This window comes from Haloechinothrix salitolerans (assembly GCF_042662605.1).
In the GTDB taxonomy this organism is placed as follows: domain Bacteria; phylum Actinomycetota; class Actinomycetes; order Mycobacteriales; family Pseudonocardiaceae; genus Haloechinothrix_A; species Haloechinothrix_A salitolerans.
In genome coordinates this window covers 6,152,407-6,267,276 of the sequence record NZ_JBHSXX010000001.1, presented here as the reverse complement: position 1 = coordinate 6,267,276, position 114,870 = coordinate 6,152,407, and the positions used below count along the sequence as shown (strand labels likewise).

Sequence of the window (114,870 nt, the reverse complement as noted above, 5' to 3'; positions counted from 1 at the left end):
TCGACTACGGCTTCTTCGAGGCTCGCACCACGTTCGGCCGGATCGGCGTCAAGGTGTGGATCTACAAGGGTGACCTCGTCGGCGGCCTGAAGGCCAAGGCGGAGCGTGACGCGGCGGCCGCCGCTGAGCGCGCGCCGCGCCGGGAGCGTCCGTCGCGTCCGCGCCGGGGAGGTGCTGGCGGTGCCCAGGCCGTGAGCGCCCAGGCGGCCAGCCAGTCCGGCGGCCAGGGTGGCGGAAAGCCAGCTGCCGAGGAGAAGCAGGCCGCGTCGAGCGTGACGCCCGAGGCGGCGGCGCCTGAGGCCGAACAGAAGACGGAGGGCTGAGAGATGCTCAACCCGCGCAAGGTCAAGCACCGCAAGCAGCACGCGCCGAAGCGTTCTGGCCGTGCCAAGGGCGGCACCAAGGTCACCTTCGGTGAGTACGGCATCCAGGCGCTTGAGCACAGCTACGTGACCAACCGGCAGATCGAGTCCGCTCGTATCGCCATGACAAGGCACATCAAGCGTGGCGGGAAGATTTGGATCAACATCTTCCCTGACCGTCCGCTGACCAAGAAGCCTGCCGAGACCCGCATGGGTTCCGGTAAGGGTTCGCCGGAGTGGTGGGTCGCCAACGTGAAGCCGGGCCGCGTCATGTTCGAGATGAGCTTCCCGAACGATGCGGTCGCCAAGGAGGCATTGCGGCGTGCGATTCACAAGCTGCCGATGAAGTGCCGCATCGTCACAAGGGAAGGGAGTGAGTTCTGATGGCAGTTGCCGCATCGGAGCTGCGTGAGCTCACCTCCGAGGAGCTCGTGCTGCGCCTGAAGGAGTCCAAGGAGGAGCTGTTCAACCTCCGGTTCCAGATGGCCACCGGGCAGCTGGACAACAACCGGAGGCTGCGGACGGTCCGGCAGGACATCGCGCGTATTTACACGGTTATGCGGGAGCGGGAGATCGGTCTTTCCGTTGCCCCTGAAGACGTTGAGACCGGAGAGGAAGCCACCGCATGAGCGAACAAACTGCGGAGACGACCGAGGAACTGCGTAAGCAGCCGGTACAGAAGGTGGATTCCGGTCGGAACTACCGGAAGGTACGCGAGGGCTACGTCGTCTCGGACAAGATGGACAAGACGATCACCGTCGCGCTTGAGGACCGGAAGAAGCACGCGCTGTACGGCAAGGTCATGCGCAGCACCAAGCGAGTGAAGGCGCACGACGAGGAGAACACCGCGGGCGTCGGTGACAGGGTGATCCTGATGGAGACCCGTCCGCTTTCGGCGACGAAGCGCTGGCGGCTCGTACGAATCGTGGAGAAGGCGAAATGATCCAGCAGGAGTCGCGGCTGCGCGTCGCCGACAACACGGGCGCGAAGGAGATCCTGACGATTCGCGTTCTGGGTGGCTCCGGCAGGCGTTACGCGGGCATCGGCGACGTCATCGTCGCTACCGTGAAAGACGCCATCCCTGGCGCCAACGTGAAGCGGGGCGATGTGGTCAAGGCCGTCATCGTCCGCACGTCCAAGCAGAAGCGGCGTAAGGACGGGTCTTACATCCGGTTCGACGAGAACGCCGCCGTGCTGATCAAGAACGACAACGAGCCGCGCGGGACCCGTATCTTCGGGCCCGTCGGGCGTGAGCTGCGTGACCGGAAGTTCATGAAGATCATCTCGCTCGCGCCGGAGGTGTTGTGAGCATGAAGGTGAAGAAGGGCGACACGGTCCTCGTGATCTCGGGCAAGGACAAGGGTGCGAAGGGCAAGGTCATCCAGGCCTACCCGAAGCGCGACCGCGTTCTGGTCGAGGGCGTGAACCGGATCAAGAAGCACACCCGGATCAGCCAGACACAGCGAGGCGCGCAGTCCGGCGGGATCGTCACGCAGGAGGCGTCGATTCACGTGTCCAACGTGATGGTCGTCGACTCTGACGGCAATCCCACCCGGATCGGCTACCGCTTCGACGAGGACGGCAAGAAGGTCCGCGTGGCGCGCAGCAACGGTAAGGACATCTGAGCATGACTACCGCAACCAGCACTGAGAAAGTGACGCCTCGGCTCAAGACGCGGTACCGGGAGCAGATCAAGGACGAGCTCCAGCAGGAGTTCACCTATGACAACGTGCATCAGATCCCCGGCGTGGTGAAGGTCGTCGTCAACATGGGTGTCGGCGACGCGGCTCGCGACAGCAAGCTGCTCCAGGGCGCGCTCAACGACCTCGCCACCATCACCGGCCAGAAGCCGGCGGTGCGCAAGGCGCGCAAGTCCATCGCGCAGTTCAAGTTGCGTGAGGGCATGCCGATCGGCGCGAAGTCGACACTACGCGGGGACCGGATGTGGGAGTTCCTCGACCGGTTGCTGACCATCGCGCTGCCGCGTATCCGCGACTTCCGCGGTCTCTCGCCCAAACAGTTCGATGGCAACGGTAACTACACGTTCGGGCTGAACGAGCAGTCGATGTTCCACGAGATCAACCCGGACCAGATCGACCGGCCTCGTGGCATGGACATCACTGTCGTCACCACAGCAACCACCGACGACGAGGGCCGTGCGCTGCTTCGCAAGCTCGGCTTCCCGTTCAAGGAGAACTGAGCCGATGGCCAAGAAAGCACTGATCGCCAAGGCGGCCCGCAAGCCCAAGTTCAAGGTGCGGGCCTACACCAGGTGCCAGAAGTGCGGTCGCCCGCATTCGGTGTACCGCAAGTTCGGGCTGTGCCGGGTGTGCCTGCGTGAGATGGCGCACGCGGGCGAGCTGCCCGGCGTGAACAAGTCCAGCTGGTAAATACTCCACTTCGCCACAGGCCCGGCACATCGCCGGGAACCAGGGCGAGAAAGGTTAACTGGTCACAACATGACGATGACCGACCCGATCGCAGACTTTCTGACACGTCTGCGTAACGCGAACTCGGCGTTCCACGACGAGGTCGTGCTGCCGCATTCCAAGCTCAAGGGCAATATCTGCGAGATCCTCAAGCGGGAGGGCTACATCGCCGACTACCGCGTCGAGGACGGCGAGAAGCACAAGAACCTCGTCGTGTCGCTGAAGTTCGGCCCGAACCGGGAGCGCAGCATCGCCGGTCTGCGCCGGGTGTCCAAGCCCGGCCTGCGGGTGTACGCGAAATCGACCGAGCTGCCGAACGTGCTCGGCGGTCTCGGTGTGGCGATCATTTCCACGTCTTCCGGTTTGCAGACCGACCGGCAGGCCAAGCGCAACGGCGTTGGCGGGGAAGTCCTCGCCTACGTGTGGTGAGAGGGGAGGAGAGGCATGTCCCGTATTGGTAAAGAGCCCATCACCATCCCCTCCGGTGTCGACGTGACCATCGACGGCCAGCACGTCACCGTGAAGGGGCCGAAGGGCACCCTGGAGCACACCGTCCCCGAGCCGATCACCGTCGAGCGTGACGAGGATGGCGCGCTGCTGGTCAAGCGGCCGGACGACGAGCGTGAGTCGCGTTCGTTGCACGGTCTGACCAGGACGCTCGTCAACAACCTCGTCGTCGGCGTGACTGACGGCTACACGAAGCGGCTGGAGATCTACGGCGTCGGCTACCGCGTGCAGGCCAAGGGGTCCGACCTCGAGTTCGCGCTCGGCTACAGCCACCCGATCAAGATCGAGGCGCCGGACGGCATCACGTTCGCGGTGGAGAGCCCGACGAAGTTTTCCGTGTCCGGCATTGACAAGCAGAAGGTCGGCCAGACCGCGGCGGTCATCCGCAAACTGCGCCGTCCTGACCCGTACAAGGGCAAGGGCGTGCGCTATGAGGGTGAGCGGATCCGTCGCAAGGTTGGAAAGACGGGTAAGTGATGAGCGAGACTGCTACTGCTAAGAGGAAGCCCGTCGGCAAGGACATCTCCACCCGGCGGCGTGTCGCGAAGTCGCGGCGGCACTTCCGGCTCCGCAAGAAGATCAGCGGTACGCCGGAGCGCCCCCGCCTCGTCGTGAACCGGTCGTCGCGCCACATTTCGGTGCAGCTCGTGGACGATCTCGCCGGCCACACGCTGGCGGCCGCGTCCAGCATCGAGGCTGACGTGCGGGCGCTCGACGGGGACAAGAAGGCCAAGGCGACGAAGGTCGGCGAGCTGGTCGCCGAGCGTGCCAAAGCCAAGGGCATTTCGGCGGCGGTGTTCGACCGTGGCGGTAACCGCTACCACGGTCGCATCGCGGCGCTCGCTGACGCCGCGCGTGAAGCGGGGTTGGAGCTGTAGATGATCAAGCACGAGAACGGAAGGGAAGCCTGATGCCGGGACGTACACGGCAAGGCGGCGGCCAGGGTGGCCCTGGCGGCGACCGCGAGCGCGGTGGCGGCCGGGACCGCAGGGACCGTCGTGATGGTGGCCGTGGCGGGGCGGCCCAGGACAAGAGCCCGCACCTTGAACGCGTCGTAGCGATCAACCGTGTCGCCAAGGTCGTCAAGGGTGGTCGGCGCTTCAGCTTCACCGCGCTTGTCGTCGTCGGTGACGGTGACGGTCAGGTCGGCGTCGGCTATGGCAAGGCCAAGGAAGTGCCCGCCGCGATCGCCAAGGGCGTCGAGGAAGCCAAGAAGAACTTCTTCAAGGTGCCCCGCATCGCGGGCAGCATCCCGCACCCGATCACGGGTGAGGCGGCTGCCGGTGTGGTGCTGCTTCGGCCCGCCAGCCCCGGTACCGGTGTCATCGCCGGTGGCCCGGTGCGTGCGGTGCTGGAGTGCGCCGGTGTTCACGATGTGCTCACCAAGTCGCTCGGCAGCGACAACGCGATCAACATCGTGCACGCGACCGTCGCGGCCCTCAAGGGGTTGCAGCGTCCCGAGGAGGTCGCGGCTCGCCGTGGTCTGCCGCTCGAGGACGTCGCCCCGCCTCGGATGCTGCGACAGCGTGCTGGGCAGGGGGTCTGACATGGCACAGTGGAAGATCACCCAGGTCAAGAGCAAGATCGGCGCCAAGCGGAACCACCGTGACTCGCTGCGCACCCTTGGGCTGCGCAAGATCAGGCAGTCGGTGGTGCGTGAGGACTCGCCGGAGGTTCGCGGCCTCGTCCACAGCGTGCGGCATCTCGTCGATGTCGAGGAGGTCAAGTAATGACCATCAAGATCCACCACCTGCGGCCTGCCCCCGGCGCCAAGAAGGACAAGATCCGCGTCGGTCGTGGTGAGGCCACCAAGGGCAAGACCGCTGGCCGCGGTACGAAGGGTACGAAGGCGCGCAAGCAGGTGCCAGCCGGTTTCGAGGGCGGGCAGATGCCCATCCAGATGCGGCTTCCGAAGCTGCGCGGCTTCAAGAACCGCTTCCGCGTGGAGTACCAGCCGGTCAACGTCGGTGACATCGCCCGTGTCTTCGCGGACGGTGGCGACGTCTCCGCCGATGCGCTGGCCGAGAAGGGCCTCGTCCGCAAGGGCAAGCTCGTCAAGGTGCTCGGCAACGGCGACGTCGGCGGCGTGAAGCTGAACGTCACCGCGGACGCGTTCTCGAAGAGCGCGAAGGAGAAGCTCGAAGCGGCTGGTGGCTCCGCTACCACCCGCTGAGCAGCTCGGACGATGAGCCCCTGGTTGTGACCTCCCGCCACAACCGGGGGCTTTCGTCGTCAGATCCGGCGCGTTGTCCCAGAAGTTCCGCCCTGGGCTGCTAGGCGGCGACGCCTTGCTGTTAGGCTCGCGAGAGTCTTCGGGGCACCCTGTGTTCCGAAGCGCCGCTGGCTGCCCGTCAGTGACTACCGTTACCCGCCGACGCGACGTCGGCCAAGCCGATCGCCGGTACACCAACCGGCGATGCGACAGGAGGTCCCCCGCGTGCTCAGCGTCATCCGCTCGGCTCTCGCGACGCCAGACCTGCGCAAGAAGATCCTGTTCACCCTTTTCATCGTGGTGGTCTACCGGATCGGTGCCGTTACTCCAGCTCCCGGCGTTTCGTACGAGAACGTACAAGCATGTGGTGAGCAGCTCGGCGACTCTGGCGCGCAGGGGGTCTACAGCCTGCTGAATCTTTTCAGCGGGGGCGCGCTCCTCCAATTGTCGGTCTTCGCGACCGGCATCATGCCGTACATTACCGCGAGCATCATCATTCAGCTGCTCACCGTGGTGATTCCCCGGTTCGAGGAGCTGAAGAAGGAAGGGCAGTCAGGACAGGGCAAGCTCACTCAGTACACCCGGTACCTCACCATCGCGCTGGCGGTGCTTCAGGCAACTGGTGTGGTGGCGCTCGCCGCGCGTGGCGGCATGTTCCAGGGTTGTGACCGCGAGGTCATCCCGGACGACAGCATCGTAGGGACCGCCCTGATCGTGCTGACGATGGCCGCGGGCACCGCCGTCATGATGTGGATGGGTGAGCTCATCACCGAGCGCGGCATCGGCAACGGCATGTCGATGCTGATCTTCCTGAACATCGCGGCGCGTATCCCGATCGAGGGCAAACAGATCCTCGACCAGCGTGGTGGCGCGGTGTTCACCGTGGTCTGCGTGTTCGCCATCGCGATCATCGCCAGCGTTGTGTTCGTCGAGCAGGGCCAGCGCCGTATCCCGGTGCAGTACGCCAAGCGCATGGTTGGCCGCAGGATGTACGGCGGGACGTCGACCTACTTGCCGATCAAGGTCAACCAGGCCGGTGTCATCCCGGTCATCTTCGCCTCGTCGCTGCTCTACCTGCCTGACCTCGTCGGCAGGCTCGTCGGTGACCCGACCGATGCCAGCTCCTGGTTCCAGCAGTTCCTGCAAACCCACGTGGTGAACCAGTCGAGTCCGATCCACATCGCGGGTTACTTCCTGCTGATCATCTTCTTCACGTACTTCTACATCTCGATCACGTTCAACGTCGACGAGCGTGCCGAGGACATGAAGAAGTACGGCGGATTCATCCCCGGTATCCGTCCGGGGCGGCCTACCGCCGAGTATCTGCACTACGTGCTCGGCAGGATCACCCTGCCCGGCTCGTTCTACCTCGGCACGGTCGCTGTGCTTCCGAACTTCTTCCTCTCCGTGACCCAGGAGGGCGCTAACCAGAACTTCCCGTTCGGTGGAACCGCCGTCCTGATCATGGTGGGTGTCGGTCTGGACACTATGAAGCAGATCGAAAGCCAGCTCATGCAGCGCAACTATGAAGGGTTCCTCCGATGACACGTGTTGTTCTTGTTGGCCCACCGGGCGCGGGCAAGGGCACCCAGGCGGGTGTACTCGCTGGCAAGCTCGGCGTGCCGCACATCTCGACGGGGGATCTTTTCCGGGGCCACATCTCGCGGCAGACGCCGCTTGGTGCTGAGGTGCAGAGTTACCTTGACTCCGGCAAGCTCGTGCCGGACTCGGTCACCAACGAGATGGTTCGGGAGCGGCTCTCCGAGGAGGACGCGGCGAACGGCTTTCTCCTTGACGGCTTCCCGCGTAACACCGCGCAGGCGGACGTGCTCGGCGAGATCCTCGCCGAGCAGGGCCACGAGATCGACGCCGTCATCGAGCTCAGGGTCGATGAGGACGAGTTGGTCCGTAGGCTGCTCGACCGAGGCAGGGCGGACGACACCGAGGACGTCATCCGGCACCGGCAGGCCGTCTATCGGGAGGAGACGGCGCCGCTGCTCGACTACTACGCCGACCGGCTCATCCCGGTCGACGGCGTGGGCGAGGTCGATGAGGTCTCCGCGCGCGCATTGGATGCGCTGAACGCCCGGTGACAGGGCGACTGTCGACGCTGATGCGGTCGTTTCGGGTGACGTCGTCGATCGAGCTCAAGTCGGCGGGCGAATTGGAGGCGATGCGCGCCGCTGGGATCGTGGTGGCGAACACCCTCGCCGCCGTCACCGAGGCCGCCAAGCCGGGTGTCAGCACTGGTGAGTTGGACGCACTCGCCGAGGCCACGATCCGCGACGCTGGTGCCGTTCCATCCTTCAAGGGCTATCACGGCTTTCCGGCTTCGGTGTGCGCATCGGTGAACGAGCAGGTCGTGCACGGTATCCCGTCGACGAAGCAGGTGCTCTCCGATGGCGACCTGCTATCGGTTGACTGCGGCGCGATTCTGGAGGGCTGGCATGGCGACTCCGCCGTGACCATCGCTGTCGGCGACGTCGCCGAGGCCGACCGCAAGCTGTCCGAGGCCACGCGCGAAGCCATGAAGGCTGGGATCGACGCCGTCCGGCCAGGTGGCAGGCTTACCGATATCTCGCACGCCGTTGAGACCGCCGCCGACGCGGCGTCCGTGCGCGACGGTGTCGAGTACGGCCTGATTACCACCTACGGTGGCCACGGCATCGGCACGTCGATGCATATGGATCCGTTCCTGCCGAACGCCGGGAAACCGGGCAAAGGCCCACGACTGCGTCCCGGCATGGCGCTGGCCATCGAGCCGATGTTGACCGGTGGCACTGACGACACCATCGAGCTGGACGACGGCTGGACCGTCGTCACCGCTGACGGCTCCCGCGCGGCGCACTGGGAGCACACCGTCGCGATCACCGATGACGGCGTCTGGATCCTGACCGCCCCCGAGTAGGCGCCCGCCCGGATGCCGCCCGACTCGCGCCTGGCGTCCGTCGTCGCCCAGCCACGCCGTCCGGCCCGCTACCACCACCTGGTCTCGCTGTCGTCCCTCAGTTCCGAAGTTGATCTGAAGACGCTGCGGTTGTCATAGCGACCACAACGCCTTCAGATCAGCATGGCGTTGACGAATGGTGGCTTGCTTGCGCCTGTTGTGCCGGTTTTGTCTGGTACGGCGAGCGGACTGCTGCGTGGGGCCGGGCACAGCAAACGCGACCGCGCTGTGGGCGAGTGGCAGCATGCGGCCCGGCCAACCGGCCCACTCCGCCGCAAACGATTCCCGACTTTCGGTGCTACAGCGTCGAACTCCCACACGCTTAGCGTGCACTCGAAACCGTCAAGAACTCCCAACCCTGCGAGGCGGTTTCGGAGGGAGAGGTCATGAAACGACCACTGGTCAGGTCCCTGCTGGTAGGTGCCACGATGCTCGGTGGCTCCGTCGCGGTCGCGGTGACACCCGCCGCTGCCGAGGCCGCGCCAGCCGCCCAGTCTGACGCCATCGTGTCGCAGTCGGCCGCGACAACGAAGGGCGAGCAGAACCGCATCGAGTCCTACTGGACCGACGACCGGATGGAAGACGCCGTACCAGCCGAAACCCGGTTCGGTAAGCGGCCGAAGGACCACCAGGGCCCTGACGACTGCCGTGGCAACGGTAGGTGGGCCTGCGAGGACGAGCAGGACTCCACCGCCACCCAGGAGGAGCCGCAGCCGGAGCTGGGCAAGGTGTTCTTCACCCTGAGCGGCACCGACTACGTCTGTTCCGGCACGGCCACCAGCAGTAGCAACGGTGACGTGGTAACCACTGCCGGTCACTGCCTGAACGAGGGTCCGGGCGACTTCGCGACCAACTTCGCGTTCGTGCCCGCCTACGAGAACGGCGCGGAGCCGTACGGTAAGTGGACGGCGGAGCAGCTGTTCACCACGGAGCAGTGGGCCAACTCCGGTGACTTCGAGTACGACGCCGGGTTCGCGGTGATGAACGAGAACGCCAGCGGTCAGAGCCTGACCGACGTCGTCGGCTCTTACCCGATTGCGTTCAACCTGAGCCGGGGTCTCGACTACAAGTCGTACGGCTACCCGGCGGCGTCGCCGTTCGACGGCGAGACGCTGTGGTCCTGCACCGGCACAGCCACGGATGACCCGAACGGCTCGAGCACTCAGGGTATCCCGTGCGAGATGACCGGTGGCTCGTCTGGCGGCGGCTGGATTACCGGCGGTCAGCTCAACTCGGTGAACAGCTACAAGTACCGAGGTGACTCGTCCACCATGTATGGGCCGTATTTCGGCAGCACGGTCCAGTCGGTGTACCAGACGGCGTCGACCGCCTAGGTCGCATCGCGATCGGCCGAGGCCGATCCGGCACAGCTCCCCTGAACTCCGCCCGCGGTGACCGGCCGTGGGCGGAGTTCGCTGTGAGCTGACGCATCAGAGTGAACCCCAGTTTCTTTGCCGAGGTCGGGGCCATTACACTTAAGGACTGGTGTGCGTATCACGCCCGTCTCCGCTGCGCTGAAATAGCCCACGAGGTGCGGCGTGACTCGTCTGCCAGTGGCGGCTTGTGCCTGCTCGTCAGCAGGTCAGCCATCACACCAGCAACCAGTGCTTGTGTAACACAGCAGGCACTCAGTGCTCAACCAATCACGAAACGCGGAGGACATGGCTAAGAAGGACGGGGCCATCGAGGTCGAAGGCCGCGTGATCGAGCCGCTCCCCAACGCGATGTTTCGCGTCGAGTTGGAGAACGGTCACAAGGTCCTTGCACATATCAGCGGCAAGATGCGGCAGCACTACATCCGAATCCTGCCTGAGGACAGGGTCGTGGTGGAGCTCTCGCCTTACGACCTCTCCCGAGGCCGCATCGTCTACCGCTACAAGTGATCACGGTGAGCCCGAGGTGGTGACCGCCACCGAGGACCCACAACACCGCACGAGCAGGAGAACGAAGACGTGAAGGTGCAACCGAGCGTCAAGAAGATCTGCGACAAGTGCAGGGTGATCCGCCGCCACGGCCGGATCATGGTGATCTGCGACAACCTGCGGCACAAGCAGCGGCAGGGTTGATCACCGCCTGACAGTCGGTTGATCGGAGACGACAACTACACCCTCTCCCCGCACCTGCCTCGGTCGCTCGACCGAGGTTCACCCCCGGACTTCAGGCCGGGGCCGGGACACCACGGGCGAAAGCCTGTGGCCGACGGCGAGTCGGTCCCGGAATGGACGGGGAGCACACCTGAAGACACGACAGAATCGAAGGAGCAGACGCGCCAATGGCACGACTCGCAGGCGTCGACCTCCCCCGCGAAAAGCGGCTGGAGATCGCGCTGACCTATATCTACGGCATCGGCCGTACTCGCTCGCGAGACGTCGTCGCGGCGTTGGAGATGAACCCGGACATCCGGGTTCGCGACCTCAACGACGACGACATCGCGAAGCTGAGTCACTACATCGAGGAGAACTTCACGGTCGAGGGTGACCTCCGCCGCGAGGTGAACGCCGACATCCGTCGCAAGATCGAGATCGGATGTTATGAGGGGCTGCGCTGGCGGCGCGGGCTTCCGGTGCGCGGACAGCGCACGAAGACCAACGCGCGCACGCGCAAGGGCCCGAAGAAGACCGTCGCAGGCAAGAAGAAGGCACGGTAACCGTGGGCGTTCAAGGCAGGAAGGTCGTGCGCATGGCTCGCAGCCAGCGGCGCGGCACGTGTGTATCGGCTCGGGCGCTCTACGCGCGCCCCATGGCGTTGCGTCAGCTCTACACCGACGCGGGCACCGTGATCCGCAAGAGCCAGCAGGAAGCCGCCGCGGCAGCAGACCAAAAGAACTCGCGCTGAAACAGGAGTAACCTCAACGATGCCACCCAAGGCACGCGCCGGGGCCAAGAAGGTCAGGCGCAAGGAGAAGAAGAATGTCGCGCATGGTCATGCGCACATCAAGAGCACCTTCAACAACACCATCGTCTCCATCACCGACCCGAACGGCGCGGTGATCTCGTGGGCCTCGTCCGGTCACGTCGGCTTCAAGGGCTCCCGTAAGTCCACGCCGTACGCCGCGCAGATGGCCGCTGAGAACGCCGCTCGCAAGGCGGCGGAGCACGGTATGCGCAAGGTGGACGTGTTCGTCAAGGGCCCTGGCTCCGGCAGGGAAACGGCGATCCGTTCGCTGCAGGCGGCTGGCCTCGAGGTCGGCACGATCCAGGACGTGACCCCGCAGCCGCACAACGGCTGCCGCCCGCCCAAGCGGCGCAGGGTCTGACGAGCGGGAACGGAGGAACAAGAGCATGGCACGTTACACCGGACCCGCGACTCGCAAGTCGCGTCGGCTGAAGGTCGACCTGATCGGCGGCGACAAGGCCTTCGAGCGTCGTCCCTACCCGCCGGGCCAGCACGGCCGTGGCCGGATCAAGGAGAGCGAGTACCTGCTCCAGCTGCAGGAGAAGCAGAAGGCGCGCTACACCTATGGTGTGCTGGAGCGCCAGTTCCGCCGCTACTACGAGGAAGCCGTGAAGCGGCAGGGCAAGACGGGTGAGAACCTGCTGCAGATCCTCGAGTCGCGGCTGGACAACGTCGTGTACCGCGCTGGCATCGCCCGCACACGCAGGCAGGCGCGGCAGCTGGTTAGCCATGGCCACTTCCTTGTCAACGGCAAGAAGGTCAACATCCCCAGCTACCGGGTTAGCAAGTTCGACATCATCGACATCAAGCCGAAGTCGATGAACATGCTGCCGTTTGTCGCGGCGAAGGAGTCCTTCGGTGACCGGCCGATCCCTGGCTGGCTCCAGGTCGTCCCGTCGTCGCTGCGGGTGCTGGTGCACCAGCTCCCCGAGCGCGCGCAGATCGACGTCCCTGTCCAGGAACAGCTGATCGTCGAGCTCTACTCCAAGTAGCACGCGGGGGGCGAGCCCCCCGCGATCCCCCCAACGGCTGGGCGCGTTTGGTGGGAGGGCGACTGTTCGCCCACCGACCGCCTGGCCCGGTGGGTGCAGTACCCGCCTTTGGCGGGTGAAGACCCCGAGGCGGAGCCTCGGGGTACAAAGAAACCCGGCGTCAAATAGCGGGCGTCGGCAGGAAAGGAAGATTGACAGTGCTGATTTCGCAGCGACCGAGCCTCTCGGAGGAGGCGGTCACCGAGACGCGCTCCCGGTTCATGCTGGAACCGCTCGAGCCCGGCTTCGGCTACACCCTCGGCAACTCGATCCGCAGGACGCTGCTGTCGTCCATCCCTGGTGCCGCGGTGACCAGCATCCGCATCGACGGCGTGCTGCACGAGTTCACCACGGTGCCCGGGGTCAAGGAGGACGTCACCGACATCATCCTGAACATCAAGGAGCTGGTGATCTCCTCCGAGGAGGACGAGCCGGTGACGATGTACCTGCGTAAGCAGGGCCCTGGTGAGGTGACCGCAGCCGACATCGTGCCGCCCGCTGGCGTCACGGTGCACAACCCGGACCTGCACATCGCCTCGCTCAACGGCAAGGGCAAGCTCGAGGTCGAGCTGGTTGTCGAGCGTGGTCGTGGCTACGTGCCCGCGGCGCAGAACAAAGAGTCCGGTGCCGAGATCGGTCGCATTCCGGTCGACTCGATCTACTCGCCGGTGTTGAAGGTGACCTACAAGGTCGAGGCGACCCGTGTCGAGCAGCGCACCGACTTCGACAAGCTCATCATCGACGTCGAGACCAAGCCGTCGATCACGCCGAGGGATGCCGTCGCGTCCGCCGGCAAGACGTTGGTCGAGCTGTTCGGGCTCGCTCGCGAGCTCAACATCGACGCCGAGGGCATCGAGATCGGGCCGTCGCCGCAGGAAGCCGACACCATCGCCGCCTACGCGATGCCGATCGAGGACCTCGACCTCACGGTGCGGTCCTACAACTGCCTCAAGCGCGAGGGCATCCACACCGTCGGTGAGCTGGTGTCCCGCAGCGAGGCGGACCTGCTCGACATCCGGAACTTCGGCGCCAAGTCGATCGACGAGGTCAAGATGAAGCTCGTCGGCCTCGGCCTCACCCTCAAGGACAGCCCGCCCGGGTTCGACCCGACCGCTGCCGCCGCCAGCTACGAGGGCGAAGGCTGGTCGGCGGGCCCCACGGTCAGCGGGTTGTCGGACAACGGCAGTGACCTCGGCGACGACGGTCAGGATTACGCAGAGACGGAGCAGCTGTAATGCCCACGCCAACCAAGGGCCCACGCCTCGGCGGTTCGCCGTCGCACGAACGGTTGATGCTGGCCAACCTGGCCACCTCGCTCTTCGAGCACGGCAAGATCACCACGACCGAGGCCAAGGCGAAGCGGGTGCGTCCGCTGGCCGAGAAGCTGATCACCAAGGCCAAGCGTGGTGATCTGCACAATCGGCGGCAGATCCAGCGGGTCATTCGCAACAAGGACGTCGTGCATCGGCTGATGGCCGAGATCGGCCCGTTCTACTCCGACCGCAACGGTGGCTACGTGCGCATCACCAAGACGCTGCCGCGTAAGGGTGACAACGCGCCGATGGCCGTCATCGAGTTGGTGTCGGAGAAGACGGTTACCGCCGAGGCCGAGGCCGCGCGGAAGACGAAGTTCGCCAAGGACCAGGCTGCCGCGCCAGCCGGCGCTGGAGGCACGAGCGCCGAGGCGCCGAAGTCGGTCGAGACGCAGGAGGCCGAGGCCCCCGCCAGCGCCGAGGCCACCGAGGCCACCGAGTCGACTGAGAGCACCGAGGCGCCGTTCGGCGAGGGCAGCCACGCCCCGCTGGAGGACGGTTCGCAGCCGGAGGGCTTCCCGATCAAGGGCAACGCCAGCTCGAAGCTGTACCACGTGCCAGGCAGCTCGCACTACGAGCGCACTACGGCCGAGGTCTGGTTCGCCAGTGAGGAGGCCGCGGAGGCCGCTGGCTTCCAGCTGCCGCCCTCGCAGCGCGAAACGAAGGACGAGGAGTCGTCGGAGGACGAGTCCTGAGGCCTGAGCAGCCACTGAACGAGCCCGCCACTCCCGCTGGGGAGGGCGGGCTCGTTCGTCTGCGCGTTGATGTCTCCTACGACGGCACTGACTTCTCCGGCTGGGCCAAGCAGCCCGACCGCAGGACCGTCCAGGGTGTGCTGGAGGACGCGTTCGCGCGGCAGCCACCTGGCGTCGAGGTCCCGGGCTCGATCGTCGTGGCTGGCCGCACCGATGCCGGGGTACACGCGACGGGCCAAGTCGTTCACGTCGACGTCGTCCCGTACGCCAAAGGAGCGGTGACCCGGCTTCCGGTGGACGCCCACGGCATTCCCGACCTGGACCGGATGCGGCATCGCTGGAATCGCTACCTGCCACCCGACGTCCGGGTGCTGCGGGCCCGCGTCGCGCCCGCGGGCTTCGACGCGCGGTTCTCCGCCGTGCGCAGGCACTACGTGTACCAGGTGTCCGACGCGCCGTGGGGCGTCGATCCGCTGCGCCGCAACGACACGCTCGCCTGGGGACGCACCATCGACGTTGATCGGATGAACGCCGCGTCCGAGTCGCTGCTGGGGCTCAACGACTTCAAGGCGTACTGCAAGCAGCGCGAGGGCGCGACGACAATCCGCGAGCTGCAACGCTTGGAGTGGGAGCGCGTCGAGCGGCACCTCGTGCGGGCCTACGTGTCCGCTGACGCTTTCTGCCACTCCATGGTACGCAGCCTCGTGGGCGAGATCCTGCACGTCGGTGACGGCCGCAGGAGCCAGCAGTGGCCAGTTGAGCTGCTGCTGGGCGGCGTCCGGGGTAGCGCCGTCGCCCCGGCGCACGGCCTGAGCCTCGTCGGCGTCGACTATCCGCCGGATGACGAGCTGGCCGATCGTGCGGAACGGACACGCAAGGTCCGCGATCACACGGAGCTGGGTTAGTCGCCTCGGCGCACTGGGCCTAGGATTTGTTGTTCCTTCGTCGTGGTGACCAGCCGGATCGGCTGCCACAGATTCCGCCCCAGCGCGATGACCTGGTCATCCTGCAATGTCGTGAGCTGGTGCGTCATCTGCTGTGGCAGGTTCCAGATTCTGCCCGCGAGCTCCGCTTGCCCTGCTGGCAGCCGCTGCATCAGCACCAGGTCAGCGGCGTTCGCGACGGTGGACGCCTGCGGATGCAAGTACGGCAGTAGATACACGGTGGTGTGCCATGGTGCCCGGGGCGGGAACAGGTCCTGCGGCGTCGGTCCGCCGTCGTGCATCACGACCAGCGGCGCGTTCTCCGAGGCGCGCGGCAGCTCCACCGGAGACAACCTGCGGATCTGCACATGTGGGGAGGGTCTGCCGTCTGGTCCCATCCCGGCGGAACGCTGTATCGGGTGCCACGCCTGCTCACGCCCGGTCGCGATCACGATCCACGCTCCGACGGCCATGGCGCGCAGCGCGAACTGCCGCGCCAGGTACAACCCACCAGCCAGCACGATCCTGGTTGGTTCTGCACGCAGCGCGGAGACGGTGAGCGGCTCGCCATTGCTGCTCGAACCGAGCAAGATTCCGCCCCGGTCGCCTGATGGGCTGATCGCGTCCAAGAGGCTCGGGTCGACGGTGAACTCGGGGGCGACGCCCATCTGACCCGTCGTGTCGCGCACTCGTGAGCTCATGCGGTCTCCTCGTGCCCACTGACTCGGACCTGCGAGCAGTCCCCGTGCCCGCTGACTCGGACCTGCGAGCAGTCCTCGTGCCTCATGTTGTTCCTCCCAGCGGCAACGTCGCGGACAACCCATCCACCTGGAGCCCACGCAACGGCGTCAACGCGATGCCAGCCCGTTCCGCGATCGTGTCGAGCCGCTTGTCCGCGGCGTCCAGTTCCTGCTCGTTGCGGGCGCTGACCCGCACAACACCACGGAGCCCGACCTCGCCGTCATCCACGGCTGGGGTGATCGACATAGCGACCGTCGCCGACAGCGTGCGCACGCTGGTGAGCGCGTTCAGCGTCGTCGTGACTTTGCCCTTGGGCCATTTGGTGATGGCGTAGCTGGTGTGGTGAACGCCGGCGGCGGTCACGTAGTTTTTGTGTTCGGTCAGCTTGACGCCGTCGCCCGCCGCCACAGCCGCGTTCAGCTCACAGGCGCTCACGCCCGCGCGTAGGAGTTCGTCCGGGTCGAGCGGACGGGTACTGACCCCGCTCGACTCCATCGCGTTACGGACACGGGAGAGCGCACCGATAAGCGCCCGGTGCGCGCCGACAACGCCGCCACCGCGTTCCCGGACCGCGGCCGGACACCGCAGCGGGTCGAGTCGCACCGCGATCCACGTCGTCCTTCGTGCCGCCGCGGGCAGCGGGCCAAGCACCTCGAGATACGAGTTGAGCGCGGGCGAGTCCGAGGGCAATGCGGCGCTGCCGGGATAGGTATGCCAGATGACCTGGATGGAGTCGAGCACGACGCCCCTGTCCTCGAGGCACGGCGCCAGCGGCGACAGCGGTAGTGGTGACGCGTCGCTCGCGGCGGAGATCAGCGAGGGGCTCGGCTCCACCATGAGCACGGCCGTCCAACAGCCGTCGTCCCAGGCGAGTCCCACGGGCTGCCGGTCATGGTCCATGCTCTGCGCGACGACCAGCTTTGGGATCGCGGCGCGCAGCACGTTCACCTTGGGATCCTCGTCGCCGATGATGGCGTCCTCGTCCTTGAGGTCTTCGAGGCTGGCGCGGGCGACCGGCGGGCGCGGCTTGTCATGCGAGCGCATGAGGTAACGCAACTCAAGGACGGCCCACTGCGTGAACCACTGGCCTCTGAACCGCAGCAGCGCGATGAGCAGGACGACGGCGAGAATGCCAGCCGCGACACCGACCGCGACGGTGTCGCGCATGATCGCGATCAGGATGAGCCCGACGGCGAAGCCGACCTCGATGATGACGAGGTTAAGCATCGGTAGGCCGAGCAGGTTCATGCTGCCGCTGCGCCGTCGTGCTGCCGGTACCGGTCCCGATGTGGTCGTCGACTGGGACGGCTGATTCGGGCCGGGCTGGCCGGACGGCTGCCCACCGCCGGGGCCACCCGGACCACCCGGACCGCCGGGCCCGCCTGGACCACCAGGGCCGCCAGGACCAGGTCCGGAGGGACCACCGGGCCCGGGCGCGCCCGGCCCACCCTGTCGGCTGGGCGGCACGGCACCGGGGCGCTGTGGAGGTGCTTGTCGTCCCGGCGGCGCAGCCGGTCCACCAGGTGCGCCTGGACGCCCCGGGGCGCTGGGAGTGGCCGGACCGCCCGGCCTGCCGGGGCCGGGATGTGCCGGTGGGGCGGGAGCGCTGGGTCGGCCCGGCGCGGCCGGGCCAGCGGGGCGTGGCGTGCCACCTGGCGGCGTCCCCCGTACAGGTGGAGGTGCCTGTGGTCCGGACGGGTTTCCCCCTGGCTGTTGTGGTCGTTGACCACGCCCGCCCGGGCGTGGCGGAGTGCTTACGGACATCCGCTTGTGTCTCTTTCCCCTCGTACGTCCTGCACCGGCACGCTACCCGGTCCCGGGCACGTGAACACTATCGGGAATTGGTAGAAAGCCACCACCTGACGGTTCGACTGCGGCTATCCTGCGAACCGTACCGCGACTGGGAGGCGTGTGGGTCTGGAATGCCATCAAAGCCAACGAGGAAAACCGAGGTTCAGGCGTATCGGTTCGAGGTAAGGCGGATGAACTCCGCGCTGGTGCGCAAGGACGCGGTGATGCTCCATGACCCGCTGCGTACCCACACCAGGGCGACCGTCGTCGGTGTGATCCTCGCCGCCGTCGGCCTGCTCGGGTTCATGATCTTCGGGATCCTCAAACCGGCCGCGCAGCCACCATCGGATGGCATCGTGATCGGCAAAGAATCCGGTCAGATGTATGTGAAAGTGGCGGAGCCAGAGGAAATGCTCGTTCCGACGTTCAATTTGGCGTCGGCGCGGCTCATTCTGATGAGCAGGCAGTCCCAGGGCGGCGACCCGCCGGCTGATCCGGTCGAGCCGGTGCTGGTCTCCGACGACAATCTCAAGGACATCCCACGCGGCAGGCTGCAGGGCATCCCGGGCGGCCCGCCGTTGCTGCCGAACGCGGAACAGCGCATTTCGGACAACTGGGCGGTGTGTCACTACCTCCCGCTGGATGACAGTTTCAACGAAAGCGTGCGGTTGGAGAAGGCCAAGGAAACGCAGCAGACGGCGGTCCTCGCGGGGCTTCCGGGATCCCAACTCGGCACGCCGCTTGAGAAGAATGAGGCGATCTATGTCGAGCGCTTGAATGGCGAGCGTTATCTAATCTATCGACCCGAGGAGAATCCGAACCGCAAATCGGACATCGTGCTGGCCAAGGTCCCGAACGAGGATTCCGTGATCGAGGCGTTGAAACTGGATCGCCACACACCCCGGCCGATGTCACTCGGTCTGACGAATGCGATTCCCGAGGTCGACCCCCTTGAGCCGCCGGTTCCCGAGGGGTTGGACGAGCCGGTGTCGTTCGAGATCGACGGCAGGACGGCCGTCGTCGGCGATGTCTTCTCGGTTCAGCAGCCGGGTGGCACCGTCGACTACTACGTCGTGCTGCGAGACGGAAAGCAGCAGGTCACGCAGGCTGTCGCCACGATGCTTCGGCATGAGCACTCGACCGATACGACCATCCCGAAGGTTAGCCCCGACCGGCTCAACGAACTGCCGACGGTGTCGCGGGATGCCGAGCTGCCGGTGGACGACTACCCGGACCAGATCCCGACCGTGCTCGATCCGCTCCAGGGAAGCCCGGCCACCTGCCTCGGCTGGGCGCTCACCGGTTCGGGTGATGACCAGGACTCGCGCACGACGTTGTACGTCAACAACGAGATCCCGTTCCCCGAGGACGAGAACGGCAACCCGGAGCGGCTGCAGGTCGGGAAGGCGAACGAGGACGGCATCGCCGTCGACTACTTCTACATGCCGCCCGGCAGGGCAGCGGTCGTGAACTCGGCGACGAGCGAGGCGTCCTTTGAATCTGGACCAATCCAACTGGTGTCCGATCGTGGGCTCCGCTACGGCATCCCGGACACCGAGACGGCGGCGTACCTCGGCCTTACCGAGCGCAGGCCCGCACCGGAGAGCATCCTGCGGCTGCTGCCGACAGGGGAGTCGCTCAACGTCCAAGCCGCCGCACGGACCTTCGACTCGGTGGATCTCCCGGTGGACGCCGGTGACTACGACGGCCAGGACGTCGACGCGAAGGAGACGACGGGCTGACTCCCTAGTGCCCCGCACCCACGGGCTGCGTCCCGCGCCGCAGCCTTGCGGATCGTGCCTAGCTGCTGAACCGGGCCGTGGATGGCGTCGGCCGCAACCCGCCGCTTAGGCCGCGGCACGGTTCCTGCGCACGGTGTGCACCGCGAACATCGTGCAGCCAAGCGCGAGGAGCCCACCGCCGCTACCCGCGAGCGCGACGATCACCGGCATCGGGCTGGCGTTGTCCGGTGGCGGCATGCTTGATGGCAGCGCGACGTCCCTGGCGGGCTTCGCGCCAATCTCCTCCGGCAGCGTCATGGTCAGTGCCGCCATCGGGTTGATCACGCCGTGGCCGATGAACGGGTCGCGACCGTCGCCGGCGCCGGGATGCTGCGCCGTCGTCGTGATGCGATGCATGACCTCCCGGGCGGTGAGTTCCGGGTGCATCTGCCTGACCAGCACGGCGAGCCCGGCCACGTACGGCGCGGCGAAGCTGGTGCCCTGGATGCGCACTGCCTGCTTACCCTCGAACATCACGTTCACCAGCGCGCTTGACCCCTTCGCTGGGTCGAGCGAAATGATGTCGGTCCCCGGCGCTGCGACGCTTACCCAAGGCCCGTGCATGCTGAAGTCGGCGACACTGCCGGTCGCGTCGATCGCCCCCACGGCGAGCAGGTCCTCGGAGAACCATGGCGGCGTGACGATGGTACGTGGCTCGTTCGGGTCGGTGACCCGCGGATCTCCCTGGATCGGCACGCCGTTCTGTTGGCACGCGCCACCCGTGTTGCCCGCGGCGGCCACGACGACGACGTCTCGCTCGGTCGCGTAGTGCACCGCGGCGCGCAGCATGCGCTCTTCGTCGCTGACCGGTTTCGTGCTGCCGGTGTTGGGGCGACATGCGTCCACCGACATGTTGATGACGTCGACGTTGTGTTTGTTCACCGCCCGCACGATCGCCTGCGCGAGCGTCTTTTGGTTACCAGCGCCGCTCGAGCTGCCCTGGGTGCGCTGCCCGGAGTCCTGGCTCGCCCCGGTGTCACCGCCGTCGTTGTTCTGCCGCTCCTTCTCCAACTCGCGCTGTAGTTCGTCGATCTTCTGCTGGTTCTCCCGCTGGCGCTTGCGCGCCTCTGCCTGCCGCCGCGCGGCCTCGCGCTTGGCGCGGGCGGCCTCCTTCTCCCGTTTGATCTCTTCCTCGGTTTTCTCGGAGAAGTTCTGGCTCGACTGCCGGATTGAGATGATCTGGACGTCTGGCGCGACGCCGATGAAGCCAATGTCGGGATTCTTTGGGTTGGCGCCGATGATGCCCGCGACCTGTGTGCCATGGCCGTCGCAGTCCAGCAGACCGTTCTTGCCCTTGTCGCCGGACTGGACGTAGTCGCCACCCGCGGTCACCCGGTTTTGTAGATACGGGTGCTTGGTGACGCCGGTGTCGATCACGGCGACCTTGAGCGGCTTGCCGGTGCGCTCGTTGACGCCGATCTTGCCGTGCTCGCTGTGTGCGCGGACGTAGTCGTGCACCTCATCGAGCCGCAGGTGCGCCTGGCCCCACGGGATGTCCTGGATCTGGTTGCTGGACACCGTCGTGTGTCCCTCGACGCCGGATTGGACGCACTTCACGCGCTGTTTGTACTGCTTGTCTGGCTTACCCGGATCCGATGGCGGCGAGCCCGGTTCGCCAGCGGGCGCCCATGGCGGGCGCGCGCCGTCCTGCGCGACGGCCACGGCGGGGTTGAGCCCGGGCGCGATGGTCGTGAACAGGGCGACCGCGACAAGGGCACCCACCCGCGTAACGCCCCTCGGCACGCGCCGTGGCTCCCTCCGCGACACTTCTCGCGTTGCCCGAGCAGTCCCCACTCGACATCCCCTCAGCGACGATCCGTGAACAGCCCGACCCTACCGGCCGGCGTGGGTGGGCTAACCCAGAATGCTCGACCCGACGGATCGTAGTTCCGAGTACAGCCCGAGCACCCCAAGCGCGAGCGGCAGTACGACGGCGATGCAGATAGCCTCGATGATCTCCACCGTGCGTCGCAGCGGCGGCGAGAACCGCTGGTGCGGGAAGATGACGCCGACAACGAGCGCGCCAGCCGCCATCAAAATCAGGATGGCGAAGATCCAGATCAGCCTGGTCGACCAGTTCGCGGTCATCGTCCAGCCGATCATGATGCCCGCGCTGGCGAGCACGCCCATGGTCAGCAGCGCGATGGCCTGGCTGCCGTTGGCGTAGGTGCGGGCGCGCAGCAGCAGCGCGAGCGTGGCCGCGACGGCGAGCGCGATGCCGTACCAGGTCGCCGACGACGATGCGATGACCGCCGAGATCGCCACGATGGCGCCACAGCCGACCAGCAGGCCCGTCATGTACTGGTGCGCGATCGTGGTGCGACGTTCGATGACACCGAAGTCGGGGAACGCGCTGTCTTCCTTGAGCTCCTCCGCGCTGCTCGGCACCACCGGCGACGGCAGTTTCGCGAGCAGGATCGTCGCACGCGGCAACGCGGAGATCAGGCCGAGCGAGACGGCGGCCGCCGCCGAGGCGAATCCCGCTGGCGGCTGATCGATGAACAGCGCGAACAGGAATGTGATCGCGCTAAGCGTGCCCGCCGTCGCCGACGCGATGAACGTCGAGATGCCATGTCCGATCAGCATGATCGACGCGGCGGCGACGATCACCACCCACACGCTTCCGAGTAGTAGGTTCGCTGTGATGGACACGCCGGGGACGGTGTAGAACCCGCTGACGAACGCCAGCGGTAGCCCGCCCGCGGCCGCGACGACGACCCCGGTTTCCTGCTCGTTGTACACCTGGGCGAGTACCGAGCCGAGCGCGACGGTGCCGATCGCCCCGATGCCGCCGACGATGGCCGCGGTGAGTCCGCTGCCACCCCAGAGGGTGCCGCCCATGAAGAGTGCCAGTGCCGCGACGGCGAGCGCCAGCCCGCCCGCGATGTGTCCTGCTCGCTTGGCCGTCTCCGGCGTCCACGGGCGGAAGTTGTCCGGTTTCGATTCCGCGATGGCGTCGACGACGTCGTCGAACAGTGGTGGCGGCGGGTTCTCATTGCGTTTGCGCAGCTGGAGCAACTCGCCATCCACGACGCCGAGCGACGCGAGCGTGCGGCTCGGGTCGAGTGGAGCGCCACCGAGCTTGGCGAGCACCCACCCGCCGTGTGACGATCCGCCATCCGCGCTGCGCTCGTTAGCCATCTCGACCACGAGCGGCAGGATGTCCGCCACCGCGACGTCGGCAGGCAGCGCGACGTCGATTCTCGTGCGTGGCGCGACAACCGTCACTCGGCTGAAAACCGTGGTGCTCGTAGCCACCTGAACTGCCCCCTACCTAGAAAGACTGCCAGGGCGTTTATATCGAACATCCTGGCCGCCTACATCGCATACCCGCGAATTCCCAGCTGGACGTGCGTCGTCAGCGCTCTCGTCCCGGACGTCGTGGACGGTGTTAGTCGCCAGGAGGCCAGAGCAGCGCCGCCATCCGCGTCCCTCACACGAGCGAGACCGCCATCCGTCGCTTGCTCGGAGGATTTCCACGTCCGACACCCATGACGGCCGCCGGTTCGATACCGTGTCCGCTGATCGGAGTCGCCGAGTTGAAGAGGGGTCTTTCGGTGAGCACGGTGCAATTCAAGCGGGCGCCACGCATGCAGGCGCCGCGTACGCCGGGCGGCGAAGTGCACCTGGAACCGCCACCGGAGATCCCACGGAACATCCCGGGCAGCATCGTGCAGAAGCTGCTTCCGGTCGTGATGATCGTCGCGATGCTGGGGATGGTCGCGTTCATGTTCACGGCCATGAAGTCCAATGGCGGTGGGTTCAGCAACCCGATGTTTCTGATGATGCCGCTGATGATGATGGTCTCCATGGTCGGCATGCTCGCCGGTGGCGGCAGGGGTGGCGGCCAGAAGAAGGCCGAGATGAACGAGGACCGCAAGGACTACCTGCGCTACCTCGGGCAGATGCGCGAGCGTGCTCGCGAGGCGATGGTCGAGCAGCACGCCGCGTTGGAGTGGGTGCATCCCGATCCGCGCACGTTGTTGTCGATCGCGACGAGTCGCAGGATGTGGGAGCGGCGCGCCAGCGACAAGGACTTCCTGCACCTGCGCGTCGGCAAGAGTTCGCACCGGCTCGCGACCAGGCTGGTCCCACCGCAGACCGGCCCGATCGAGGAACTCGAACCGATCTCCACCCTCGCGCTGCGACGTTTCACGCGTGCCAACTCGCTCGTCCGCGACCTGCCGACACAGATTTCGGTACGTGGTTTCGCGGCGATCAGCCTCAGTGGCGAGCGAGACAAATGCCGGGCGTTCACCCGGGCGATGATCGCCCAGCTGGTTACTCTGCACAGTCCGGAAGACGTCTTGGTTGCCGTCGCCAGCGCCGGTCGCGCCAAGCAGCAGTGGGAGTGGGCGAAGTGGCTGCCGCACGCGCAGCACCCGACGATCACCGACGGCATCGGCCAGCTGCGCATGATGTCCGGCTCGCTGCAGCAGATCGAGGAATGGCTCGCCGACGAACTCGGTCCGCGTCCACGGTTCCAGCGCAAGGCCCCCTACAGCGATGGCCCGCACATCGTGATCATCCTTGATGAGGCCGACATCACCAAGGAAGAGCGGTTGATCCTCGAAGAGGGCATCGCCGGTGTCACGATGATCGATGTCTCCGGTTCGCTCGGCAAGCTCGCCGCGCGCCGTGGTCTGCGCATGGTCGTCGGTGACACCCAGCTTGGCGCGCAGAACGCTGGCGGCACCGAGTGGTTTGGCAGCCCCGACGAACTCAGCCTTGTCGAGATGGAAGCGCTCGCCCGCCGGATCTCGCCGTACCGGATGGGCACCAGCGCCGGTGGCGATGAGGAAGAGGAGTCACCGCTACTGTCCAACCCGGACATGCTCGAACTGCTCGGTATTCCGGGCGATCCGATGACGTTCGACGTCCAGCAGGCGTGGCGACCCCGTCCGATCAGGGACCGATACCGGGTGCCGTTCGGCGTCGGTGAGCACGGCCAGCCGGTGTCGCTGGACATCAAGGAGGCCGCGGCGGAAGGCATGGGGCCGCACGGACTCTGCATCGGTGCCACCGGTTCTGGTAAGTCGGAGTTCCTGCGCACCGTGGTGCTGGCGATGATGGCCACGCACTCGTCGACGTCGCTGAACTTCGTGCTGGTCGACTTCAAGGGCGGCGCGACGTTCCTCGGGCTCGACCGTGCCCCGCACGTCTCCGCCGTCATCACTAACCTGGCGGACGAGGTCACGCTGGTCGACCGCATGAAGGACGCGCTAGCCGGTGAGATGAACCGGCGGCAGGAAGCGCTGAAGGACGGCGGCAACTTCAAGAATGCCTGGGAGTACCAGAAAGCCTGGGAGAACGGCGCCGACCTCGACCCGATGCCCGCGCTGTTCATCGTTGTCGATGAGTTCACCGAGCTGCTGACCGCGAAACCCGACTTCATCGACCTGTTCGTCGCGATCGGACGTCTTGGCCGGTCGCTTCAGATGCACATGCTGCTCGCCACGCAGCGGCTTGAGGAAGGCAAACTGCGGGGGCTCGATTCGCACCTTTCGTACCGGATCGGCCTCAAGACGTTCTCCGCCGCCGAGTCGCGCGCGGTGATCGGCGTGCCGGACGCGTTCGAGCTGCCGTCCAGGCCTGGTGGCGGCTATCTCAAGTACGACACCTCGACGCTGGAGCGGTTCCAGGCGCTGTACGTGTCAGGTCCTTACCGGCCGTCCGGCGTCAAGCCAGCTGGTCCGAAGACCACGGTGGTCAGTGCGGACAAGCGGCCCAAGCTGTTCGTGCCGGACTACATCGACCCGCCGCCGGAGCCGGCGCCCGAGCCCGAGCCGGAACCGGAGCCCAAGAAGGAAGAGGAGAAGTCCGAGGGCGACGAGCCGACCGTGCTCGACACCATCGTGGACCGGCTGGTCGGCCAGGGCCCGCCCGCTCATGAGGTGTGGCTGCCGCCGCTCAACGAGCCCAACTCGCTGGACACGCTGCTGCCGAACCTCAACCCCACCGAGGAGCGCGGGCTCTCGCCGGTCGGGTTCTTCGGCAACGGCAAGCTCCAGGTTCCGATCGGTATCGTCGACCGGCCGTACGAGCAGCGCAGGGATCCACTCTGGGCCGACTTCTCCGGTGGTGCCGGTCACGGCGCCGTCGTCGGCGGCCCGCAGTCCGGTAAGTCGATGATGCTGCGGACCATCGCGATGTCGCTGGCGCTCACGCACACCCCGGAGGAGTTCCAGTTCTTCGGCGTCGACCTCGGCGGTGGTTCGCTCGCGTCCCTGGGGCGGCTGCCGCACTGCGGTGGCGTCGCGGTCGCCCGTCGCGAGCCGGACAAGGCGCGCCGCGTCGTCGCGGAGCTGACCACGCTGATCACCGAGCGGGAGCGGCGGTTCGGTGAGCTGTCCGTCGACTCGATGGCCGACTTCCGCACCATGAAGCGACAGGGTCGCATCACCCGCGAGCAGGACCCGTTCGGTGACGTCTTCCTGTTCGTCGACGGCTGGAAGGCGCTGCGGGACGACTTCGAGGAGTTGGAAGGACCGATCACGAAGCTCGCCACGCAGGGCCTCGGCTTCGGCGTCCACGTCGTCATCGCGAACAACCGTTGGGCCGACATCCGACCGGCGATCAAGGACATGCTCGGCACCCGGTTCGAGTTGCGGCTCGGTGACCCGAGCGAGTCCGACATCGACCGCCGCGTCGCGGTGAACGTGCCAGGTGGACGGCCTGGTCGCGGCTTGACCAACGACAAGTTGCACTTCCTCGCCGGGCTGCCGCGGATCGACGGCTCCAGCGACGACGAAACCGTCGGTGACGGCGTCGCCGACGCGATCAAGCGCGTCAACGATGCCTGGAGCGGCCCGCACGCGCCCTCGGTGCGGTTGCTACCGGACCTGGTGCGCTACGACGAGATGCTGGCGCAAGACAACTACCGCGACTCGAGGCTCGTGCCGATCGGGCTCAACGAGGACGAGCTCGCCCCTGTCTACCTCGACTTCGACGCCGACCCGCACTTCCTCGCGTTCGCGGACGGGGAGTCGGGCAAGACGAACCTGCTGCGGCAGATCCTCAAAGGGATCACGCAGCGATACACCCCGAAGGAAGCGCTGGTCATCCTGGTCGACTTCCGACGGACGCTGCTCGGCTTCATCGAGGGCGACCAGCTGCTCGGCTACGCTGTCTCCAGCAACCAGCTCGGCGGCATGGTCTCCGATGTCGTCGCCTCGATGGAGAAGCGCCTACCTGGCCCGGACGTCACGCAGGAGCAGCTCAAGAACCGCTCCTGGTGGAAGGGGCCAGAGCTGTTCGTCGTCGTCGACGACTACGACCTCGTCGTCACGCAGAGCGGCAACCCGCTGCAGCCGATCGCGCCGTTCCTCGCCCAAGCCAAGGACGTCGGCCTGCACATGGTCGTCGCGCGGCGTACCGGTGGCGCGAGCAGGGCGATGTTCGACCCGATCATCGGCAAGCTGAAGGAGATCGCGGCGCCGGGCCTCGTCATGAGCGGGTCTCGCGACGAAGGGCAGTTGCTCGGTAACGTGCGGCCGTCGCCGATGCCGCCTGGTCGAGGCACCATGGTCAGCCGCAAGGTCGGTAAGCAGCTGATGCAGGTTTCGTGGATTGACCCTGAATGAGCGGCGTGCGGACCTTGCGGGTCGCCGTCGACTTCGGGACGTCGAGTACCTGCGTCGCGGTATCCCCACGGGGTGACGATCCGCAGGTGGTCGTCATCGACGGGCAGCCGCTGTTGCGGTCGGCGGTGTATGCCGCGCCGGATGGCACGCTGTTCGTCGGGCAGGAAGCCGAACGACAGGCGGCGGTCGACCCCTCACGGTACGAGCCGCATCCGAAGCGCCGGGTGGACGAGGGCGAGTTGCTGCTCGGTACCCAGGTGTTGCCGGTACGGGAAGCGTTTCGGGCTGTCCTGAGCAGGGCGGTGTCCGAAGCACGGCGGTTCGCCGGTGGTGCCGAGGTCGGGTTGCTTGTGCTGACGCATCCCGCTGACTGGGGCGTGGTCCGGACGCGAACATTGCGACAGGCCGCCGCCGGGCTCGCTCAGGAGGTGACGCTGCTACCCGAGCCGGTGGCGGCAGCGGTCTTCCATACCTCGACGTTCGCCAGGAACGAGAGCGGCGATGGCGCTGGGACGCCGACCGCGCTCGCGGTGCTCGACCTCGGTGGCGGCACCGTCGATGTCAGTGTGGTGCGTGGTGACGGTGACGAGGCCGCCGGTGGGTTCCGGGTGCTGGCCACCAAGGGCGATCCCGGCTTCGGTGGCGCGGACGTCGACCAGGCGCTGCTCGAGTTCATCGGGTCGCGGGTAGCCGAGGAGAACAAGGACGCCTGGCGCGCGCTGATGGAGGGCCGCGAGCTGGCGGACCGGCGGCGCCGCAGGGTGCTGCGGCAGGACGTACGCGGCGCGAAGGAGACGCTGTCGCGGCACGCATACACCGACGTGCCGATGCCGCAGCCGTTCGCCGACGCGCACGTGACACGGCAGGACCTGGAAGGGCTTATCGCGGAGCCGTTGGGCCGGGTGGTGGCGCTGACGGCGGCGGCGATCAACGACGCGGGACTGCGCCCCAACGAGCTGGGCGGCATCTTCCTCGTCGGCGGGTCGAGCCGGATCCCGATGGTCGGCAGGCTGGTGCACGAGCAGCTGGGTGTCGTGCCGACGACGCTGGACCAGCCCGAGACCGTCGTCGCGCGCGGGGCGATGTTCTCGGTGTTGGCTGGGCAGCGACAGGGTCGGCAGGCCATCGGACACGCGGCTCCGCCGCCGTCGGCATCGCGGGCATACGCGCCACCTCCGGCACCGCCGCATACCGGGTCATCGTGGCAGTCGTATCACCAGCAGCGGGGGTATCACCAGTCAGGACCGGTCGGGGGTGGGCCGCACCCGGCACGGCCTGGCCAACCGCACCCGGCCGGTCGAAAGCGACGGGTGCTGCCGTGGGTGCTTGGCGTGTCACTGATGGTGGTGGTCGGGCTGGTCGCCGCTGTCGCGTTGTGGCCGACGTCCTCGCGGCGGGAACCGCCGTCGGATGCGATGGTCACGCGGTTCAGCTTCCAGTTCGATCATCCGAGAGACTGGGAGCAGACCGACGTCATCCGCGAGGAAAATCGGGTAGTGGTGCGCCCGTCCAGCGCGCCAGACGGCACCGACCTGATTTCGGTACAGCAATTTCGGCTCAGGTATGACTTCGAGGACGAACGCGAGCGATTCCTCAGCGAACTGCGAACCGGGTTGCGGGAAACGGGACGCGATTACGAAGGGTTTGACGCGGATTTCGTGTTCGTTGGCCGTTCCGTCATTCATTACACCGAGCAGGCCGATGACAGCACCGTGGAATGGTTCGTCGTTGGCGCCGATCGGGTTCAAGTCAGCATTGGATGTCGCTGGACTCCGTCGGGTAAGGACACGGTGGAGTCGGCGTGCGAAGAGGTCGTGCGGACGCTGCGGATCGTCGACTCGGGCACATCAACACCGCGTGGGTGACCCACAGCCGGTTCTTCACGACCGCGAACGCCCCGAAGAATCCCACGGTGAGACCGGGCGAAACCGCAGCTCAGCATGGTCGCCTGACTTTTGCCACGTTCGGCAGACCGTGACGAGCGCGAGCCGTTGACCTGCGGTTTTGCCTTGGTTGCTGGGCTGATTTGCGCACTAAATGGGGTCGTAGAGTGGCCGGGTGGCGTATGTGCGCACGGTGAAGACGGCTTCGGGGGCGACGGCGGTGCAGATCGTGCACTCGTCGCGGCGGGGGTCGCGCGATATCGAGCACGTTGGTTCGGCGCACGACGACGCCGAGGTGGAGCTGTTGAAGGCTGCGGCGCGGCAGCGGCTGGCTGCTGGTCAGGGCGAGCTCGAACTCGGTCTCGAGTCCGCTGGCCAGGCAGGTGGGAGGGCTGGTGGGCCGTTGCCGATCCGATCGTCGCGGATGGGGCACCTGTGGGATGCGCTCTCGCGGGCGTATGACGCGCTGGGCTTCGATGCCGCGGCCGAGGGTGACGAGGTGTTCCGGGGTCTGGTGTTGGCGCGGATCATCGAGCCGACCAGCAAGTTGGACTCGCTGCGGGTTCTCGACGAGGTTGGGGTGCAGGCGCCGTCGTATCGGACGGTGAACCGTCGCCTGCCGGTGTTCGCCGCCGATGCGTGGCGGGAGCGGCTGGCGGCGGTGTGTGCCGCCCATGCCGGGCTCGGGCCGGCGAGCCTGGTGCTCTACGACGTTTCCACGTTGTACTTCGAGGCGGATGCCGGTGACGGATTCCGCGAGCCGGGGTTTTCGAAGGAGCGGCGGTTGGAACCGCAGATCACGATCGGGCTGCTCACCGACGCGACCGGGTTTCCGTTGATGGTCAACGCGTTCGAGGGCAACAAGGCCGAGACCGCCACCATGCTGCCGTCGATCCAGGCGTTCATGGCCGCGCACCGGCTGACCGACGTCACGATCGTGGCCGACGCGGGAATGATCTCCGACGCGAACAAGCGTGACATCGAAAAGGCTGGGTTGTCGTTCATCCTCGGCATGCGCATCCCCGACGTTCCCTATGTGGTGGCCGAGTGGCGCCAGAAGCATCCCAACACGGCGATCGCCGACGGGCAGATCTTCACCCAGCCCTGGCCCGCCGGGCACACCGACAACCGCCGCGACCAGGTGATCCACTACCAATACAAGCACGATCGGGCCCGCCGGACGCTGCGCGGCATCGACGAGCAGATCGCCAAAGCCGAGAAAGCCGTCGCCGGAAAGGTAGCGGTCAAGCGCAACCGGTTCCTCCAGCTCACCGGCGCCACCAAGACCGTCAACCGCGACCTCGAGGCCAAAGCCCGCGCCCTGGCTGGCCTGAAGGGCTATGTCACCAACCTCGAGGGCGCGACCGCGGAGTTCGTCATCGGCGCCTACCACCAGCTGTTCCAGATTGAAAAGTCGTTTCGAATGTCCAAACACGACCTCCAGGCCCGGCCGATCTATGCCCGCAAACGCGACTCCATCGAGGCCCACCTGACCATCGTCTTCGCCGCCCTCGCCGTGTCTCGCTGGATCGAAGACGCCACCGGCTGGTCGATCAAAAAGTTCGTCCGCACCGCCCGCCGCTACCGAACCGTCGAGATCCAGGCAGGCGAACAGACCATCACAGCCGCCGACCCACTACCCGACGACCTCCAACACGCGCTCGACGCCATCAACACGGTCAGCCAGCCTACGCACTAACTTGGCAAAACTCGGGACCGCGAACGCCCCGAAGAATCCCACGGTGAGACCGGGCGAAACCGCAGCTCAGCATGGTCGCGAGCGCCGAAAGCGGCGGTCGTCTCGAACCCGTTTCCGCGTGGCGGCGTTCACGCCTGCAACTACTTCGAAGGTCCGCGAGACAGGGTGGAACCAACCATGGCAAGGTCATCGTCGTAATCCGCGTACGAACGCAATGACGTACGACGACGCACCAACGAAGGGGGTTAATCCCACATGAGTGGTTTTACCGGTGAGGTTGCCGAATTTACTCGGGTTCACCAGGGGCTGACGGGTGTTAACAGCGAACTGAACTCGACGTTCAAGAGCCTGCAGGGAAACATGGAGCAGGCGCTCGCGTCTTGGAAGGGCCCTGCCGCGGAATCATTCCGGAGGCTCATGGAGCGTTTCAACGAGAACGCCATCAAGCTGAACGACTCGCTGCAGGGCATTTCGGATCTCCTCCAGCAGGCGGGCAGCAAGTACGAGGCGCAGGAAGAGGAAGCCTCGCAGACCTTCAGTGGCGGCGGCTTCGCCGCGCTGGACGGCTGAGGCGTACCCACCCCAATCCATCCACGGCTAACGCAGGCATTCACAGGGAGATCTGACCATGATTGAAGTTAATTACGCCGCGCTCGAGCAGTGCGCCGACGACGTCAACAAGGCTCAGCAGCAGATGACCGGCTCGCTGGAGCAGGTCGAGCAGGACGTGAAGCGGCTGTGCTCCACCTGGACCGGTCAGGCGCAGGAGGCCTACCTGGTGCAGCAGAAGAAGTACGACGAGGCGCAGGCCGAGCTGATCAAGATCCTCGCTTCGATCGAGACGGCGATCATGGACACCAAGACCCGCTACATGGAGGGTGACAAGGGCATCGCCAACAGCTTCGGTGGCTGAGCCCGGTGTCCTGATAGCGCCAACGCGGCGCGGACAGCTTCGCCACGGTGGCCCGGACGCGCGCGTCCGGGCCACCGTGCTGTGTGTATGCTCGTGCCTGTCGGGTTGCATCGCACCGTGTCGCCCGGTAAGGGACCCCGGTTCCGGTGCCAGTGAGGTCTCCGGGTATCTTGGTATGTCGTTGTGCGCTGTCGTGCGACTTTGCCAGGACGCGCGAGGCCCGCACCCCAGTACCCACAAGCCATGTCGATGATGAGGTAGTACCTTGCCTACGTACAGCCCGAAACCCGGCGACATCACGCGCGCCTGGCATGTGATCGACGCCGAGGGCGTTGTCCTCGGCCGCTTGGCCACAGAGGTCGCGACTCTGCTGCGCGGCAAGCACAAGGCGACGTTCGCGCCGCACGTGGACACCGGTGACTTCGTCATCATCGTCAACGCCGACAAGGTCGCACTGACCGGCAACAAGCGCGAGCAGAAGTTCGCCTACCGCCACAGTGGCTACCCCGGCGGTCTGCGCAAGCAGTCGTTCGGCGAACTGCTCGACCACAAGCCCGTCCGCGCCATCGAGAAGGTCGTCAAGGGCATGCTCCCCAAGACCAAGCTCGGCCGCGCGCAGGCGAAGAAGCTCAAGGTCTACGCGGGGCCTGACCACCCGCACGCCGCGCAGCAGCCGAAGCAGTACGAGATCGCCAAGAAGATCGCGCAGGTGAACGCACAGTGAGCGAGGAGCAGCCTGTGATGACCACAGAGACCGACGAGGCCACCGCGGCCGTGACGACGAGCGAGACCCCCGCCGCGGCGAAGCCGTCCCGCGCGGCCGGTGGCAGCGCCCACGCGATTGGCCGCCGTAAGCAGGCTGTCGTGCGGGTGCGGCTGCTTCCCGGCAGCGGCAAGTTCACCCTCAATGGCAAGAGCCTCGAGGACTACTTCCCGAACAAGGTGCACCAGCAACTCATCCGCGAGCCGCTTGAGCTGGTCGAGAAGCCCGAGTCGTTCGACATCAAGGGCAACCTCGTTGGCGGCGGCAGCTCCGGCCAGGCCGGAGCGCTGCGGCTCGCCATCGCGCGTGCCCTCGCCGAGATCGACTCCGAGGACCGTCCCGCGCTGAAGCGTGCCGGGTTCCTCACCCGTGACTCCAGGGCCAAGGAGCGCAAGAAGTACGGCCTCAAGAAGGCCCGCAAGGCCCCGCAGTACAGCAAGCGCTGATCGCGCCCACCGCGTTGTGCGAAGGCGCCCGCCCGGTATTCGGGTTGGGCGCCTTTCGCATGTGAGAGGCCGCCTGAACCGGGTCATGCCGCACTCGCTAGGTTGAAGCAATTCACCCGAAGGAGGTCCATCAATGGCACGGCTTTTCGGCACGGACGGGGTGCGGGGCCTGGCCAATGCCGAGCTCAGCCCCACGCTCGCCCTCTCGGTCGCCGCGAGTGCGGCACGTGTGCTCGCCGCGCACGACCGGTCGCACCGCCCGGTCGCCGTCGTCGGCAGAGATCCGCGAGCCAGCGGCGAGATGCTTGAGGCCGCTGTCGTCGCGGGGTTGACCTCGGCGGGCGCCGACGTGCTCCGTGTCGGGGTGCTGCCGACGCCCGCTGTGGCCTTCCTCGTCGCCGACACCAAGGCCGACGTCGGCGTGATGATCTCGGCGTCACATAACCCCATGCCGGACAACGGCATCAAGCTGTTCGCCAGCGGTGGCCACAAGCTGCCAGACGGCATCGAGGACGAGATCGAGTCCGCGCTTGACACACCCGGTACGGCGCCGACCGGCGCCGAGATCGGCAGGGTTACCGACGTCGACGACGCACTGGATCGCTACGTCGACCACCTGGTGCGGTCCACGCCGCAGCGGTTCGACGGGCTGCGGGTCGTCGTTGACTGCGCCAATGGTGCGGCATCGATGGCGGCACCGGAGGCTTATCGCAGGGCTGGCGCCGACGTGGTCGCGATCAACGCGGCCCCGGATGGCATCAACATCAACGACGGTTGCGGATCCACCCACATCGAGGGCTTGCAGACCGCCGTCGTCGAGCACAAGGCGGATCTCGGCGTGGCCCACGACGGCGACGCCGATCGCTGCCTCGCCGTGGACGCCGAGGGGCGGTTCGTCGACGGCGACCAGATCATGGCGATCCTGGCGCTCGCGATGTCCGAGGCCGGTGAGCTCGCCGACAACACCCTGGTCGCGACCGTGATGAGTAATCTCGGACTGCACCTAGCGATGCGTGAGCACGACGTGACATTGCGCACAACAGCGGTTGGCGATCGGTATGTGCTCGAGGAGCTGCGCGCGAGTGGGTACTCGCTCGGTGGCGAGCAGTCCGGGCATGTGGTGCTGCCCGGTTACGCCACCACCGGTGATGGACTGCTGACCGCGATGCGGCTGATGAGCAGGATGGCCGCCACTGGCAAGTCGCTGGCCTCCCTCGCCGGAGTGATGCGGCGGCTGCCGCAGGTGCTGGTCAACGTCCCTGTGGCCGATAAGGTGGCCGCCGCTGAGTCGAAGCAGGTGGCCGACGCCGTCGCCGACGTCGAGGCGGAACTGGGTGACACCGGGCGGGTGCTGCTGCGCCCGTCTGGCACGGAGCAGCTGATCCGGGTGATGGTCGAGGCTCCTGATGAGGACGTCGCTCAGGCCGCCGCCGATCGCCTCGCGGGCGTCGTCTCCGTCGCGTCCTAGCGCGCTTCAGGCTTGTTGATCAGCCTTGCTCCTTGAGTGACGAACTTTCGTCCGGTTTGTCGGATATTTTCGTCCTTGAGGGAGTAAGGTTGATCAACTGTGCCGGAGCAAACCTCGCAACCCACTGCGCCTGGTGGTGCCGGACCGGTAAGTTCGATGTGCTTTCGAGATGACATCGAGGATGTCGATGGCACCGATGGCGGTGCTCGCCCGTCATAGGCGGCAGGTGACAAGAAGACAGCGGCTTCGACAAGGGGGCAGCAGATGTCCGGCGACGTGAGCGCGGACCCGGGAAAGCTCAATGCGGTGGGTTCTGCGTACACCAGCGAAGGCAGTGAACTCGTGAGCGCGGCGTCGTCTGTCGAGACCGGGGTTGGCAGCGGCAACGTAGGCAAGGCTTGGTCGGACGTCGCGAAGCCCTACACGGACGCCATCGCGAAGTTCCGGGAGGCGATGATCTCCTACGGCGATCAGGCGACCGAGCTGGGCGGCAAACTGTCCGCCGCGGCAGACAGCTACGAGAGCGGTGAGAACGTCGGCGCCGCCACCTTCGCGAGAAAGGGCTGATCGTGTCGGAGGCACCTGATACCGCGATCCGGCAAGAAATAGAGGCAGGAAAACAGCTACTTGCCGCGAAAGAATGCTCCAGCTCCGATATCCTCATCGATGCGTGCCTTCCCGGATTGCGAATCTTCTCTGATTTCTATCCGTACTACGAGGACGCGAAAGCCGCTGTTGGTGCAGTTAGGCACGACGGTCCAGTCGTTCCGGAGTCAGGGAGTCTGGGGCCAAGCGGTAGCGGAAACTATCCTCATAGTGGCGAGGACCCCCAGTCATTGCGTCAAGGTTTGGACGAATTCAGGGGGATCGAGTTCGCGGCATTTCGTGCTGATGCTGAGATGCTGCGCGCGGCGTCTAAACGTGTTGACGAGGCCGCTGAGCGGATGCACGATTCATGGTCAAAAAACTTGGTTGATTGGTCCGGGGAGGCTGAAACCGCCGCGCGGCAACGTAAAACCCGCCTCGCTAGTGGGGCGGATACGCTGTCGCGGGCGCTCGAGTCCGCGCCGGATGCCATTGTCATGACCATAGATGACTTCGTTCAGGAGAACGTGGCCAGTTTCGCGTCGCTGGTACTTGATGAGTACGGCGACGGCATGATGGCTGGCCTTACGGTGCAAGACGTCGAGGGAGCGCTCACCGCGCTCCGTGAGCTTCCTGGAACAATCGAGGAGCTCGACAGGGCGATTGAGGATCTCAATAACAGAAGCATCCTTGAGCGAGCTCAAGACTGGGTACTTGAAAAGCTCGCGGGAGTAATAGAATCCGCACATCATAGTTCGCTCTTGGGTCTTGCCGCCAAGTTGGGACTGCGGCTGCACGATATAACTGACGAGAATGTTGTCGAAGAGCGTGACAAATATGTGCGGCTACTCGAATCGAGCAACACCAAGCTGGCCGAATTCGTTGCGGAGTATAAGGAACGGGCGAATGGCGTACACGCGCATGCCGCCGAACATGTTGCCGCGATCCAGCGAAGTTATGGTGAGCTGATCAAGACGTTGAACTCTGATCTCGCGGAGGATCCCTTCGCCATGGCGCCATCGGGCGAGCGGACACCTGGGTCGCCCGGCGCCGCTGGGGGTGGCGCTGTCGGAAGTGTTGGCGGCGGTGGCAGCACGCCCGCTGTCGGCGGTGGCAGCGGCCTCGGTGGCGGTGCCGTAGGCGGCGGTGGTTCCCTCGGCGGTGGGCCAGCCGGAGCGGGCTCCGTCGAACCGCCCTCGGTGACGCCGAGTGAGGCCGACGCGCGGCGGGCGATGAACCCGATCACCGGCAAGCCGCTGGAGGTAGACCCGGAGACAGGGCGTCCGTATCCGATCGACCCCAAAACCGGCGAAGCGATCACGGACGCCGAACCCGATGTCGACACGATGACGGTGCGTTCAGGCGACACCGAGATCGCCATCACCGAGCCGGACAGCACGGGTTCGATGGCGATCACGATCGACGACGGATCCGGCGCGGCTAAGCGGTACCAGCTCGACTTCAGCGCCGACGATGTCGTGTCGACCAGCGGCCCACAGCCGGTATCCACTGGGTTGGGACCGGTCGGTAGCGACGTCGTTAGTGGTGGACCACAAGGTGTCCACACGCCAGGTGACGACGGGGCGATCCGTGTTGAGGACGGCGATGTCACGATCATGGCCGAGCAGCCGCTCGGTTCGGATGGCGCCACCGTGGTCACGGTCAGCGACGGCGACGGTGACGAGCAGACGTACGTGCTCGGTGACGAGAAGGCGGTGGCCGAGTACAACCAGCGACGTGCCGAGGAGGAGATGCTGCTGGCGCACGACGTCGGTGCTCCGCCCGAACCGGGAGCGACCGTCCCGGCTGCCGATGGTGGCCTCAGCGTACAGCCGGCGTCGATCGGTGATGCCGTGACGGGATTCGCCGGAGCGGAACCCACCCCGGACCGCGATTCGGGGTTGCTCGACTCGATCTTCGGCGGCGATGCCGAGAACGGCGCCCCGGACGACATCGATGACGGCGCGTCGGTTGCTTTCCGGGACGGCACCGCGGCGGACTCGGAGGGCATCGGCGGATCGGACGTCCTCGGCGGCGAGGCCGCCCAGGACGACGACGGCACCTGGCCTGCGCCAGGCGGTGCTGGTGTCGGCGTGGCTCCCGGCGAGACACCCTCCGATGCGACGACGTCTAGTGAGGGTGGCGCGATGGGCGGTGCTCCCATGATGGGAGGCATGGGTGGCGCCGGGGTCGGAGCCACGGGTGGCGGCGATGAACAGCGCGGCGGGAGTGCGTTCCAGCTGGACGGTGGTGGCCTGTTCGAACCCGATGTCGCGGAGGGGCCGTTCGGTGTGGCCCGCATCAGTGGCAGCTTGGACGACGATGACTAGCCGGGTAATCGCGGTTGAGTGGGCCTGGTCGGTGAGCGGAGGTGGTGTGTGATGGCGGAACAAACCAACGCGGAGCTTCGTGACCGGCTCGAGGCGGTGAAGGCGAACCTGCGGCGGCGCACATCCGACATCGCGGCACACACCGAGAGCGTGCGGCGTGAAGTGGCGGAACGAGGCGCACGCCTGCGCGAGCAGAACGAGGAGTTCTGCCGCGAGCTTGAGGAGCGCGCCGCGCGGGAGAAAGCCGACGAGCCGAGCCAGCACGATCGCGCTGCCGAGATGGAGGCTGGGCGGGTGCGCTCGCTTGGCTTCGCGGAGGACGACGACGTCGCGGCCGAGCCGCGGATGAAGGCCCCTCGGTTCTCTCCGGCGCCACCGGCCGCACCTTGGATCGACGCCGCCACCGGTACGCCGCAGTGGCCGACGGCGGCCGAAACCACCACACGGCAGGTAGGCAGCGTCGACGACGACGAAGACTTCGAAGCCAACGGCTGGCTGCGGGGGTAAGCCGACGGCACGTGTGTGGCGGCTTCTTGCCGTGAGCCCTTCGCCACACGGGGACGACGGAATGCCTAGCGCACGTCGGCGCCCTCGCGTTCGAAGTCGATCGGGGCGCGTTTGACGTCGTTCTCGAGCAGCGGCTGGTACTCCTTCTTCCCCGCGAGATGCGTCAGGAAAAACGCCGTCAGCAGCGCGTACACCAGGCGTCGTGTGCCGTGGTGCGGCTTGCCCTGCATCAGCAGTTGAGTCCAGTGGAAGCCCTCGGTCACCGAGAGGTGGGTCGACTTCTCGATGGTGCGCAGTCGCACCGGCCCACCCCAGGCGTGGGCGATGGCTTTCGCGTGTCCGGTGGGCGGCGCGACCAGGTCGTTCTCCGCCGCCAGATGCAGCGACGGCATCCGCAGGCCCTTGGCGGCCTCGGACGCGGATGGCACGGTCTGCGCGGGCGCGATGGTAGCCACCGCACGGACCTCCGGTGCCCTTTCGGCGGCCGCCGCCAGCACGGCGGACCCTGCTCCCGTCGAGTGGCCCGCGAGCCCGAGTCGCGCCGGATCGACGCTGATGCCGTTCTGCCCGAGCCGGACCTTCGCTACGGCGTCCAGCGAGTCGCGCAGGTTGGCCGCGAAGATCCGGTGCGACGGGAACGGGCCGAGCTGGGTCGCGGGCGCCGCGGTGACGATGCCCCATGACGCCAGATGCCGCAGTAGTCCCCGGTAGCGGTGCACCGGCTGCAGCCAGCCGTGTCCGAACGCGACGGCGGGCAGATTCAGGCCCTCACGCGGGGCGAACACCATCCCCGGCGTCCCGACGAGCGCCAGATTGCCCCTGAGGACGTCGTGCGGTCCCGGGTAGCTCAGCTCCTCAAGCAGGGCCTTGGGCTTGCGTGCCATGGTGTTGACCTTATCGGGGCCATCGCCGTATCGCCCACCGCACGCGCCGGGACGGGTGTCGCGCACGGCTATCGGCCGCCCCACCCATCCGTTAAGACGTCACCAACGCCAGTAGTCTCTGCTGACGTGTGCGGAATCGTGGGTTACGTCGGACATCGGCAGGCGCTCGACGTGGTACTCGGTGGGCTGCGACGCCTGGAGTATCGCGGTTATGACTCGGCGGGCGTCGCGGTACTCGACGGTGCCGGTGCGCTGCGGGTGCGGCGCAAGGCGGGTCGGTTGGCCAATCTGGAGGCCCAGCTCGACGCTGATGGCAGGCAGTCCTTCGCGGGCACCGCTGGTATGGGGCACACCCGCTGGGCCACCCACGGCCCGCCGGTCGACCGCAACTCCCACCCGCACCAGGACGCCTCGCGGGCCGTGGCCGTCGTGCACAACGGCATCATCGAGAACTTCGCTGAGCTCCGCGCCGAGATCGAGGCCGACGGCATCGAGTTGGCCAGCGACACCGACACCGAAACCGCGGCACACCTGATCGCCAACGCCTACGCCACCGGCGAGACGGCGGGCGACCTCGAGGCGAGCGTGCGTGCGGTGTGCCGTCGGCTGGAGGGTGCGTTCACGCTGGTCGTCACGCATGCCGACGTCCCGGACAAGGTCATCGCGGCTCGCCGGTCGTCGCCGCTGGTCGTGGGCGTCGGTGAGGGTGAGCATTTCGTGGCCTCCGACGTCGCCGCGTTCATCGAGCACACGCGCGACGCCGTCGAGCTGGGCCAGGACCAGGTCGTCGTCATCACCCGCGAGGGTTACGAGGTGACCGACTTCATGGGGGAACCTGCGCAGGGCAAGCCGTTCACGGTGGACTGGGACCTCTCCGCCGCCGAGAAGGGCGGTCACGACTACTTCATGCTCAAGGAGATCGAGGAGCAGCCGGACGCGCTCGCGAACACGCTGCGCGGGCACTTCCACAACGGCCGCATCACTCTCGACGAGCAGCGGCTCGCCGATCAGGACCTGCGCGACATCGACAAGGTGTTCGTGGTCGCCTGCGGGTCGGCGTACCACTCCGGGCTGGTCGCGAAGTACGCCATCGAGCACTGGTGCCGCCTTCCGGTCGAGGTGGAGTTGGCGAGCGAGTTCCGCTACCGCGACCCGGTGTTGGACCGGGACACGTTGGTGGTCGCCGTCTCGCAGTCCGGCGAGACGATGGACACTCTCGAGGCCGTGCGGCACGCGCGCGAGCAGAAGGCCAGGGTGCTCGCGGTGTGCAACACCAACGGCGCTCAGATCCCGCGCGAGTCCGACGCGGTGCTCTACACCCACGCCGGGCCGGAGATCGGCGTCGCGTCGACCAAGGCGTTCCTGGCCCAGATCGCGGCGAACTACCTGGTCGGGCTCGCGCTGGCGCAGGCGCGCGGCACCAAGTACCCCGACGAGGTGGCGCGTGAGTTCGCCGACCTCGCCAGCACCCCCGCCGCCGTGCGGAAGACGCTCGCGACCACCGAGCAGGTACGCGCGCTGGGCCGCGATATCGCCGATTCCAAGGCGGTGCTGTTCCTCGGCCGCCACGTCGGCTACCCGGTGGCGCTGGAAGGCGCGCTCAAGCTCAAAGAGCTCGCTTACATGCACGCGGAGGGCTTCGCGGCGGGCGAGCTCAAGCACGGCCCGATCGCGCTGATCGAGCAGGACCTGCCGGTGGTCGTCGTCATGCCGTCGCCGAAGGGCAGGGCGGTGCTGCACTCCAAGCTGGTGTCGAACATCAGCGAGATCCAGGCGCGCGGCGCACGCACCATCGTCATCGCCGAGGAGGGTGACGACGCCGTGCGGCCTTACGCCGACTCGCTCATCGAGATTCCCGCGACGTCGACGTTGCTGCAACCGCTGGTCGCGACGGTGCCGTTGCAGGTCTTGGCCGCCGAGATCGCCCGCAGCCGGGGCTACGACATCGACAAGCCACGCAACCTGGCGAAGTCCGTCACGGTGGAGTAGTCCGCGCCGGTAGCGTGCATGGCGACAGGACGCGCCGGCGGTGGGCCCGGTCGGGTGTCGTCTTGGCCGAAGGGCGCCGAGCGTGAGGAGCCACGATGCGTGAGGTGTGGACGACCAGCCGGATCAGGGCGGCGGAGGACGTCGTGCTGGCACGCACTCAGTCAGGCGCGTTGATGCGGCGTGCTGCGTTCGCCGTGTCCGTGCGTGCCGCACGGATGTTGCGGGAGCGCACCGGCCGGGTCACTGGCCGCCACGTCGTGCTCTTGGTCGGCGCGGGCAACAACGGCGGTGACGCCTTGTGGGCCGGGGCGTTTCTACGCAGGCGCGGGGTCGGCGTGACCGCCGTGCTGCTCGCCCCTGACAAGGCGCATCCCGAGGGGCTCTCCGCGCTGCGCCGTGCGGGCGGCAGGGTCGTGCTCGCACAGGACGTCGGCGACGTGCCGGCCGAAGCGGACCTCGTCATCGATGGCATCGTGGGCCTCGCCGCGCGTGGCGGGCTGCGTCCGGACGCGGCGGCGCTAGTCGAGCGGGCGACCGCGCCGATCCTGGCCGTCGATCTGCCCAGCGGCGTCGACCCGGATACCGGCGCTGTCACCGGACCAGCCGTGACCGCCGCGGCGACCGTGACGTTCGGCGCGTACAAGCCGTTGCACGTGCTGCACCCCGCTGCTAGCCACTGCGGTGACGTGCATCTCATCGACATCGGTTTGCGTCCCGAGTTGGGCGAGCCCGATACGCGCGTACTCGATCCCGACGACGTCGCTACCCGGTTGCCGTTGCCGCGGCCCGCTGACGACAAGTACACCCAGGGCGTCGTGGGGATCGCCGCGGGGGGCAGCACATATCCGGGCGCGGCCGTGCTCACCACGAGTGGTGCGGTGCTGACGAAGTCCGGCATGGTTCGCTACGCGGGTAGCGCCGCAGACGTCGTGCGCGCTCGTTGGCCCGAGGTGATCGCGACCGGCTCGCTGTCCGACGCGGGCCGGGTGCAGGCGTGGGTAACCGGGCCGGGTCTCGGCACCGCTAGCGGCGCGCGGGAGACCGTGCGCGAGGTGCTGGCAGCGGGTGTCCCGGTGATCGCCGACGCCGACGCGGTTAATCTCCTCGCCGCGCACCCTGACCTATGGGACGCCCGTGAGCCCGGCACGCCGTTGGTGTTGACCCCGCATGAGCGGGAGTTCGCCCGGCTGGCCGGCGACGTCGGGCACGACCGGGTTGCCGCCGTCACGGCCGCCGCGAAGCGGTACAACGCCGTCGTGCTGCTGAAGGGGCACAGCACGGTGATCGCCGACCCCAAGGGTCACGTGTTCGTGCACTACACCGGTCGAGCGTGGCCCGCGACCGCCGGGTCCGGCGACGTGCTGTCCGGCATCATCGGCGCGCTGCTGGCGGCCGGGATCGCACCGTTGTACGCGGCAGCGTGCGCCGCCTGGCTGCACGACAGCGCCGCCACGATCGCCGCGTCGGGCGCGCCCGTCCCCGCGAGCCTGATCGCTGAGGCCATACCCGCCGCGATTCGCGGGTTGAGAGTGTCCGCGTAACCCCCAGGACGGCGACGACGCCGCAGGGGGCCATGCGACCATGCAACCGTGAACCAGGCGCGTGTTCCCCGCGCCGAGGCCGTCATCGACCTCGGCGCGATCCGGCATAACGTCGCCCTGCTCAGCGGCAAGGCCGCCGAGTCGGGTGCGGCGACGATGGCCGTGGTCAAGGGCGACGGCTATGGCCACGGCGCGCTGCCCGTAGCGAAGGCCGCGCTCGCGGGCGGGGCGACCTGGCTGGGTGGCTGCTCACTGGATGAAGCACTGGCGCTGCGACGCGCTGGGATCACCGCACGCATCCTGAGCTGGCTGGATATCGACGTCGATTTCGGGCCAGGTATCGAAGCGGACATCGACCTCACCGCGAGTTCCCGGCGTGAGCTGGCGCGCATCGTCGCCGCCGCCCGCGTCACCGGTCGCGCCGCGCGGGTGCACCTCAAGATCGACACCGGGCTCTGCCGCAACGGCTGCCCCGAGTACGAATGGCCCGGCCTGTGTGCCGACGCCGCTGATGCCGCGAGTTTCGGGGCTATCGATGTCGTGGCGATCTGGTCGCATTTCGCGTGCGCCGACGAGCTCGGCCACTCGTCGATCGCCGCGCAGGCCAAGCGGTTCGATGAGGCGTATGAGGTCGCCCGTGAGGCCGGGCTGCACCCGCTGCGGCACCTCGCGAACTCGGCGGCCACGCTGACCAGGCCAGAGTTTCACTTCGATCTGGTGCGCACCGGGATCGCGATGTACGGCTGCAACCCGGTGCCGACTGACGACGACCTGGTACCCGCGATGACGTTCCGCTCGGCGGTGGCGCTGGTCAAGCGCGTTAAGGCGGGGGAGTCGGTGTCCTACGGTCAGATCTGGACCGCCGAGCGCGACACCACACTCGCGTTGGTGCCGGTCGGTTACGCCGATGGCGTGCCGCGCACACTGTCCGGGCGCATGGACGTCTGGCTTGACGGGCAGCGCAGGCCGGTCGTGGGCAGGGTGTGCATGGACCAGATCGTCGTCGACTGCGGTGATCATGAGCCAGCGATCGGGGCCGAGGTGGAGCTGTTCGGTACTGGCCACGATGGTGCGCCGACCGCCCGCGAATGGGCAGACACGATCGGCACCATCGACTACGAGATCATCACCGGCATGTACCGGCCCCGCGTGACCCGTCGGTACGTGGGGGAGGTGACGCCGTGACGCCGTCCCGCAAGCTCATGGGAGTGGTCGGCGGGCTCGGCGCCGCGGCGACCGGTGCCGCCGCGACCGCGCTGACGATGGCGACGCGGCAGCGCAGGCTGCACCGCGACCCGTACGAGGACGAGCCGCTCGGCCAGCTTCCACCCGACCGGGTGTCGACCGTTGCCGCCGACGACGGCGTGCCGCTGTACGTCGAGGAGATTGACCCCGCCGATGGCGGCGCCGCGGACGTGACGCTGATCGGTGTGCATGGCATCGCGATGTCGGTGCCGAGCTGGCACTTCCAGCGGCGTGACCTCGCCGCGCTGACCCTGCCCAGGGTGCGGCAGGTGTATTACGACCATCGCGGACACGGCCAGTCCGGTCCGGTCACGGCGGAGACCGCGACGCTGGAGCAGTTGGCGTCCGACCTGCACTCGGTGATCCGCGCGGTCGCTCCGGACGGACCCATCGTCCTGATGGGGCACTCCGTCGGGGGCATGACGATCATGGCGCTGGCTGAAGAGCAGCCGGAGCTGTTCGCCGAGCGGGTCAGGGGCGTGTCACTGATCGCGACGGCGGCGGGCGAGGTCGGCACGCGCGGCCTGCCAAAACGCGTGCTGTCCAAATACAGCCCGGTGAGCTGGGGTGTCGGCGGCATCGGTGGGATCGCGGAGTGGCAACCGGAGATCATCGAGTTCGTCCGCGCGGCGAGCGGGCAGTTGACGCGGCGTGCGGTGCGCAGGCTCGCGTTCGGCGGCGATCCCGGCGAGTCCGTGGTGGTCTTCCTGCTCGAACTGCTCGACGTCACTCCGGTACGGGAACTGGTGAAGTTCATCGGCACCGTCGATGGTCACGACCGCTATGCCGCGCTAGCGGGGCTCAAACACGCTGAGGTGCAGGTCATCGGGGGCGACGCGGACCTGATCCTGCCGTTCTCGCATTGCGAGCGGATCGCGGACGAGCTACCGGACGCGCAGCTGGTGCGCGTCAGCGGATCGGGGCACGTCCCCCAACTGGAGCATCCGGAGATCGTGAACAGTTACCTGATCGACCTACTACAGCTCGCGTGCGACACCGACGACAAGTCCGGTGGCAAGCTAGGCGGCAGGGTGGGGCTGCGTGACGAGGCGTTGCGCGGTTTGCTGCGGAGGTGGTTTCCGTCATGAAGGTGGAGCTGACGACGCACGATGACACCGTGCGCTTCGGTCGTGCGCTGGGCCAGTTGCTGCGTGCGGGCGATTTGGTGCTGCTGTCGGGCCCGCTCGGCGCGGGCAAGACCGTGCTCGCCAAGGGCATCGCCGAGGGACTCGGCGTGTCCGGCCGGGTCAGCTCGCCGACGTTCGTCATCGCGCGGACGCATCCCGCTGGTGAGCGTGGCGTGCCGCTGGTGCACGTCGACGCCTACCGGCTCGGCGGGGATCTGGCGCAGCTCGACGACCTCGACCTGGACACCGACCTTGCCGACGCCGCCGTCGTCGTGGAGTGGGGCGAGGGCGTCGCGGAACGGCTGTCCGAGGACCATCTGCTGGTGCGACTGGACCGCGAGGCGGACGACACCCGCATAGCGGAGCTGGAGCCACACGGCGCATGGACGGAGCGCGCGCTACCGGGCTGAGCGCGGCGGGAACGGCCTGGGCACGCTACGCACGCGGCGCTTGGAGCGCCCGCTTGGTCACCTTGCCCATCTCGTTACGGGGCAGCGAGTCCACGAACCGCACCTCGTGCGGGCGCTTGTGGGACGCGAGCAACCTGCCGACGTGCTCGGTCAGCTCCTCGGCGTCCGGCGCGCCGTCGCCGTTCTCGGTACTGGCCACCACCCACGCCACGATGCGCTCGCCAAGGTCGGCGTCCGGCTCGCCGGTGACCGCGACTTCCGCGACACTCGGGTGCTCCAGCAGCGCGTTCTCGATCTCGCCAGCACCGATCTTGTAGCCGCCTGACTTGATGAGGTCGGTGGTTTTGCGACCGACGATGCGGACGAAGCCATCGGCGTCCATGGTGGCCATGTCGCCGGTGCGGAACCACTCGCCGTCGAAGCACTCCGCCGTGGCGTCCGGCCGGTTCAGGTACCCGCTGAACAGGCTCGCCCCGCGCACCTGGATCTCGCCGATCGTCTCGTCGTCGCGGGCCTCGATGGGAACGCCCTTGTCGTCCACGATGCGCAACCGCATGCCGGGCAGCGCGACGCCGACCGTGCCAGGACGGCGCGGCCCGTCCACGCGCACGCTGGTGCTGATCAGCGTCTCCGTCATGCCGTAACGTTCGATCACCCGCTGACCGCATGCCGCCGTGATCCGCTCGTGGTCGCGCAGCGGGAGCGGCGCTGAGCCGGAGATCAGTAGTCGCGCGGTGCCGACCGTCTCGGCGAGGTCGGCGTCGTCCGCCATCGCCTGCGCCAGCCGGTGATACATCGTCGGGACCCCGAACGTGACTACGTCGCGTCCTGGGTGCGCCGCGACCGCCGCACCGAAGGTGTGCGGGTCGAATCGGCCGATGTGGTGCACGGTGCCGCCTCTGCGCAGTGGGCCAAGCATGCCGAGAATCAAGCCGTGCACGTGGAACAGCGGCAGCGCGTGCACCACGACGTCGTCCGCCGTCCACTGCCACGCGTCCGCGAGCGCGTCCAGCGTCGCCGCGATCGCGCTCCTACTCAGCACCACTCCCTTCGGCGGTCCCGTCGTCCCCGACGTGTAGACGACCATGCCTGGGTCCTCCGGCGCCAGGCGTGGCGCGGGTTGGAGGGCGCCGCTCATCGTGGTGACATCGATGCGCCGCAGGCCAGCGCACGCGGCGGGCAGCTCGACGTCTGGCGGGCAGAGGATCGCCTCCGGCGCGCTGTCGGTGAGGATGTGCGTCAGCTCCCGCTCGCCGACGGCGGGGTTTACCGGCACGCCAGGCACGCCCGCGTTCAACGCGGCCACGCTGGCCAGCGCCGTCTCGATGCGCTTGACCGCCCAGATCGCTACTCGAGCGGGGCGGGGCGGCAGCTCGGTGGCCAGCGCCGAGGTGGTCGCCGCCAGTTGGCGGTAGGTTAGTCGCTGCTTGTCGAAGCGGATCGCCCCGACGTCGGACGCCGCTTCGGCGTCGTTCGCTAGCGGAGGAAATAGCATGCGCTCGACTCTGCCACCGGCGGATGCTTGGCGCTAACAGCCTGGTCGTAAGCTTAGGAGTTGTGTTACTCCTCGCGTTGGACACCTCGACGCCCGCTGTCACGGCAGGCATCGTCGCGCTCGACGAGACGTCGGGCGCGGTGAACGTGCTCGCCGAGCGCGTCACGATCAATCCCCGCGCCCACGGCGAGCTGCTCACACCACACCTCACCGAGGCCGCCAGCACCGCTGGCGTAGCGCTGCGTGACCTGGACGCCGTGGTGTGCGGCATCGGTCCAGGACCGTTCACCGGACTGCGTGCCGGAATGGTCACCGCGGCGTCGCTCGCCCACGCGCTCGACATCCCCGCGTATCCCGTATGCAGCCTGGACGCCATTGCCGCTGAGACGGGCACCGGCGCGCCGTTGCTGGTCGCGACCGACGCGCGGCGGCGCGAGGTCTACTGGGCGCGCTACGCCGCCGACGGCACCCGCGAGGCCGGGCCGGCGGTGGACCCGCCAGCGGACATCGACGTCGGCGACGCGCGAGTGGTCGGCCAGGCGGGTGCGATGCTCTCCCAAGCCGCACGCGAGCCCAGCTACCCGACCGCCAACGGGCTGGTGCGCGCCGCCGCCGATGTCGTCATCGCGCGGGAGGAGCCAGCACCACTGACGCCGCTCTACCTGCGACGCCCGGACGCCGCCGAGCCGAGCGAGCGCAAACGCGTCACGGAGGTGCGGTGATGACGGCGTACGAGCACGCACCTGGTCCCGCGACACTGGCGCCGCTGCGGCGGTCGGACATCCCACGCTGCGTGGAGATCGAGCACATCCTGTTCCCCGGCGACGATCCGTGGAGCGCCGTGGCGTTTCGCGCCGAGCTGAACTCGGGCGCGTACTACCTCGGCGCGTACGACGGCGACGGTGCGCTGCTCGGCTACGGCGGGTTGGCGATCCTCGGTAAGCGCGGGGACTACGAGACCGAGGTGCACACGATCGGGGTCGTCCCCCAATGGCAGGGCTACGGCATCGGCGGTGCGCTGCTGTCCGCGTTGCTCGCCAAGGCGGACGAGCTGGACGCACCGGTGTTTCTTGAGGTCAGGACCGATAACGACGCCGCGATCGCGCTGTACGAGAAGAACGGCTTCGTGCGGGTGGGTGTGCGCGAGGGCTACTACCAGCCGTCCGGCGCGGACGCCTACACGATGCACAGGCCCTCGGTATCGGAGTCGGACGGGTCGGATGGGCGCAGGGCGAGGTGAACCGGTGATGTCACGGATCATCATGGGAATCGAGACGTCGTGTGACGAGACCGGCGTTGGGCTGGCTCGGCTCTTCGAAGACGGCGCCGATGACGCTGCCGAGCCTCGAGTTGAGCTGCTCGCCGACGAGGTCGCCTCCAGCGTCGAGCTGCACGCCCGATACGGCGGCGTGGTTCCCGAGGTGGCCAGCCGCGCGCACCTGGAGGCGATGGCTCCCACGACCCGCAGGGCGCTGGCGACGGCCGGGTTGTCGCTGTCCGACGTCGACGCCATCGCGGTGACGGCCGGGCCAGGGCTCGCCGGGTCGCTACTGGTTGGCGTCGCCGCAGCGAAGGCGTATGCCGCCGCGCTCGACGTCCCGCTGTACGGGGTGAACCACCTCGCGGGCCACGTCGCGGTCGACACATTGGAGCACGGGCCGCTGCCGAAACCGTGCCTCGCGCTGCTCGTGTCTGGCGGGCACACCCAGCTGCTGCGGGTGGACGACGTCGCCACCAAGATCACCGAACTGGGCTCGACCGTGGACGACGCGGCGGGGGAGGCCTACGACAAGGTGGCCAGAATCGTCGGGCTGCCATACCCCGGTGGGCCACCGATCGACAAGGCCGCGAAGGAGGGCGACCCGGAGGCGATCGCGTTTCCGCGCGGCATGACGGGTCCGCGCGACGCGCCGTTTGACTTCTCGTTCTCCGGGCTCAAGACCGCGGTGGCCCGCTGGATCGAGGCCGCCGAACGGCAGAGCGAGCCGATCCCGGTGCCCGACGTCTGCGCGTCGTTCCAGGAAGCGGTGGCCGACGTGCTGACCATGAAGGCCGTCGCGGCCGCGCGGGAGTACGGCATCGGCACCATGGTGATCTCCGGAGGCGTGGCGGCGAACTCGCGGCTGTCGGCGTTGGCGCGCGAACGCTGTGAGGCGGCGGGGATCGAGCTCCGCGTGCCCCGGCCTCGGCTGTGCACGGACAATGGCGCGATGATCGCCGCCCTCGGCGCGCACGTCGTCGCCGCCGACCTGCCAACGTCCCCGCTGGACTTCTCCGCGACCCCGGCGCTGCCGGTGAGCACGGTGACCGTGCGCTGAGGCGGTGTTGTGAAGGGCGTCTTCGCAACACATAGCGTCGCGAGGACGCCCTTCACAACTGTGCCGATCGCTATATCAGTGCGCAAGCGGGTCCAGGCCCGGACGGCGGTCGTGGATGCGGAACGACGCGCGGGTGCTCGCCGTGCCGCCGGGCTCGGTGACTTTGTCCAGCACGCGGAAGTCGACGTCCATGGCGTCGCGGCTGATCCGCGTGCGGACATAGCCGCGCTGCCGGTTGTAGAACTTGATGTGCGGGTTGCGCTCCAGCGTCGGGTTGTCCGCCGGGTCCGAGTCGCTACCGTTGCCGCCGGAGGCGATCGACGTCGTCACGAGCTCGGTGCCGATGACATCGGAGTCAGGGTCGGCGTAGTTCGCCTTGAGCTCATTCGCCCAGTGGGTGTGGACGTCGCCGGTGAGCACGACAGGGTTGCGCACGCCAGCCTCGACCCAGCCCTCGCTGATCCGCTCCTGCGAGCCCCGGTAGCCGTCCCAGGCGTCCATGCTGTTCTTGCCGGTCGCGCTGTTGCGGCGCGCGAAGAACACCTGCTGACCAAGGATGTCCCAGCGCGAGGTCGACGAGCGGAAGTTGTCCAGCAGCCAGGCCTCCTGGTCGTCGCCGGTGATGGTGCGCGCCGGGTCCTTGGCGTCCTCGCACACCTTCCAGCCGTCGCCGCACGCCTGGTCGTCGCGGTACTGCCGGGTGTCGAGCATATGGAACGTCGCCAGCGAGCCCCACGACACGGCGCGGTAGAGCCGCATCGCCGAGCCGCCAGGGCGGTTGCGAGCGCGCAGCGGCATGTTCTCGTAGTACGCCCGGAAGGCGTTGGCGCGACGTTGAATGAAGTTGGGCTGCGGGCGCCAGGGCTTCTCGTAGACGTCGCCGGCCCAGTTGTTGTCGACCTCATGGTCGTCCCAGACGACCAGCCATGGCGCGACGGCGTGCGCCGCCTGGAGGTCGGCGTCGGTGCGGTACTGGGCGTGGCGCTGCCGGTACTCGGCCAATGACTCCATCTCGGGGCCGACGTGGTCGCGTACGTTGCCGTCGGGGGAGACGTAGGTGTTGGCCGGATACTCGTACAGGTAGTCGCCGAGGTGCAGTACCAGGTCCGGCTCGTCGGCGGCGAGGTAGCGGTAAGCGGTGAAGTAGCCGTGCTCGTACTGTGAGCAGGATGCGAAGCTCATCGTCAGTGCTGGCCCGAGTGTGCCAAGCGCGGGCGCGGTACGGGTGCGACCGATCGGTGAGATGTAGCGACCGACTCTGAAGCGGTAGAAGTACTCCCACCCCGGCTGAAGCCCGGGGGCGGTCTCGACGTGGACGGCGAACCCGGCATCGGGGCCGGTCATGGTGTGGCCGCGCCGGACGACGGTGCGGAAGCGTTCGTCGGTGGCGAGTTCCCAGTGCACCTTGACGTCGCGCCGCGGCATGCCACCGAAGCCGTCTTCAGCGAGCGGGCGTGGTGCGAGCCGGGTCCAGAGCACGACGCTGGTGGCGTCCGGCTCGCCGGACGCGACGCCGAGGGTGAACGGATCGGACGTGAGTGGACGGCCCGCGCCCGGGGTGGTGTTGGGCGCGGTGCCTGGTGCGGCGAGGGCGGGAAGGTTGACGCCCGCGGCTCCGGCGCCCGCGGCGGCGCTGAGGGCGGCGCCGTACCGCAGGATGGAACGGCGAGTAGTGGTTCGGGGATTGCGGTCACTCGACTCGGTCATGTGGTGGTCTCCCCACGGGTGATCGACAGTCAGGACGGACCTCACGTTGATCGCCCGTGGTGAGCGGAATGGTCTTGATCGAGTGACAGCGGAATGAACGCTTGATGCCCACTCCGAAGGCGTCTTTCACCGCACGACGGTCCGCCACGCAGGACGGCGTCGCCGGTGGAGTGGACCCCTTGGCGGCGCACTGCCGGGCGCACTTGACGTGGTCAGGGCGTGGGCGGCGGCGTCCGCGCTGCGGCGGGCAAGCCTGGGGCACGCGCGCGACGGACGGCGGAAGGCCGAATCCTGGCCCCGCCCGCGAGCCCTGCGAAGAAGGGATTTCAGCCGATCGGACACAACCCTAGTTGCACGGCTAGCACTCGCCTAGCTAGAGTGCTAAGCGCATGCGATGAACACGCCCGGCACCCGCGACGACGGGGGTGGGAGTCGTAATCCCTTATCCGATCCGACGCTTATGCGACCGTGGAGGTCAACCCGGTGAGCGTGAACATCAAACCGCTCGAGGACAAGCTCGTTGTCCAGACGAGCGAGGCCGAGGAGACGACGGCTTCCGGCCTCGTCATCCCCGACACCGCGAAAGAAAAGCCCCAGGAGGGCAAGGTCCTGGCCGTAGGCCCGGGACGTATCGACGACAAGGGCAACCGCATCCCGCTGGATGTCAAGGAAGGCGATGTCGTCATCTACTCGAAGTTCGGCGGCACCGAGGTCAAGTACAACGGTGAGGAGTACTTGATCCTGTCCGCTCGTGACGTGCTGGCCGTCGTCAACTGACGACCCATGCCGAGTGTGGGGCCGAGGCACCCGCACGGTGGCGATGCACGACATACCGATGCCCCGGACCCCGCATCGCCGGGGCCGGGGCATCGGCCTTTGCAGCGTGCCCACACGATACGAAAGGTACCTAGGCGAAGACCATGCCTAAACAGATCAACTTTGACGACGAGGCGCGCAAGTCCCTCGAGCGTGGCGTCAACAAGCTGGCCGACGCGGTCAAGGTGACGCTCGGGCCGCGCGGCAGGCACGTCGTCCTCGGCAAGAAGTTCGGCGGGCCGACGGTCACCCTCGACGGCGTGACGGTGGCGCGCGACCTCGAACTGGACGACTCATTCGAAGATCTTGGCGCACAGCTGGCCAAGAGCGTGGCGACCAAGACCAACGACGTCGCCGGTGACGGCACCACGACGGCGACCGTGCTGGCGCAGTCGCTGGTCAGCAGGGGCCTCAAGAACGTGGCGGCGGGCGCCAACCCCGCCGCGCTCGGCCAGGGGATCGACGCGGCGGCCACCAAGGTCGTCGACGTCCTCAAGGAGAAGGCGACGCCGGTCAAGGGCCGGGAGGCCATCGCGCAGGTCGGCACCGTGACCTCGCGTGACTCGAACATCGGCTCGCTGCTCGGCGAGGCTGTCGAGAAGGTCGGCGAGGACGGCGTCATCACCGTCGAGGAGTCCTCGACGATGGCCACCGAGCTGGTCATCACCGAGGGTGTCCAGTTCGACAAGGGCTTCCTGTCCGCGCACTTCGCGACCGAGCAGGAGCAGCAGCGGGCCACCCTGGAGAACGCGCTGGTGCTGCTGCACCGCGAGAAGATCTCCTCGCTGCCCGACCTGCTGCCGCTGCTGGAGAAGGTCGTCGAGTCCAAGAAGCCGCTGCTGATCATCGCGGAGGACGTCGAGGGCGAGCCGCTGTCCACCCTCGTCGTCAACTCGATGCGCAAGACCCTGTCCGTTGTCGCGGTGAAGGCCCCGTACTTCGGTGACCGCCGCAAGGCGTTCCTTGACGACCTCGCGGTCGTCACCGGCGCGGAGGTCATCACGCCGGAGCTGGGCCGCAAGTTGTCCGAGGTCGGCCTCGAGGCGCTCGGCACGGTGCGCCGCGCGGTCATCACCAAGGACGAGACGACCCTGGTCGATGGCGGCGGCTCCGAGGAGGACCGCAAGGCCAGGATCGCCCAGATCAAGGCAGAGATCGAGACCTCCGACTCCGACTGGGACCGCGAGAAGCTGCAGGAGCGGCTGGCGAAGCTGTCCGGCGGCGTCGCGGTGATCAAGGTCGGTGCCGCGACCGAGACCGAGCTCGCGGAGCGCAAGCACCGCATCGAGGACGCCGTCGCGTCCACCAAGGCCGCCGTCGAGGAGGGCATCGTGCCCGGTGGCGGGTCGGCGCTGGTGCACGCTGTCAAGTCGCTTGAGGACAACCTCGGCCTTGAGGGCGACGCCGCGACTGGTGTGCAGATCGTGCGGGAGGCGCTCAGCGCGCCACTGCTGTGGATCGCGAACAACGCCGGATTCGAGGGCCCTGTCGTCGTGTCCAAGGTCGCCGATCAGGAGTGGGGCCACGGCTTCAACGCCGCCACCGGCGAGATCACCGACCTGGCGAGCGCGGGCATCGTCGACCCGGTGAAGGTCACTCGCTCCGCGGTGGGCAACGCCGCGTCGATCGCCAGGATGGTGCTCACGACGAACTCCTCCGTCGTCGAGGCACCCGAGGAGGATGAGGACGAAGACGCGGCCTGAGTCCGCGACGAACGTCGTCACTCACACATCGGGGCGGCCCTTCCCACAGCGGGGAGGGCCGCCCCGACGTCTGCGTCATGCCGGTTGGGGGCCGTGAGCCGTGTTCGGCGGGTGGCGGGTCAGGTCGGGGTGAGCGCGAGCTGCCGCTTGCTCGCCTTGATGATCGCCTCGCGTTCCGATTCGGAGAGTCCGCCCCAGATTCCGTAGGGCTCGTGCACCTTGAGGGCGTGTGCGCGGCACAGCCGAAGTACGGGACAGGTCTGGCAAATCGCTTTCGCTTTCGCCTCGCGCCGTGCCCGTGCCGGGCCTCGTTCCCCGTCGGGATGGAAGAAGAATGCGCTATCCAGCCCCCGGCAGGAGCCCTCCAGTTGCCAGTCCCACACGTCCGCGTTGGGGCCGGGAAGCCGTCGCGTGTCTGCCATGGGTTTCCGCCTTCACCAGTTGCCGGTGGGTGTTCGTTGTACCTGCTCGACGACGAGTGGATTGCTCCATTTGGTGCAACGGCCGTAACGTTAGAACCGCGCCAATACTTGTTCAAGAGTCCTCGGTGGATTCATTCATTAGATATCCCCTGCTTGAGTGAGGAAATCGTAGATCGACTTGGCATCGGGAACGAGTTGTCAAATCGGGATCGCGATTTCCGTAATTGATTCATGTTGTCCATGTGGGTGGGGTTCCGGTTGCTGGTCTCCGACACCGCCGGGATATTTGGTGATGTGCGAGCCGGAACCTCCCAGAAGCGGGAACGGAACACCGAGCCCGCGGCCGAGAAGGCGCGATCGGCCGGGGGTTTATCCGGTATCGACACCCCCGCTGTGGACAGCGTTGTGGATAACCCTTCGGATGGGGACAAAGCTGGGGATAACCACACCGCGCCGATGTCGGCCGAACCGACGTTGCCGGTCGCCGCGGTCGCGCGGAGGCTCGGTGTCGCACCGGCGACACTGCGGACGTGGGACCGGCGCTACGGCCTCGGCCCGAGTCGCCACACCAACGGCAAGCATCGCCGCTACTCGCCGCGCGATATCGCCCGGCTAGAGGTAATGCAGCGGGCGCTCCTGTCTGGCGCGTCCACGGCGGAAGCGGCGCGGTACGCCCTCGACAGCGACGCCGGTGTCGCGAATACCGAGCCCACATCGTTCGATGACCCCTCGCTTGAGCTGGCGGGTGCCGTGCCCACGCAGCAGACAGGTCGTCATGAACCGTCCTACGCCGGGTATCACGTGCGAGACGACGTTGGGCACACTCGGCTCGCCCGCAGGCTCAGCGCGGCGACGATCGCCCTCGACGTCCGCATGGTGCAGCAGGTGCTCGCCGAGGCGATCGGGACCCACGGGGCGCTGCTCGCGTGGGAACACGTGGTGCGGCCGGTGCTGTCCGCGCTCCGTGCCGGCTGGCGGGGCGGGCGGTCGAGCAAGGAAGCGCGCTATCTGCTCACCGAACTGGCGCTCGGCGCGTTCACGAGGGCGGCCCCGTTCGTGGAGCGACCCCGCAACCACCATCCGGTACTGCTGGCGTGCCCCAGTCCGGAACGCGCCGGCCTCCCGGTACATGTTCTAGCCGCGGCCCTCGCGAGCAAGCGCGTCGACACCCTTGTCTACAGCGTGTCGCTCCCAGTGGACGTCCTTGTCGCGACGGTGCGGCGCACCATTCCGGCCGCCGTGGTGTTGTGGGCGCAGCGCCAAGGTTCGATCGACCCCGTGCTGTTCACACGGCTGACGGGAGGAAAGCAACGCAGCAGATTGTTCGCGTGCGGGCCAGGCTGGGACGGCGCGCGGCTACCTGCCACCGTGGAACTGCTCGGCGGGCTGCCTGCCGCGGTCGAGCGCGTCTCGTACGTGCTGCCCGGCGCGCCGTAGGCGATCTCATACTGGTCCGGTGACCGACATCGAGTCCCGACTGCGGGCCGCCGCGTTCGGTGCCGACACCGGCGTGCCCGATGCCGTATTGGCCGAAGCGGAGATAGGCGAAGCTGACGAGCCATTGCCTCGCTGGCTCGCCGCCGTCGTGCTCGGTGCGCGGGGACAGTACGCGCGGGCAGCCGCCCTGCTGGAACCGCTGCTCACCTGCCGGGATGGCGTGCTCGCCTCGCTGGCGGCGAGCACCCTTGCCTCCCATCGCAGGCAGCTCGGCGGGCACGCGAACGCACGGACGCTCGACGCGGCCGCGCTGCGGGCGCGACCTGGTGCTGCCGGGTCGGGTGCCGTCGTGGGCGCGGGCGATCCCGATGGCATCGACGTCGCGGGCGCCGTCGCCGACGCGCTGCTTGGTCTGGCCGCGGACGCCCTCGCGCTCGGTCGCCAACGAGAGGCGCGGACGTTGTTGGCCAGGGTGGCCGCCGCGAACCCGTCCTGCTGGCGTACGAGAGTCCGGCACGCCTGGGTATCGGCGGAGGTCGAGCTCGCGGCCGGCGCCGCGGTCGCGGCGTGTCCGCACGCTGAGCGGGCGGCGGCCATCGCAAGGGAGCGTGGCGCGAGCAGACACGTGCTGAAGTCGGACCTCGTGCTCGCGGCGGCGTTGGGAGCGGTGGGTGTCACGCGGGACACAGCGGGAGTGATCGTTCTCGCGGGGCGAGTGCGCGACGACACCCGGAAACTCGGCTTGTATCCGCTAACATGGCCCGCAGCGCTGCTCCTTGCGGACGCTACCGGCATCGAAGACGCTGCCGCCGCACGCGAGCTGCGGCGGGAAGCCAGCGGCATCGTGCACGCACTGTTACAGCGGGCCGACCCGCTGGGCAGGAGCCTGGCGATCGCATCGCCATGGGTACCCAAGGTCGGCTGAAAACCCTGGTAAACACGTCTAACTGGCCCCTCGTGCAGACATATGGGCGAAGATCTTCAAAAAAGGCCACCGGATCGTGTCAAGGTTGGGCTCTCAGCGTCCGATAGGGGTTATGGAACGTCACCCGGCTGCAGGAAGGAAACCCCGTGACGACGGTCTTGATCTGCGACGACCGACGCAGTGTGCGCGAAGGGCTCACCCGAGTGATGTCCGCCGTGCCGGGCGTCAGTCGCATTGACTGCGTAGCACACGGTGACGAGTTGCTCTCCCGGTTCTCGCGGCAGCCGGTCGACGTCGTGCTGGTCGGTACCCAGCGCGCCGTGCCAACCGGGGTCGAAGCGACCCGGCGACTCGTCTCAGCGAACCCACAGGCGAACGTGATCGTGTTCGGTGCGCCTGACGATGCCGGGAGCATCGCTGCCGCGATCGCCGGCGGCGCGAGGGGCTATCTGCGGTGGGACGCGTCGCGTCCCGAGCTGGTCGCCGCACTCGCGCACACGCTGGCGAGCACCTCGGTGCCGTCGCAACGGCAACCCTCCGACCCCGGCGTGCAGCTCACCGAGCGGGAGCTGCAGGTGCTTCGCGGCATGAGCCAGGGCAAAAGCAATGGTCAGATAGGACGTGAGCTGTATCTCTCCGAGGACACGGTGAAGACGCACGCGCGTCGGTTGTTCCGGAAGCTCGGTGTGCGCGATCGTGCGCAGGCCGTCGCTCACGGCTTCCGTCGCGGGCTCGTGTCGTAACCCGCGTTCGTTCGACTGGTCACCAAGGGGTCTCGCCGACAAGGCGGGGCCCCTTGTTTTGGCTGGGGTCACGTTCGCTCGCCGTCGTGGCCAGGTACGGTGGTCACCGGCGCGAGTGACCGCCGAACGGTCGCGCGCTGTACTCTTTGTCCGCCTAGGAGTAACACCAGAACCGTTGTCTGCGATGGCCAATATGGGGGACGGACTAGATGAGTCAGTCGCCGCCGCCGTTGAGGGCGAACCTCACGCGGTCGAGCGGCTGCTCGCTGCTATCCGTCCGCTGGTAGTGCGGTATTGCCGCGCTCGTGTCGGCAGGCAGGAGCGATCGTTCGCGTCGGCGGACGACGTCGCACAGGAGGTGTGTCTCGCGGTGCTCACGGCGTTGCCCACGTACCGGGATCAGGGGCGCCCCTTCCTGGCATTCGTCTACGGGATCGCGCAGCACAAGGTCGCTGACGCGCACAGATCGGCCGCGCGGAACCGGTCGGAGCCGGTTCCGGAAGTACCCGATGAGGTCGAGAATGGCATCGGGCCTGAGCAGCACGCCCTGCAAGGTGAGCTGAACGAGCGGATGTCACGACTGCTACGGATCCTGCCCGAGAAGCAGCGCGAGATCGTGGTGTTGCGCGTCGTTGTCGGGCTTTCCGCCGAGGAGGCCGCCGAGGCGGTTGGTTCGACGCCCGGCGCGGTCCGGGTCGCCCAGCATCGTGCGCTGGCGCGGCTGCGGAAGGCGCTGGCCGCTGAGGAGGTGGTCTGAGTGTCGACGAGCTACGGCCGCGACGACGAGCATGACCAGCTGGACGTCGATCTGTCCCAGGTAAGGGCGGACGACGCGCTGCTAGACGCGCTCGGCGGTGCTGATCCGAAACTGGCCGACGAACTCGGCGAGGCGGAGCTCAACGCCCTCCTGCTTTCGTGGAGCAGGGAGGTCGACGGCGAGCCGATGCCGGAGCTCGTGAGCGTCGACACGGCGGTCACCACGATCCAGGCCGCTACCGCGAATCAGAAGACCGAGCGCCGCGAACGCAGGCGCAGGCTGCTCGTGCCCGTCGCCGCCGCGGCATCGGTCCTTGTCATCGCGTTCGGTGGCGCCAGCGTCGCCGCTCGCGAAGCGATGCCTGGCGACACCTTGTGGGGTCTGACCCAGGTGCTCTACGCGGACAAGGCGGATTCCGTCGAGGCGTCGTTCGAGGTCAAAGCGGAGTTCAAGCGGGCACGCGACGCGATCAGCGATGGTGAGCTCGATACGGCGCGTGATGCGCTGAACAAGGCGAGGGTGTCCCTGGAGTCGGTCCGTGACGAGGAGAATCACGACGGGCTGAGCCGGGAGCATCGGGAGCTGATGACGCAGCTCAGGGAGAACGACGGCACGCCGGCCGACGATGACGATGAGCCGACAACGACGACCGAGAGTCCGTCCTCGTCGTCCTCGACGTCCCCATCGCCGTCGTCGACGTCGGAGCCACCGCTGATCAAGCCGCCGCCGGAGGGCAGCGAGTCGACGTCGCCGAGCAGTTCCCCCAGCGAGGAGCCGGCTACGAGCGAGTCGCCGTCCAGCACGACGACGAGCGGCACGTCGACGAGCGACAACACGTCGGCGCAGTCCGACGACGGCAGCACGTCGGACTCCGGCTCGGAGGTCGAGTCGCAGTCCGAGCCGGTCGGCTGACCTTCCTCGGCTAGCGCGCGGTCTCGTTGGCCCTGATGCCGTCGGCGAAGCCCCGGCAGTACTCCCAGCTCACGTAGTCCATCGGGTTGGGCGCGAACGCTGGTTCGTGCGGGCGCATCTTGCCGTCGCCGAGCAACTGTTCCAAGCTCGCGCGCAGCAAGTGCCAGTCGTGATAGTGGGGTTCCTCACAGTCCGAGCAGTCGACGACAATGCCGCGCACGCCGCGCGGTTCCAGGAGCTTCTGGTAGAACGCCAGGTCGGCGAGGTCAGCGAGCAATTCCGCACGCTCCGACTCGGTGATCGGCTCGCCGGGTTCCTCTGGCAGCTCGTCGAGGTCCTTCGCGGGATCGTGCGGATCGTCCGCGAACGGGTCTGGTGGCAACTCCTCGTTGGTCACGAGTCGCACGGTACCGCCTCATGCCGACACGGTGTCCAGATACCATCGGTTCAGGAGGCATAGGTCGCATTCCGGTGTCGCGCCGCTGACACTGGAATGCTGCCGAGTCGCTCATCGTTCATCCACCACAGGCAGCGCAGAGGCCAGGCGGCAAGGAAGGTCCAGTTACCCGATGACCAGCGAGTCGGACGCCCACCACAGCATGGCGACGAGCGATGCGTTCCTGCCGAGCAAGTTCGCCTCGCTCGGCCTGACCTTCGACGACGTCCTGCTGCTTCCCGCGGAGACGGATGTGGTGCCCAGCGCGGTGGACACCGGAGCCAAGCTGACGCGCAACGTCTCGCTGCGGGTGCCGCTCGTCTCCGCCGCGATGGACACGGTGACCGAGTCGCGGATGGCGATCGCGATGGCACGGCAGGGCGGCATCGGCGTATTGCAGCGCAACCTCGCCATCGAGGATCAGGCGTCCCAGGTCGAGGTCGTCAAGCGCTCCGAGGCGGGCATGGTGACCGACCCGATCACCTGCTCGCCGGAGGACACGCTGTCCGAGGTCGACGCGCTGTGCGCGCGGTACCGGATCTCCGGGGTGCCGGTTACCGACGCCGACGGTTCGCTTGTCGGCATCATCACCAACCGGGATATGCGGTTCGAGGCCGACCACTCCCGCCCGGTCAGCGAGGTCATGACGAAGCAGCCGCTGGTCACCGCGCAGGTTGGCGTGTCGGCCGATGTAGCGCTCGGCCTGCTGCGCAGGCACAAGGTGGAGAAGCTGCCGATCGTCGACGGCGCCGGCAAGCTGCGCGGCCTGATCACCGTGAAGGACTTCGTCAAGACCGAGCAGTACCCGAACGCCACCAAGGACACCGACGGCAGGCTGCTGTGCGCGGCCGCTGTCGGCGTCGGGGAGAGCGGACGCAAGCGCGCGATGGCGCTGGCTGACGCCGGGGTCGACGTCATCATGGTCGACACGGCGCACGGGCACTCCCGCGACGTCATCGAGACCGTCACGGCGCTGAAGCATGAGCTGGGGACGTCGGTGGACATCGTCGGCGGCAACGTCGCGACCAAGGCGGGCGCCGAGGCGCTGGTCGAGGCGGGCGCGGACGGCATCAAGGTGGGCGTGGGACCGGGCTCGATCTGCACAACACGGGTCGTGGCCGGGGTTGGTGTGCCGCAAATCACCGCGATCTACGAGGTCGCGCGGGCCTGCCGCCCCGCTGGCGTGCCGGTCATCGGCGACGGCGGCATCCAGTACTCCGGCGACATCGCCAAGGCCATCGCCGCGGGCGCGTCCACGGTGATGCTGGGCAGCCTGCTCGCTGGCACCGCCGAGGCCCCTGGCGACCTGGTGCTGGTCAACGGCAAGCAGTTCAAGACGTACCGGGGCATGGGTTCGCTCGGCGCGATGCAGTCGCGCGACGGCGGCAAGTCGTACTCCAAGGACCGCTACGCGCAGGACGACGTCCTCTCCGAGGACAAGCTGGTGCCTGAAGGGATCGAGGGACGCACTCCGTACCGAGGGCCGCTGGCTACCGTGGTGCACCAGCTGGTCGGCGGGTTGCGGTCGGCGATGGGCTACACCGGAGCGCGAAACATCGCCGAGCTGCAGGACGCGCAGCTGGTGCGGATCACGGCGGCCGGGCTCAAGGAGAGCCACCCGCACGACATCACGATGACCGTCGAGGCACCCAACTACACCGCACGCTGAGCGACGCGGCGAACGGTTAGGCTGCGCGGGTCAGCAAGCGAAGGGATTCTCACGTGCGGGACATGGTTGAGATCGGCATGGGGCGCACCGCGCGCCGTGCCTATGACCTCGATGACATCGAGATCGTCACGTCGCGGCGCACGCGGTCATCCAAGATCGTGTCGACCGCGTGGCAGATCGACGCCTACCGTTTCGACCTGCCGCTGGTGACGCATCCAACCGACGCGATCGTGTCGCCGGACACCGCGATCTCCATCGGAGAGCTTGGCGGGCTTGGCGTGCTGAACGCCGAGGGCCTGTGGGCGCGGCACAGCAACGTCGAGGAGGCACTCGACTCGGTCATCGCGGCGGCCGACGACATCGACGACACCGACGCGATCGTGCGCCGGTTGCAGACGCTGCACGCCGCGCCGTTGCGCATGGACCTCATCGCGGAAGCGATCAAGAAGGTGCGCGAGGCCGGCGTGACGGTCGCGGTGCGGGTGAGCCCGCAGCACGCGGCCGAGTTGACGCCGGACCTGCTCGCGGCGGGTGTCGAGGTGCTGGTCGTGCAGGGCACGATCGTCTCCGCCGAGCACGTGTCGAAGGACGGCGAGCAGCCGCTCAATCTGAAGGAGTTCATCTCCGAGCTGGACGTGCCGGTCGTCGCCGGTGGCGTGAGCGACTACCGCACCGCGATGCACCTGATGCGCACCGGCGCGGCCGGCGTGATCGTCGGGCACGGCTACTCGCCCGGCGTCACCACCACCGACAGGGTGCTTGGCATCGGCGTGCCGATGGCCACCGCGATCATCGACGCCGCTGCCGCGCGCCGCGACTATCTCGACGAGACCGGTGGCCGGTACGTGCACGTCCTCGCCGACGGCGGGGTGGCGTGCAGTGGCGACATCGCCAAGGCCGTCGCCTGCGGCGCGGACGCCGTGATGCTCGGCGCGCCGCTCGCCGCCGCCGCCGAAGCCCCTGGCCAGGGGCTGTACTGGACGTCGGCCGCCGCGCACCCCTCGCTGCCGCGTTCGCGGGTCGCCGCTGGTCCGGACCACGAGGTCGACCTCAAGACGTTGCTCTACGGCCCGTCGTCCGACGCCGACGGCACCGTGAACCTGTTCGGCGCGCTACGCCGAGCTATGGCGAAAACCGGCTACTCCGACCTCAAGGAGTTCCAGAAGGTCGACCTGAACGTCCGTCGCTGACCCGCCAGTAACTTACCTCTGGTCAGGACTGCGCCAAGCGGGTTATCCTGACCGGTGTGACTGCGCGTAACACGAACGAGCCTGACTACGACGTCATCATCGTCGGCTCTGGATTCGGCGGCAGTGTCGCCGCGCTCCGGCTGACCGAGAAGGGCTACCGGGTAGCCGTGATCGAGGCGGGGCGCAGGTTCACCGACGACGAGTTCGCCACGACGTCCTGGGATCTCCGCAAGTTCCTGTGGGCGCCCGAGCTGGGCTGCTACGGCATCCAGCGGATCCACATGCTCAAGGACTGCATGATCCTGGCTGGCTCCGGCGTCGGCGGTGGCTCGCTGGTGTACGCGAACACGCTTTACCGGCCGCTCAGGCCGTTCTACCAGGACAAGCAGTGGTCACACATCACGGACTGGGAGGACGAGCTCGCACCGCACTACGACCAGGCGAGTCGGATGCTCGGCGTGGTCACCTGCCCGCTCGACACCCCGCACGACGAGGTCATGCGCAAGGTCGCGGCGGACATGGGCATCGCGGACAGCTACCACCCGACGCCGGTCGGTGTGTACTTCGGTGAGAAGGGCAAGACAGCGTCCGACCCGTACTTCGGCGGCGAGGGCCCGGAGCGCACCGGCTGTATCGAGTGCGGCAGCTGCATGACCGGCTGCCGCCACAACGCGAAGAACACGCTGGTCAAGAACTACCTGTACCTGGCGGAGAAGAACGGCGCGAAGGTCATCCCGATGACGACGGTGACCGCGCTACGCCCGCGCGGCGACGGCTCCTACGAGGTCGACATCCGCAAGACTGGCAGGCACTCCAAGCGGTTCCGGCACACCCTCACCGCGGGCAAGGTCGTGCTCGCGGCGGGCACATGGGGCACACAGAACCTCCTACACAAGATGCGCGACACCGGCACGCTGCCGAAGCTTTCCGACAAGCTCGGCGTGCTGACCAGGACCAACTCCGAGGCGATCATCGGGTCGTCGCGGATCACGGTGGATCCCGAGCGCGACTTCAGCAAGGGTGTCGCGATCACGTCGTCCATCCACCCGGATGAGATCACCCACATCGAGCCGGTGCGCTACGGCAAGGGCAGCAACGCCATGGGCCTGCTGCAGACGCTGGCCACGGACGCCACGCAGGAGACATCGCGGCTGCGGCAGTTCTTCAGCTTCCTGGCGCGCAATCCGATCACCACCGCGAAGCTCCTGCGCACGTACCGCTGGAGCGAGCGGACGATGATCCTGCTCGTGATGCAGTCGCTCGACAACTCGATCACGACGTACACGAAGAAGGGCCTGTTCGGGCGACGCAAGTACACGTCAAAGCAGGGCCACGGCGTGCCGAACCCGACGTTCATCAAGTCCGGCTACGACGCCAACCAACTCGCCGCGAAGTACATCGACGGCATGGCGGGCAGCACCTGGAGCGAACTGTTCAATATCCCGCTGACCGCGCACTTCATCGGGGGGTGCGCGATCGGGGACAGCGAGCAGGACGGTGTGATCGACCCGTATCACCGGGTGTTCAACTATCCGGGTGTGTCCGTCGTGGACGGCGCGGCGATCACCGCGAACCTGGGCGTGAACCCGTCGTTGACGATTACCGCGCAGGCCGAGCGGGCGATGTCGTTCTGGCCAAACAAGGGCGAGACGGACCCGCGCCCCGAGCAGTCCGACGGCTACCGGCGGATCGCTCCGGTCGCGCCCGTGTCACCCGCGGTACCCGCCGACGCGCCTGGCGCGCTGCGGCTACCCATCGCCGAGGTGCGCTGAGGGGCGCTGACGGCCAACCTTGCGGGCGGATCTTGAGCGTTTCTGGTCGTCCGACATCTCATGACACACGGCAGTCGTCCGAACAGCCAAAGATGCTCAAGATCCACCCGCTGCGAGCCGAGACGCACCAGGCGGCGTGACTGGACGTCGAGAGCGCGCCGGAGCCTGCCGTGCCCCGCCCCCGGTGTGGCGGCCGTCGCCTGGGATGATGGGGCCAGGCCGTGTACGCAGGAGGTTCGCTGGTGGCCAGTCCGACAGGTCCCGTTCTCGTCGTCGACTTCGGCGCGCAGTACGCCCAGCTCATCGCGCGCAGGGTGCGCGAGGCGCAGGTGTACTCCGAGGTCGTCCCGCACACCGCCAGCGTTGACGACATTCTCGTCAGGGATCCCGCCGCGATCGTGCTCTCCGGCGGCCCGTCCAGCGTCTACGAAGAAGGCGCGCCCGGCATCGACCCCGCGCTGTTCGACGCGGGCGTGCCGGTGTTCGGCATGTGCTACGGCTTTCAGCTCATGGCCAACGCGCTCGGCGGTACGGTGGAGAACACTGGTGGTCGCGAGTTCGGCCGCACCGAGTTGACCATCGCCGGAGACGGCGGCGTGCTGCACGGCGGGCTGCCCGTGCACCACCCCGTGTGGATGAGCCACAACGACGGCGTCACCAAGGCCCCCGAGGGCGCGACGGTCACGGCGTCGTCGCCGGGCGCGGACGTCGCTGGCTTCGAGGACGTCGAACGTCGTTTCGCGGGCGTGCAGTACCACCCCGAGGTCGCGCACTCCCCGCACGGCCAGGAGGTGCTGCGCCGGTTCCTGCACGACATCGCGGGCATCCGACCGCAATGGACGACGACGTCGATCGTCGACGACCAGGTCGCGAAGATCCGCGAGCAGGTTGGCGATGGCCGCGCGATCTGCGGGCTGTCCGGCGGGGTGGACTCCGCAGTGGCTGCCGCGCTAGTGCAGCGCGCCATCGGTGACCGGCTGACCTGCGTGTTCGTCGACCACGGCCTGCTGCGCGCTGGCGAGCGGGCGCAGGTGGAGCGGGACTTCGTCGCCGCGACCGGCGTCAACCTCGTCACCGTCGATGCCCGCCAACGCTTCCTCGACGCGCTCAAGGGCGTCAGTGACCCCGAGGAGAAGCGCAAGATCATCGGCCGCGAGTTCATCCGGGTCTTCGAGCAGGCCGAGCGGGACCTCAAGGCGCAAGGCGACTACCGGTTTCTCGTGCAGGGCACGCTCTACCCGGACGTCGTCGAGTCTGGCGGCGGCTCGGGGACGTCCAACATCAAGAGCCACCACAACGTCGGCGGGCTACCGGGGGACCTGGCGTTTGACCTGGTCGAGCCGTTGCGGCTGCTGTTCAAGGACGAGGTGCGCCGTGTCGGGCTGGAACTGGGCTTGCCGGAGACGATCGTGCACCGCCAGCCGTTCCCTGGTCCCGGACTTGGCATCCGAATCATTGGCGAGGTCACGGCGGACCGGCTGGACACGCTCCGCGCGGCGGACGCCATCGCCCGCGAGGAGTTGACCGCCGCCGGGCTGGACCGCGACATTTGGCAGTGCCCCGTCGTGTTGCTCGCGGACGTCCGCAGCGTCGGTGTGCAGGGCGACGGACGCACCTACGGCCACCCCGTCGTGCTGCGGCCGGTATCCAGCGAGGACGCCATGACCGCCGACTGGACTCGGCTGCCCTACGACGTCCTCGAACGAATCTCCACTCGCATCACCAACGAGGTCGCCGACGTCAATCGGGTCACGCTGGACGTGACCTCCAAGCCACCGGGCACCATCGAGTGGGAGTGATCACCGATCGCGGCCGAGTGAGCTGGCCAGCAGCGAGACCCCAATGGCGGCAGCCGCGCCTGCCAGCAGCCAGCGCAGGTCGATGTCGGGTAGCCATGACGCGCCGTCGCTGAGCACGTAGCCCGCGACGAGCAGCGTCACGACGCCGCTGATCAGTGCGAACAGGTCGACGCGGCGGGTGCTGTGGTCGCTTGTGTCAGCCACGCTCGATCACCACCGATCCCATCATGCTGGAGACGTCGAGGTTGATCCGCTGCCCACCTTCGCCGTCCTCACCGAACGACTCGCCGGACACCGGGGCCATGCCCATGCCTTCGCTGCGTTCGTCGAGGCAGTTGACCTCACCGATGTGGGCGTCGCAGGTGAAGGTCACGTCCGCGTCGGCGGGCACTCGTACGACGGCCTCGCCCATGCCGACGTCGATGGTTGTAGTGATCGGCTCTTCGGTGGTGTCGACGTCGTCGAGTTGGGTCAAGTCGAGGTGGATCGAGCCCATGGTGCGCTGGTAGACCGGCTCGAGTTGGTCCAGCGACCTCGGGGTCTCGTCGACCTCGCCGATCCCACCGCCTGGGAGCCGGTCGAACGGGATCGCGGTCAGGGCTACGCCAGCCGCCGCTAGCGGCAGGGCGAGCAGCACCAGGCCGCGACCGGTACCCGCGAACGACGCGGCGACCATACCGAGGCCGAGCACGCCGAGGGTGAGGCCGATGACGTGAGCCGCGGTGAACCACTCGACGCCGGAAACACCCAGGGTAAGCCCGACGCTCGCGGTGAGCAGCGCCAGTCCCGCCGCGACATAGCTGATCCGTGACCTCGGTCGGGGGCGTGCCATCGGCACTGTGGGGGCCGCCGGTTGTGGGGGTTGCGGTGCCGCGTCCGGGCCGGGCAGATCCCACCCGAGTGGCGCCGCGCCAAGCGGATCCCAGCCGCTCGGTCCGTTGACGTCGGGTGCGCCGGTGGTGCGGATGTCGCCGTAGCTGGGGCCGGACGCGGTGGCGGTCGCCCCCGGGGTGACCGCGGACGCGACGGTGTCTTTGGTCGCGGTGGCGCTGGCGTCACCGGCGTCCCCGTCCGTCGCGCGGGCGGTGAACGTCGCCGGACCCGCCGCGTACGACGTCGGCATGGGCCGGTGTGTGTCGCCCCGCTTGTGGTGCAGCGTGTAGAGCCCGACCAGGAACAACAGGAACAGCACGAACCCGCCACCATCAAGCCAACTGCCGCTGAGCGTGCCCGCCGTGACCGGGATCAGGATCAGGCCGAGCACGATGGCCAGCCCGGACGACATGGCACTCCGGCCCTTGCCGAGCAGCGCCTCCGCGCCGGAGACCTCGTCGCCCTCCTCGGGCAGGAACAACCAGCCGAGCAAGTAGCACAGGATGCCGAAGCCGCCGACGATCGTCGCGACGACGAAACCAACGCGCACGAGCACGGGGTCGATGCCGTACCGGTTGCCGATGCCCGCCGCGACGCCCGCGATCTTCCTGCCGCGCCGAGGACGCCGTGGTCGGGTGGACCAGAAATCCTTGGCCGTCTCCTCGACGCTCTCCCGCGCCGATGGCCGGTTGCCTGCTGGTGGGGTCATGGCCATAATCTTGCGCCGTTGACCGGGTACCACACATCCGGGAGCAACCCTGATTTCCGCGCTCAGGGTCGTTCCCTGATGCGCAGCGCAGCCCGGACGTGTGAGCATGAACCACGTGCAGGACGACGCGCGGCGGGATCACCCGCTCCGGCGCCATGGCGTGCGACGACATCGCTCGCCGCACCGCCGCGCGCGCGTCCGGGAACACCACAGGGATCAGACAGGGGGAATGATCGTGACGGCACCGGCAGGAGTCCGGGTGCCGACGCGCACGACGGGCTCGGTGGTGACCGAGCCGGAGCCGACGGCGAAACTCACCCGCCGCAGGGGGAGCGTGCTCGCGGGTGTCGCCGGTGGCATCGCCGACCACCTCGGCGTCGACGTCTTCAAGGTGCGGCTGCTGTTCGCCGCGCTCTGCGTCGTCGGCGGGGCTGGGTTCCTCGCCTACGGCCTGCTGTGGGTGTTCGTGCCGCAGCGCAGTGCCGGGGAGGCGACGCCAGGCTCGGCCAAGGAACGGCGACAGGCCGTTGGGCTGATCGCGCTCGGCATCGGCCTCGCTGTCGTCGGCAGTTCGGTCACCGGCAACTTCAGCGGCTGGATCACCGGCCCGCTCGCGCTCGCCCTCATCGGTGCCGTTCTCGTCTGGCGGGAGGCGGACGAATCGCAGCAGCGCCGCTGGCGGGCCGGTCCGGTCGGTGCGGTGCTCGGCGGGGGTGGCTGGCCAGCCGCCGTGCGGATCATGGCCGGGGTGGCGCTCGTCCTTACCGGCGTCGGCGTCGTCACACTGCGGGGCGGCTCGTTCGACCAGGTTCAGTTCGCGCTGATCTCGGTGTTCGCGACGCTGGTCGGCGTCGCGGTGCTGACGGTGCCGTTCTGGCTGCGGTTGGTGCGCGACCTCGGCGAGGAACGCGCTGTGCGCATCAGGACGGAGGAACGCGCCGAGATCGCCGCTCACCTGCACGACTCGGTGTTGCAGACACTCGCGTTGATCCAGAAGCAGTCGGAGTCGCCGAAAGAAGTCGCCCGGCTGGCTCGCGGTCAGGAGCGGCAACTGCGTACCTGGCTCTACGGCGCCGCGGGCTACGGTGCTGACGGGAGCGCCGGTGACGGCCACGCACCGGCAGCGCGGTTGTCCGATGTGCTCGGTGAGGCGGCGGGTGAGGTGGAGGACACCTTCGCCGTTTCGGTGCAGCACGTCGTCGTCGGCGACGCCGACCTCACCCCCGCACTGACGGCGCTGGTCCAGGCCGCGCGGGAGGCGATGGTCAACGCCGCGAAGCACGCCGCGGTCGACGAGATCAGCGTCTATGCCGAGGTCGAGCCGACGACGGTGTCGGTCTTCGTGCGAGACAGGGGCACGGGCTTCGACCCGGACGACATCCCTGACGACCGGCATGGCCTCGCCGACTCGATCAAAGGCAGGATGGAGCGCAACGGCGGTAGCTGCACGGTGCGCACCGCCAAAGGGGAAGGCACGGAAGTGCGGCTGGAAATGCCGGTCGCCACGACGGAAGGGGCGCCACGGTGAGCGCTGAGGATCTCGGCAGGCGGACGGGCGAGCCGGTCACGGTGTTCCTCGTCGACGATCACGGGTTGTTCCGGGCGGGAGCGCGCGCCGAGCTGGAGAACCTGTCCGACGACGTCACGGTGGTCGGTGAGGCCGGGTCGGTCCGGGAGGCCGTCGCGGGCATCATGCGGACGAGACCACAGGTGGTGCTGCTCGACGTCCATATGCCGGATGGTGGCGGCGCCGAGGTGCTGCGACAGATCCGCCCCGAGCTGCCAGATGTCGTGTTCCTCGCGCTGTCGGTGTCGGACGCCGCGGAGGACGTCATCGCGGTGATCAGGGGCGGCGCACGCGGCTACGTCACCAAGACCATCTCGTCGCGGGACCTGGTGCGGGCCATCATCCGTGTCGCCGACGGCGACGCGGTGTTCTCGCCGAGGCTGGCCGGGTTCGTGCTGGACGCCTTCGCGGAGCGGCCGGGCGCGCCGCCGATCTCCGATCCCGACCTGGACCTGCTCACGCCGAGGGAACGCGACGTTCTGCGGCTGCTCGCGCGGGGCTATGCCTACAAAGAGATAGCGTCTGAGCTGTTCATCTCGATCAAGACGGTCGAGACCCACGTGTCAAGCGTGCTACGCAAGACGCAGCTGTCCAACCGCTACGAGCTCTCCCGCTGGGCCTCCGACCGCAGGCTGGTCTAAACGCGCCGCCGCGACCGGAGGGGACCACGTCGTGATCGCGGCCGACCGCGTTGCGGTCGTTGCCCGCCACTGATAGGTCGAGCACCCTTGTCTGGCGAAATTCGATCTGGTCGCGCATGATGAGTCAGCACGACACTCCGGCGGTGATGATTGGCGCACAGCGCACCTCCGGGGGCAAGGTGTAAGGAGGCCGTGCAGATGGAACAGGAGCTGCTCGCGCACCTCATCACCATCCCGCTGTTCACCGGTGTGATCGGCTACATCACGAACTGGACCGGTGTGCTGATGCTCTTTCAGCCGCTGAAGTTCCACGGCATTCGTATCCCGGGCTTGAAGATCCTCTTCCCTTTCTTGCCTCGCAGGGTGCAGGTTATTCCCGCGATTACCAGCGATGGCAGGTTCGGATGGCAGGGGATCGTGCCTTCACGGGCGGCCAAGATGGCCAGCATCGCGGTGGACAAAGGGCTGGCCAAGCTCGGCAGCATTTCCGACTTCTACCGTGAGCTCGAACCGGACAAGATAGCGGAGCGGCTGACAGAGATCGCGGAGCTGGAAATCCGCGAGGTCGTCGAGCGGATCATGATGCGGGAGGAACCGCAGCTGTGGCGGGATCTCCCGCCACAGGTCAAAGAAGTCGTGCACGCCAGGGTCATCGAGCGTCTGCCTACGCTTGTGCGGCAGCTCACCGATGAGATCGGCGCGAACATCGATCAGCTGCTCGACGCCAAGCTGATGGTGATGCGCCACTTGGAACAGCATCCGGAACTGCTCAACGACATGTTCCGCAAGGTGGGCAAGAAGGAGCTCACCTTCATGCAGAACTTCGGTTTCTACTTTGGCTACCCTATGGGGTTCCTGCTGGTGTGGGTCGTGGAAATGGTCCCGCAGTGGTGGGTGTTGCCGATCGGCGGCGTGATCATTGGTTACGTCGTCAACTACCTCGGCATCATGATGATTTTCGAGCCGGTGCGCCGCACCAGGTGGGTGCCGTGGAAGCAGGGACTGTTCATCAAGCGCAAGGAAGAGATCGCCGACGTCTACGCGAAAATCATCTCGGATAACGTGATCACCATTAACAACGTCGGCAACGAGCTGCTGCACGGGCCGAGGTCCGACCGCACGCACCAGATGCTGGAGAATCTGCTGCGGCCCACCATCGACAGGGCGGTCGGCCCGGCGCGACCCGCCGTGCGGATGGTCGTCGGCTCGCGTTCCTACGACCGCATCAGGCAGTCGGTGGCCACTGAGTCGACGCGGTTCGCGCCGCGAGCGTTCGGTGACGAGGAGTTCAACGTGCGGCAGGCGAACAAGATCTTCCGGTTCGTCGCGGACCAGATGCGCAGAATGAGCCTTGACGATTTCAACGAGCTGTTGCGCTCGGCGATCAAGCAGGACGAGTGGCTGCTGTTCGTGCACGGCGCGGTGCTCGGCGCGGGCGCGGGTTTCCTGCACCTGGCTATCTTTGGCGTATGAGGGGTGGCGGCGCGGAAGTGACGTCGCTGGTGAGTTTGCGAAGAGGAACGGTGACATGGCTCAGCACGTCACGGACGACGAGGGCGGCAAGAACCTGCCAGATGGCAGGAACCTGCCCGCACGAGCGGACGAGGCCGAGAACCACGAGGTCGGCCTGCTCGACGGCGTCTCCGGCCTGGCGCGCGTCGCGGCGACCGGCTGGTGGCGCGCGACGTCGGCTGTCGTCGAGACGACGGTGCATACCGGCTCCAAGATCGTGAAGTCCGCGCTGAATGGTGCTTCGCCGGCACAGATCGTCGACGAGACGGCGACGGAGCTACGCACGATCGCGCAGCGCTCGCTCGGTTTCGGCGAGCATGAGAGCGAGGACGACGACTCGTCCCGGCATCGCTGCTCCGAGCAGGAGCTGAAGGCGCGGGGTGCGGCGCTGTTGCAGCGTTCGGCGGACGTCCGCTGGAACGACGACATGCATCCCGCTTACGAGCGCATCCTCGAGGAGATCGCGCCGGACGAGGCCCGCATCCTCAAATACCTCGCGCTCAACGGTGCGCAGCCCACCGTAGACGTCCGCACTACTCGGCCGTTCGGTGTCGGTTCCGAGCTGGTTGCCGAGCGGCTGTCGATGATCGGGGAGGAAGCGGGCTGCCGCCACCTCGACCGCACCAACGCCTACCTGAACAACCTGTTCCGGCTCGGGCTGCTGTGGTTCTCGAAGGAAAAGGTGGAGCCGTCGCGGTACCAGGTGGTCGAGGTGCAGCCGATCGTCCAGGACGCGATGAAGCGAGCGGGCCGGTCGCCGAGCACGGTGCACCGCAGCGTGCACCTGACGCCGTTCGGCGTTGACTTCTGTAAGACCTGCCTGCCGCTGGACTCACCGGGCTACGGCGGTCCGATCGTGCTGTGAGTCCCCGCGCGTCGCGCGGAGGGCTTGGTGCTCGCGGCGTCGATCCGGCGCTCAGACCAGCAGGAGTTCGGTGAACAGAATGCCGACCATCGCGGCGGCGAGTACGGCGATGGCGAGCAGTGCCCGCATCGCCGTCCGGTTCTGCGACGCCGGAGTGGTGGCCCGTGCGGCATCGCCAGGATGGCCGGTCCCGGCGGCGTTCATCATGGGCGGCATCGGCTGGTGATGCCAGTCAGGCGTGTGCTGCGCGGCCACCGACGACGTCGCGGCGATCGGCTGAGGCGCTGGTGCCGGTGGTGGCGCTGGCCGCGTCCGGATAGGTGTTGTGGGATGCGGCTGCGCGGGCGGACTCGCTGTGCCCTGTCGAGGCGCCGCCGTGGCGGCAGCGGACGACTCAGCCTCGTTCACGGAGGATTGGTGTGGCTGTGGTGGCACCGCGCGCGGTGTGGGCTGCCTGCCTTCCGCGATCGCCGTCAGCGCCTCCCAGCAGCTGCCCATGGATGGTCGTTCCATCGGGTTGGTCGCCAGCATGTCGGCGAGCAAGCGCGGCAGCAGCGTCGCGGCGTCGGTTGGTGCGGTGGTGTCGGCGTGGGCAGCGCTGCCGAGGTCGGGTCCAGGGTCGGTGCCGAGTGGTCCGAACGGGGTGGCGCCGCGCACCGCGAAGTACAACGTCGCGCCAAGCGAGAAAACATCGGACGCGGCTGTCGCCGTGCCGCCCGCGATGACCTCGGGAGCCCGGAAGGCCGGGTCGTGGTGCAGCGCCCCGACGCCGAAGTCGGTGATCTGCACTCCGCCGTCGTCGGCGAGCAGGACGTTGGCCGGCTCCACCGCGCGGTGGGTGATACCCAGCTCGGCGGCGGCCGCGAGCGCGGCGGCGAGCTGCGCACCGAGGGTGACGGTGTCCTGTGCGGCAAGCTTCCCGTGCCCAGCGAGGAAGTCGGCCATCGTCCGTGACGGCACATACTCCATGATCAACCAGATGCCGTCGCCCTCGACCAGCACGTCGTAGACGGTCACCGCACACTGGTGTTTGAGCCGCGCGGCATCGCGAGCCCGCTGGACGGCGATTTCGAGCTCGGTGTCGGTCGCGGTGCCGCCCTGGGGTAGCGCGACCGGCTTGGCGGCGACGGTGCGGTGTACGCGCTGGTCCTGCGCGATCCAGATGAACCCGCCCCGGCCTCGACCGATCGGCTGGCTGAGCCGGTATCGGTCGCCGAGAAGCCTGCCCTCCGTTGTCACCGTGCTAGCTCGTTCCCGCCGTCGGCTCGGTGCTCGTGGTGCCTGTGGACGTCTCGTCGGTGGGTTCCTCAGGCGGCTCCTCAGGCGGCTCCTCTGGTGGCTCCTCAGGGACCGATTCCGACGTCGTCGTGGTAGTGGTGGTCGTCGTTGATGCGGTGGTGGTCGTCGTTGTCGTTGGTTCGGTCGTCGTCGTGGTCGTTGTCGGTTCCGGCTGTGGCTGGGGCTGTTGCTGGATCGTGGTGACCCCCGGCAGCTCCGAGGTGGTCGTGGTTGTCGTCGTCGGCTCGGTTGTCGTGCTCGTCGTCGACCCGACCTGCTGCTGCTCGTTCGGCTCGTCCGGTGGGCTGCTGGTGACCAGCCACAGCGCGAACGCGGAGACGACGGCGAGGGTGCCGACGGCGAAAGCGGGACCGGCCCAACTCTTGCGGTGCTCCGGTTCCGACGCGTCCGGCGGTCCGGTCGGTGGGGCCACCGTGGTGCGGGTGGCGCCGTCATGGGCATCGGCGTAGAACGCGCTTGGCTGGTACGTGGTCGCCTGGCCGTCACCAGCACCCGCGCCGCCAGCGACATCGTCGTCGAGGCTCCCCGCGTGGCCGACGAGGCTGGTCTGTGCCGCGGCATCGCCGGTCCCGGCGGCCCCAGCGCCGAGTGCGCCGCCTGCCACCATCGCCGTCGGGTCGGCGTCGACGGGAGCGCCGACCGGCGTCTCGCCCCGTGCGACGGCGTCGAGCATCTCCTCGGCCTCTGCCGCGCTCGGCCTGCGTGCTTTTTCGGGGTGGAGCAGCAGCGCGAGCACGCTGGTCAGCGGGCCGGACCGCTGCGGCGGGTTGATCTGGCCAGCGGCGACCGCGTGCAGGAGGCCTAGGGTGTTCTCGCTGAGCCCGAACGGTGGCATTCCCTCCGTCGCGGCGTAGAGCGTGGAGCCGAGCGAGAAGACGTCCGACTCTGGCCCTGGATCCTCGCCGATGGCCACTTCTGGCGCGAGGTAGGCGGGGGTGCCAGCGATCATGCCGGTCTTAGTGACCGTGACGTCGTCCTTCGCGCGCGAGATCCCGAAGTCGGTGATCTTCACGACGCCGTCTTCGGTCAACAGGATGTTGGCTGGCTTGATGTCGCGGTGCACGATGTCGACGCGGTGTGCGCTGGCCAGTGCCGCCGCGATCTGCGCGCCGATGCGCGCCACTTCGAGCGGCGGCAGCACGTCGTCCCGCTGCACGACCGATGCCAGGCTCGTCGACTCGAGGTATTCCATGATCAGGCACGGCTGGCCCTGATCGTCGGTGACGACGTCGAACACGGTGATGGCATTCGGGTGATGCAGCCTGGCCGCTATTCGGCCCTCACGCATCGTCCGTTGGCGAGCCTCTTCGGCCTCCCCCTCGTCAAGGCCAGGCTGCAGGAGCAGCTGCTTGATGGCGACCGTGCGGCCCAGCAGTTCGTCCTGCGCCTGCCAGACGGCACCCATCGCTCCGGTGCCGATCCGCTTGTTGATCCGGTATCGACCGGCGACAAGACGGCCCTCGTCGCTCACTGGTAGGCCCCTCGGTGTTCGCTTGGCATCGGTGGTGGTTCCACTCCCTGGCTGTCCTGCTGATGCGGACGTGTCAGCAGGTCACAGTGCCCGTGACGTGGCCCGTTGGCGTGGCCGCCCGCAGTCAGCACCGCACCGACTCGACGCTCCTCGCCCCATGGTCACCCACTGCGGCGCACTCTACCCCACGCATGCCCGCTGGCCGGCTTGTCGTTCAGGGTAAGTGTTCACGCTGTGCACACGGATCCGGTACAGAGTTGTCCGCTATGACCTCGCTCACGGTCGCGGACTATGTTGCGCCGAGAGCAACCGCGCCTCGGTGATCAGCGCAGGTGGGCCAGCCTCCACCCGGAGTAAATGCGTCACCCGATAGCGCTGCGAATCGGCTCTCGTCACGGTGATTACCGCACGCACTAATCCGTCGGGGCGCACGCTCACCCGATGCACCGTCACCGTGTCGATGAACCGGAGCGCGTCACTGAGGGCGTCCGGCTGACCATCGAGCAGGCTGCCGCCGAGCATGCCGAGCGCATCCTCCGGCTCCTCGGTGACGCTGCGGTAGAAGTCACGGACGAACGCGCCGCTGTCGTCGTCGGTGTTGGCCCGGAGCGTGGGCTCCGGCGTCGCCGAGGGGGTGTTGCCCGACTCGGTGGCCGACTGTGTTGGCGCCGTCGCGGCGTCACTACGGCGTACCGGGTTGGCGCGTTGGGTCACGGGCGCGGTTTCGGCGTGCGGCGAGGTGGTCATCGCGAAGCCCGCCAGCGCGGCGATTCCGGTGATCTGTCGTTCCGGTGGTGCCTGGCGCGCCGCCGTGCGATACCGGTCGAGGAAGACAGCGGCGACCAGTGCCCCGCACAGCAGCGCGACGGCGAGCACGAGGCCGGTCAGCTTGGCTACCCGCGCCGCCGTGGTTTCCGGCTCTTCCCAGACGGTGTCCTCAGCGGGGGCGTCGACGCTGTGGTCCGGTCCGCCTGGTTCGGGAACGCGCAGTGGGCTGGGGTCGTGGAGCAACGCGTTGAGATAGTCCCGGTCGACGTTCGGGTCGGAAAGGACACGCTCGCTGAACACATCCTCGATGCGCTCAGGCGGTTGGGTGCGCCCGCTGCGTCGCTGCCGTCTCACACCTAGCACCATCCGCTCGCCTGCCTTCCCGGTTCGCCCGTCTCCGCAGGTGGCGAGCCTGCGAACCGCGACGTCACCGGGCCGGGGCCAAGGGGCGCGTGCGGCTCGCTGGCTCAGCTCAAAGCGTGCCGGGTGGCCGGAGACCGATGCCAGTCAGTGTCGGTGAAGTGCCCGCTACTGTCGGCAAACGGTTAAGCGGTTAGCCCAAGTGGCCTAACTCGACGTCCGGTTTAGTCGTCTGTGATCTTGTCGCCCTCTTCGAAGCGCAATGTCCGCTGTTGCCGTTCCGTGGTGCCGTCGGTGAAGACGACCTTCACGGTGTTGACGGTGACCCGGTTGCGCTGATCGATGTAGATGTGCTCGATCTCGAAGTAGGCGATGTGAGAGTACCGGGCCGCGATCGCGTCGGCGCCCTCGGCGTAAAGGTCACCGCCGGTCTGCTCGTGCGCCTTTTCCGGGTTCTCCGTGATCTGGTTCAGGAAGATCTCGGACCGGTCGCCCATCGTCTCGGCATCCGGCGGGAACCGGTAGAAGTAGTCCGACCTGGTCTCCCTCGATGCCGGTGATGGTGGTGGCTTCTGTGGTTCCGCGGTCGTCGTCGGCGTCGATGACGGCGCCGACGACGTGGTCGGCGCCGGGGCAGCGGGTGCGCTCGTCGGCCGCGGCGACTTCGTCGTCGTCACCCTGGAGCTGGACGGGATCACGGCGGCGCGGTCGGCTATGACGTTCGACGACGACTTGGGGGACGCCGTAGTCGTCCGCTCCGGGAGCCCGGCGAAGCCCTCGTTGTGCAGCGGCGGTGGGTTCTCGCCGCGCAGGCCGGTCCAGTTGTCGACGGCGACCTGATCCGTCGTCGGCTGGCCGACGAAGTACGACGCTGCGACAAGGAGCGCGACGACGACACCGCCAGAGGACACCGTGGCGAACCATGCGGCCTTGCGCCAACTCCGGGGCGGGGTGACGGATGCGGGGACGGTGCCGAGGTCGAACGTGCTCAGCCCGTCCTTCGGCGGGGCGTAGTACACCTTCGGCTCGCTGCGGCGGGGTTCCGTCGGCGTCAGCGTGACCTTGGTGCGCCGGACGGTGGTCTCGCCAGACCGGGTGCCGGACGACGCGGGTGGCTCGGCCAGCGGCTGGTCCTCGGCCGGTGGTTCGAGCGCGGTTTCGGCGGTGGTGGCCGCGTCCGTGGCGGTGACGTCAGGGCGCCAGTGGCCCGCCGTGTCCACGCCGCTGAATCCGTACGCGGCTTCCCACGCGTCGGGTTCCTGTGCCAGCTCGTCGAGGGGGAGTTCGCCGGACAGCGTTGTCGTCGTCGCCGTTCGCGTCGACGTCGCGGTCCCCACGGACGTCCGTCGCGCTGAGGTCGCTGTCGCCGCTCGTGCGGCAGACGCGGTGGGTATGGCCGTCGCTGTCGTGTTCGTGGTGTCGCGTGCGTACTCCCGCGTGCGCTGACGGGGGTAGTGGGCGTACCTGGCCCCGGTGTCGGTCTGGGACGCGATCAGCGGAGCCGTTGGCGCGGTCGGAGTCGCGGCCGGGCTGCCGTGCCGCGCGCCGCCCGTGCGAGGACGTACGTTAGGCGTCCACGTGTTCGCGCCCGCGCCGCGCCGATGCCTTCCGGGCCGATGGATGCCCGGGTCGCTGATCGCCTCGCTCATGCCGGGGTGACCCTCCCGCGGCTGCGACTTGACGACGGAAGCCGCGACCTTCCGTCGAATGGAGCAGCGTCGGCTGCTGCGACTGCGGTAGTGCGTGCGTGCGGGTAGGCTCCTCCGGCACGCGTCCGCAGCCGCGCCGGAGGGCGCTGCTTGTGCAGCTTCACGTGCACCAGAGTAGGAGGCTCACAGTGAGATACCAGCTTGGGCCCGAAAAAATCTGTCACATCATCCGAACGCGTGCCGACTGATCGGGTGAATGTTAGGCAGGCTGTGGGTATTTCGCTCGGATGTCCTTGTGTGCTAACGAGCCCCGTGCTAGCCGCCGATGCGATAGCGCTCTTGCGTTGACCGCAGGGCCTTGGTCGCGACGGCGCCACTGCCCGCCGCGATCAGGATGGCGAGGATGTCGACAGGGATGGAGTCGCTCGCGGTCAGCAACCACGCGAGTAGTGCACCAGCCGTGGCGCCGCCAGCCAGCGGCCAGCGACCGCGGACGTACGTCGCGATGGGGGAGCCGCCAGCACGCTTGGTCGCGGCGCTGTTGAGCATCGCGAGGTAGGCGACATTACCCAGCGCCGCGAGCACCGACACGATCGCGACGATGACCGCGATGAGGTTGACGATCGTTCCCATGGCACCAGTGTGCCCCTTGTGCGTCGGTTATGGCGTCGGGGACAACCCTGAATCTCGACGACTTCTTCGCGCCCGGCCGGATGACTGACAGCCGGCAGCGGATCAGCACCGGCGCCTCAGGTCCGGCCGAGGCGACCCCTGCCGAGGTTCAGCAACGCCATCGCGAGCTGCCGCCCCTCAGGCCCCAGCTCGCGGTAGCGGGCGAGGACGTCCATCTCGCGGTTGTAGACGATCCGTGTGCCGCCGGCGGCCAGTCGCGCCGCGCCGATCATCTTGGAGACGTCGATGCGGCGTTTGACGAGCCGCAGGATCTCGGTGTCGAGTTCATCGATCTCCGCGCGAAGGTCGTCGATCTCGTCGGCGGTCAGGGGAGTGTCCTGCGCGTCGTCACGTGCTTGCGTGTTCATGTGTCCTCCGGTTGAGCCGGAATTCGATGCCGGGCCCCTGAGCCGACGAAAGCCCCGGGGTCCGACGACTCCGGGGCTTGGTGACTGCTTGGCTGTGCACTACGCGATCACGGGAGCCGGAGTCCGGGTCCCGTAGAAAAATCGCGTCGCGTGATGCACGACGTCATTCTGACACAGTGCCAACGGAACCGTCGAGCCAGCGCAAGAGTGTCGCCGCGCACGGGTAGCGTTAATAGTCGATGAGCACCCTGTTTGACCTCACCCCAGAGAACCCGTTCGACGGCCCGACGCAGCCGAAGAACCGCGAGCTGCTCGCCGACCTGAACCAGGCGCAGCGGGACGCGGTGACGCACGTCGGCGGCCAGTTGCTTGTGGTCGCCGGTGCTGGTTCCGGCAAGACGAGGGTGCTCACTCGCCGCATCGCCTACCTGCTCGCCGAGCGCAAGGTCCACCCCGGTCAGGTCATGGCCATCACCTTCACCAACAAGGCCGCCGCCGAGATGCGCGAGCGGGTGGTCGAGCTGGTGGGTCGCAGGGCGAACGCGATGTGGGTGTCGACGTTCCATGCCATGTGCGTGCGCATCCTGCGCCGCGAGGCGAAGGTGCTCGCCGATGTGCTCGCGGGGTCGAGCGGCGTGACGTCGAACTTCTCGATCTACGACGCTGACGACAGCAGGCGGCTCATCAACCTCGTCGCGCGCGACCTCGACATCGACCCGAAGCGGTACCCGCCACGCGGGCTGGCGGCGCAGATCTCCAACTGGAAGAACGAGCTGATGACGCCGCTCGACGCGAAGGCGGCCGCCGCGAGCGACGCCGAGCGCAAGGCCGCCGACGTCTACCCCGAGTACCAGCGGCGGCTGGAGCAGGCCAACGCGTTCGACTTCGATGACCTGATCATGCGCACGGTCGAACTGTTGCGGGCCTCGCCCGACGTCTCGGAGTACTACCGCCGCCGGTTCCGCCACGTGCTTGTCGACGAGTACCAGGACACCAACCACGCGCAGTACGTACTGGTCAGGGAGCTGTCGGGCACCGAGAGAACCGAGTCGGGCACGGAACCGGCTGAGCTGTGCGTCGTTGGTGATGCCGACCAGTCGATCTACGCGTTCCGGGGCGCGACGATCCGCAACATCGAGGAGTTCGAGCGCGACTACCCGCGCGCGCACACGATCCTGCTTGAGCAGAACTACCGGTCGACGCAGACGATCCTGTCCGCCGCGAACGCCGTCATCGCGCGCAACTCCGGCCGCAGGGACAAGCGGCTGTGGACCGACAGCGGTGAGGGCGAAGCGATCGTCGGCTACGTCGCGGACAACGAGCACGACGAGGCCGCGTTCGTGGCAGGGGAGATCGACGCGTTGGTGGACGACGCCGCCGCGGGGTTCAAGTACTCCGACGTCGCGGTGTTCTACCGGACCAACAACCAGTCGCGTGTGTTCGAGGAGATCTTCATCCGGCTCGGTCTGCCGTACCGGGTGGTCGGCGGCGTGCGGTTCTACGAGCGCCGCGAGGTCCGCGACGCGCTCGCCTACCTGCGGGTGCTCGCCAACCCGCAGGACACCGTGAGCTTGCGGCGCATCCTCAACGTGCCCAAGCGCGGCATCGGCGACCGGGCGGAGGCCGCGGTCGCCTCCTACGCCGAGCGGGAGCGGATCTCGTTCTCCGACGCGCTGCGGGTGGCCGCGACGTCGGGGTCCGAAGTCGGTCTCGCCGCGCGGTCGGCCAACGCGATCGCGCGGTTCGTCGAGCTGATGAATGAGCTGGGCAAGCTGGTCGAAGCCGACGAACCACCAGCGGACATCCTGGAGGCGGTGCTGGAGCGCACCGGCTATCGCGCGCAGCTCGACGAGTCGGACGACCCGCAGGACGCGACCCGGTTGGAGAACCTGACCGAGCTGGTGACCGTCGCGCGCGAGTTCGGGGAGATGCCGGAGGCGTTCCAGACCGAAGCCGACGCCGTCGCTGCTGCCGAAGACGCCGAAGCCGCTGGCGTTGACGAGCCGGAGCAGGCGACGTTGGCGGCGTTCCTGGAGCGGGTGGCGCTTGTCGCGGACACCGACTCGATCCCTGACGCCGACGGCGACGCCGAGGACGATGCGGACGACAGCGACGATGACGCTGGCGTCGTCACGCTGATGACGGTGCACACCGCGAAGGGGCTGGAGTACCCGGTGGTGTTCGGTACTGGCTGGGAGGAAGGTGTCTTCCCGCATCAGCGGACCTTCGGCAAGGATGACGAGCTGGCGGAGGAGCGCAGGCTCGCCTACGTCGCGATCACACGGGCGCGGCGGCGGTTCTACGTCTCACGGGCGCTGGTCCGCTCGGCATGGGGCCAGCCGATGTACAACCCGGCGTCGCGGTTCCTGGACGAGATCCCCGCAGAGTTGGTCGAGTGGCGGCGCGAGGAACCGACCAACGGCGCGACGTCCGGTGGGCTGCCGCGCGCGGCGACGACGTGGGGCCGTGGTGGCGGTTTCGGGAACGACTCCGCGCAGGCGCGGCTCGCTGCCGGTGGCATGCGCAGCACGTCGTTCAGCGGCTGGAAGGACGACTGGAAGAAGACCGCCGCGCTTGAGCTGGCCGTCGGCGACCGGGTCAACCACGACAAGTACGGCCTCGGCACCGTCGTCTCCACCGACGGCAGCGGCCCGCGCGCGACCGCGACGATCGACTTCGGGACGTCCGGCACGGTGAAGCTGATGCTCATGGGCAGTGTGCCGATGGTGAAGCTCTGACCGTCAGGGTGCTTCCCTGGACGTGACACGCCACGCCACCTTCCCACACCACCCTCGCTCACCCTGCTACAAAGGACATCGAACACAGGTTCGACTAGGGGGTGACATGGACGAGTGGTTCCGAGTGCTCGCCGCCAACGTCTGGCGGTATCTCGACGCTACGGTCAGCGGCGATCCGAGCAAGGCGCCAACGATCGCGGACGCGCGCACGCTCGGCGCGGCATGGCGTGCGTTGCTACGCCTGCACGACGCGGAAGGCGGCGAGTGCGCGCGGTGCCAACGCGGGCACGCTGGCTCTTGCACGGTGTGGCAGATCGCGATCGGGTACTTCGTGCGCAGGCCACCACACTAAGGCGCGACAGCCCGCTGTGCGTCGACGCTCGGCGCGTGAGGTGCTCGGGGGCTGACTCAGAGGTGGACGCCGCGTTCGGCGAGCCAGGAAAGCGGGTCGATCTTCGTGCCGTCCTCGTGGGTCCACACCTCGAAGTGGAGATGCGGCCCTGTCGACTGGCCACGGTTGCCGACTTCGGCGATCGCCTGTCCAGCCTCAACGCGCTGACCTTCTGCGACGTAGTAGCTGTTGATGTGGCCGTACACGCTGACGCTGCCGTCCTCGTGCTGGACGCGGACCCACAGGCCGAAGCCGCTGGCGGCGCCCGCCTCGATCACGACGCCGTCTTCGACGGCGTGGATCGGGGTGCCGATGGGTGCCGCGACGTCGATGCCGTAGTGGGTGGTGCCCCAGCGGGCGCCGAAGACGGAGGTGAGGACACCCTCGACCGGAGCGACGGTGTCCGGCTTCATGGCCTCGAGTCGGGCCTGCCGTGCCTCGGCTTCGCGCTGTTTGCGTGCCTCGGTCACCTTCTTGCTCTGGGCGACCTTGCGGACCTCGGCGCTCGCGTCCTCAGCGCCGTCCGCGGGCAGCACGGCTGGTGCGGCAACCGGGGTATCGCCGCCAACGCCGGAAGCGCCGTTGAGGTCGGAGGAGTTCGCGAGCGGCGTGACGTCGCTCTCCGATGTCACGCCTTGCAGGGCTTGGCCAGTGGTAGCGGCGGCGAAAGCGCCGGCGGCGACTGCTGCGACGACCATCCTGCCGCGCAGGGCGGAGGACGGCGGGGAAAGTCGATGTGTCCCCCGTACTCGGGTGACGGCGCCCTCAAGCGCCCTCTCCAGCACAGGGGAAGGTTCTTCGCCGCCGGGGGAGCGGTGTCGAGCCAAGTCGGGGCCTTCCGTTACTCGGATGTCGGCCACAGGGCCCGGGCGGGGGATCCCGGTGAGTGGCTCGGGGGCGCCACTCGATGACTCCATGATGGAGCCAACCCTATTCGTGACCGGACTGTAATGGGGACCGGGGAACAGTAACGAACAGGTACCGGCAAAGGCAAGATCTACTCTGCGTGTCGGCCAAACGAGCGTGGAGTGCCAAGCTTCTAACAGGGGTTATAACGCTGCGTAGACGTAAAACTACTCCGTTCGGTGTGGCGTGGGTTACAGTTTGGGGTCCGTTGTGACGGTTACTACCCTCAATTAACCCTCGAGGCGGGCCGTGACGCGGTAACGCGCTTGACAATCCGCGACGCAAGGGGAGCAGCCGAGGAGACGTCGAATCTGCCTTGTGCCCGCGACAGTATGTCCTAGCGCTTGGTACGGAGAGTCCTAACCCCCAGCGCGCCGTGCCAGCCGCGGCGACGTGGCTTGCTAGCGTCGCAGAGATGACTCCGCGCTCGCGACCCGCCGCCCCGGGAGCGTCCGATGCCGCCCGACTCGATCCGTCCGCCGCTGGCGGGCGGATGGGCATTGTCATGGCGGTCGTGCTGGCCGGTGTCGCCGCGCTCGCGCAGTCGGTCGCCGCGCTCGTCGGGGTCGTGACCGGTGCGGAGCCCGCGTTCCTGGCCTGGCCGTTGCTTGTCCTCTTCGCCGCACTGCCCGCGGGCTTCGCGTTCCTGCTCGTGGTACGCGGTATGTCTGGCAACGCCGCGGGCGTGCTCGCGGGCGCCGGGTTGATCGCGGCGTGCGGTGTGGTCGCGGACATGCAGGTCGCGATCGACGCCACCAGGATGGCCCGGCCGGAACTGCTGCTGCCGCAGATCGAGGTATCACCCGCGTGGTGGAGCCTTGGACTGTTGCTCGCGGGCAAGCTACTTGCCGCCGTCGCCGGAGTCGCCGCGCTGCGCTCCGCACGCCTCCTGCCGGATGACACCTCCGACCGCGAACGGGTCAGGCAACCACTCGCGCTGCTCGCGGCGGCATTCGGGCTGCTCGTCGGTCTCGGCGCGCTCCTCTCGCCCTACACCTCCACGGATCCGCTGTTGCTGGACTCCGCCGCGCTGGACGGCCCGCCGTTCGTGCTCGCCGGTGCCGTACTGCTCGCTATCGCGGTACCGGTCGTCGCGGCGCTCGGCGTCGCGAACCGTGCTGGCGGTGTCGTGACCGGCATCCTCGGTGGGCTCGCCCTCGGTGGCCTGCCGCTCGCGGTTTTGCCGCTCGTGGCGGCATGGCGGCTGGCGTTCGTGCACCCCACCGTGGGCCCTGTCCTTGTTCTGGTCGGCGTTGGGGGGCTCGCGTCGCTCGCGACGATGCCGAACCGATGGCTGGTCGGGCTGCTGGCGCGACGCGCCGATGGCGTGGGCGGTGACGGTGATGCCCATGTGCCGCCGCCGCGAGTGCTATACGCCATCGCGGGTGGGCTGGCGATCGTCGCGAGCGCGAGCGCCATCGCCGGTGCGATGACGTCGTTGGTGATTGGGCCGGACGGGCGCGAGGTCGGCAGCCCTGCGCAGTTCTTGCTCTACCCCGTCGGGCTCGGGCTCGGACTGCTTGGCGTCGCGGCGTTCCTGCCAGCCGTCACGGCGTGGGTGCGTCCGATCTTCTCCGTCGCGTGGACGGGAGCGTTGCTTGTCGGCACGCAGGTGCTCTCGGTGCCGATCGCGGCGGACGAGTTGCCGATAGAGACCACGCCTGGTGCCGCGGGCTGGTGGACGTTCGGCACGGTCGTCATGACGGTGTTGCTCGCGGTGTGTTCGCTAGTGGCGGGTGTCGTCGAACGGGAGGAGACCGGCAGGTCGCCTGCCGTCGCCGACGCCGAGGTGTCCGGCGGGATCGGCGGGATGCTGATCGGCGGCGGATCGGTGCTCGCGGGAGCGCTCGTGTTCGGCGCGTTCTTGTTGCCGGTCGTGCGTTCGCCGGACTACGTCCCCTCGGCGCTCACGGGGGAGATCGACGTCGCGTTCTGGGGCGTGCTGTTGGTCACCCTCGCCGTGCTCGGCGCGCTGGGGCTCGTTCCGCGCAGTGGCCAGGCGTCCGCCGTCGGCTTGCTTACCGCCGTCACCGGAGTGGTCGGTCTCCGCTTGCTGGAGTCCTACGCCGTCGGCAGGCGTTACGATGTGACGATCGGATTGGGCGCATGGTTCGCGATCGGCGCCATCGTCGTGCTCGTGGCTCTGGCCATCACGGTAGCCATTCGAGGTAGCTCGACCGAGCGGTGACCGACTTCACCACCTCCGGGCTGCGCATTCGCTGTGCCGGTCGCTAGGGTCTATGCGTCGGAAGACAGCGAAAACACAGCGGCGTGTCGTCAGGAGATGCGGAGAGTGGACCTCTACGAGTACCAGGCGAAGGACCTCTTCGCCGAGCACGGCGTCCCGGTGTTGCCGGGCTCCGTGGCAGCAACCCCAGAAGAAGCTCGGGCCGAAGCCGAGAAGATCGGCGGACCAGTCGTCATCAAGGCTCAGGTCAAGACCGGAGGCCGGGGCAAGGCGGGCGGTGTCAAGCTCGCGGACAACGCGGACGACGCAGAGGCGAAGGCGGACGCGATCCTTGGCCTCGACATCAAGGGACACATCACCCGTCGTGTCCTCGTCGCGCAGGCGTCCGACATCTCCGAGGAGTACTACTTCTCGTTCCTGCTTGACCGGGCCAACCGGACCTTCTTGTGCATCGCGTCCGCGGAGGGCGGTGTCGAGATCGAGGAGGTCGCCAGGACCAACCCCGACGCCGTCGCGCAGATACCGATCGACCCGCTGACCGGCGTCGACCGCGCCAAGGCGTTCGAAATCGTGTCGCGGGCGAACTACCCGGAGGCCATCCGCGACCAGGCGGCGGACGTCGTCGTGAAGCTGTGGGAGACCTTCGTCGCGGAGGACGCGACGCTGGTCGAGGTCAACCCGATGGTGCGGGACCCGCAGGACAACATCATCGCGCTGGACGGCAAGGTCAGCCTCGACGAGAACGCGTCCTTCCGGCAGCCCAAGCATGCGGACCTGGTCGACATCGACGCCGAGGACCCGCTCGAGGCGATGGCCAAGGCCAAGGACCTCAACTACGTCAAGCTCGACGGTCAGGTCGGCATCATCGGTAACGGCGCTGGCCTCGTGATGTCCACTCTGGACGTCGTCGCTTACGCGGGTGAGAAGCACGGCAACGTCAAGCCCGCCAACTTCCTCGACATCGGCGGCGGTGCCTCGGCCGACGTGATGGCCGCCGGTCTCGAAGTGATCATGTCCGACTCCGACGTCAAGAGCGTCTTCGTCAACGTCTTCGGTGGCATCACCGCGTGCGACGCGGTCGCGAACGGCATCGTGCAGGCGTTCAAGCTGCTCGAGGAGCGCGGCGAGTCGATCAGCGTGCCGCTGGTCGTCAGGCTCGACGGAAACAACGCCGACGAGGGCCGCCGCATCCTCGACGAGGCCAACCTGCCCGGCCTTGAGCGGGTGGACACGATGGACGGCGCGGCTGACAAGGCCGCCGAACTCGCGAACGCGGGGGTGTGAGTCATGGCAATCTTCCTCGACGAGAACTCGAAGATCATCGTCCAGGGCATGACCGGGTCGGAAGGCACCAAGCACACCGCCCGCATGCTGCGCTCCGGCGCGAACATCGTTGGCGGCGTCAACGCCCGCAAGGCGGGCACGGCGGTCGAGATCGAGGGCACGGAGCTCCCGGTGTTCGGCACCGTGAAGGACGCTATGGCCGAGACCGGCGCGAACGTGTCGGTGCTGTTCGTGCCTCCGAAGTTCGCCAAGGACGCCGTGATCGAGGCCGTTGACGCCGAGATCGGCCTCGCCGTCGTCATCACCGAGGGCATCCCGGTGCACGACTCGGCGTACTTCTGGGCGCACGCGAGTGCCAAAGGCAACAAGACACGCATCGTCGGCCCGAACTGCCCCGGCGTGATCAGCCCGGGCAAGTCCAACGCGGGCATCATCCCGGCCGACATCACCGGACCCGGCAAGATCGGCCTCGTGTCGAAGTCCGGCACGCTGACCTACCAGCTCATGTACGAGCTGCGCGACATCGGCTTCTCGTCGGCGGTCGGCATCGGTGGGGACCCGGTCATCGGCACGACCCACATCGACGCGCTCGAGGCGTTCGAGAACGATCCGGAGACCGAGGTCATCGTGATGATCGGTGAGATCGGTGGGGACGCGGAGGAGCGCGCCGCCGACTACATCAAGGCCAACGTGACGAAGCCCGTCGTCGGCTACGTCGCCGGGTTCACCGCCCCTGAGGGCAAGACCATGGGTCACGCGGGCGCGATCGTGTCCGGCTCGTCCGGCACAGCCGCCGCCAAGAAGGAAGCCCTTGAGGCGGCTGGTGTGAAGGTCGGCAAGACCCCGAGTGAGACCGCGGAACACGCGCGCGAGCTGTACAAGGCGCAGTGACGCGGTAGTCGATTCGCGTAGGCCGCCAGGCGGTGGCCAGCGTGCGTCGGCGCGCTAGACATCACAGCGAGGCCGGGCACCCGACGCGGGTGTCCGGCCTTGTTTTTCGGTAAGTTCGGCGCTGGACCGGGATCGTGTGAAACCATCCTGGCCTCGTGGCCGTCAGAGCGGTCGAACTTCCGATTACACAGGAGAGCACGGATGACGTACCCGAGCGGCGGGTTTCCAGGCCAGGGACCGCAGCACCAGCCGCCGCCACAGCAGCAAGGCGGACAGTTCTATCAGCAGCAGCCGCAGCAGAACGCGGGTCGAACGCTCGACATTGGTCTGATCGCGTATCTCGCGGTCGCGGGGCTCGGCGTGCTGAACCTGTTCTTCGGTTTCGCCACGCTCGGCAGCATCGGGCCGGGCACCAGCGTGAACTTCTTCGAAGCGTTCACCGGCTGGGTGCCAGGACTGCTGTTCATCGCCGCACTCACCGCCGCGTTCGGGGTTCTGCCTGGTGACCACAAGCCCGGCGCGTGGCCAGCCGTGTTCTCGCTCGGTGCCATCGTGCCGTTTCTGTTCATGGTGTTCTCGACCGATGGTGAACTTGAAACCGGTGGCGTGCTGATGCTGATCTTCGGCATAGTGCAGGCGCTGGTCGCCGTCGGGGCGTACCTGATCGACGTCGGACTCATCAAGCTGCCGCGGCCGGGCCAGCAGCAGCCCGCCTACGGCCAGCAGCCCGGTTACGGCCAGCAAGGGCAGTTCGGGCAGTATGGCCAGCCGCAGCAGGGCGCCTACCCGCAGCAGCATGGCCAACCGCAGCCGGGCCATCCGCAGACGCCAGCGCCTGGACAGCAGCTACAAGGACACGCTGGCGCGTCTGGCGGCCAGCCGGGGCAGGGGCAGCCCGGGCAGCCCGGCGCGGCTGGTGGCCAGCCACAGTCCGGTCAGGCTCCGACTCTCTACGCAAGCCCGCAGGGGCAGTTCACCCAGCAGCCGCCGCAGCAGGGTTGAGGTGTCGCGAAGGGCTCTTTCGTGACACCAGACGTCCCATAGGAGCCCTTCGCGACAGCCACTACTCCCAGCGACTGACCACCAGATCCGCGCGCGACGCGGTAGCCAGCACCACTTCGGCGTTGGCTTGATCGGAGCCGTGTGCGCGCGCCAGCGCGGCGTCGGCTGAGCGCCCGTACGCGCGGTGCCGCTCGACGAGACGCCGCATGCGATCGGACTCGTCTGGCGCGATGAACCACACCTCGTCGAACAACGCGCGAAGCTCACCCCATGGCGGCTCATCAAGCAGCAGGTAGTTGCCCTCGGTGATGACCAGCGGCGTCTCGGGCGGCACCGCGACGGCGTTGGCGATCGGCTCCTCGATATCCCTGCGGAACAGTGGCGCGTAGACGGTGCCCGCGTTCGCGCGTAATCGCCGGATCAGATGAACGTAACCATCCGCGTCGAATGTGTCCGGTGCGCCTTTTCGTTCCGCGCGTCCTAGCCTTTCCAATTCGGCCTGCGCAAGGTGGAAGCCGTCCATCCCAACCACGATCGCTCGCTTGCCCAGCACGTCGCTAACGGCGTTGGCCAGCGTCGACTTACCCGCGCCTGGCGCGCCGCAGATGCCGATGATGGCGCGATGCCCATCGCGCGCGAGGCGCGCGGCGCGGTCCACAAGCGTGTCGAACATGTCCACCCTTCGTGCGAATGAGGCGAAGAGCATAACCAACCGTGGCGGCGTGGCTCAGCGTGACGGCTAGGTATCAATGCGAAGCTGCCGATCACGATGTTGCGACAGGATGAACAGGCGCGGGTAGACGGCGTGAGGCGGTTCAAGGAGCTGCTCGCCGTGGCGGCGCTGCCCGTGCTGACGGGATACGCCGCGATCGCGACGATACTCGCGACCGTGGCCGCGCTGGCCGCCGAACCGACCTTCTCGGTGTTAGGTGTGCTGCTCGCGGCCGGCCCCGGCTGGCTCGCCGCATACCAGGTACCGGTCGTCATCGGAGACAACGAGCTCGGTCTGTTGCCGCTCGCACTCACCATCGGGGTGTGCGCGCTGGTCGCACGCTCGGCATCCGGCGCGGTCGCTCGCCTCGGATATCGGACGCCCCGGCAAGCTGGCGTTGTCATCGGAACCGTCGCGGGCACTCACGCCTGCGTGGGAATGGTGATCGCGGTGCTTGCCAATGGCGCCATCGTCACGGCCGACCCGCTGGTCGCGTTTGGTTCACCTGGCTTTGTGTCGGGAGCCGCGGCGACCGTCGGTGTCGCACGTCGGTGCGGACTGCTCGATTTCCCGCGTCACTACGTTGATGCCGCCGCGCTCGCCGGGTTGCGCGCCGCCGCGTTGGGGATGGCGGGCTTGTTCGCGGCATCCGCGCTGGTGCTGACCGTGACGACCGCGTTGGCCGTGCCGACCATGCAGACGTTGTTCGTCGCGCACGCGCCCGGATTCGGCAGCGGTTTCGGCATGCTGCTGCTCTGCCTGGGCTACCTGCCGAACGCGGTGCTTGCCGCGTTGGCGTTCCTTCTCGGCCCGGGATTCACCCTTGGGCCAACGTCAATCGGTCCGACGCATTTCGAGGGCGGTTCGGTGCCTGGCGTGCCGCTGCTGGCCGGGCTGCCGGAGTCCTACGCGGCTTGGTGGCCGGCCTTGTTTCTGCTGCCCGCGCTCATCGGTGTCGGGGTGGGATGGACATTGCGCGAGTCGTCGCCATCCCCGATGGAGCGGCTCCGCAGCGTCGCGGTGGCGGGCGCGGTGATCGGGTTTGGCACGGTCGTACTGACGACGTTGGCGGGCGGCAGCCTTGGCGGTAGCGCGGGCGGTGTCCCGTTTCCCGGCCTTTTGCTACCTGCCGGGCTGTTGTCCGCTGCCGCTTTCGCCTGGATCTTTCTCCCTGGGGCCTTCGTCGCCTGGCTGACCGGCCCCCGCGCCGTATCTGACGTTCAGGACGGTGAGTCCGACGGCGCGAACGTCGCTGACGACGAATGCGACGCTGGCGCCGATGCGGCGGATGCCAGTGACACCGACGTCACAGCTGCAGACGATGAGCCAGCGGGCGCGGATGGCACCGACTCCGAGGATGAGAACGGTGCGGCGGCTGAGGTCGGGCAAGGCGCAGCGACTGACATGGAAGACACCGAGGACGACGACGAAGTCGCGGCTGACTCGGACGCCGGTTCGGATAACGACGAGGCGATACCCGAGTCAGATTTGGATACGGCGGACACCCAGGACGGCGAACCCGACGGAAAGGCTGACGCGACAGCCGAATCCGCCCCTGTAGACATCGCCGCGGAGTCCGACGCCACCCGTCCTGACGAGCGCTGAGTCACTCTCGCCCGACCGCCTCCGTCGCTGGTAGGCGACAGTGTCTAGGGTGAAGGTGCCCGTCGGGAATCGAGAAGGAGAGGCGTTGGAGCGCTCGTCTCAGGTATCGGCCACAAGGCTTGACTTCGCCACTCCGGTGACGATCGTCGTGCTCGCGTCAGGGTCGGGGACCCTGCTTCAGGCGTTGCTCGATGCGACCCAACAGGGCGACTTCCCAGCCACGATCGTGGCTGTCGGTACCGACAGGGATGACGTCCTCGCGCTGGACCGGGCCGATCAAGCTGGCATTCCCCGGTTCGTCGTCTCGCTCGCGGATTATCCCGATCGGGCAAGCTGGGACGCGGCGTTGACCAAGGCAGTGGCCTCCTACCAACCCGATCTTGTCGTATCCGCCGGCTTCATGAAGATCCTCGGCCCCGAGTTCCTGCAGCACTTCGGCTTCCGGGTCATCAACACCCACCCCGCGCTGTTGCCCGCGTTCCCCGGCATGCGCGCCGTGGCCGACGCGCTGTCCGCTGGTGTGAAAGTGACCGGATCCACGGTGCACTTCGTCGATTCTGGGGTGGACACCGGGCCGATCATCGCGCAGGAAGCCGTCGCCATAGAGCCGAATGACGACGACACGAGTTTGCACGAGCGCATCAAGGCCGTTGAGCGTCGCCTGCTCGTTGATGTCGTGGCCGCGCTCGCCCGCCACGGCTGCACCATTACTGGAAGAAAGGTGAGTATCTCGTGACTGAGCAGGGCACACGCCCCATCAGGCGCGCACTGATCGGCGTTTCGGACAAGTCGGGTTTGCTTGAGCTCGCCACCGGTCTCCACGCGGCGGGCGTCGAGATCATCTCCACTGGCGGCACGGCACGGGTGATCGCGGAAGCGGGCGTGCCGGTCACGCCGGTCGAGGAGGTCACTGGCTTCCCGGAGTCCTTCGACGGCAGGGTCAAGACACTGCACCCGAGGGTGCACGCCGCGTTGCTCGCCGACACCCGCAAACAGGAACATCTCGATCAGCTGCGGGAACTGGAGATCACGCCGTTCGACCTGCTCGTCGTGAATCTGTACCCGTTCGAGCAGACCGTTGCTTCCGATGGCGCTCCGGAGGAGTGCGTTGAGCAGATCGACATCGGCGGGCCAGCGATGGTGCGCGCCGCGGCGAAAAACCACGCCAGCGTCGCCGTCGTCGTCGACCCGAACCGCTATGACTGGGTGCTCGAACAGGTCCGTGGCGGCGGGTTCACACATGCCGATCGTGCCCGGCTCGCCGCGGACGCGTATCGGCACACGGCGTCCTATGACGTCGCGGTCGCGTCCTGGATGGGCAATGTTCTCGCACCCGAGCCAGGCACGAACTTCCCCGAATGGATTGGTGCCACGTACCGGCGTTCGCATGAGCTGCGCTACGGCGAGAACCCACATCAGCAGGCCGCGCTCTACATGTCGGGCACGCCAGGGCTGGCCACGGCGGAGCAGTTGCACGGCAAGGAGATGTCGTACAACAACTACGTCGATGCCGATGCCGCGATTCGTGCGGCCTACGACCACGAGCTGCCCGCCGTCGCGATTATCAAGCACGCCAACCCGTGCGGTATCGCGGTCTCGGAGATCGGCATCGCTGACGCGCACCGCAAGGCGCACGCTTGCGATCCAGTCTCCGCGTTCGGTGGGGTCATCGCCACCAACCGTGAGGTGTCTGTCGACATGGCCGAGCAGGTCGCCGACGTGTTCACCGAGGTCATCGTCGCACCTTCGTACGAGGAGGGCGCCGTGGACATCCTCCGGCGTAAGAAGAACTTCCGGATCCTGCGCGGTGCGGCGCCACAGCGAGGCGGAGTCGAGTCGCGTGCGGTGACCGGTGGACTGTTGGTGCAGTCCTCGGACGCGATCGACGCGGTGGGTGACGATCCGGCGAACTGGACGCTGGCGGCGGGCGAGGCCGCTGACGACGCTGTGCTCGCTGACCTGGCATTCGCATGGCGTGCGGTCCGTGCGGTGAAGTCCAACGCGATCTTGCTCGCCGCCGATGGTGCCTCGGTCGGTGTCGGCATGGGCCAGGTCAACAGGGTGGACTCCTGCCGGCTTGCCGTGGAGCGCGCGGGCGACCGCGCGAAGGGTTCCGTCGCGGCATCAGATGCGTTCTTCCCCTTCCCAGACGGTTTGCAAGTGCTGATTGACGGTGGAGTGCGCGCGGTGGTGCAGCCGGGTGGTTCGGTGCGTGATCCCGAGGTCGTCGCGGCGGCGGACGCCGCGGGATTGACGGTGTACCTGACCGGGACACGGCACTTCGCACACTGACGTCCTGTCTAGCATCCGGGGCGGCCAATCCTGGCTCACCCGTTCGTGTAAGCCTGTGCTGAACTGGGCTTTTAAGTGAGATCTGCCCGCGAGTGGTACCGCTCGCGGGCTTTTCTTATGTGCTGGCTTGACATCGAGCTCTGGGTAGCGTTGACTGGAGGCATCGAACATAAGTTCGATAAATGGTTAGGCGGCGCCGTCTTCCCCACGGCGGCCGATGGTCACGACGGTGGCGTGACCGAGGTGCGCGAGAGGGTGATGTGCGGTGATGAGCGCTCGTTCGCTCATGGTGCCTGACGACACCGACAGTTTTGGCGACGCTGACAACACGGTGGCTCGGTTGGCGTCGCTGCCAGGGTTGAACACGGCGAGCGGAATGGCGGTCGACGCTGCGGGAGCGGCGGCCGTGGGGAAGCTGCTCCCCGTGGTGCCCGAACTGGCGGACGTGTTGCCCCACCGGGGACTACGCAGGGGCAGCACGGTGTCAGTGATCGGGTCACGGCTACTGGTGCTGTCGTTGCTGGTCGAGGCCACGGCGCGGGGGTCGTGGGCAGCGGTCGTCGGGATGCCTGACCTTGGGGTGGTAGCGGCGGCCGAGCTCGGCGTCGAGGAGAGCAGGTTAGCTCTTGTGCCTGCGCCTGGCGCCGAGCTCGTGCCAGCCGTCGCCGCGCTGCTGGACGGGTTGGACCTCGTCGTCGTTGGTCGTGGGGTGAATGGCCGCACCGCACGGCAACTGTCGGCACGAGCACGGCATCGGGGCGCTGTGCTCATCTCGGCGGGGGCCTGGCCGGGAGTCGATGTCGAGCTGCGGTGCGAAGAAGGTCGATGGTCCGGACTGGGGACATCCGGACACGGGTACCTCAGCGAACGAGAGGTCACCGTTCATGGCAGCGGTAGGGGAGCAGCGGTGCGCCCTGCGGCGGTGCGGCTCTTGCTGCCGGGGGCGGCGGGGCGGATCGCTCGCTCCGGCGCGACGGATGCGGAACCAATGCTGGAAGCGGGGTGAGCGCGCTGTCCGGGGGTGAAGCGACCCGGTTGTTGGTGGTGTGGTGCCCGGATTGGCCGGTCACGGCGGCGAGTGTGGCCGCGGGGATTCCACTGCACCACCCCGCTGCGGTGTTCTCGGCGAACCGGGTCGTCGCGTGCTCGGCGACGGCACGAAGTAACGGGGTGCGCCGAGGGATGCGGCGCAGGGAAGCGCAGTCTTGCTGTCCTGGCCTGGCGGTGCTCGGGATGGACTCGTCGCGGGATGCGCGGCTGTTTGAGCCGGTCGCCGCGGCGGTCGAGGAACTGGTCGTCGGAGTCGAGGTGGTGCGCTCCGGTGTCGTCGCGGTGCCCGCGATGGGGGCCGTCAGCTACTTCGGTGGTGAACACGAGCTCATCGAGCGGGTGGTCGATCATGTGTCCGGCAGCACGGGGCTGGAATGCCAGGTCGGCATCGCTGATGGGTTGTTCACCGCGGTTCTCACCGCCCGCAGGGGCGTGGTGGTCGAGCCGGGTGCGGCAGCGCGTTTCCTTGAGCCGCTGCCGATTACCGAGTTGGTCAGCGCCTTGCCCACGGAGGACAACGGTGAGCTGGTGGATCTGCTGCGTCGGTTGGGGTTGCGAACGCTCGGGCAGTTCGCCGAGCTGTCGGAGCGGACGGTGTCCTCGCGGTTCGGTCGCGTCGGCATGATCGCGCACCGACTCGCACGCGGATTGTCCGAGCGACCGATCGACAGAAGACGGCCGCCGGAGGAGCTGGCGGTCGTCGAGACGTTCGATCCACCGCTCGACAGGGTCGACGCCGCGGCGTTCGTGGCGAAAACGCTGGCGAAGACGCTGCACACCGAACTCGGCACTCGCGATCTTGCCTGCACGCGCCTCAGCATCTACGCGGTGACCGCTACCGGGGAGGAGCTAGCGCGTACGTGGCGGTGCGCGGAACCGGTCAGTGAGGGTGGCATCGCTGACCGGGTGCGCTGGCAGTTCGATAGCTGGCTGCGGGTGGCACCGGCCGACGGGCCAGAGAGCCGACCGAACAGCGGGGTGGTGAAGCTGCGGCTGCAGCCGGAGGAGTTGGTCGACGCGAGCATGCTGCAGCTCGGCTTATGGCGTTCCGTTGGTGGCGACGACGACACCGATGAGCGCGCCGGTCGTGCGCTGGTTCGAGTGCAAGGATTGCTCGGCCAGACTGCGGTGTGTACCCCGGTGCTCACGGGAGGACGCGGGCCAGGGGAGCGGGTGCGGTTGGTGCCGTGGGGCGACCCACGCGACGACGCCGATGAACGTCCGTGGCCAGGGAGGTTGCCAGCGCCATCTCCCGCCACGGTGTTCACCGAACGGATCGAGGTCACCGTGACCGACGACCGTGGTCGCTCCGTCGCGGTGACCGAGCGCGGCCAATTGACCAGCCCACCGCGCCAGATCGAGGTAGCGGGCCATCCCGCGCGGCACGTACTCGGCTGGGCAGGGCCGTGGCCAGTGGACGAACGCTGGTGGGACCCGCATGACGACGGCATGCGGGCACGGGTGCAGATCGTCGTCGACAAGGGGGACGCCTTGTTGTTGCGGTTCCGAGCGCATGCGCGGCCGCGTTGGATCGTTGAAGGGGAGTACTCCTGATGGGGTGGAGCAATCCGCCGATACGGTGGTCCGAACTGGAACGGACCTTGTCCGGGCGGTCCGAGCCCGACGTCATCGGGGATGGGTCGGACAGCCCTGCGTGGACTCGTCGCCGGGAGGGTTATTTCCGGCCGGACGACCTCACTGACCTGCGGGCGGAAGGTCAGGCTGGCAGCGACTGCCGGGTGCCCTATGCCGAGCTGCATTGTCATTCCAACTTCAGTTTCCTCGACGGCGCGAGCCATCCAGAGGAGCTGGTCGAAGAGGCGTCCCGGCTCGGGCTCGACGCGATAGCGCTCACCGATCACGACGGCATGTACGGGGTGGTCAGATTCGCACAAGCCGCGAAAGAGTTGGGCGTGCGCACCGTCTACGGCGCTGAGCTGAGTCTGGGATTGTCCGCACCGCAGAACGGTGTCGCCGACCCCGAGGGCGAGCATCTGCTGCTGCTCGCCCGCAATGAACGCGGTTACGCCAGTCTATGCCGAGCCATCACGGCTGGTCAGCTCGCTGGACACGATGGCGGCACCCGTGCCGAGAAGGGGAGACCGATCTACCGCATCGACGAGGTCGCCGAGCAGGTGGCTGGCGACTGTGTCGTGTTGACCGGGTGCCGTAAGGGGCCGGTTCGCTCGGTGCTTTCGGACACCGACCCGACGTCCGGCTATCGCGCGGCGGCGGGCAAGTTACGGCAGCTCACCGACCTGTTCGGGAAGGACAACGTCTTCGTCGAGTTGTTCGATCACGGCCTGCCTACCGACGGTAAACGCAACGACGACATGGCCACCCTGGCCGCCGAGTTCGGCCTGCCGACCGTGGCCACCACCGTCGCGCACTACGCGGCACCACACCGGGGCCGTCTCGCGGCGGCGCTCGCCGCGATCAGAGCGCGTCGCAGCCTCGATGAGATGGACGGCTGGCTACCTCCCGCCGCGGGCGCGCACCTGCGGTCAGGAGCCGAGATGCGACGTCGATTCGACCGTTATCCCGGTGCGGTGCAGCGTGCCGCGTTGCTCGGCGTCGAGTTGTCGTTCGACCTGACGCTCGTCGCGCCAGAACTGCCGCCATTCGGCGTCCCCGATGGTCACACCGAAGCCAGTTACCTGCGCTGGCTGACCTACGAGGGCGCGTATCGGCATTACGGTTACCGCTACGCTAACCCGGAGGCCTATCAGCAGCTCGAACGCGAGCTGAAGATCATCACCGACCTGGACTTTCCCGGGTACTTCCTGATCGTCGCCGATATCGTCCGCTTCTGCCGGGAGAACGGCATCCTTTGCCAAGGCAGAGGGTCTGCCGCGAATTCGGCGGTCTGCTTCGCGCTCGGCGTCACCAAGGTCGACCCGGTCCGGTGGGGGCTGCTGTTTGAGCGGTTCCTCGCTCCAGAGCGGGACGGGCCGCCCGATATTGACATCGACATCGAGTCGGACCGTCGTGAGGAAGTCATCCAGTACGTCTACGCCAAGCACGGCAGGCTACGAGCCGCGCAGGTCGCCAACGTCATCACCTACCGGGCGCGCTCAGCGGTGCGCGACATCGCCGGCGCGTTCGGGTACTCGCCAGGTCAGCAGGATGCTTGGAGCAAACAGATTGACCGCTGGTCCTCGACACGGGCCCATGCCGACGACGACATCCCTGAGCCGGTCGTCGCGCTGGCCAACGAGCTAGGCGACTTCCCACGACATCTCGGCATCCACTCCGGTGGCATGGTGCTCGCCGACCGCCCGGTGAGCGAGGTGTGTCCGGTGGAGTGGGCACGCATGGCGGATCGCAGCGTGCTGCAGTGGGACAAGGACGACTGTGCCGCCGCGGGGCTGGTCAAGTTCGACCTGCTCGGGCTCGGCATGCTCTCCGCCGTCCGGTACGCCGTCGAGATGGTGCGCGAGCACGAAGGCATCGAGATCGACCTCGCGCACCTCGACCTGGAGGATCCCAATGTCTACGACATGCTCTGCCGCGCCGACGCCATCGGCGTGTTTCAGGTGGAAAGCCGCGCGCAGCTGGCGACGTTGCCCCGGCTCAGACCGCGCACGCTCTATGACCTCGCCGTCGAGGTCGCGCTGATCCGGCCCGGCCCGATCCAGGGTGGCTCGGTGCACCCGTATATCCGCAGGCAGAACGGCGAGGAGCCCATCACCTTCGACCATCCGTTGACCAAGAACGCGCTAGAGAAGACCCACGGTGTGCCGCTGTTTCAGGAACAGCTGATGCAGCTCGCTGTCGATGTGGCCGACTTCAGCCCTGGTGAGGCCGACGAGCTGCGCCGGGCCATGGGCGCTAAACGATCGGCGCGCAAGATGGAAAGGCTACGGCGGCGTTTCCGCGACGGGGCCGCGCGTAATGGTGTCCCGCACGACGTCGCCGAGCGGATCTACGACAAGCTGCTTGCCTTCGCGAACTTCGGCTTTCCGGAAAGCCATGCGCTCAGCTTCGCCTACTTGGTCTTCGCCAGCGCGTACCTCAAGTACTACCACCCGGCCGCGTTCTGCGCGGCGTTGTTGCGAGCGCAGCCGATGGGGTTCTACTCGCCGCAGTCGCTGGTCGCCGACGCGCGCAGACACGGTGTGACCGTGCGCGGCGCCTGCGTTAACGCCAGTTTGGCTGACGCCACGCTGGAGCCGGTCTCGACGGACGACGCCACGCCCGCGGTGCGGATCGGACTGGCCGCCGTACGCACCATTGGGCAGCGGGTGGCGGAACAGATCGTCGAGGAACGCCAGCGCGGTGGGGTGTTCACCAGCATGGCCGATCTGGCGCGGCGGGTGCGGCTGCGCACGCCGCAGGTCGAGGCGCTGGCGACGGCGGGCGCCTTTGGGTGCTTCGAGCAGGACCGTAGGCAGGCGCTGTGGTCGGCGGGCGCTGTCGCGACAGAGCGGCCGGAGAAGCTGCCGGGGAGCGGTGTCGGTGTTGACGCGCCGCCGCTGCCTGGAATGCGTGATTGGGAGCGTGCCCAATCCGACGTCTGGGCGATGGGAGTGTCCCCCGACAGCTTCCCCACGCAGTTCCTGCGAGACCGGCTGGACCGGCTCGGCGTCGTTCCCGCCGCGAAGCTCGCTGAGGTGCCGCACGGCACTCGGGTACTCATCGGCGGGGCGGTGACCCACCGCCAGCGGCCCGCGACCGCCAGCGGCGTCACGTTTCTCAACATCGAGGACGAGACCGGGATGGTCAACGTGGTCTGCTCGCCGGGGCTCTGGTCCCGTTACCGGAAGGTCGCGCGGTCAAGCCCAGCGCTGTTGATCCGGGGCGTTGTTGAGCACGCCGACCATGGTGAGGGCGTCATCAGCGTCCTTGCCGACCGGCTCCAGCACCTCGATGTTCGCATCCCGATGAAATCCCGCGACTTCCGCTGACGGCGATGGGACACGGTGTCAGTCGACGGGTGGCTCGCCAGGATCGAGCTCGATGAGGACGCCGTCCGCGACGAGATCCTCGATGGCGGCGGGCAGAACGTAAGCCGTGCCGCCACCAGGCTGGCTGAACCATGGGATCGCGACCCCGGACAGTGCCTCGATCGGGCGTTGTACGCGGTAGACGTGGTACGGGCGGTTCACCCACTCCGGCACCAGCGATCGTTCCTCGAACGGCGTGCCAGCCACGTAGGTCAGATTGCCGTCCGGATTGCCGAATCGGTCGATCTCACTACCAATGGGCAGGTCTTCCATCTGTTTGCCCCGGAACAGCGTGAGCGGCGGCTCGCCGGGCAACGGCTGGATTGGCCAGTTCCCCGGTTGCGACGGCGCGCCACCCGACGCGGGCGTCGCGGACGACGGCGTGGCAGGAGATGGCGCACCGGCGGCGGCTGGCGTGCCCTGTGGCGGTGTCGCCGGTCGAGATGCCGGAGGCTGGAACGTCGTCGGTGCTGCCTCGGCGCCTGCTCCTGATGTCGCGGGTGGCGTCCCCGTGGTCGGCTGCGGCGCACCGGGCGCCGCGCCGACAGGGGGCGTGACGGTCGTCGGTTGCGGCTGGGGAGGGCGGGCCATACCGCTCGGTGGTGCCGACAGTGCGTCGGCGACGTCACGGTGGGTCCCGTTCACCTCGTGGTGTGTGTCCGTCTCGTCGAGCGCGGGGTCGCCCGCTCCGCGCACGTCGACGTCCTCCGACGCTTCCCCGGGTTCAAGCAGCAGTTTGCCCAGCATGAACGCCGCGGCATCCGAGGCATCGCCGAACATGGACGGGTTGGTGAGGGTGTCGTCGTACCAGCCGACCCGCCAGCCGTGCTCGACCCGCTCGATGCTCCACCCATGCGCCGCGGGCTCGCCAATGCGGTAGGCGCTGGTCGGCACATCGAGGTCGTGCAGCATCGTGCGCAGCCGGGTGATGGCAGGTTCGTCCGGGTAGGCGTGATCTTCGACGTCGTCCTCGACGTCGAAATCCTCGAAGCCGTCGTCGGCCGCGTCGCGCGGGTCGAAGTACTGCGTGCTGATCGATGCCTGGGCCGCCCGGTCAGGCCGCGGTTGCTCGTGCGCTGGTTCCGCTGGTTGAGCATCCTCGTAGTGAGCGTCATCGAACGGGGGCTCGTCGAACCGGGAGTGGTCGGATACGGGCTCGTGGTCCCCTTGCTCCGCCGACCCCTCATCGAGGTCCCCGTTAGGGGCCGCCGGTTTCCCGGTGAGGTCGGCCGGTGGATGCCACACCTCAGTCTGCTCGGTGGCGTCCGGTGGGGGTGCCCCGAGGCCCGCGGGTGGGTGCCAGACCTGTGTCGCTTCCGTGGCGTCAGGCGGCGGCCCCGCGCCATTCTCCGGCGTGCGACGCCACGGCGGGTCCACCATGGTCGTCGCGGCCGACGTGGGCGCTGGTGTCGAGGGTGTCGTAGTCGCCCCTGGGGGAGCGCCCGCGGCGGGCCCAGCAGCGCCTCGGGGGTCCGGCTGCTGCGCCCCGCCGTCACCCTTGGTCAGGTAGTCATGCGCGGCGGCGCGCTGCTCGTCGGTGACGCGCGGTACCTGGAATCGGTTTTTCCTGATGTGCTCGACCAGTTCGGCTTCCGGCGCGATGCCATATTCCTGCAGGTAGTAGTTGACGGCGGCCGGCCAGATCCAGGTTCCGTCGCTGTGGAAGGCCACGGGCACGCGGGCCTCGGGGGCGGGCGCCAGCCGGTCTATGTCGTAACCGCGGCCAGGCAGCACGACCGGCGCCGCGCCGAGGTAGGAGAGCACGTGGTCCTGTTCGGCGATGCTGAGTTCCTGCCGTTCGATGACCGGTCGGCCTGCCTGGTTGGTGCCGTCGAAGATCCGCGCGAAGCGGAAGTGCGGCCCCATCGGCTCTGGTCCGACGCCGGCCACCCGCTCCATCAGCCAATCCGGAATGTTCTCCTCCGTTCGAGGGAACATCCGCAGCTCGTCGGTGTATGCCTGCTGCGGGGGCAGGTGCTGCCAGCGAGGCTCCTCCCGGTCGTACTCCAGGTTGTAGCTCGCGGGGGCCTCCAGCGTGTAGTGGGCATTGAACCAGGTGCCTCGCTCCTCGCGGTACATGCCAGCGCGCAGCCGGTTGAACAGCGAGGCGATGTCCTGCGTCGCCGCCCATTCCTGCTGGCTGCCATCCGCTAGGGTGACCTCGCCCTCGAGTTCGTGGTACCTGCCGACCGTGCGGTAGTGCGCCGTGATGCGCTGCCAGTCACGGGGCGCCGTCCGCAGCAGGGCGAGACCGATCTGCTTGACCAGTGTGTCCTGCTCTGTCGCGTTGAGCTGAGTCGCGTGTGCCACCTGAACATCTTGACGTGAATCGGAGTAGTTCGCACACGAAGGTCCCAGGATCACAGCATCGGAGCAAGTAGATGCACTTGCAGTAGTCGTCGCCGTTACGGTGGCGTAGTTGGCGCTGCGGCGAAAAGCGGGCCACATGGCGTCGGCACGGGGGATCACGGAAGGATAGGTGAAGGGTGCTCGCCACGGTCGGCCGTAGCCGAACAAGGCCGAAGGTGTTCGGAGTCGCGGTGGCTTTCGTCGCCGGTTTCGCGATCGCGATCCAGGCGCGGATCAACGGACAACTCGCCGTTGACCTGGGGGATTCCATGCTCGCCGCGCTGATTTCGTTCGGCGGCGGACTCACCGTGCTCGTGCTTGCGCTCATGGCATCCCGCGGCATGCGCGTCGGAATCGCGCGGGTTCGTGATGCCCTGAACGCGGGCAGGCTTCGCCACTGGTATCTCCTGGGCGGTGTCGGCGGCGCCGGGATGATCTTCAGCCAATCGTTGACGGTCGGTGTACTCGGTGTGGCGACCTTCACCGTGGGTGTCGTCACCGGCCAGACGATAAGTGGGCTATTCGTGGATCGTGTCGGCCTCGGCCCCGCGGGGAAGCGACCCATCAGCGTGGTGCGGCTGCTTGGTGCGGCACTGATGCTCGTTGCCGTCATCGTGACGACGTGGGGTGGCATCGCGATCGCGGGAAGCCAAGCCTGGCTGCTCGTCTTCCCCGTCCTCGGTGGCTTCGCGGTCGCGGTGCAGCAGGCGATCAACGGCCATGTCGGAGTGACCGCGGATAACGCGCTCGTCGCGGCGTTGGTCAATTTCGCGGTCGGCACCACGGTGCTCGGCGTGAGTTGGCTGGCCACGGCGCCGCTGCGGGACGACGTCGTCGAGTTTCCCGCGAACCCGCTGCTTTACGTCGGCGGACTCGTCGGTATCGGATTCATCGCGACCGCGGCGCTCGTGGTGCGTTGGATCGGGGTGCTATTGCTCGGGCTCGCCTCCATCGCGGGGCAGTTGCTCGCCTCGATCGCGTTGGACGTCGTGCTGCCCGCTCACCCTGGTGGCCTCGCGGCGAGCACCATCGTCGGGGCGGTGTTGGCGCTGGTCGCGATCGTGGTCGCCTCGCTGCCGGGGCGTGCGGTGGCTTTGCGAGAATGAGCATCCCTGACCTCACGGAGAGGAACGAAGCTGTGGCGACGGTGCTGGACGGCAAGGCGACCAAAGATGCGATCTTCGCCGAGCTCACGGGCAGGGTCGCCGCGCTCACGGAGCGCGGCATGACTCCCGGACTCGCCACCGTGCTGGTCGGTGACGACCCTGGTTCGCACTCCTACGTCCGCTCGAAGCACCGCGACAGCGCGCAAGTTGGGGTGACGTCGATCCGTCGTGACCTGCCTGCCGACACCACGCAGGCCGAGTTGGAGAAGGTCATCGACGAACTCAACGCCGACCCGGCCTGCACCGGTTACATCGTGCAGCTGCCGTTGCCGAAACACCTCGACACCGGCGCGATCCTGGAGCGCATCGACCCCGCCAAGGACGCTGACGGGCTCGCCCCCGTCAGCCTCGGCAGGCTCGTGCTGAACGAGAAGGCTCCGCTGCCGTGCACGCCACGCGGCATCGTCGAACTGCTGCGGCGGTACGACGTCCCGATCGAAGGCGCGCACGTCGCCGTCGTCGGCAGGGGCATCACCGTTGGCCGCACGCTCGGGCTGCTGCTGACAAGGCGTTCGGAGAACGCGACCGTCACGCTCTGCCACACCGGCACTCGTGATCTCGCCGCCGAGACCAAGCGTGCGGACATCGTCGTCGCGGCGGCCGGGGTGCCGCACCTGCTCACGCCAGACATGGTCAAGCCGGGCGCCGCCGTGCTCGACGTCGGCGTCTCTCGCGTCGACGGCAAGCTGACCGGTGACGTCGCTCCCGGTGTCGACGACGTCGCCGGGTATCTCTCACCGAACCCGGGTGGGATTGGTCCCATGACGCGGGCCATGCTCATCACCAACGTCGTCGAGGCCGCCGAGCGCGCGGCGGGAATCGCGGGCTGACGGTGTCCGCCAAGCGCGCGTCAGAGCAACTACTCGCGCATCTGCCGTTCGGGCTGGTCCTCGCCATCGTCGCGTCGGGTTTCGTCCGTATCGCGCAGTATCACTGGCGCGAGGGCACGGTGCTGATCGCGGGCGCGTTGTTCGTCGCCGCCGTGCTGCGCGGTGTCCTGACGCCGGAGAAGGCTGGGCTGCTGGTCATCAGGGGGCGCGCCATCGACGTCCTCGCCTATACCGCGTTCGGTGCGTTGATCTTGTTCGTGTCGCTGACGATCGCGAAGGGGCCGACCGGCTGAGCCGCGGCTAGCGTTGCTCGTCAGGGCTGAGGATCTCGGTGTCCGGCCCGGGGTACATCAGGCTCTCGTGTCCGTCGGAGAAGCGCACCAGGAACGGCGGTTTGCCGTCCTCTCCGCGCACCTCGACGATCTCACCGTGCTGCTCACCGGATCCCACCGTCCTGCCGTGTACCAGGATCCGGTCTCCTGCTGTCGCGTGCATGACTGACCACCTCCGATTTTCAGGGTAGGAGCAGGCGCGGGTTGCGTCGATGGGGATGATTACTCCGTTGGTGAGAGCACCCGGCTGGGTGCACGATTTGCCCGCGAGTGGCACCAGGAGCAGGCTCGGGACTGGGAGACACACCCCATCCCATCCGACTCACATACCCGACCCAAGGAGGCGGAGAGCCATGGCGGCCTGTGAGGTCTGCGGTAACGACTACTGGATGTCGTTCGAGGTACGCACCAATAGCGGCGACGTCCACACCTTCGACAGCATCGAGTGCGCGGCGCAGCGGATCGCGCCGGTGTGCGAGCACTGCCAGTGCCGGATCCTCGGCCATGGCGTCGAGGTCGACGGCCGGTTCTTCTGCTGCGCGCACTGCGCGCGCACCAGCGTCAGCAGGGGCGCCGAGATTCGCGACGCCGTTGGCGCCCATCCCGGCTGAGATTCCGCCGGTGATGGGGCTGCGAAGCCCCAGGTCAACGCCGAGATCGGTGTCGGTCGCGGTTCGCGTGGGATGCGATTTGGCTCGCGTGCCGTTCTGCTGAAAGACTGAGATTCGTCACGTGGTGCCCCATGGCGGGACATTTACCAGTACGCTTGTCCCGTTAAGCCGCTACCACACACGCGAAGATCCGCGAAGGGCTTGCTCTCCGGGTCCACCCGAACAGTGGGACCCGGGGTAGGCCCGCGACCACACAGTGAAGGAGCACCTGGCGCTCATGTCGAAGATCAAGGTCCAGGGAACCGTCGTAGAACTCGACGGCGACGAGATGACCCGCATCATCTGGCAGTTCATCAAAGACAAGTTGATCCATCCGTACCTGGACATCAACCTTGAGTACTACGACTTGAGCATCGAGGAACGCGACCGCACCGACGACCAGGTCACCGTCGACGCCGCGAACGCCATCGCCAAGCATGGGGCTGGCGTCAAGTGCGCGACGATCACCCCTGACGAGGCGCGAGTAGAAGAGTTCGGTCTCAAGAAGATGTGGCGCAGCCCCAACGGCACCATCCGAAACATTCTCGGTGGTGTCGTTTTTCGTGAGCCGATCATCATCTCGACCATCCCTCGGCTCGTTCCCGGCTGGACCAAGCCGATCATCATCGGCCGTCACGCTCACGGGGACCAGTACAAGGCCACCGACTTCAAGGTGCCCGGTCCCGGCACCGTGACCATCACCTACACCCCGGACGATGGTTCGGAGCCGATGGAGTTCGAGGTCGCCCGCTATCCGGAGGGCGGCGGCGTCGCGATGGGTATGTACAACTACCGCAAGTCCATCGAGGACTTCGCGCGGGCATCGCTGCAGTACGGCCTCGATCGGGGCATGCCGGTCTACATGTCGACGAAGAACACCATCCTCAAGGCCTACGACGGCATGTTCAAGGACGTCTTCGCCGAGATTTATGAGAAGGAGTTCAAGGCGGACTTCGACGCCAAGGGCCTGACCTACGAACATCGTCTGATCGACGACATGGTCGCCGCCTCGCTGAAGTGGGAAGGCGGCTACGTCTGGGCGTGCAAGAACTACGACGGCGACGTGCAGTCCGACACGGTGGCGCAGGGCTTTGGCTCGCTCGGTCTCATGACGTCGGTGCTGCGGACGCCGGACGGCAGGATCGTCGAGGCCGAGGCGGCGCACGGCACCGTGACCAGGCACTACCGGCAGCACCAGCAGGGCAAGCCGACGTCGACCAACCCGATCGCGTCGATCTTCGCGTGGACGCGGGGCATCGAGCACCGGGGCAAGCTGGACGGCACGCCCGAGGTCGTCGACTTCGCCCACAAGCTGGAGCAGGTCGTCGTGGAGACGGTCGAGAGCGGCAAAATGACCAAGGACCTCGCGCTGCTGGTCGGCAAGGACTCGGCGTACCAGACCACCGAGGAATTCCTGAACACGCTGGACGAGAATCTGCAGAAGAAGATGGCGCAGGGCTGAGCTCAGCGCGCGGCGTACTCGGGCCGGTTGTCCCGGGTGCGCCGCCTTCCGACACCCGTGAGTGGCACTCCGACCGGGTGGAGGTTATGGCTTCGTGTCCCACCGAGGGCGCGATAGTTGCTATACCTGGACTGCGTCATCAGTCGCAGCGGGTCGCGAGGAGCACGGGTGTTACTGGGCATACCGAAGCGCACATTGATCATTACCGCCGTGCTGGCAGGCGTTCTCTTCATCTACATCCTTGGTGATGAGCGCGGCGGCGTCGGCGACATCGACGTCGGAGGCTCGGCGGAGTCGGGATGCCAGTTCACCGTGACGGCGGATGTGCTCAACGTGCGTAGCGGCCCGTCAACGGACGCCGACGTCGTCGACAAGGTCACACGAGATGAGACCGTCGCCGCCAGCTCCACGGTGCGGAAGGGTTTCCGCAAGCTCGGCGACGAGCGGTGGGTGGCGAAGGAGTTCCTGACGCCGTTGCCGGACGCAACCTGCGGGTAGGCGGCGCGCGTTCCGGTTGTTGCTCAGCTGGCCGCACCGTGCCCTCGGTCGTCAGGGTCGGTAGCTCCCGCGCGTCGTGTCGGTGGTCGCCGGTAGGGTCTGCGGCGTGCTTACCGTGTCGACCGTGAACGTCAACGGCCTGCGTGCTGCCGCCAAAAAGGGCTATGTCGAGTGGCTGGCCGCCGCCGAGGCCGATGTCGTCTGCCTGCAAGAAGTGCGTGCCGAGCGCGAGCAGCTCCCGGATCACGTCGTCGCCCCTGACGGCTGGCATGCCGCGTTCGCGCCCGCTGCCGACAAGGGCAGGGCCGGTGTCGGCGTGCTGTCGCGGGCGGAGCCGACGTCGGTGCGGGTCGGCTTTGGTGACCCGGAGTTCGACACCTCGGGCCGCTACCTGGAGTGCGAGTACGACTCGCTGATCGCGGCGAGTGTGTACCTGCCGAGCGGGGAGGTCGGTACGCCGCGTCAGGCGGAGAAGGAGCGCTTCATGGGGGCGTTCCTGCTGCACCTGACGCGGTTGCGCCAGCGCGCGGAGGCGGCGGGCAAGGAAGTCGTTGTCGCCGGTGACTACAACATCGCGCACACCGAGGCCGACCTGAAGAACTGGAAGGGCAACCAGACCAACTCCGGCTTCCTGCCCGAGGAGCGGGAGTGGTTCTCGCGGTTGCTGGATGGCGCTGGCTACGTCGACGTCCAGCGGTCGTTGCAGCCGGAGGGGCCCGGCCCGTACTCGTGGTGGTCGTACCGAGGCAAGGCGTTCGACAACGACGCCGGATGGCGCATCGACTACGTGCTCGCCTCGCCTGGCCTCGCGGCGAAGGCCGTCGAGGCGCGGGTGGAACGCGCGCCGAGCTATGACAAGCGCTGGTCCGACCACGCCCCGGTGACGGCAGTGTTCGACTGGCCTTGGCTGTAGGGGCGGCTTCGGCCGCGCGGCTCTGGCTGCGGCCCGGTTCTCCCGACTTCGCCAGGGATATTGCGCGATTTCGGCCGGATTCGTTGCCGTTTGTCGCTTTCTCGACGCAATTTGCCTGGCGAAGTCACGCCGCGCTGCTCGTTTATGAGCGCGTGACGCGCTTGAGCCACGCCTCGGTGTTGGTGAGGAGGCGAGCCACCGCCGGGCTGTCGTACCTGGCGATGTCGTCGGACTTGGCGGCACCGGCCATCGCATCAAGCAGGTCGTCGGACTGACGCGTGATCTCGTCCCGGAGCCAGTCCGAGTCCACGTGCAACCTCGTCGCGAACCGCGCCCAATCGTCTACCGAGGCCGCTGCTGCGTGGAAACTGCCGTTCACGGCCATGGACAGATCGTTGCCAGCTCCGTCGGAGTAGGCGAGGTGAGAGTTGAGGTCGTACAACGGGGCGAGCCGGATGTCCTCGCCGTTCAGCAGGAGTGAGTAGTTGCGTGCGTGACCGTCGGTGCCGCATGTGAGCCAGTTGAAGACCAACGCCTGCGCGAAGCGGCGCGTGTCATCCTCCGGCTTGCTGCTTGTCCGTTGGATCAACTCGGCGATGGTGACCGCACCCGGGCCGCCCTGGCTCTCGTACTTGCGGTCCGGCCACACGCCCAGCGCCTGGCACATGTCTTCCTGATGCACGCGCTGCCATTTCCCGTTTGACCGCTGGATCCGGTCGTAGCGCGTGACCACGATGCCTCGCTCGTCATCGAACTCCTCGATGGCACAGTGTGCGGCACGCAGCCCGAGACCGGTGGCGGTTCGCAGTGTTACCGCCTCGACGAGATCTTGGTCGGTCATGCCGGGGATCGACGGCTTGACGATGTGGGTCGACGGAACGGCGCCGGACGGATCGCTCCAGCCTCGGCCGGAGCGATGCAGGGCGATCTTCGCTTGGGCACCTGCCAGGGAGAACTTGCCGCTCATGCCCTCCTTCATGGAGACCGGCAGATCGGCCTTAGCTCGCCGGAGCATCTCGGCCACCTCGACAGAGTGGAGATCGTCAAGGTCGCCGGGCCCATCGAGAACGGCCTGAAGGCGATCGGGCCGCACGAACTGTGCGGCGCCTGCGACGTCCTCGCCGACGTGCCGAAGCAGAGAGAACGGGCTGATGTCGTCGGCGATCCCGAACCGACGGCGCCACTGACGCAGCATCTCCGGCCGATCGGGAAGCAGTCCCTGCAACCACGGCGCCAGCACGGCTTCGCGGTACCTGCCCGACGGGCCCGGCATTGACACGGAGAGGGGAGTGAATCGTCCTGCGCTCGGGGTTTCGTAGCGCAGGCGCATCTTTCGCTTTCCTGAGCGCTGGACGTCGCCAATTACGCGGCCGTTCATGGCGACGTGCAGGAGGTGTTCTGTCGCGCCGTTCATGCGTCGACGCCGTCGATCAGCGCATCCAGGTCGACGGGCTCCTCTTCGTCGACCGGTGCGGGCGGTGCGGGGCGCGACAGCGTCACCGAGACGTCTAGCGCGGCGACGATTCTCATGACCATGTCGAGCGGAGCCGACGGTTTCTCGCCCATTTCGAAAGTGCTGAGCCACTGGCGTCCGACGTCGGCTAGTTGCGCCAGCGCGGACTGCGTGATGCCTTCGGCTGCCCGGATTTCGCGGAGGGCGGGGCCCAGGTCGTCGGGGCGCGTCACATGGATTGTCGCCATATGACGACAATAGCATTTGTCGTCATATGGCGACAGCCTCCGCGGCTGCTGCGGGGCGACAGACCGTGCAACATATTTGTCCGACCCTGGGGTGTTGTGACCGCACCGAAGGCAGCACTGTCCGGGAGCGGACAATTGTGCTGCGCGGTGTGTGCCGAGCATGATTGGCTAGCCCGGGTTGATCGCTGTCTGGCAGGGAGTGTGTGCATGAGTGCGTCCGTGGAACCGGTTGCGAAGCTGACGTCGCTGTCCCAAGGCGCGGGCTGCGCGTGCAAGCTGCCGTTGTCCAAACTGGAGTCGTTGTTCTCCACGTTCGGCACCAACCTGGGAACGGCCACGGGCGACCTGCTCGTCGGCGCGCTGGAAGGCGACGACGCCGCCGTCTATCGACTCGACGACGAGCGCGCCATCATCCTGACCACCGACTTCTTCACGCCGATCGTGGACGACGCGCGCGACTGGGGACGGATCGCCGCCGCGAACGCGCTGTCCGACGTCTACGCGATGGGTGGCACGCCGCTGATCGCGGTCAATCTGACAGCGTGGCCCGCCAACGACTTGCCGATGGAGCTGCTTGGCGACGTCCTCGGCGGCGGCTCGTCAATCGCGGACGAGGCGGGCTGCCTCGTCGTCGGGGGGCACACCATCGACGACCCGATCCCCAAGTACGGCATGGCCGTTGTCGGCATGGCGCATCCCGACAAGTTGTTCCAGATCGACCAGCTCGCCGCGGGACAGACGCTGGTGCTGTCCAAGGCGCTCGGCACCGGCGTGATCTCGACATCGATCAAGGCTGGTGGCGCGGAGGACTCGTGGATCGAGGGCGCGGTTGGCTCGATGACCACCCTCAACGCGGAGGCGGCCGCGATCGCGCGCGAGCACGGCGTGCGGGCCGCGACCGACGTCACCGGCTTCGGACTGCTCGGCCACCTGCACCGCATGGTGCGGGCGAGCGGACTCGCCGCCGAGATCGACGCCGCGTCGGTGCCGGTACTGCCTGGCGCGCGCGACGCCATCGCGGCGGGCTTTGTGCCCGGCGGTACGAAGTCCAACACCGAGCACCTCGCGCCGTACGTGCGCGTGGAGGACGGCGTGCCGGAGGACACCGCCGTGCTGCTGCACGACGCGCAGACGTCCGGCGGCATGCTGTTCGCGATACCGGACGGCGTGGACGTCGACGCGGTGGTCAAGTCGCTACGTGCCAAGGACCTGCCCGCGGCGGCCGTGGGCCGCGTCGTCGAGGGTGAAGCAGGCCAGGTCAGCGTCAAGGTCTGACGTCGCGGGGAACACGGCGTCCGGAGCGGGGGACACGGCCCCTAACGCACGCTGCGGCGAATCGCCGCACTCGTGAAGTCGACCGCTAGCGTCAGCAGGATCAGTGTGGCCAGCGTCGTCAGCGCACCCGCGTAGTTGAAGCTGCCGATCTGGTGGTCCAGCAGCAGGCCAAGCCCGCCCGCACCGACGACGCCGACCACGACGGTCTCCCGGATGGTGACCTCCCACCGGTACAGCCCGTACGCGACGAAGCGCGGCGCGGCGGCCGGGATCACGCCGTAGCAGAACACTTGCGACGCGGACGCACCCGTGGCGCGAATCGCCCGCAGCGGGCGAGCATCCAGGTTGTCCACGGACTCCGCCATGAGCCGTCCGAGCACGCCGGTGGTGTAGACGGCCAGCGCGATCGCACCGGGCAGGATGCCGGGATACATCACGAACAGCAGAAGCAACGCCCACACCGGTGGCGGGATCGCCCGCAGCACCACCAACACGAACCGGCTGCCCAGCATCGCCGTCTTCCGCGCGACTCGCGCCAGCACCCCACGTTCGATGTGGTCGCGGCCGTGCGCGGGGGTGGACGCGGGTATCGCGAACAGCGCGCCGAGGGCGAAGGCGATGGTGATCGCCACGATCGACATCGCCAGTGTCACCCCAGCGAGCATGATCAGCCCGCCGACACCGGTGTCACCGACGCTGGGTGGCCACGCCTCGCTGAGCAGCTGGATGCCGAACTCCCATGCCTTGCCGCTCCACAGCACAGCGATGTCCAGCCCGACCCACCAGACGGACAACGCGATCAGCACGGCACCGAACACCAACGACGCCGTCAGCAGCGGGTCGCGCCGGACACCACCGCCGTCACGGCTGCGACGACGACCACGCGCCCGCGCCGAGCGCACGAGCGAGCTCCAGTAGTCCGCCGCGACACTGAGCAGGATCAGCGCGAACAGGAGCGTCCAAATCTCCTGGTACCGCAACGTCTGAAAGCTCAGAGCGAGTTGGAATCCCAGCCCTCCCGCGCCGACGAGACCGAGGATCGCCGCGCTGCGGATGGCGCATTCGAACCGGTAGAAGCCGTAGGAGAGCAGGTCGGGCAGCGCGGGCGGCAGCAGCCCGTACAGCACGGCGGATCGCTTGGACGCTCCGGCCGCCAGCAGCGCGCTGTAGGGTTTGCGGCCGGTCTCGTCCAGTAGTTCGGAGAACACCTTGGCGGTGACCGCGCCGAAGGGTATGCCGATCGCCAGCACCGCCACGATCGGGTCGATACCGAACACGACAAGGAAGAACAGGCCCCACACGACCTCGTGAATGCCACGCGGCACCACGAGTACTGCCCTGGCGAAACCCCACCCGGCCAACCTGCGGCCGCGCCGGGCGCGCACCCCGGACTCCCACCAGGCCTGTGAGCTGAGCACTCCGCCGATCAGGCCGATCACCAGGCTGAGCGCCGTGCCGAGCACGGCATAAGCGAGCGTGGTGAGCATCGCCGTCCCGGTCAAGGCGAGGAACTCCGTGTCCAGCCGGGGCGAGGCTGCCGCCGCGAAGAAGTCGAGCAGTGACCCGGCGCCCTCGGACTTGATCACCTGCTCTCGGCCGATGCCCGCGGCGACCGCCGAGACGACGATGGCCGCGACGATCAGCAGCGCCCAGCCACGCCGTCGGCGGGACCGCACGGCCGCGCCACTGCCGCGTTCCGGGGCCGGTGGCGGTGTCGTCGTGCCCGACGATGAGCCGGGCGACTCCGCCGCTTCCCACCGACACGTCGTCGTCATCGCGGGTCCGTGGCGCGTTCGAACGCGTACAGCGCGTCGACCTCGTCATCGGTCAGGTCGGCGCGTTTCTTGTCGAAGGCGATCTGCCCGGCGCGCAACCCGACCACTCGCTCGAAGCTACCCAGCGCCATTTCGACGTCGTGCAGGCAGGCAAGGAGCGTTACGCCCGCCTCGGCGGACAGTTCGAGCAGCAGGCTCATGATCTCGCGGCCGCGCGCGGGGTCGATGCTGGCGACCGGCTCATCGGCCAGGATCATCACGGGGTCCTGCACCAGCACCCGCGCGATCGCCACCCGCTGCTGCTCACCGCCGGAGAGATCTCCGGTGCGGTGGTGCAGCTTGTCGCCGATGCCGACCCGGTCGAGCGCGGCCCGCACCCGCTGGACGTCTCGGGGCAGCAGCAGCGACAACGCCGCCTTCCAGAACGGCCAACTGCCGAGCCTGCCCGCGTTGACGTTGTGCACCGTGCGCAGTTGCTCGACCAAGTCGAATCGCTGGTGGATGGTGCCGATGCGGTGCTGCGACCGCCTGATCTCCCGTGCCGGGGCGCGCCGATAGTCGCAGCCGAGCGCCGTCACCTCCCCGCTTGTCGCGGCGACCGTACCGTTGAGCACACCGATCAGCGTGCTTTTGCCCGCCCCGCTCGGGCCGATAATCGCGACTCGCTCGCCAGGGTGGACGGTGAGATCGACTCCGGCGAGCGCGGTGTTCTTGCCGTAGCTGACGCCGACGTCGTTGAGCGCGAAGATCGGGCTGCTCATGGCGGTCAGTTCAGCAGCCCTAGGCGCTGCGCGACCTGCTCGATCTGGGCGTAGTTGCCCGGCGCGGTGTCGACGAAGCTGCCGGCCTGGAACATGTCGAGAATCTTCTTCTCGGTGGCGTCGCTGCCGTCGAGATCGAGCAGCGCCTGCTTGATCTTGTCCGTCGTGCCTTCGCCGAGCTGGTCGTCGATGTCGGGCCGCGCCACCCAGTGGTAGTCGTGGTACGGCGGGGTGCGGAAAACCTCGCGCACCTTGCTGGTGTCGATCTTGTCGGCCTTCACCAGCTCATCCCACACCGAGGAGTTCAGCGCGCCCGTCTGGTACGTGCCAGCCTCGACCAGCTTCGCTGTCTTGTCGTGCGAGCCTGAGTAGCCGGGGTTGCCGGAGAAGTCGTCCACGCTCATCCCCGCCTCGGACAGGAAGTGCTGCGGCATGAGCCTGCCCGAGGTCGACGTGTCGCTGCCGAACGTGAATGAGTGGCCCGCCAGCTCCTTCAGCCCGTCGAGGTCATCGAACGGCTCGATCCCGGTCTTGGTGTTGGCGATGAAGACGCTGCGGAAGTCGGCGTCGATGTCGCGCTGCGCCAGCGGAATCGCGCCGGACACCTGCGTACGTGCCTGCACGCCGGTCAGCCCGCCGAAGAACACCAGTTGCAGGTCGCCGCGCCGGAACGCGGTGACCGACGCGGTGTAGTCGGTGACCGGCACGTACTTGACGTCGACGCCGACCTTCTCCTTCAGGTAGTCCGCCAGCGTGCCGTACCTGCGCTGCAGTTCCTGCGGATCCTGGTCGGGGATGGCGCCGACCGACAGCACCTGCTCGTCTTGTGATCCCGATGAGCCTCGGGGGTCTCCCGGCGACTGGCCGCAGGCAGCGAGCAGCAGCATGCCGATCGCGGTCAGGGCGATGGACCGAAAGGGGACACGGGGCATGGAATCTCCTTCAGCTAGCAACCGGTCGGGGCACTGGAAGGGACAACTGGGTGAGCACGTCGGACCAGGCGGCCCGCTCCTTGTGTGGGGCAACCAGGTCGTGCAGGCGTTCGCACTCCGAGCGGAGCCGCTGGTAGTAGCCGTTCAGGTCGATCTCGGCGGCGTGCAGCGCCTCCGCGAGCGCCTCGGTGTCGCCGACGGGGAAGTACCCCGGATAGTCGTCGCCGAGCAGCCCGCGTGAGCCGGGGATGTCCGACGACAGCACCGGGACGCCTGCCGCGATCGCCTCAGAGACGACGTTGGCGCCACCCTCGTCGTGCGAGGTCAGCACCAATAGCTTGCTACGAGCCAGCAGCCGTAGCGCCTCGCCTCGAGGCTGTTCGCCGAGCCAGCGGTAGCGCGGGTTGCGTGTGGACTCCTCTCGCGCCAGCCTGGCGAGGTCGTCCTGTAACGGCGCGCCCGCGTGGCTGACGATGAGCCGCGACTCCGCGGGTAGGAGCCGGCTGGCCTCGGCGGTCCGCAGCGGGTCCTTCACGTCGCGCAGGTGCGCGAGCACCGCGACTTCGAAGACGTCGTGGCGCGGGGCTTCGTCGGGAATGTCGGGCATGGACTGCACGATCACCGTGGTGCGGGCACGCTGCTCGGTGTCAAGCTGGGCGAGTGCCTGCGGTTGCAGCACGATGATGCGATTGGCGAGCGCCAGGATGTCCTGCTCGACACCGCTGGTGACGAGGTCCGGGTAGAGGTCGGTCCCGGTCAGGGCGAGCACGATTGGCGCGCCAGGGTGCTTTGCGTGGAACGTGCGGATGGCGTTGGCGCTCTTCCGGGCGTGCAGCGCGATCAGCGCGGCGTACTCGCCCGGCTCGTAGCCGTTCGTCACCCGCACGTCACAGCCGAGTTCGCGCAGGATCGACTGCCAGCGCCGCGCCGTGACATCGTTGCCGTGCACCGAGGCAGGCGCCGCCGGAGTGACCAGCAGGATCATCGCGCGCACGTCCGGAAACCGGCGATCACGTCCTGTCGTTCGTGGGTGAAGTAGTTGCGCATGGTGTTGCGCAGGTAGCGGCCGCGCGTCGCCCATGCGCCGCCCCGCAAGACCTTGCGCTCGCCGAAGAACTGCTGGGAGTTCTCGCCGTAGGCGTCGCGCTCGAAGTTCGGGTAACCGTAGAAGTCGGTGGCCGTCCACTCCCAGACGTTGCCGATCAGGTGCCGGACGCCTTCCTGGGTTTCGCCAGCGGCGCAGACGCCGACCGGCACGGTGCCCTTGCCCAGCCAATCGGTCGCCGCCTGGTGCGGTTTGGGCGGCTCGTCACCCCACGGGTAGGTGGGCTTGTGCCGCGCGCCGGAGCACGCCGCGAACTCCCACTCCGCCTCTGTCGGCAGGCGACGTCCCGCCCAGCGGGCGAAGGCGTCCGCCTCCCACCAGCAGACGAAGTGGACAGGGTGGTCCGGTTCCAGCGGCACCCAGGTGTCGAAGTGCCGCCGTTGCCAGCCGCCGTCCTCGCCGCGCCGCCAGTACAGCGGGTGCCGCGCGCCGGTCTCGGCCAGCCACTGCCCGTTGTCGGCCCACAGGTGCGGCGTGGTGTAGCCACCGTCCTCGACGAAGTCGGCGAACTCACCCTGCGTCACCGGCACCTTGGCCATGGCGAACGGCTCGACGTCGACAGGGTGCGCCCACTTCTCGTTGTCGTAGACGAATGGGTCGCCCATCATTCCGCCGAGCAGGAACCGGCCGCCGTTGAGCTGGACGTCGCCAGCCCAGTCATCGTCGGCGACGCCGAAGTCCACATCGGTGTCGGTCAAACCGGACAGCGGCGGCAGCGGCAGACCGAGCGTCTGCCTGGTGTAGGTAAGCGCCTCGGAGTGGGTGTCGTGATGGTGCACGGTGTAACGCGCGAAGTGCCGCGCGACGTCCGAGGTGTCGCTGTCGGTGACGACGTCCGCGACCCGCTGCCCCACGGTGCGGACGTAGTCGACGGTGTCCTCCCTGGACGGCAGTCGCAGCCGCCAGCGGGTGTCGTGCGGGATCGCGCCCGAGTCATAGATCGCGTCGCCGAAAGGCAGGATCGGGTCGTGCCCGCAAGCTCGGCGCAGCACGAACAGCTCCTGAAACCAGGCGATATGCCCGATCTCCCAGAGCAACGGATTGATCGTCGGTAACAGGGGTGCGACGAGTTGGTCATCGGTCAGGTCCGCTACATGTGCCAGCACTCGCTCGACGCCGTCCAAAGCCCACGTCGCGAGTTCCTCCGCCGTGATGTCCACGGAGGGCAGAATAAGCCGCCCCACCGACACTTCGCCGCCGGTTTGTCCGCGTGCGGACAGTGTTCGTGACTCGTCCACCACACCCCGGCGCCGCCGCCGAT

The 114,870-nt window shown here is 67.7% G+C and carries 110 protein-coding genes (1 of these 110 only partly in view); 82 read left to right on the top strand and 28 right to left on the bottom strand.

The features are described 5' to 3' along the window. The 27 genes from rpsC to ACFQGD_RS29835 all read left to right on the top strand — a co-directional run. Positions 1–323: the 3' end of a 30S ribosomal protein S3 gene (gene rpsC / locus ACFQGD_RS29965; protein ID WP_345402196.1), read on the top strand. Its footprint begins 544 nt before the window's first position; only the last 323 of its 867 coding nucleotides appear in the window; the start codon falls outside the window, past its left edge; it ends in the stop codon at positions 321–323. Between the two features lie 3 nt (positions 324–326). Further along, positions 327–746, top strand: coding sequence for a 50S ribosomal protein L16 (rplP, locus tag ACFQGD_RS29960; RefSeq protein ID WP_034266947.1), 420 nt, complete (start codon positions 327–329; stop codon positions 744–746). Further along, on the top strand, positions 746–991 hold the full coding sequence (gene rpmC / locus ACFQGD_RS29955; protein WP_345402204.1) for a 50S ribosomal protein L29: 246 nt from the start codon (positions 746–748) through the stop codon (positions 989–991). Before rplP ends, rpmC begins: the two co-directional genes overlap by 1 nt. Continuing rightward, positions 988–1,305 carry a 30S ribosomal protein S17 gene (gene rpsQ / locus ACFQGD_RS29950; RefSeq protein WP_345402207.1) on the top strand — a complete coding sequence of 106 codons (318 nt, stop codon included), beginning with the start codon at positions 988–990 and terminating at the stop codon, positions 1,303–1,305. Before rpmC ends, rpsQ begins: the two co-directional genes overlap by 4 nt. Further along, on the top strand, positions 1,302–1,670 hold the full coding sequence (gene rplN / locus ACFQGD_RS29945) for a 50S ribosomal protein L14 (protein ID WP_345402210.1): 369 nt from the start codon (positions 1,302–1,304) through the stop codon (positions 1,668–1,670). The genes rpsQ and rplN overlap by 4 nt, the downstream gene beginning before the upstream one ends. Before the next feature lie 2 nt (positions 1,671–1,672). Then, on the top strand, positions 1,673–1,987 hold the full coding sequence (gene rplX / locus ACFQGD_RS29940; protein ID WP_345402213.1) for a 50S ribosomal protein L24: 315 nt from the start codon (positions 1,673–1,675) through the stop codon (positions 1,985–1,987). A gap of 2 nt (positions 1,988–1,989) precedes the next feature. Further along, positions 1,990–2,562, top strand: a complete 573-nt coding sequence (gene rplE / locus ACFQGD_RS29935; protein WP_345402216.1) for a 50S ribosomal protein L5 — start codon at positions 1,990–1,992, stop codon at positions 2,560–2,562. Between the two features lie 4 nt (positions 2,563–2,566). After that, positions 2,567–2,752 carry a type Z 30S ribosomal protein S14 gene (locus tag ACFQGD_RS29930; RefSeq protein WP_034266930.1) on the top strand — a complete coding sequence of 62 codons (186 nt, stop codon included), beginning with the start codon at positions 2,567–2,569 and terminating at the stop codon, positions 2,750–2,752. A 69-nt stretch (positions 2,753–2,821) separates the two neighbouring features. Continuing rightward, complete coding sequence (gene rpsH / locus ACFQGD_RS29925) at positions 2,822–3,220, top strand: 30S ribosomal protein S8 (protein WP_345402221.1); 399 nt, start codon at positions 2,822–2,824, stop codon at positions 3,218–3,220. Between the two features lie 15 nt (positions 3,221–3,235). Continuing rightward, positions 3,236–3,775: a 50S ribosomal protein L6 gene (rplF, locus tag ACFQGD_RS29920; protein WP_345402224.1), complete on the top strand. Its 540-nt coding sequence runs from the start codon at positions 3,236–3,238 to the stop codon at positions 3,773–3,775. Further along, positions 3,775–4,176: a 50S ribosomal protein L18 gene (rplR, locus tag ACFQGD_RS29915; protein WP_345402227.1), complete on the top strand. Its 402-nt coding sequence runs from the start codon at positions 3,775–3,777 to the stop codon at positions 4,174–4,176. Before rplF ends, rplR begins: the two co-directional genes overlap by 1 nt. Positions 4,177–4,208: 32 nt before the next feature. Then, on the top strand, positions 4,209–4,844 hold the full coding sequence (gene rpsE / locus ACFQGD_RS29910; protein WP_345402230.1) for a 30S ribosomal protein S5: 636 nt from the start codon (positions 4,209–4,211) through the stop codon (positions 4,842–4,844). A gap of 1 nt (position 4,845) precedes the next feature. Continuing rightward, entirely contained in the window at positions 4,846–5,028 is a 183-nt protein-coding gene (gene rpmD / locus ACFQGD_RS29905) for a 50S ribosomal protein L30 (RefSeq protein ID WP_345402233.1), read from the top strand. Beyond that, positions 5,028–5,471, top strand: a complete 444-nt coding sequence (gene rplO / locus ACFQGD_RS29900) for a 50S ribosomal protein L15 (protein ID WP_345402236.1) — start codon at positions 5,028–5,030, stop codon at positions 5,469–5,471. Before rpmD ends, rplO begins: the two co-directional genes overlap by 1 nt. A 264-nt stretch (positions 5,472–5,735) precedes the next feature. Continuing rightward, positions 5,736–7,055, top strand: coding sequence for a preprotein translocase subunit SecY (secY, locus tag ACFQGD_RS29895; RefSeq protein WP_345402290.1), 1,320 nt, complete (start codon positions 5,736–5,738; stop codon positions 7,053–7,055). Continuing rightward, positions 7,052–7,603, top strand: coding sequence for an adenylate kinase (locus ACFQGD_RS29890; RefSeq protein ID WP_345402239.1), 552 nt, complete (start codon positions 7,052–7,054; stop codon positions 7,601–7,603). Before secY ends, ACFQGD_RS29890 begins: the two co-directional genes overlap by 4 nt. Positions 7,604–7,623: 20 nt before the next feature. Next, positions 7,624–8,418: a type I methionyl aminopeptidase gene (gene map / locus ACFQGD_RS29885; RefSeq protein ID WP_345402242.1), complete on the top strand. Its 795-nt coding sequence runs from the start codon at positions 7,624–7,626 to the stop codon at positions 8,416–8,418. A gap of 425 nt (positions 8,419–8,843) precedes the next feature. Further along, positions 8,844–9,791, top strand: a complete 948-nt coding sequence (locus ACFQGD_RS29880; RefSeq protein ID WP_345402245.1) for a trypsin-like serine peptidase — start codon at positions 8,844–8,846, stop codon at positions 9,789–9,791. A 327-nt stretch (positions 9,792–10,118) separates the two neighbouring features. Then, positions 10,119–10,340, top strand: coding sequence for a translation initiation factor IF-1 (gene infA / locus ACFQGD_RS29875; protein ID WP_005443304.1), 222 nt, complete (start codon positions 10,119–10,121; stop codon positions 10,338–10,340). A 69-nt stretch (positions 10,341–10,409) separates the two neighbouring features. Further along, positions 10,410–10,523: a 50S ribosomal protein L36 gene (gene rpmJ / locus ACFQGD_RS29870; protein WP_034275301.1), complete on the top strand. Its 114-nt coding sequence runs from the start codon at positions 10,410–10,412 to the stop codon at positions 10,521–10,523. A gap of 206 nt (positions 10,524–10,729) precedes the next feature. After that, positions 10,730–11,104 carry a 30S ribosomal protein S13 gene (gene rpsM, locus ACFQGD_RS29865; RefSeq protein WP_345402249.1) on the top strand — a complete coding sequence of 125 codons (375 nt, stop codon included), beginning with the start codon at positions 10,730–10,732 and terminating at the stop codon, positions 11,102–11,104. Positions 11,105–11,106: 2 nt separating this feature from the next. Then, positions 11,107–11,292, top strand: coding sequence for a hypothetical protein (locus tag ACFQGD_RS29860; RefSeq protein ID WP_345402252.1), 186 nt, complete (start codon positions 11,107–11,109; stop codon positions 11,290–11,292). A 19-nt stretch (positions 11,293–11,311) separates the two neighbouring features. Beyond that, complete coding sequence (rpsK, locus tag ACFQGD_RS29855) at positions 11,312–11,713, top strand: 30S ribosomal protein S11 (protein ID WP_345402255.1); 402 nt, start codon at positions 11,312–11,314, stop codon at positions 11,711–11,713. 25 nt (positions 11,714–11,738) lie between these two features. Further along, on the top strand, positions 11,739–12,344 hold the full coding sequence (rpsD, locus tag ACFQGD_RS29850; RefSeq protein WP_345402258.1) for a 30S ribosomal protein S4: 606 nt from the start codon (positions 11,739–11,741) through the stop codon (positions 12,342–12,344). Between the two features lie 197 nt (positions 12,345–12,541). Next, complete coding sequence (locus ACFQGD_RS29845; protein ID WP_345402293.1) at positions 12,542–13,618, top strand: DNA-directed RNA polymerase subunit alpha; 1,077 nt, start codon at positions 12,542–12,544, stop codon at positions 13,616–13,618. Next, positions 13,618–14,391: a 50S ribosomal protein L17, sunset domain variant gene (gene rplQ / locus ACFQGD_RS29840; protein WP_446685149.1), complete on the top strand. Its 774-nt coding sequence runs from the start codon at positions 13,618–13,620 to the stop codon at positions 14,389–14,391. Before ACFQGD_RS29845 ends, rplQ begins: the two co-directional genes overlap by 1 nt. A gap of 14 nt (positions 14,392–14,405) precedes the next feature. Beyond that, positions 14,406–15,296, top strand: coding sequence for a tRNA pseudouridine synthase A (locus ACFQGD_RS29835; protein ID WP_345402296.1), 891 nt, complete (start codon positions 14,406–14,408; stop codon positions 15,294–15,296). On the opposite strand, the gene ACFQGD_RS29830 is transcribed toward ACFQGD_RS29835, so the two are convergent. Next, the gene (locus ACFQGD_RS29830) at positions 15,293–16,015 is read right to left on the bottom strand and encodes a hypothetical protein (RefSeq protein WP_345402261.1); all 723 of its coding nucleotides are present in this window, start codon (positions 16,013–16,015) and stop codon (positions 15,293–15,295) included. The two genes, ACFQGD_RS29835 and ACFQGD_RS29830, sit on opposite strands and share 4 nt — an antisense overlap. Positions 16,016–16,097: 82 nt before the next feature. Beyond that, complete coding sequence (gene eccE / locus ACFQGD_RS29825; RefSeq protein ID WP_345402299.1) at positions 16,098–17,282, bottom strand: type VII secretion protein EccE; 1,185 nt, start codon at positions 17,280–17,282, stop codon at positions 16,098–16,100. Positions 17,283–17,977: 695 nt separating this feature from the next. Here eccE and eccB point away from each other — a divergent pair. Then, positions 17,978–19,588 (top strand): type VII secretion protein EccB, encoded by a 1,611-nt coding sequence (eccB, locus tag ACFQGD_RS29820; protein WP_345402264.1) that lies wholly within the window; start codon positions 17,978–17,980, stop codon positions 19,586–19,588. 105 nt (positions 19,589–19,693) lie between these two features. On the opposite strand, the gene ACFQGD_RS29815 is transcribed toward eccB, so the two are convergent. Beyond that, complete coding sequence (locus ACFQGD_RS29815; RefSeq protein ID WP_345402267.1) at positions 19,694–21,370, bottom strand: S8 family serine peptidase; 1,677 nt, start codon at positions 21,368–21,370, stop codon at positions 19,694–19,696. A 111-nt stretch (positions 21,371–21,481) separates the two neighbouring features. Then, the gene (gene eccD / locus ACFQGD_RS29810; RefSeq protein WP_345402270.1) at positions 21,482–22,885 is read right to left on the bottom strand and encodes a type VII secretion integral membrane protein EccD; all 1,404 of its coding nucleotides are present in this window, start codon (positions 22,883–22,885) and stop codon (positions 21,482–21,484) included. 299 nt (positions 22,886–23,184) lie between these two features. Between eccD and eccCa the strand changes: the two genes are divergently transcribed. From eccCa to ACFQGD_RS29755, 11 genes are all read left to right on the top strand, one after another. Continuing rightward, positions 23,185–27,210: a type VII secretion protein EccCa gene (eccCa, locus tag ACFQGD_RS29805; RefSeq protein WP_345402273.1), complete on the top strand. Its 4,026-nt coding sequence runs from the start codon at positions 23,185–23,187 to the stop codon at positions 27,208–27,210. Continuing rightward, on the top strand, positions 27,207–29,075 hold the full coding sequence (locus ACFQGD_RS29800) for a type VII secretion-associated protein (protein ID WP_345402276.1): 1,869 nt from the start codon (positions 27,207–27,209) through the stop codon (positions 29,073–29,075). The genes eccCa and ACFQGD_RS29800 overlap by 4 nt, the downstream gene beginning before the upstream one ends. A gap of 193 nt (positions 29,076–29,268) precedes the next feature. After that, positions 29,269–30,792 carry an IS1634 family transposase gene (locus ACFQGD_RS29795; protein ID WP_425557346.1) on the top strand — a complete coding sequence of 508 codons (1,524 nt, stop codon included), beginning with the start codon at positions 29,269–29,271 and terminating at the stop codon, positions 30,790–30,792. A 255-nt stretch (positions 30,793–31,047) separates the two neighbouring features. Then, a complete protein-coding gene (locus ACFQGD_RS29790; protein ID WP_345404075.1) occupies positions 31,048–31,362 on the top strand; it encodes a WXG100 family type VII secretion target in 315 nt (104 codons plus the stop codon). A gap of 58 nt (positions 31,363–31,420) precedes the next feature. Beyond that, complete coding sequence (locus ACFQGD_RS29785; protein ID WP_345404078.1) at positions 31,421–31,705, top strand: WXG100 family type VII secretion target; 285 nt, start codon at positions 31,421–31,423, stop codon at positions 31,703–31,705. Between the two features lie 265 nt (positions 31,706–31,970). Beyond that, the gene (gene rplM, locus ACFQGD_RS29780) at positions 31,971–32,429 is read left to right on the top strand and encodes a 50S ribosomal protein L13 (protein WP_345404081.1); all 459 of its coding nucleotides are present in this window, start codon (positions 31,971–31,973) and stop codon (positions 32,427–32,429) included. A gap of 17 nt (positions 32,430–32,446) precedes the next feature. Then, positions 32,447–32,914: a 30S ribosomal protein S9 gene (gene rpsI / locus ACFQGD_RS29775; RefSeq protein WP_345404084.1), complete on the top strand. Its 468-nt coding sequence runs from the start codon at positions 32,447–32,449 to the stop codon at positions 32,912–32,914. A gap of 133 nt (positions 32,915–33,047) precedes the next feature. After that, positions 33,048–34,382, top strand: coding sequence for a phosphoglucosamine mutase (gene glmM, locus ACFQGD_RS29770; RefSeq protein WP_345404087.1), 1,335 nt, complete (start codon positions 33,048–33,050; stop codon positions 34,380–34,382). Positions 34,383–34,646: 264 nt separating this feature from the next. Further along, positions 34,647–34,949 carry a type VII secretion target gene (locus ACFQGD_RS29765; protein ID WP_345404090.1) on the top strand — a complete coding sequence of 101 codons (303 nt, stop codon included), beginning with the start codon at positions 34,647–34,649 and terminating at the stop codon, positions 34,947–34,949. A gap of 515 nt (positions 34,950–35,464) precedes the next feature. Then, positions 35,465–37,297: a hypothetical protein gene (locus ACFQGD_RS29760; RefSeq protein ID WP_345404093.1), complete on the top strand. Its 1,833-nt coding sequence runs from the start codon at positions 35,465–35,467 to the stop codon at positions 37,295–37,297. 51 nt (positions 37,298–37,348) lie between these two features. Then, positions 37,349–37,804: a hypothetical protein gene (locus tag ACFQGD_RS29755; protein ID WP_345404096.1), complete on the top strand. Its 456-nt coding sequence runs from the start codon at positions 37,349–37,351 to the stop codon at positions 37,802–37,804. A gap of 65 nt (positions 37,805–37,869) precedes the next feature. Here the strand turns inward: ACFQGD_RS29755 and ACFQGD_RS29750 are convergent, their stop codons facing one another. Then, on the bottom strand, positions 37,870–38,688 hold the full coding sequence (locus tag ACFQGD_RS29750) for a dienelactone hydrolase family protein (protein ID WP_345404099.1): 819 nt from the start codon (positions 38,686–38,688) through the stop codon (positions 37,870–37,872). A 126-nt stretch (positions 38,689–38,814) separates the two neighbouring features. On the opposite strand from ACFQGD_RS29750, the gene glmS reads away from it, so the two are divergent. From glmS to tsaE, 5 genes are all read left to right on the top strand, one after another. Next, the gene (gene glmS, locus ACFQGD_RS29745) at positions 38,815–40,677 is read left to right on the top strand and encodes a glutamine--fructose-6-phosphate transaminase (isomerizing) (protein ID WP_345404102.1); all 1,863 of its coding nucleotides are present in this window, start codon (positions 38,815–38,817) and stop codon (positions 40,675–40,677) included. 95 nt (positions 40,678–40,772) lie between these two features. Further along, the gene (locus tag ACFQGD_RS29740) at positions 40,773–42,218 is read left to right on the top strand and encodes an NAD(P)H-hydrate dehydratase (protein ID WP_345404105.1); all 1,446 of its coding nucleotides are present in this window, start codon (positions 40,773–40,775) and stop codon (positions 42,216–42,218) included. A gap of 48 nt (positions 42,219–42,266) precedes the next feature. Beyond that, entirely contained in the window at positions 42,267–43,403 is a 1,137-nt protein-coding gene (gene alr, locus ACFQGD_RS29735; protein ID WP_345404108.1) for an alanine racemase, read from the top strand. Beyond that, positions 43,400–44,551 carry an alpha/beta fold hydrolase gene (locus tag ACFQGD_RS29730; RefSeq protein WP_345404111.1) on the top strand — a complete coding sequence of 384 codons (1,152 nt, stop codon included), beginning with the start codon at positions 43,400–43,402 and terminating at the stop codon, positions 44,549–44,551. The genes alr and ACFQGD_RS29730 overlap by 4 nt, the downstream gene beginning before the upstream one ends. Further along, positions 44,548–45,000: a tRNA (adenosine(37)-N6)-threonylcarbamoyltransferase complex ATPase subunit type 1 TsaE gene (tsaE, locus tag ACFQGD_RS29725; RefSeq protein ID WP_345404114.1), complete on the top strand. Its 453-nt coding sequence runs from the start codon at positions 44,548–44,550 to the stop codon at positions 44,998–45,000. Before ACFQGD_RS29730 ends, tsaE begins: the two co-directional genes overlap by 4 nt. Before the next feature lie 25 nt (positions 45,001–45,025). Here tsaE and ACFQGD_RS29720 read toward each other — a convergent pair whose 3' ends face one another. Continuing rightward, a complete protein-coding gene (locus ACFQGD_RS29720) occupies positions 45,026–46,495 on the bottom strand; it encodes an acyl-CoA synthetase (RefSeq protein WP_345404117.1) in 1,470 nt (489 codons plus the stop codon). A gap of 62 nt (positions 46,496–46,557) precedes the next feature. Between ACFQGD_RS29720 and tsaB the strand changes: the two genes are divergently transcribed. From tsaB to tsaD, 3 genes are read left to right on the top strand one after another with little or no spacing between them, the layout of a single operon-like run. After that, positions 46,558–47,217, top strand: a complete 660-nt coding sequence (gene tsaB / locus ACFQGD_RS29715) for a tRNA (adenosine(37)-N6)-threonylcarbamoyltransferase complex dimerization subunit type 1 TsaB (RefSeq protein ID WP_345404120.1) — start codon at positions 46,558–46,560, stop codon at positions 47,215–47,217. Next, positions 47,217–47,735 (top strand): ribosomal protein S18-alanine N-acetyltransferase, encoded by a 519-nt coding sequence (rimI, locus tag ACFQGD_RS29710; RefSeq protein WP_345404123.1) that lies wholly within the window; start codon positions 47,217–47,219, stop codon positions 47,733–47,735. Before tsaB ends, rimI begins: the two co-directional genes overlap by 1 nt. 7 nt (positions 47,736–47,742) lie before the next feature. Beyond that, positions 47,743–48,813, top strand: a complete 1,071-nt coding sequence (tsaD, locus tag ACFQGD_RS29705; RefSeq protein ID WP_345404126.1) for a tRNA (adenosine(37)-N6)-threonylcarbamoyltransferase complex transferase subunit TsaD — start codon at positions 47,743–47,745, stop codon at positions 48,811–48,813. 75 nt (positions 48,814–48,888) lie between these two features. Here tsaD and ACFQGD_RS29700 read toward each other — a convergent pair whose 3' ends face one another. Continuing rightward, the gene (locus ACFQGD_RS29700; RefSeq protein WP_345404129.1) at positions 48,889–50,520 is read right to left on the bottom strand and encodes an alkaline phosphatase D family protein; all 1,632 of its coding nucleotides are present in this window, start codon (positions 50,518–50,520) and stop codon (positions 48,889–48,891) included. Between the two features lie 483 nt (positions 50,521–51,003). On the opposite strand from ACFQGD_RS29700, the gene groES reads away from it, so the two are divergent. After that, positions 51,004–51,297, top strand: a complete 294-nt coding sequence (gene groES / locus ACFQGD_RS29695) for a co-chaperone GroES (RefSeq protein ID WP_345404132.1) — start codon at positions 51,004–51,006, stop codon at positions 51,295–51,297. Positions 51,298–51,440: 143 nt separating this feature from the next. After that, on the top strand, positions 51,441–53,039 hold the full coding sequence (groL, locus tag ACFQGD_RS29690) for a chaperonin GroEL (protein ID WP_345404135.1): 1,599 nt from the start codon (positions 51,441–51,443) through the stop codon (positions 53,037–53,039). A 119-nt stretch (positions 53,040–53,158) separates the two neighbouring features. On the opposite strand, the gene ACFQGD_RS29685 is transcribed toward groL, so the two are convergent. Beyond that, positions 53,159–53,461: a WhiB family transcriptional regulator gene (locus tag ACFQGD_RS29685; RefSeq protein ID WP_345404138.1), complete on the bottom strand. Its 303-nt coding sequence runs from the start codon at positions 53,459–53,461 to the stop codon at positions 53,159–53,161. A 231-nt stretch (positions 53,462–53,692) separates the two neighbouring features. On the opposite strand from ACFQGD_RS29685, the gene ACFQGD_RS29680 reads away from it, so the two are divergent. From ACFQGD_RS29680 to ACFQGD_RS29660, 5 genes are all read left to right on the top strand, one after another. Next, the gene (locus ACFQGD_RS29680) at positions 53,693–54,898 is read left to right on the top strand and encodes a MerR family transcriptional regulator (protein WP_345404141.1); all 1,206 of its coding nucleotides are present in this window, start codon (positions 53,693–53,695) and stop codon (positions 54,896–54,898) included. 19 nt (positions 54,899–54,917) lie between these two features. After that, the gene (locus tag ACFQGD_RS29675) at positions 54,918–55,823 is read left to right on the top strand and encodes a hypothetical protein (protein ID WP_345404144.1); all 906 of its coding nucleotides are present in this window, start codon (positions 54,918–54,920) and stop codon (positions 55,821–55,823) included. A 146-nt stretch (positions 55,824–55,969) separates the two neighbouring features. Beyond that, complete coding sequence (locus ACFQGD_RS29670; protein WP_345404147.1) at positions 55,970–56,566, top strand: response regulator transcription factor; 597 nt, start codon at positions 55,970–55,972, stop codon at positions 56,564–56,566. 184 nt (positions 56,567–56,750) lie between these two features. Further along, positions 56,751–57,323 (top strand): sigma-70 family RNA polymerase sigma factor, encoded by a 573-nt coding sequence (locus tag ACFQGD_RS29665; RefSeq protein WP_345404150.1) that lies wholly within the window; start codon positions 56,751–56,753, stop codon positions 57,321–57,323. Next, positions 57,324–58,235, top strand: a complete 912-nt coding sequence (locus tag ACFQGD_RS29660) for an anti-sigma-D factor RsdA (RefSeq protein WP_345404153.1) — start codon at positions 57,324–57,326, stop codon at positions 58,233–58,235. 10 nt (positions 58,236–58,245) lie between these two features. Here ACFQGD_RS29660 and ACFQGD_RS29655 read toward each other — a convergent pair whose 3' ends face one another. Further along, positions 58,246–58,632 (bottom strand): DUF5319 domain-containing protein, encoded by a 387-nt coding sequence (locus tag ACFQGD_RS29655; RefSeq protein ID WP_390183590.1) that lies wholly within the window; start codon positions 58,630–58,632, stop codon positions 58,246–58,248. A 172-nt stretch (positions 58,633–58,804) separates the two neighbouring features. On the opposite strand from ACFQGD_RS29655, the gene guaB reads away from it, so the two are divergent. From guaB to guaA, 4 genes are all read left to right on the top strand, one after another. Continuing rightward, positions 58,805–60,340 (top strand): IMP dehydrogenase, encoded by a 1,536-nt coding sequence (guaB, locus tag ACFQGD_RS29650; protein ID WP_345404159.1) that lies wholly within the window; start codon positions 58,805–58,807, stop codon positions 60,338–60,340. A 53-nt stretch (positions 60,341–60,393) separates the two neighbouring features. After that, on the top strand, positions 60,394–61,530 hold the full coding sequence (locus tag ACFQGD_RS29645; RefSeq protein ID WP_345404162.1) for a GuaB3 family IMP dehydrogenase-related protein: 1,137 nt from the start codon (positions 60,394–60,396) through the stop codon (positions 61,528–61,530). 56 nt (positions 61,531–61,586) lie between these two features. Continuing rightward, entirely contained in the window at positions 61,587–63,302 is a 1,716-nt protein-coding gene (locus ACFQGD_RS29640) for a GMC family oxidoreductase (protein WP_345404165.1), read from the top strand. Between the two features lie 242 nt (positions 63,303–63,544). After that, positions 63,545–65,101: a glutamine-hydrolyzing GMP synthase gene (gene guaA / locus ACFQGD_RS29635; protein ID WP_345404168.1), complete on the top strand. Its 1,557-nt coding sequence runs from the start codon at positions 63,545–63,547 to the stop codon at positions 65,099–65,101. Here guaA and ACFQGD_RS29630 read toward each other — a convergent pair whose 3' ends face one another. Further along, complete coding sequence (locus ACFQGD_RS29630) at positions 65,102–65,305, bottom strand: hypothetical protein (protein ID WP_345404171.1); 204 nt, start codon at positions 65,303–65,305, stop codon at positions 65,102–65,104. Beyond that, a complete protein-coding gene (locus ACFQGD_RS29625) occupies positions 65,298–66,683 on the bottom strand; it encodes a PspC domain-containing protein (protein ID WP_345404174.1) in 1,386 nt (461 codons plus the stop codon). Before ACFQGD_RS29625 ends, ACFQGD_RS29630 begins: the two co-directional genes overlap by 8 nt. 229 nt (positions 66,684–66,912) lie before the next feature. On the opposite strand from ACFQGD_RS29625, the gene ACFQGD_RS29620 reads away from it, so the two are divergent. The 4 genes from ACFQGD_RS29620 (at position 66,913) to ACFQGD_RS29605 (ending at position 71,268) form a co-directional block, all read left to right on the top strand. Further along, on the top strand, positions 66,913–68,211 hold the full coding sequence (locus ACFQGD_RS29620) for a PspC domain-containing protein (protein WP_345404400.1): 1,299 nt from the start codon (positions 66,913–66,915) through the stop codon (positions 68,209–68,211). Then, entirely contained in the window at positions 68,208–68,891 is a 684-nt protein-coding gene (locus tag ACFQGD_RS29615) for a response regulator transcription factor (RefSeq protein ID WP_345404177.1), read from the top strand. Before ACFQGD_RS29620 ends, ACFQGD_RS29615 begins: the two co-directional genes overlap by 4 nt. Positions 68,892–69,089: 198 nt before the next feature. Further along, positions 69,090–70,364 carry a DUF445 domain-containing protein gene (locus ACFQGD_RS29610; RefSeq protein WP_345404180.1) on the top strand — a complete coding sequence of 425 codons (1,275 nt, stop codon included), beginning with the start codon at positions 69,090–69,092 and terminating at the stop codon, positions 70,362–70,364. A gap of 55 nt (positions 70,365–70,419) precedes the next feature. Further along, positions 70,420–71,268 carry a DUF4393 domain-containing protein gene (locus tag ACFQGD_RS29605; RefSeq protein WP_345404183.1) on the top strand — a complete coding sequence of 283 codons (849 nt, stop codon included), beginning with the start codon at positions 70,420–70,422 and terminating at the stop codon, positions 71,266–71,268. 51 nt (positions 71,269–71,319) lie between these two features. On the opposite strand, the gene ACFQGD_RS29600 is transcribed toward ACFQGD_RS29605, so the two are convergent. The 6 genes from ACFQGD_RS29600 to ACFQGD_RS29575 all read right to left on the bottom strand — a co-directional run bounded on the left by ACFQGD_RS29600 (position 71,320) and on the right by ACFQGD_RS29575 (position 77,855). Further along, positions 71,320–72,507: a serine/threonine-protein kinase gene (locus ACFQGD_RS29600; protein WP_345404186.1), complete on the bottom strand. Its 1,188-nt coding sequence runs from the start codon at positions 72,505–72,507 to the stop codon at positions 71,320–71,322. 4 nt (positions 72,508–72,511) lie between these two features. After that, a complete protein-coding gene (locus ACFQGD_RS29595; protein ID WP_345404190.1) occupies positions 72,512–74,038 on the bottom strand; it encodes a serine/threonine-protein kinase in 1,527 nt (508 codons plus the stop codon). 276 nt (positions 74,039–74,314) lie between these two features. Beyond that, entirely contained in the window at positions 74,315–75,160 is an 846-nt protein-coding gene (locus ACFQGD_RS29590; protein WP_345404193.1) for a hypothetical protein, read from the bottom strand. A 230-nt stretch (positions 75,161–75,390) separates the two neighbouring features. Next, complete coding sequence (locus tag ACFQGD_RS29585) at positions 75,391–76,815, bottom strand: hypothetical protein (RefSeq protein ID WP_345404196.1); 1,425 nt, start codon at positions 76,813–76,815, stop codon at positions 75,391–75,393. A gap of 315 nt (positions 76,816–77,130) precedes the next feature. Continuing rightward, the gene (locus ACFQGD_RS29580) at positions 77,131–77,448 is read right to left on the bottom strand and encodes a hypothetical protein (RefSeq protein WP_345404199.1); all 318 of its coding nucleotides are present in this window, start codon (positions 77,446–77,448) and stop codon (positions 77,131–77,133) included. Between the two features lie 116 nt (positions 77,449–77,564). Further along, positions 77,565–77,855 carry a chorismate mutase gene (locus ACFQGD_RS29575; RefSeq protein WP_345404202.1) on the bottom strand — a complete coding sequence of 97 codons (291 nt, stop codon included), beginning with the start codon at positions 77,853–77,855 and terminating at the stop codon, positions 77,565–77,567. A 239-nt stretch (positions 77,856–78,094) separates the two neighbouring features. Here ACFQGD_RS29575 and pcrA point away from each other — a divergent pair, with 239 nt between their 5' ends. Continuing rightward, positions 78,095–80,593 (top strand): DNA helicase PcrA, encoded by a 2,499-nt coding sequence (pcrA, locus tag ACFQGD_RS29570; RefSeq protein WP_345404205.1) that lies wholly within the window; start codon positions 78,095–78,097, stop codon positions 80,591–80,593. Positions 80,594–80,699: 106 nt separating this feature from the next. After that, positions 80,700–80,945, top strand: a complete 246-nt coding sequence (locus ACFQGD_RS29565; protein WP_345404208.1) for a hypothetical protein — start codon at positions 80,700–80,702, stop codon at positions 80,943–80,945. Positions 80,946–81,001: 56 nt separating this feature from the next. On the opposite strand, the gene ACFQGD_RS29560 is transcribed toward ACFQGD_RS29565, so the two are convergent. Beyond that, on the bottom strand, positions 81,002–81,766 hold the full coding sequence (locus ACFQGD_RS29560) for a M23 family metallopeptidase (protein ID WP_345404403.1): 765 nt from the start codon (positions 81,764–81,766) through the stop codon (positions 81,002–81,004). A gap of 539 nt (positions 81,767–82,305) precedes the next feature. Between ACFQGD_RS29560 and ACFQGD_RS29555 the strand changes: the two genes are divergently transcribed. The 4 genes from ACFQGD_RS29555 to ACFQGD_RS29540 all read left to right on the top strand — a co-directional run bounded on the left by ACFQGD_RS29555 (position 82,306) and on the right by ACFQGD_RS29540 (position 87,255). After that, positions 82,306–84,078: a hypothetical protein gene (locus ACFQGD_RS29555; protein ID WP_345404212.1), complete on the top strand. Its 1,773-nt coding sequence runs from the start codon at positions 82,306–82,308 to the stop codon at positions 84,076–84,078. Between the two features lie 105 nt (positions 84,079–84,183). Next, positions 84,184–85,362: an ADP-forming succinate--CoA ligase subunit beta gene (gene sucC / locus ACFQGD_RS29550; RefSeq protein WP_345404406.1), complete on the top strand. Its 1,179-nt coding sequence runs from the start codon at positions 84,184–84,186 to the stop codon at positions 85,360–85,362. Positions 85,363–85,365: 3 nt separating this feature from the next. Further along, positions 85,366–86,253 (top strand): succinate--CoA ligase subunit alpha, encoded by an 888-nt coding sequence (gene sucD, locus ACFQGD_RS29545; RefSeq protein ID WP_345404215.1) that lies wholly within the window; start codon positions 85,366–85,368, stop codon positions 86,251–86,253. A gap of 201 nt (positions 86,254–86,454) precedes the next feature. Beyond that, the gene (locus ACFQGD_RS29540) at positions 86,455–87,255 is read left to right on the top strand and encodes a DUF5336 domain-containing protein (protein WP_345404218.1); all 801 of its coding nucleotides are present in this window, start codon (positions 86,455–86,457) and stop codon (positions 87,253–87,255) included. A 61-nt stretch (positions 87,256–87,316) separates the two neighbouring features. Here the strand turns inward: ACFQGD_RS29540 and ACFQGD_RS29535 are convergent, their stop codons facing one another. Continuing rightward, entirely contained in the window at positions 87,317–87,934 is a 618-nt protein-coding gene (locus ACFQGD_RS29535; RefSeq protein WP_345404409.1) for a nucleoside/nucleotide kinase family protein, read from the bottom strand. A gap of 90 nt (positions 87,935–88,024) precedes the next feature. On the opposite strand from ACFQGD_RS29535, the gene ACFQGD_RS29530 reads away from it, so the two are divergent. The 6 genes from ACFQGD_RS29530 (at position 88,025) to ACFQGD_RS29505 (ending at position 97,821) form a co-directional block, all read left to right on the top strand. Then, a complete protein-coding gene (locus ACFQGD_RS29530; protein ID WP_345404221.1) occupies positions 88,025–89,572 on the top strand; it encodes a cell division protein PerM in 1,548 nt (515 codons plus the stop codon). A 136-nt stretch (positions 89,573–89,708) separates the two neighbouring features. Continuing rightward, positions 89,709–90,308: a phosphoribosylglycinamide formyltransferase gene (gene purN, locus ACFQGD_RS29525; RefSeq protein WP_345404412.1), complete on the top strand. Its 600-nt coding sequence runs from the start codon at positions 89,709–89,711 to the stop codon at positions 90,306–90,308. Beyond that, positions 90,305–91,864 (top strand): bifunctional phosphoribosylaminoimidazolecarboxamide formyltransferase/IMP cyclohydrolase, encoded by a 1,560-nt coding sequence (gene purH / locus ACFQGD_RS29520; protein ID WP_345404224.1) that lies wholly within the window; start codon positions 90,305–90,307, stop codon positions 91,862–91,864. Before purN ends, purH begins: the two co-directional genes overlap by 4 nt. Positions 91,865–92,132: 268 nt before the next feature. Continuing rightward, on the top strand, positions 92,133–92,870 hold the full coding sequence (locus ACFQGD_RS29515; protein ID WP_345404227.1) for a hypothetical protein: 738 nt from the start codon (positions 92,133–92,135) through the stop codon (positions 92,868–92,870). After that, a complete protein-coding gene (locus tag ACFQGD_RS29510; protein WP_345404230.1) occupies positions 92,867–94,468 on the top strand; it encodes a DNA polymerase Y family protein in 1,602 nt (533 codons plus the stop codon). The genes ACFQGD_RS29515 and ACFQGD_RS29510 overlap by 4 nt, the downstream gene beginning before the upstream one ends. Next, complete coding sequence (locus ACFQGD_RS29505) at positions 94,468–97,821, top strand: error-prone DNA polymerase (protein ID WP_345404233.1); 3,354 nt, start codon at positions 94,468–94,470, stop codon at positions 97,819–97,821. Before ACFQGD_RS29510 ends, ACFQGD_RS29505 begins: the two co-directional genes overlap by 1 nt. An 18-nt stretch (positions 97,822–97,839) precedes the next feature. Here ACFQGD_RS29505 and ACFQGD_RS29500 read toward each other — a convergent pair whose 3' ends face one another. Continuing rightward, positions 97,840–100,170, bottom strand: coding sequence for a TNT domain-containing protein (locus tag ACFQGD_RS29500; protein WP_345404236.1), 2,331 nt, complete (start codon positions 100,168–100,170; stop codon positions 97,840–97,842). A gap of 176 nt (positions 100,171–100,346) precedes the next feature. Between ACFQGD_RS29500 and ACFQGD_RS29495 the strand changes: the two genes are divergently transcribed. The 3 genes from ACFQGD_RS29495 to ACFQGD_RS29485 are packed head-to-tail and all read left to right on the top strand — an operon-like array spanning position 100,347 to position 102,498. Further along, the gene (locus ACFQGD_RS29495; protein ID WP_345404239.1) at positions 100,347–101,315 is read left to right on the top strand and encodes a DMT family transporter; all 969 of its coding nucleotides are present in this window, start codon (positions 100,347–100,349) and stop codon (positions 101,313–101,315) included. Between the two features lie 32 nt (positions 101,316–101,347). After that, complete coding sequence (locus ACFQGD_RS29490) at positions 101,348–102,205, top strand: bifunctional methylenetetrahydrofolate dehydrogenase/methenyltetrahydrofolate cyclohydrolase (RefSeq protein WP_345404242.1); 858 nt, start codon at positions 101,348–101,350, stop codon at positions 102,203–102,205. A 2-nt stretch (positions 102,206–102,207) separates the two neighbouring features. Next, positions 102,208–102,498: a DUF3017 domain-containing protein gene (locus ACFQGD_RS29485; RefSeq protein WP_345404245.1), complete on the top strand. Its 291-nt coding sequence runs from the start codon at positions 102,208–102,210 to the stop codon at positions 102,496–102,498. 7 nt (positions 102,499–102,505) lie between these two features. On the opposite strand, the gene ACFQGD_RS29480 is transcribed toward ACFQGD_RS29485, so the two are convergent. After that, positions 102,506–102,700, bottom strand: coding sequence for a DUF1918 domain-containing protein (locus tag ACFQGD_RS29480; protein ID WP_345404248.1), 195 nt, complete (start codon positions 102,698–102,700; stop codon positions 102,506–102,508). Positions 102,701–102,890: 190 nt separating this feature from the next. Between ACFQGD_RS29480 and ACFQGD_RS29475 the strand changes: the two genes are divergently transcribed. From ACFQGD_RS29475 to ACFQGD_RS29460, 4 genes are all read left to right on the top strand, one after another. Continuing rightward, the gene (locus tag ACFQGD_RS29475) at positions 102,891–103,148 is read left to right on the top strand and encodes a Prokaryotic metallothionein (RefSeq protein ID WP_345404251.1); all 258 of its coding nucleotides are present in this window, start codon (positions 102,891–102,893) and stop codon (positions 103,146–103,148) included. A gap of 277 nt (positions 103,149–103,425) precedes the next feature. Next, on the top strand, positions 103,426–104,649 hold the full coding sequence (locus ACFQGD_RS29470; protein ID WP_345404254.1) for an NADP-dependent isocitrate dehydrogenase: 1,224 nt from the start codon (positions 103,426–103,428) through the stop codon (positions 104,647–104,649). Between the two features lie 168 nt (positions 104,650–104,817). Continuing rightward, positions 104,818–105,147, top strand: a complete 330-nt coding sequence (locus tag ACFQGD_RS29465) for an SH3 domain-containing protein (RefSeq protein WP_345404257.1) — start codon at positions 104,818–104,820, stop codon at positions 105,145–105,147. A gap of 106 nt (positions 105,148–105,253) precedes the next feature. Continuing rightward, on the top strand, positions 105,254–106,060 hold the full coding sequence (locus tag ACFQGD_RS29460; RefSeq protein WP_345404260.1) for an exodeoxyribonuclease III: 807 nt from the start codon (positions 105,254–105,256) through the stop codon (positions 106,058–106,060). 142 nt (positions 106,061–106,202) lie between these two features. On the opposite strand, the gene ACFQGD_RS29455 is transcribed toward ACFQGD_RS29460, so the two are convergent. After that, complete coding sequence (locus tag ACFQGD_RS29455) at positions 106,203–107,474, bottom strand: type II toxin-antitoxin system HipA family toxin (protein ID WP_345404263.1); 1,272 nt, start codon at positions 107,472–107,474, stop codon at positions 106,203–106,205. Then, on the bottom strand, positions 107,471–107,761 hold the full coding sequence (locus tag ACFQGD_RS29450) for a helix-turn-helix transcriptional regulator (protein ID WP_345404266.1): 291 nt from the start codon (positions 107,759–107,761) through the stop codon (positions 107,471–107,473). Before ACFQGD_RS29450 ends, ACFQGD_RS29455 begins: the two co-directional genes overlap by 4 nt. Positions 107,762–107,968: 207 nt before the next feature. On the opposite strand from ACFQGD_RS29450, the gene selD reads away from it, so the two are divergent. Next, the gene (gene selD / locus ACFQGD_RS29445) at positions 107,969–109,036 is read left to right on the top strand and encodes a selenide, water dikinase SelD (protein ID WP_345404269.1); all 1,068 of its coding nucleotides are present in this window, start codon (positions 107,969–107,971) and stop codon (positions 109,034–109,036) included. Positions 109,037–109,077: 41 nt separating this feature from the next. Here selD and ACFQGD_RS29440 read toward each other — a convergent pair whose 3' ends face one another. The 5 genes from ACFQGD_RS29440 to senA are packed head-to-tail and all read right to left on the bottom strand — an operon-like array spanning position 109,078 to position 114,769. Then, positions 109,078–110,811, bottom strand: coding sequence for a PhnE/PtxC family ABC transporter permease (locus ACFQGD_RS29440; RefSeq protein ID WP_345404272.1), 1,734 nt, complete (start codon positions 110,809–110,811; stop codon positions 109,078–109,080). Next, on the bottom strand, positions 110,808–111,572 hold the full coding sequence (locus ACFQGD_RS29435) for a phosphonate ABC transporter ATP-binding protein (RefSeq protein ID WP_345404275.1): 765 nt from the start codon (positions 111,570–111,572) through the stop codon (positions 110,808–110,810). The genes ACFQGD_RS29440 and ACFQGD_RS29435 overlap by 4 nt, the downstream gene beginning before the upstream one ends. Before the next feature lie 5 nt (positions 111,573–111,577). Continuing rightward, on the bottom strand, positions 111,578–112,504 hold the full coding sequence (locus ACFQGD_RS29430) for a putative selenate ABC transporter substrate-binding protein (RefSeq protein ID WP_345404278.1): 927 nt from the start codon (positions 112,502–112,504) through the stop codon (positions 111,578–111,580). A 10-nt stretch (positions 112,505–112,514) separates the two neighbouring features. Then, positions 112,515–113,489 carry a selenoneine biosynthesis selenosugar synthase SenB gene (gene senB / locus ACFQGD_RS29425; RefSeq protein WP_345404281.1) on the bottom strand — a complete coding sequence of 325 codons (975 nt, stop codon included), beginning with the start codon at positions 113,487–113,489 and terminating at the stop codon, positions 112,515–112,517. After that, positions 113,486–114,769 carry a selenoneine synthase SenA gene (gene senA / locus ACFQGD_RS29420; protein WP_345404287.1) on the bottom strand — a complete coding sequence of 428 codons (1,284 nt, stop codon included), beginning with the start codon at positions 114,767–114,769 and terminating at the stop codon, positions 113,486–113,488. The genes senB and senA overlap by 4 nt, the downstream gene beginning before the upstream one ends. Between the last annotated feature and the right edge of the window lie 101 nt (positions 114,770–114,870).

Coding starts and splice junctions, on each gene's coding strand:
- rplP (WP_034266947.1), top strand. CDS start 327: ATGCTCAACCCGCGCAAGGTCAAGCACCGCAAGCAGCACGCGCCGAAG.
- rpmC (WP_345402204.1), top strand. CDS start 746: ATGGCAGTTGCCGCATCGGAGCTGCGTGAGCTCACCTCCGAGGAGCTC.
- rpsQ (WP_345402207.1), top strand. CDS start 988: ATGAGCGAACAAACTGCGGAGACGACCGAGGAACTGCGTAAGCAGCCG.
- rplN (WP_345402210.1), top strand. CDS start 1,302: ATGATCCAGCAGGAGTCGCGGCTGCGCGTCGCCGACAACACGGGCGCG.
- rplX (WP_345402213.1), top strand. CDS start 1,673: ATGAAGGTGAAGAAGGGCGACACGGTCCTCGTGATCTCGGGCAAGGAC.
- rplE (WP_345402216.1), top strand. CDS start 1,990: ATGACTACCGCAACCAGCACTGAGAAAGTGACGCCTCGGCTCAAGACG.
- ACFQGD_RS29930 (WP_034266930.1), top strand. CDS start 2,567: ATGGCCAAGAAAGCACTGATCGCCAAGGCGGCCCGCAAGCCCAAGTTC.
- rpsH (WP_345402221.1), top strand. CDS start 2,822: ATGACGATGACCGACCCGATCGCAGACTTTCTGACACGTCTGCGTAAC.
- rplF (WP_345402224.1), top strand. CDS start 3,236: ATGTCCCGTATTGGTAAAGAGCCCATCACCATCCCCTCCGGTGTCGAC.
- rplR (WP_345402227.1), top strand. CDS start 3,775: ATGAGCGAGACTGCTACTGCTAAGAGGAAGCCCGTCGGCAAGGACATC.
- rpsE (WP_345402230.1), top strand. CDS start 4,209: ATGCCGGGACGTACACGGCAAGGCGGCGGCCAGGGTGGCCCTGGCGGC.
- rpmD (WP_345402233.1), top strand. CDS start 4,846: ATGGCACAGTGGAAGATCACCCAGGTCAAGAGCAAGATCGGCGCCAAG.
- rplO (WP_345402236.1), top strand. CDS start 5,028: ATGACCATCAAGATCCACCACCTGCGGCCTGCCCCCGGCGCCAAGAAG.
- ACFQGD_RS29890 (WP_345402239.1), top strand. CDS start 7,052: ATGACACGTGTTGTTCTTGTTGGCCCACCGGGCGCGGGCAAGGGCACC.
- map (WP_345402242.1), top strand. CDS start 7,624: ATGCGGTCGTTTCGGGTGACGTCGTCGATCGAGCTCAAGTCGGCGGGC.
- ACFQGD_RS29880 (WP_345402245.1), top strand. CDS start 8,844: ATGAAACGACCACTGGTCAGGTCCCTGCTGGTAGGTGCCACGATGCTC.
- infA (WP_005443304.1), top strand. CDS start 10,119: ATGGCTAAGAAGGACGGGGCCATCGAGGTCGAAGGCCGCGTGATCGAG.
- rpsM (WP_345402249.1), top strand. CDS start 10,730: ATGGCACGACTCGCAGGCGTCGACCTCCCCCGCGAAAAGCGGCTGGAG.
- rpsK (WP_345402255.1), top strand. CDS start 11,312: ATGCCACCCAAGGCACGCGCCGGGGCCAAGAAGGTCAGGCGCAAGGAG.
- rpsD (WP_345402258.1), top strand. CDS start 11,739: ATGGCACGTTACACCGGACCCGCGACTCGCAAGTCGCGTCGGCTGAAG.
- rplQ (WP_446685149.1), top strand. CDS start 13,618: ATGCCCACGCCAACCAAGGGCCCACGCCTCGGCGGTTCGCCGTCGCAC.
- ACFQGD_RS29830 (WP_345402261.1), bottom strand. CDS start 16,015: ATGAGCTCACGAGTGCGCGACACGACGGGTCAGATGGGCGTCGCCCCC.
- eccE (WP_345402299.1), bottom strand. CDS start 17,282: ATGCTTAACCTCGTCATCATCGAGGTCGGCTTCGCCGTCGGGCTCATC.
- eccB (WP_345402264.1), top strand. CDS start 17,978: ATGCCATCAAAGCCAACGAGGAAAACCGAGGTTCAGGCGTATCGGTTC.
- ACFQGD_RS29800 (WP_345402276.1), top strand. CDS start 27,207: ATGAGCGGCGTGCGGACCTTGCGGGTCGCCGTCGACTTCGGGACGTCG.
- ACFQGD_RS29790 (WP_345404075.1), top strand. CDS start 31,048: ATGAGTGGTTTTACCGGTGAGGTTGCCGAATTTACTCGGGTTCACCAG.
- ACFQGD_RS29785 (WP_345404078.1), top strand. CDS start 31,421: ATGATTGAAGTTAATTACGCCGCGCTCGAGCAGTGCGCCGACGACGTC.
- rpsI (WP_345404084.1), top strand. CDS start 32,447: ATGACCACAGAGACCGACGAGGCCACCGCGGCCGTGACGACGAGCGAG.
- glmM (WP_345404087.1), top strand. CDS start 33,048: ATGGCACGGCTTTTCGGCACGGACGGGGTGCGGGGCCTGGCCAATGCC.
- ACFQGD_RS29765 (WP_345404090.1), top strand. CDS start 34,647: ATGTCCGGCGACGTGAGCGCGGACCCGGGAAAGCTCAATGCGGTGGGT.
- ACFQGD_RS29760 (WP_345404093.1), top strand. CDS start 35,465: ATGACCATAGATGACTTCGTTCAGGAGAACGTGGCCAGTTTCGCGTCG.
- ACFQGD_RS29755 (WP_345404096.1), top strand. CDS start 37,349: ATGGCGGAACAAACCAACGCGGAGCTTCGTGACCGGCTCGAGGCGGTG.
- ACFQGD_RS29750 (WP_345404099.1), bottom strand. CDS start 38,688: ATGGCACGCAAGCCCAAGGCCCTGCTTGAGGAGCTGAGCTACCCGGGA.
- ACFQGD_RS29740 (WP_345404105.1), top strand. CDS start 40,773: ATGCGTGAGGTGTGGACGACCAGCCGGATCAGGGCGGCGGAGGACGTC.
- tsaE (WP_345404114.1), top strand. CDS start 44,548: ATGAAGGTGGAGCTGACGACGCACGATGACACCGTGCGCTTCGGTCGT.
- ACFQGD_RS29720 (WP_345404117.1), bottom strand. CDS start 46,495: ATGCTATTTCCTCCGCTAGCGAACGACGCCGAAGCGGCGTCCGACGTC.
- rimI (WP_345404123.1), top strand. CDS start 47,217: ATGACGGCGTACGAGCACGCACCTGGTCCCGCGACACTGGCGCCGCTG.
- tsaD (WP_345404126.1), top strand. CDS start 47,743: ATGTCACGGATCATCATGGGAATCGAGACGTCGTGTGACGAGACCGGC.
- ACFQGD_RS29700 (WP_345404129.1), bottom strand. CDS start 50,520: ATGACCGAGTCGAGTGACCGCAATCCCCGAACCACTACTCGCCGTTCC.
- groL (WP_345404135.1), top strand. CDS start 51,441: ATGCCTAAACAGATCAACTTTGACGACGAGGCGCGCAAGTCCCTCGAG.
- ACFQGD_RS29685 (WP_345404138.1), bottom strand. CDS start 53,461: ATGGCAGACACGCGACGGCTTCCCGGCCCCAACGCGGACGTGTGGGAC.
- ACFQGD_RS29680 (WP_345404141.1), top strand. CDS start 53,693: ATGTTGTCCATGTGGGTGGGGTTCCGGTTGCTGGTCTCCGACACCGCC.
- ACFQGD_RS29665 (WP_345404150.1), top strand. CDS start 56,751: ATGGCCAATATGGGGGACGGACTAGATGAGTCAGTCGCCGCCGCCGTT.
- guaB (WP_345404159.1), top strand. CDS start 58,805: ATGACCAGCGAGTCGGACGCCCACCACAGCATGGCGACGAGCGATGCG.
- ACFQGD_RS29625 (WP_345404174.1), bottom strand. CDS start 66,683: ATGACCCCACCAGCAGGCAACCGGCCATCGGCGCGGGAGAGCGTCGAG.
- ACFQGD_RS29620 (WP_345404400.1), top strand. CDS start 66,913: ATGATCGTGACGGCACCGGCAGGAGTCCGGGTGCCGACGCGCACGACG.
- ACFQGD_RS29610 (WP_345404180.1), top strand. CDS start 69,090: ATGGAACAGGAGCTGCTCGCGCACCTCATCACCATCCCGCTGTTCACC.
- ACFQGD_RS29605 (WP_345404183.1), top strand. CDS start 70,420: ATGGCTCAGCACGTCACGGACGACGAGGGCGGCAAGAACCTGCCAGAT.
- ACFQGD_RS29585 (WP_345404196.1), bottom strand. CDS start 76,815: ATGAGCGAGGCGATCAGCGACCCGGGCATCCATCGGCCCGGAAGGCAT.
- ACFQGD_RS29580 (WP_345404199.1), bottom strand. CDS start 77,448: ATGGGAACGATCGTCAACCTCATCGCGGTCATCGTCGCGATCGTGTCG.
- ACFQGD_RS29575 (WP_345404202.1), bottom strand. CDS start 77,855: ATGAACACGCAAGCACGTGACGACGCGCAGGACACTCCCCTGACCGCC.
- pcrA (WP_345404205.1), top strand. CDS start 78,095: ATGAGCACCCTGTTTGACCTCACCCCAGAGAACCCGTTCGACGGCCCG.
- ACFQGD_RS29565 (WP_345404208.1), top strand. CDS start 80,700: ATGGACGAGTGGTTCCGAGTGCTCGCCGCCAACGTCTGGCGGTATCTC.
- ACFQGD_RS29555 (WP_345404212.1), top strand. CDS start 82,306: ATGACTCCGCGCTCGCGACCCGCCGCCCCGGGAGCGTCCGATGCCGCC.
- sucD (WP_345404215.1), top strand. CDS start 85,366: ATGGCAATCTTCCTCGACGAGAACTCGAAGATCATCGTCCAGGGCATG.
- ACFQGD_RS29540 (WP_345404218.1), top strand. CDS start 86,455: ATGACGTACCCGAGCGGCGGGTTTCCAGGCCAGGGACCGCAGCACCAG.
- ACFQGD_RS29530 (WP_345404221.1), top strand. CDS start 88,025: ATGTTGCGACAGGATGAACAGGCGCGGGTAGACGGCGTGAGGCGGTTC.
- ACFQGD_RS29515 (WP_345404227.1), top strand. CDS start 92,133: ATGAGCGCTCGTTCGCTCATGGTGCCTGACGACACCGACAGTTTTGGC.
- ACFQGD_RS29505 (WP_345404233.1), top strand. CDS start 94,468: ATGGGGTGGAGCAATCCGCCGATACGGTGGTCCGAACTGGAACGGACC.
- ACFQGD_RS29480 (WP_345404248.1), bottom strand. CDS start 102,700: ATGCACGCGACAGCAGGAGACCGGATCCTGGTACACGGCAGGACGGTG.
- ACFQGD_RS29475 (WP_345404251.1), top strand. CDS start 102,891: ATGGCGGCCTGTGAGGTCTGCGGTAACGACTACTGGATGTCGTTCGAG.
- ACFQGD_RS29470 (WP_345404254.1), top strand. CDS start 103,426: ATGTCGAAGATCAAGGTCCAGGGAACCGTCGTAGAACTCGACGGCGAC.
- ACFQGD_RS29455 (WP_345404263.1), bottom strand. CDS start 107,474: ATGAACGGCGCGACAGAACACCTCCTGCACGTCGCCATGAACGGCCGC.
- ACFQGD_RS29450 (WP_345404266.1), bottom strand. CDS start 107,761: ATGGCGACAATCCATGTGACGCGCCCCGACGACCTGGGCCCCGCCCTC.
- selD (WP_345404269.1), top strand. CDS start 107,969: ATGAGTGCGTCCGTGGAACCGGTTGCGAAGCTGACGTCGCTGTCCCAA.
- ACFQGD_RS29440 (WP_345404272.1), bottom strand. CDS start 110,811: ATGACGACGACGTGTCGGTGGGAAGCGGCGGAGTCGCCCGGCTCATCG.
- ACFQGD_RS29435 (WP_345404275.1), bottom strand. CDS start 111,572: ATGAGCAGCCCGATCTTCGCGCTCAACGACGTCGGCGTCAGCTACGGC.
- ACFQGD_RS29430 (WP_345404278.1), bottom strand. CDS start 112,504: ATGCCCCGTGTCCCCTTTCGGTCCATCGCCCTGACCGCGATCGGCATG.
- senB (WP_345404281.1), bottom strand. CDS start 113,489: ATGATCCTGCTGGTCACTCCGGCGGCGCCTGCCTCGGTGCACGGCAAC.